The following is a 112,710-nucleotide window of genomic DNA, read 5'->3' as shown; positions in this document are numbered from 1 at the left end:
GAAAAAGCCAAAAAGGCCCAGTAAGCTGTCGGCTTCTGTGCCCGGCCCGCGCTTATGCGGGCCGGGTTTTTCTCGTTGATGGGAGGTGCTCGCCTTGCGATCCCTGTTCTGGCGTATTCTGGCCAGCTTCTGGCTGGCCATCGCTCTGGTAGCCGGGCTGTCGATTCTGATGGGGCACGTGCTCAATCAAGACGCCTGGATTCTCAGTCGTCACCCCGGCCTGAGCAACCTGGCCCAAGAGTGGACCACACGCTACGAGCAGCAAGGCGTGGCGCCGGCGCAGCGCTTTCTGGAACAGCGCAAGCAGCGTTACAAGATCGACGTGCAGGTGCTCAACGACAGCGGCGAGGCGGTCGTGCCCGGCACCTTTCCGCGTCGCGCCGCCGACTTCGAGGCACGCCAGCAGAATGACGACAGGCGCCTGCCCTGGCGCCGTCTGACCCAGGAATTCATCAGCCCGACCACGGGCGAAACCTACTTGCTGATCTACCGCATTGCGCACCCGGAACTCGACGCCTGGCACCGCGACAGCCTGCTCTGGCCGCTCAGCGCCTTGGGCATCGCGCTGGTGGTACTGACCTTGTTCAGCCTGCTGGTGACCCTCTCCATCACCCGTCCACTGAGCCGCTTGCGCGGTGCGGTGCATGACTTGGGCCAGACCAGCTATCAGCAGAACAGCCTGGCGCGCCTGGCCGGCCGACGCGATGAGTTCGGCGTGCTGGCCAACGACTTCAACAAGATGGGCGCCCGCTTGCAGAGCATGATCGGCAGCCAGCGCCAGCTGCTGCGCGATGTCTCCCACGAACTGCGCTCGCCCTTGGCGCGGCTGCGCGTGGCCTTGGCGCTGGCCGAACGGGCCAACGCCGAACAACGCCAGGCGCTGTGGCCACGGCTGACGCGCGAGTGCGATCGCCTGGAAGACCTGATCAGTGAAATCCTCGAACTGGCCCGGGTCGACGCCGAGCAGGCACACGCCGAACCGGTCGACCTCAACGCCCTGCTGGGCAGTGTGCGCAAGGACGCGCAGCTCAACGACGCCGAACAGGACATTCGCCTGGAAACCGAACCCGGCCTGGCACTGCAAGGCTGGCCCACGCTGATCGAGCGTGCGCTGGACAACCTGCTGCGCAATGCCTTGCGCTTCAACCCGCCCGGCCAGCCCATCGAGCTGCAGGCCTTGCGCGAGCAGGAGCGGATCATCGTCACTGTGCGCGACCACGGCCCGGGCGTGGCTGCCGAGCACCTGGCGCAACTGGGCGAACCCTTCTTCCGCGCGCCGGGGCAGCAAGCCTCGGGGCATGGATTGGGGCTGGCCATCGCACGCAAGGCGGTCGAGCGCCATGGTGGGGTGCTGGTGCTGGGCAACCATCAACAGGGCGGATTTGAAGCGCGGCTGGAGCTGCCAAGCACGTTGGTAGACGGCTGACGGGCGCGGCTGGAGCAGCCGACCACGACTGACGGGCGAGCCTGGAGCTGCCGACCACAGCGCTGGCCGGCTGACGGGCGAGCCTGGAGCTGCCGACCACGACGCTGGCCGGCTGACGCGCGCGGGACGTCAGGTCCTGCGCGCCCGCAGCAATCAGCCCCAGGCCTGCACGAAGTCCTGGGTCTGCAGCACCGGCGCATCGCGGGGCTCTTTGGCAGGCGTGCCGACGTACATGTAGCCGATCACCTCCTCATTGGTAGCCAAGCCCAGGCCTTGCTGAACATGGGCGTCATAGGCCAGATCACCGGTACGCCACACCGCCCCGATCCCTTGCGCGTGGGCGGCCAGCAGCAAGCCATGGGCTGCGCACCCCGCAGCCAGGCGCTGCTCATACGCCGGCACCTTGGGATGCTCGTGCAAGGTGGCAATGACCACGATCAGCAGCGGCGCGCGCAGCGGCATGGCGCGGGCCTTGTCGAGTTTTTCCGGGCCCTGCTCACCCTTGGCCTGAACCGCCTGAGCGAACAGCTCACCCAAGGCTTCGCGCGCCTGGCCTTCGATGGTGAGGAACCGCCACGGCCGCAACTGGCCATGATCGGGCGCGCGCAGGGCTGCCTGGAACAGCGCTTCGCGCTGAGCCGCATTGGGCGCAGGGTCAGTCAGGCGCGCTACGGACACGCGGTTGAGCAAAGCGTCGAGAGCCTCCATCGGCCACCTCTGGGTCAAGGAATGTGCAGGCATTCTGCACCAGCGCCTGCCGAAAATTCATCCACGCGAAGCGTGGGGGATTCGCCCTTGCTGATCAGCCCCAGCAGACAACGTGGTCATGGGCCGGCTGCTCGCACCAGCGCACGCGTCTATCAAAAGGCTTTCATCCGCCTCGCGCGGACCTGGAGCGGCTACTGCCGCGATGGGCTGCGCAGCAGCCCCAAGGGCGGCAGTCGCATCTTGCCTGGCGCTACGCGTCGCCTAAGTCAGGACGGCTGCGCCGCCGTCATCGCGGCTAACCGGCCGCGCCCACTCGGCCCCTAGCCCCGCCAAACCGCTCCAGCGTTTACTTAAACCGAGCCGTAGGTAGAATGGCGCCCTTCGATTCGACCCCCGAGCTCATCACATGGCGTTGCCGACCTTAAGAATCCTGGGTTTCATCATCGGCATCTTTCTCATCACCCTGGCGGTGAGCATGGTCGTGCCCATGGCCACCCTGGTGCTGTTCGAGCGCACTCACGACCTGCCCTCGTTCCTCTGGTCGAGCCTGATCACCTTCATTGCCGGCGTGACGCTGATCCTGCCCGGCCGCCCCGAGCACGTGCATCTGCGCCCGCGCGACATGTATTTGCTGACGGTCAGCAGTTGGGTGGTGGTGTGCATCTTCGCCGCGCTGCCATTTCTGCTCACGCAGCACATCAGTTACACCAACGCCTTTTTTGAAAGCATGTCGGGCATAACCGCGACCGGCGCCACGGTACTCAGCGGGCTGGATAACCTCTCGCCCGGCATTCTGATGTGGCGCTCGATGCTGCACTGGCTGGGCGGGATCGGCTTCATCGCCATGGCGGTGGCGATCCTGCCGCTGCTGCGCATCGGCGGCATGCGCCTGTTCCAGACCGAGTCTTCGGACCGTTCCGAGAAGGTGATGCCACGCTCGCACATGGTCGCCAAGTCAATCGTGCTGGTCTATGTGGGCATCACCGTGCTCGGCAGCCTGGCGTTCTGGTGGGCCGGCATGAGCCTGTTCGATGGCATCAACCACGCCATGTCGGCGATTTCCACAGGTGGCTTCTCCACCTCCGACCAGTCCCTGGCCAAATGGGACATCCCGGCCGTGCACTGGGTCGCGGTGGTGGTGATGATCTGCGGCAGCCTGCCGTTCACCCTGTATGTGGCGACCTTGCGCGGTAACCGCGGTGCGCTGATTCGCGACCAGCAGGTTCAAGGGCTTCTGGGTTTGCTGGTGGTCACCTGGATCGTGCTCGGCACCTGGTACTGGGCCACCACCAACCTGCACTGGCTCGACGCCCTGCGCCACGTGGCGCTGAACGTGACCTCGATCGTCACCACCACGGGCTTTGCCCTGGGCGACTACAGCCTGTGGGGCAATTTTTCACTGATGCTGTTCTTCTACCTGGGTTTTATCGGCGGTTGCTCAGGCTCGACCGCTGGCGGCATCAAGATCTTCCGCTTTCAGGTGGCGTACATCCTGCTCAAGGCCAACCTCAACCAGCTGATCCACCCCCGTGCGGTGATCAAGCAGAAGTACAACGGCCATCGCCTGGACGAAGAGATCGTTCGCTCGATCCTTACGTTCTCGTTCTTCTTCGGCTTCACCATCGGTTTCATCGCCCTGCTGCTGTCGCTGCTGGGCGTCGACTGGATGACCGCACTGACGGGCGCTGCAGGTACGGTGTCGGGGGTCGGCCCTGGCCTGGGCGATGTGATCGGGCCGGCCGGCAACTACGCCAGCCTGCCGGACGCCGCCAAGTGGATCCTGGCCGGCGGCATGCTGCTCGGGCGGCTGGAGATCATTACCGTGCTGGTGTTGTGCATGCCGGCGTTCTGGCGTCATTGACCCGGGCGCGGTATTCGCTCGGGGTCAGCTGGAACCAGCGACGAAAGGCCCGATAGAAGTTGCTGGGGTCGGCAAACCCCAGCAGGTAGGCGGTTTCCAGCAAGGTAGTGTTCGGCTGCGCCAGGTACTGCTCGGCCAGCTCACGACGGGTGTCATCCAGCAGCGCCTGGAAGCTGGTGCCCTCTTCCTGCAAACGCCGCTGCAAGGTGCGCTGTGACAGGTGCAAGGCCTGCGCCAGGGTTTCGCGCTTGGGCTCACCCTGGGGCAGGATGCGGCACAGCACCTGGCGTACCCGATGGGTGACGCGGCTGCCGGAAAAACGGGTCAGGTATTCGCCAGCGAAACGGTCGTGGAGTACCGCCATGGCCTCGTTTGCAGTGGGCAGCGGCAGCTCCATGTCGAGCCGGTCGAACACCAGCGCGTCGTGCTCGGCGCCAAACACCAACGGTGCATGAAACGCTGCCTTGTAAGGTTCGACATCCTGAGGCTGCGGCCCCAGCACCCGGACCTGGCGCGGCACGATCGGTCGACCACTGAGCCAGCGGCACAACGACAACGCGCAGGCCAGCGAAGCTTCGGCGCTGTGCCGGGTGGGGACAAGATGATCGCCGTGGACGGTCAGCATCAGCGTGTAGCCCTGCGGGCCGAGGGTGAAGCTGAGGTCGGAGCTCTCGGCGATTATGCGCTGGTAGCGCACGAGCCGGTCGAAACCTTCGGCCAGGGTGCGGCTCGACATCAAGGCGTAGCCGACCACATGAAACGAGGCGGGACGTACCACCCTTGCCATGTTCAGGCCGATGGCCTGATTGCCCGACAGTTGCTGCGCCAGTTGCCACAAGCGGGTCATGTCGTCCTGAGGGAAACGTGCGTCAGGGTCGTCCAGCGCGGCGAAGTCCAGGCCCAGCCTGCTGAACATGGCCGGGCAGTCGAGCCCTTCGAGTTCCAGCGCTTTGACGATGCCGGATGCCCAACTGGCAGATGTGGTTCTCTCACTCATACGTGTTCTGACCACGGTGACGATGATTTCAAAGGATACTCAATTGGCGCTTATTGTCACTGGCCCCAATGAGCAATGACTCTAGACTCGATTCATCCGCCATGCCGCCCATCGCTGTTTGCAAGGAGTGCGATAGTGAACCGTCCCGCGCAATTTCGCAGCTTTGCCGAGTTCTATCCCTATTACCTGGGCGAACACAATGATCCAACGTGCAGGCGCCTGCACTTTGTCGGCACGGCACTGGTGATCGCCTTGCTGGCCTACAGCATTGGCAGCGGCAACTGGCTGCTGTTGCTCGCTGTACCGTTGGCCGGGTATGGATTTGCCTGGGCCGGGCACTTCTTTTTCGAAAAGAACCGCCCGGCCACGTTTACTTATCCGTTCTATAGCCTGATCGGGGATTTCGCGATGTTCCGTGACATCTTGCGCGGCAAAGTGAGCCTTTGACTGGCCAAGCGGATACTCGACCGCTAGGCTGCGGCGCAGATCGACTGCGTCCCTAGAGCCCCTCGCGACATGCCTGATTACCACTGCCACGCACTTCCGGCGGCCCAGCGCCGACTCCTGCAGCTGTTCTACCGCCAGTATCACTCGCGCATGAAGCCTTCCGGGGAAGCAGCGCTGTGGGTGGCGCGCAGGGATGCGATCATCGGCGGGATGTGCTTGACGCCCATCGACCAGGGCCACTGGCTGACCAGTCTGTTTGTGGCCCCGGCCGAGCGCGGCCAAGGGGTGGCCGCTGCGCTGATCGAGGCGGCGCTGGCGAGCGTCCACGGCCCGGTCTGGCTGTTCTGTGAGCCAGCCTTGGCAGAATTCTACGAACAGCTGGGGTTCAGCATGGCAGCGGCGCTGCCGCAGGCGTTGGGCAGTCGCCTGCAACGCTACCAGCGCAGCAAGGCGCTGGTGGCGCTGCAGCGCGACCCGCGATAGGTCACGCGCGGCAGGCCCGTTTCAGGACGTGCGTGGTTGAGGCTCGACAGGGGTATCGGCCTTGGCTTGGGCATTGGCCGCGGCTTTTTCGTCGACGGCATGGGTGTGGCCCAGAATACTGATGGTCTCGCCGTCCTTGCCCTCGTCGAACTCCTTCTCGCCAGGGTCCTTGCCTTCTGCAGACATGTGTTCGATCACCGCATTCATCTCCGCGCCCAGCAGCAAGACAGCCGAAGAAATGTAAAAGTACAACAACAGCACGATGATCGCCCCGATGCTGCCGTACATGGCGTTGTAGTCCGCAAATGTCTTGACGTAATAGGCAAAGCCCAGCGAGGCGATGATCCACACCACCACGGCCAGCACCGAGCCTGGCGTGATGAAGCGAAACTTCTGTTTAACGTCGGGCATCACGTAGTACGTCACCGCCACCGCCACCATCATCAGCACGATGATGGCCGGCCAGCGCAGGATGGTCCACAGGGTGACGACAATCTCTTGCATACCGATCTGCGCCGCGATCCACTCCATGACCTGCGGCCCGAGCACCATCAATGCGGCGACCGAGAGCAGCATGCCGGCAATGCCGATGGTGTAGAAGATCGACAGCGGAATGCGTTTCCAGACCGGCCGGCCTTCCGGTACATCGTAGGCGGCGTTCATGGCGCTCATCATCAAGCGCACACCCGCAGAGGCGGTCCACAGCGCGATGACGATACCGACCGATACCAGGCCGCCCTTGGACTGCTGAAGCTGGTCGATCACCGGGTTGACCGACTCCAGCGCCTGCGGCGGCAAGACGTATTCAGCTTGCAGACGCAACCAGGAAAAGAAATCCGGCAGGTGCAGGAAACCAATCAGGGCAATCAGGAACAGCAGGAAGGGAAACAGGGAAAACAGCATCTGATACGCCAGTGCCGAGGCGTAGGTCGACATTTCATCGTCGATGAACTCACTGACGGTTCGCACAAGTACACGGTGCAGGGGCAGGCCTTGCAGGACAGGGAAAATCATAGCGTCTCCTTTCGCCGCTTGATCATCGAGGCAGACCCACTGATGGCCTGATAAGAAACAACCACTCCAGTGGACAGCGTCCAGGCTGTAAGTGCTCATGTAAATGTGGTGCAGTCAGGCAGCGGACAGGGAAAAAGCTCCAGCCTGCGTGATGCCAGTCACTTAAACGATTGGGGCCGCCTTGCCGCCCATCGTGGCCAACGCCACTCCGACAAGATACGCAATCTGCAGGAGCGGCTTTGGCCGCGATGGGCTGCACGGCAGCCCCAATGGATTCCAACTCTTCTCAGCTGACTAGACAGAAGCCGCCAGGCAACCCCTCCTAGCCAAGCTGGAAGATTACGGTTTTTTGACCGCGTCTTTCACATCACCGACTTTCTTCTGCACTTCGCCCTTCACTTCCTGGGCAGCGCCTTCGGCTCTGAGCTTGTCATTGTCGGTGGCCTTGCCTACTGCTTGCTTGCCTTTGCCGACCACTTCGTTAGCCGCGCCTTTGATTTTGTCACCAGTACCGCTCATGGCAGATCTCCAGAGATAAAGACACGTCAACCGTGCCGACAATCTGTGGACCGGGCACTTTCGGCAAAGGTTTCAAGTTTTTTTCATCCCATCCTTCAGCCACTGCACCGGCTGACGCCTTGCCGCTATCGCCTGCGCCCCGCACAATGCCGGCTCTCTGAAGTGTCAACGCGCAGGAACCTGCATGAAACTCGATAAACCCGCCGCCATCGAGCGGCGCAACGCCGCGCTCAATCGCCCGGTGCTGACCCGTGACAACACCTTGTTCGCCATTCTCGACGGCAAACGCAACCTGTGGTGGTTCGAAGTACCCGTAGGGCTGCTGCGCAAGGGCCAACCAGACTGGGTCAACCTGCTGCTGCATACCCCTGCCAGTGACGAGCTGCAACACCTGAAAGTGCCGATCAACTTCCTCCGCGCTCACCAGGAGCAGGTGGAAATCCGCCACCCCGGCAAGCGCCGCTCGACCATCAGCCTGGCGCTCAGCGCCGACCGTGACTCGCTGCTGCGCGACACTCGCCCGGGCGGGGAACAGCTGGACTTCAGCACCTTCGCGCAGGCCTGATCAGGCCTTCTCGATGCGATCGTCATGGATGACGATCAAGCCCTGCTTGAACAAGGCGCCAATCGCCTTCTTGAAGTTGCCCTTGCTGACACTGAACATCTGCGTGATCACCTGCGGATCGCTCTTGTCGCACACCGCCAGTGTGCCGCCCGCCGCTGCGAGACGGTCCATGATCTGTGCTTGCAGGCCATCGCCCAGCGACTCGCCCACCGGCTGCAGGCTCAGGGCAATCTTGCCGTCGCGGCGCACTTCCTTGATGAAGCCCTTCTCTTGCATGCCCGAGCGCAGGAACTTGAATACCTCGTTCTTGTGAATCAGGCCCCAGTGGCGATGGTTGATGATGGCCTTGAAGCCCATCGGCGTTTCACCGGCGACCAGCAGTTCGACCGGCTGGCCGGCCTGGTAGTTGGCGGGGGTGATGTCGAGGTAGCGGTCCAGGCGCGCGGTGGCGGTGATGCGCCGGGTGCGCTTGTCCAGATAGGCATGCACCACGCAGTAGTCGCCGATCTTCAGCGGCCGTGATTCTTCCGAGTACGGCATCAGCAGGTCCTTGGACAGGCCCCAGTCGAGGAAGATGCCGGCACCGTTGATGTCCTTGACCTTGAGACTGGCGAATTCGCCCACCTGCACCTTGGGCTTTTCGGTGGTGGCGATCAGCAAATCTTCGCTGTCGAGGTAAAGGAACACGTTGAGCCAGTCTTCCACCTCGGTCGGCGTATCCTTGGGGATGTAGCGCCGCGGCAAAAGAATTTCGCCATCGGGCCCGCCGTCCAGGTACAGGCCGAAGTCGGTGTGTTTAACGATTTGCAAACTGTTGAAGCGCCCAAGCAAAGCCATTTTCCAGAAATCCTCGTGACCAGGGTCGCAGTCTACCACCGCTACCCCGTCCACCGCCCCAGCCCATACCCGCCGGAACCGACGGCCGGGCGCTGCGTCTACACCCAGACCCGCCACAGCAAGGACTCGCTCATGCCCATCTGCCTGGCCAAGCTTCTGCGCACGACCCTGTTCGCCCTCGCCTGCGTGCTGACGCTCAACGCCTGCACGCGCATCGACCTGGCTTACCGCAACCTCGACGTGCTGGTGCCCTGGTCGCTGGGCGACTACCTGAACATGAACCGCGAGCAGAAGAGCTGGCTCGACCAACGCCTGAAACAGCAGTTGGCCTGGCACTGCCAGACGCAACTGCCCGGCTACCTGGACTGGCTGGCCGGTTTGCGTCAGTTGGTGATCGATGATCAAGTGACCGACCAAGCACTGCAGCAGCGCACCGCGCAGGCGCGCGAAGCCATTGCTCGGGTGGCCGATGCCGTGACGCCCTCGGCCGCCGAACTGCTGCGCGGCATGAGCGACAGTCAGGTGACCGAGATGCGCCAGGCGTTCGCCGACGACATTCGCACGCGCCGGGCCGAGTACGTCGAAACCCCGCTGGCCCGGCAGACCCAGGAACGGGCCAAGCGCATGGAAAAACGTCTCAAGCCCTGGCTGGGCACCCTCAGCCCCACGCAGCGCACTCGCGTAGGGCAGTGGTCGGCCGCGCTGGGCGATCAGAACCGCCTGTGGATCGCCAATCGCGAACACTGGCAGCAACAACTGGTGGCCGTCGTCGAACACCGTCACGCTGCCGACTTCGAGCCGCGTCTGGCGCAGTTGCTGCAACACAAGGAAAGCCTGTGGACGCCGCAGTACCGCGCGGCCTTCGAGAACACCGAGCAACAGGCGCGCAGCCTGATCGTCGACCTGCTGGCAAGCAGTACGCCACAGCAGCGCCAGACCCTTGCCCAGCAACTGGACAAGGTGCGTCAGGAGTTCAGCGCATTGAAGTGCCTGAAGCCGTAACCCCGATCAGCCGGCCGCCAGCGCCGGCCTGACCTTGCTGCGCTGTTGCGCCTCAAGCTGCATGCAGCACTCCAGGAACTGGAACATGCAGTCGTAGCTCTTGCACACCGCTTTGCGCAGTTCGACGCGCAGCGCCGGCGCCGGGTTCTCACCCACCAGCGTGCAGATGATTTCCAGCGCCTCCCATGGGTGGGCATCGTCGTACTGGGCGTGCATTTTCAGCCACTTCATGGCGCGTTTGCGGGTGTCTTCCGGGAAACCCTCGGCGTACAGGCCGTCCTGGCAGACCACGGCTGACCATTCGCCGGTGGCGCCTTCGATGGCGTAGTTGGTGGCCGCCATGGCGATGGCTAGCGACTCGGTGGTGCATACCCGCCAACACCAGTCGTTGAGGGCATTGAGCTGCGAGGGCACGTTCTGTTCTTGCAGGTCGTGCAGATGAACGCCGTGGGCATGGCACCAGTTGACCCAGTAATCGGCATGGTTGAGCTCGACACGAATGTTGCGCATCAGCCAGCGCCGTGCCATGTCTTCACCGGGGTGCCTGCCGTAACGGGTCTTGCCCAGGTTGTGCGCCATGTACAGGGAAAACTGCTCGACCACCGGCCAGCCGCCGATCAGGAACTGGCGAATGGTCGCGCTGCGCAGGCCGCCATCGCGCAGGGCTTGGTAGAAGGCATGCTCCACCACCCGCCGCTTGCTTTCGCTGCACGCCTCGATCAGTTGCTGGGCCCAGGCGGGATAACTGGCCGGGTCCATGAGAGGTCCGACCCGAACGAATCCATCGATCACTTTAAACTCCTTGTTTGCGTGTGAGTGCAACGAAGCAGCTCAGCGCAAGGTGCCCGGGGTCCGCTGGACCGATGAACGGGTCACCGTGCGCTGGCGCTGCAGGCTGTCGCAGGTGAGCACCTGCGGACGTTCGATCAAATAGCCCTGGGCGTAGTCCACGCCGATCTCCTGAAGGGCCTGCTCGATCTGCGCGGTCTCGACGAACTCGGCGATGGTGCGCTTGCCCATGACATGACCAATATGGTTGATCACCTCCACCATAGCCCGGTTGATAGGATCATCAAGCATGTCCCTGACGAAACTGCCGTCGATCTTCAAGTAGTCCACCGGCAGGTGCTTGAGATAGGCGAACGACGACATGCCGGCGCAGAAATCATCCAGGGAAAACTGGCAGCCCAGCCCTTTGAGGTCATTGATGAAGCGGATCGCACTGCCCAGGTTGGCAATGGCGATGGTCTCGGTGATCTCGAAGCAGATCATTGTCGGCGGGATGCGGTATTCGCTGAACAGCCGCTGCAGGTAATCCAGAAACTTGTCGTCGCCGATGCTGGCGCCCGACAGGTTGATCGCGCACAGGGCCAGCGGCCCGCGATGGCCGCTGTCCATGCACTGGCGAATCAGCGTGAAGACATTGAGAACGACCCAGCGGTCGAGCGCGGTGATCAGCCCGTAGCGCTCGGCGGCAGGAATGAAGCTGTCGGGCAGGATCATCCGGCCGCTTTCGTCGCGCAGGCGCAGGAGGATCTCCAGGTGCACCGGTCCCTGGGCGGCGCCAAGCGGTGCGATTTCCTGGGCGTACAAGCAGAAGCGGTTTTCGTCGAGCGCCACGTGCAGGCGCTGAATCCAGGCCATTTCGCCGAAACGCATGGACAGCTCGGTGTCATCGGCATGGTAGACCTGCACCCGGTTGCGGCCCTTTTCCTTGGCCATGTAGCACGCCATGTCGGCCGCGCGCAGCGAGGCTTCCAGGGTGCCCGGCAACGCCGTGATGTTGACCAGGCCGATGCTGACGGTGGTCTGGAACGGCCGGCCCTTCCACACGAACTGCAGGCTCTGCACCGCTTGGCGCAGTTGTTCGGCGATGCGCTCGGCGTGCTCGGGTGGGCACATTTCCAGGAGGATGCCGAATTCGTCGCCACCCAGGCGGGCCAGGGTGTCGCCTTCGCGCAGGCCGCTTTGCAGCACCGCGCAGATGTGCCGCAACAGCTCGTCGCCGGCGGCATGGCCGCTGGTGTCGTTGACCAGCTTGAACTGGTCCAGGTCCAGAAACATCAACGCATGCCGGCCCGGTTGTCGCGCCTGGGCGTTGAGAATCTGCTCCAGGCGGTACTCGAACTCACGCCGGTTGGCCAGGCCCGTCAGCGCATCGTGGGTCGCCTGCCAGGACAGATTGGCGATGTACTGGCGCTCTTGGGTCATGTCGTGCAGCACCAGGACGATGCCGCTGATGTGACCGTCGGTGATGATCGATGAACCCACCAGATTCACCGACACGGTGCTGCCGTCCAGGCGCTGCACCTGCCGTGCATGCTCGGCGCCGGCCTTGAGGCTGCCGCTGAGGATCTGCTCGGCCAGGCTGCGGCTTTCCTGCTCGGTGGTGTCATCGAGCAGGCTGAACAAGGCTGCCAAGGGCAACCCCTGGGCCTGCTCGGCCTGCCAATGGGTCAGTTGCTCGGCAGCCGGATTCATGTAGGCGATCCCGCCCTCGACATCGGTGGTGATCACCGCATCCCCGATGGAGGCCAAGGTAACCTGCGCCCGCTCCTTTTCCTCTTGCAAGGCAGCGGCGAAGGCCTGGCGCTGGGCCAGCAGCTTGTTCGAGCGTCGCCACGCCAGAATGATCAGACAGATGGCCGTCACCAGGTTGGTGATCAGCAGAAGTCGCAAGATCTTGCGTGAGCCCTCGCCCAGGGCATCGCTGAAGGCCTTGGCCACCGGCGTCACGCTCTCATTGAGCGCCACGATGCGGGCCCGCCACTGCATCACCTGCTGCGGACCTAGAGGCCCCGCGGCGATCTGCGTGCGCAGGTCCTCGGCCAGGAGGTCGAGCTGGCTCAGGTAGCGGTCGCCGGTGTCCCAGTAATCCACCGCATGCTGCATGTAGCTCAGGCCGCTGAAATAACGGTAGAACCAGATGATGCGGTTGACATCGTCGGGGTGGTTGCCGCCGCGCAGGATGCCGTCCCGCGCCGCTTCAAGGTCCGGCGGCGTGCGGTCGAGCGCTGCACGCATGTCACGGTCGCCCTGGGGAATCACCGTGGCCTGGCGATAGCGCTGGAGGCTGTAGGGGTCTTGGGTTTCGGCGTAGAGGCTGAGGTAATAGATGGCGTCTTTCTGCGCCTTGGACCACAGGCTTTCGCCCGCCACGTAGGCGCGCACCGCTGACAGTGCATACAGGCTGGCGATACCCAGCAGCACCTGAAACACCACCACCGCGACGAATGGCCAGATGATGCCCAGCAGCTTTGGCGCTCCCTGCGTGCGAGTTACTTCCATATAGCTCCTGCTACGGCAGCAAATGAGGCAGCGATCCGCCTGACATCGCACAGCGTAGGCCATTTGCCATCGGTGCGATGGGGATTTCGACCAGCGCCTGCCGCGCGCTTCGAGGACTGCTGCGCAGCCTCAGCTCTGCTGTAAATGCCCGTACAACTTGGCGTAGAGCCCGCCATCGGCAATCAGTTGCTGATGCGCGCCGTCTTCGGCCACCCGCCCGCCGTCAAACACCAACACGCGATCGGCCTGCTTAACGGCCGACAGCCGGTGGGCGATGATCAACGTGGTGCGACCACTGAGAAAGCGCGCCATGGCCTGGTGCAGGTTGTACTCGGTGGCGGCATCCAGCGCCGAGGTGGCTTCATCGAGGATCACCACCTTGGGCTCGGCGAGAATCATCCGCGCGATAGCCAGGCGCTGGCGTTGCCCGCCCGACAGGCGCACTCCGGAGCGGCCCACGACGCTGTCCAGACCCGCCGGTAAGCCAGCGATGGTGGCCTCCAGCTGGGCGATGCGCAGCGCCTGCCAGCAGGCCTCGTCCGTGCATTCGCGGCCCATGGTCAGGTTGGCGCGCACGGTGTCGTTGAACAGCGAGGGGTGCTGCAGCACCACCGCCACCTGCTCACGGACAGTCTCCAGGCCGATCTCCTGCACGCTGGCGCCGCCATAGCGAATGGTGCCGCCCTGGGCGCTGTACAGGCCCAGCAGCAGTTGCACGAGGGTGCTCTTGCCGCCGCCGCTGGCGCCGACGATGGCCACTTTCTCGCCGGCCGCGATGCTCAGGTCGAGGTGATCGAGCACCGGTTCGTCGCCGTAGGCAAAGCTCAGGTCACGCACCTCGATCGGTACCGTGGAGCGACCGGCAAAGGGATCGCAGGCCGGTGGGTAGGCAGGCTCGTCGCCACGGGCGAGCAATTCGTTGATGCGGCTCAGCGCGCCTCCGGCGGCGTAGTAGGCGTATTGCAGGTTGAGCAGCTGCTCCACCGGGCCAATCATGAACCACAGGTAGCTGAACACCGCGAGCATCTGCCCGATCGACAAGTCCGAGAACAGCACGGTGAGCATGGCCATGGCGCGGAACAGATCGATGCCGAACTGGAACAACAAGCCGCTGGCGCGGTTGCTGGCATCGCTCTTCCACTGCGAGGCCACGGCAAAATCACGCACTTCCCTGGCGCGCAGGCCCAGACGGCCGAGGAAATAGCCCTGGCGGTTGCTGGCGCGGATCTCTTGAATGGCGTCGAGGGTTTCGGCCAGCGCTTGGGTGAAACGGCTGGTGCTGTCGTTTTCCAGCTTCTTCAGGTGCTTGACGCGCTTGCCGAGCTTGACGGTGAAGAAGATCACCAGCGGGTTGAACAGCAGAATCAACAGGGCCAGTTGCCACTGCATCCACAGCAGGATCGCGGCCACCCCGGTGAGGGTGACCATGGCCACCAGAAAGCGGCTGAGGGTTTCGCCCACGAATTTGTCGAGGGTATCCAGGTCGGTGACCAGGTGGGTGGTAACCGTGCCGCTACCGAGGTTTTCGTATTCCTTGAGCGAGATGCGCTTGAGCCGTTCGATCAGGCGGATGCGCAAGCGGTAGACGATGTCCTTGGCCAGGCCCGCAAACAGCTTGGCTTGCACCACGTTGCAGGCCAGAGCGGCCAGGCGCAGGCACAGGGTGAGCGCCAGCATCAGGCCGATGTAGCCGGCCGCGACCTGCCAGGCGTCGGGCAGCAGGCGGTTCATCCAGCGCAACGCGGCGTCGCCGTTGTTGAGCAACACCTCATCCACCAGCAGTGGCAGCAGCAACGGGATCGGCACACTGCAGCAGGCGGCCAGCACTGCCACCAGATTGGCGGTCCACAGGCGCTTGCGACGCAGCAGTGCCAGGCGGCGGATTTCGCTCCAGCTCAGGCGGTCGGCAGGCGCAGGGGTGCGCCCCGGCACCGGCTCGGACGAGCCCGGCAGGTCAAGCACCGGTGGCCTGCTGCAGCCAGCGCGCCAGCAGCGGCGAGAGGGAGTCCAGGGGTTGGTAGCCGTTGGTCAGCAGTGCCAACTGGCCATTGCGCTCGGCCAGCAAGGTGGGGAAGCCGGCGATGCCCAGCCCTTGCGCCCACGTGAAATCGGCGGCGGTGGCCGCGCGGGTGTCTTCGTGGATCAACGCCTGGGCAAAGCCCGCGCGGTCCAGCCCGGCCTGCTCGGCGAGCTCGACCAGTACGGTCGGAAGGGTGATGTCCATGCCGCCCTCGTAGAAGCCCGATTGCAGCGCGGCGAGCAACGGCCAGACGCGTTCGGCGTCCAGCTGCCGGGCCGTGACCAGCGCGCGACAGGCAGGCTCGGTGTCGTAGACGAAGCCATCGGGCATCGCGCCTTCGAACGCAAAGCCCTGGCCGGTGGCCTCGCTGACCGCCTGCCAGTGCTCGAGGATGTAACCCCGGGTGGCCGCGTCGAGCGGGCTGCTACCGGTGCGCAAGCCGCCGACCACCAGGTGGGTCGCAACACCGGCCGCTGCCGCCTGGGCGATCAACGCCTCGGCCACCGGGGCAAAGCCCCAGCACCACGAGCACATCGGGTCCATCACGTACAGCAGGCGTGCCGTCATGGCTCAGGCCTCGGCTTTGTAGTTGAAACCGATCGGGTGCGGCAGGTTGCGCGCCTTGGCCAGTTCGATCTGCTTCTGCCGGTCGATGGCGCTGCGGCGGGTTTTCTCGCTCAGGCTGTCCCAGCAGTGCGGGCAGCTGACACCCGGCGAGTAGTGCTCGGACGCGCGCTCGGCGGCATTGATCGGGTGGCGGCAGGCATGGCACTGGTCGTATTCACCTTCGCTGAGGTCATGGCGCACGGTGACGCGGTTGTCGAACACGAAGCAGTCGCCATCCCACAGGGTTTCTTCCTGCGGCACCTCCTCGAAGTACTTGAGAATGCCGCCCTTGAGATGATAGACGGCCTCGAAGCCCTCACCGAGCATATAGCTGGAGGCTTTTTCGCAGCGGATGCCACCGGTGCAGAACATCGCCACCTTCTTGTGCTTGCTGGGATCGAAGTTGGCTTTGATGTACTCGGGGAATTCGCGGAACGACTCGGTCTTCGGGTCGATGGCGCCCTTGAAGGTGCCGATGGCCACTTCGTAGTCGTTCCGGGTGTCGATCAGCAGGACTTCAGGGTCGCTGATCAGGGCATTCCAGTCCTTGGGCTCGACATAGGTGCCGACCGAATGGTTCGGGTCGACGCCGGGCACGCCCAAGGTGACGATCTCTTTTTTCAGCTTGACCTTGGTGCGGTAGAACGGTTGTTCGTCGCAGTAGCTTTCCTTGTGGTCGACATCCACCAAGCGCGGGTCATTGCGCAGCCAGGCGAGCAGGCCGTCGATGCCCTGGCGGCTGCCCGACACCGTGCCGTTGAGGCCTTCGAGGGCCAGCAACAGCGTGCCTTTGACACCGTGCTGGTTCATGCAGGCGAGCAGTGGCTCGCGCAGCTCGACGTAGTCTTCCAGGGTGACGAATTTGTACAGCGCCGCTACCACGATAGCTTGGGACATGCGTGTGCTTCTCCAGGTGGTTGCCCTCGTAAGGGGCGGACCGGGTCGATCGAGAGATATGTGAAAACGCCATCGCCGGGAAGACCCGGCGATGGCGTTGGTGCAAAGCAGCGAAGTTTACCAGATGCGCAAAACGGCGTCAGTGCCCGCCGCCGGCACACACCGGCGAGGCCGGCGCTGCGCCGACCTTGGCCCACTCCTCGGCGGTGTAGGTGTGGATCGCCAGGGCGTGGATCTGGCCCATCAGGTCGGCCATGGTGGCGTAGACCTTCTGGTGACGCTTGACGCTGTTGAGCCCGGCGAACTGCGCGCTGACGATCACCGCCTTGTAGTGCGTTTCCTGGCCACGGCTGTGCATGTGGCTTTCGTCAAGCACCTCGAGGTGGTGCGGGGCCAGCGCGGCCAGCTGCTGTTCAATGCGCTGCTGCATGTTCATCGCGGCGTGCCTGCTTATTTCTTGGCCGGGGCTGCGGACTTGCCGAAGCTTGGGTCCAGTTCCTTGGTCATGTCATCGAGCAGCTTGTTCACCACCGGCACCGAAGGCTCCAGGCTCTGCTGGGTCAGCTGAGCGGACTGCTGGGTGACCTTGGGCATTTCACGCAGCACTTTGCGGCCCAGGGGCGATTCGTAGAACTTGACCAGGTCCTTGAGCTCGGCCTCGGTGAAGGTCGCTGTGTACAGGCTCACCATCTTGGGCTTGAGCTTGTTCCAGCCGATGGCGTTGTCCAGCGCAGCGTTGGCCTTGGCCTGGTAGCTGTCGAGCACCGACTTCTTCGAGGCCGGCGCCTTGGTTTGCTCGAAACGCTGGGCAAACATCTGCTGGACCTGCATGTACACCGGGGTGCCCAGCTTGTCGGCATTGGCCAGGGTCAGGAACTTCTCGGCAGCCGCGTTATGGCTGGGCGTGGCGGCGAGTACCTGGCCACTGACACAAACCAGGGCGACGGCGGCACAGAGGGCGCGGAGACGGGTCATCGCATTTCCTTCAATTGGACGGGGGTATGTTGAGGCAGAGCATTCTGCGCTGTGATGGCACGCGGCTCAAGTGGCACGAAGAGCGATGGAACGGCTCGTTCGATGAGGGGCCTAAACTGCGGTGTCGCACTATATAGGAGTGAACGCAGCATGAGCCGTATCGAGACAGACAGCCTTGGACAGGTCGAAGTTCCTGAGCAGGCCTACTGGGGCGCACAGACCCAGCGCTCGCTGATCAACTTCGCCATCGGCCAGCAGCGCATGCCGCGCGAGGTGGTGCACGCCCTGGCGCTGATCAAGAAAGCCGCCGCCCGGGTCAATGATCGCAATGGCGACCTGCCTGCCGACATTGCCCGACTGATCGAGCAGGCCGCCGATGAGGTGTTGGCCGGCAAGCACGACGATCAGTTTCCGCTGGTGGTCTGGCAGACCGGCAGCGGCACGCAGAGCAACATGAACGTCAACGAGGTGATTGCCGGACGGGCCAACGAGCTGGCCGGCAATGACCGCGGCGGTAAAGCGCCGGTGCACCCCAACGATCACGTCAACCGCTCGCAAAGTTCCAACGATTGCTTCCCCACTGCCATGCACATCGCTGCCGCCCAGGCGGTGTACGGCAAGCTGCTGCCAGCGGTGGCGGAACTCTCGGCCGGGTTGGCCGAGCAGTCGGCGCGCCATCATGACCTGGTCAAGACTGGCCGCACGCACATGATGGACGCCACACCGATCACCTTTGGCCAAGAGCTGTCGGCCTTCGTCGCACAACTGGACTACGCGCAAACGGCGATTCGCGCGAGCATGCCGGCGGTGTGCGAACTGGCCCAGGGCGGCACAGCGGTGGGCACTGGGCTCAATGCCCCGCACGGTTTCGCCGAGGCCATTGCCGCTGAGCTCGCGGCCTTGTCGGGGCTGCCTTTCATCACCGCCCCGAACAAGTTCGCCGCCCTGGCCGGCCATGAGCCGCTGACCAGCCTGGCCGGCGGCTTGAAAACCCTGGCCGTGGCACTGATGAAAATCGCCAACGACTTGCGTTTGCTCGGCTCCGGCCCGCGCGCAGGGTTTGCCGAAGTGCGCTTGCCGGCCAACGAGCCAGGCAGCTCGATCATGCCCGGCAAGGTCAACCCGACCCAGTGCGAGGCGCTGTCGATGCTGGCCTGTCAGGTGCTCGGCAACGACACCGCCATCGGCTTTGCCGCCAGTCAGGGGCATTTGCAGCTCAACGTGTTCAAGCCGGTGATCATCCACAACCTGCTGCAGTCAATCGAGCTGCTCGCCGATGGTGCGCGCAACTTCCAGCAGCATTGCGTGGCCGGCCTGGAGCCGGATGCCGAGCAGATGGCGGCGCACCTGGAGCGTGGCTTGATGCTGGTGACGGCGTTGAACCCGCACATCGGCTATGACAAGTCGGCCGAGATCGCCAAGAAGGCCTACGCCGAAGGGCTGACCTTGCGCCAGTCGGCGTTGGCGTTGGGCTACCTGACCGATGCGCAGTTCGATGAATGGGTGAGGCCTGAAAGCATGCTCGCGCCAGGGGCCAAGGGTTGAGGCCAGCGCGCTACGCGGAGTGAGCGCCGCGGCGCCCTGCACTTGAAGCCACCGGCCCTTGAGACCGGTGGCTTTTCACCCTGCGCCGTCACACCCGGCTGAAACGAGCCCGACGCGCGCGCCAGCCCGTCACCAGCGACGGCCCCAACGCCACTAGGGCCGACCCGCCCACCACCGTCACGGCCCCGACGTAACCCAGGGCATTGAGCGCTTCGCTTTGCACGTAATCCGGCCACAGCTGTGCGGCGGCGGCGACCGCGATCAGCGTCACCAGGGGCGTGAGGGCCAAGGTTGCGCTGACTCGTGAAGCCTCCCAATGCGCCAGTGCTTCGGCGAACGCGCCATAGGCCACCAAGGTGTTCAGGCAGCAGGCCAGCAGCAGCCATTTCTGCAGCGCATCGAGCTGCAAGGCTTCCAGCGGATGCACCCAGGGCGTCAGCAGCGCGGCGCAGCCCAGGTAGATCACCATCATCACCTGCTGCGAATTCCAGACCGTCAGCAGCTGCTTCTGGCTCAGGGCATAGAACACCCAGATGCTGGTGGCCAGCAGGATCGTCAGCACCCCCGTGGTGTAGACGCCCAGCGAGGTCAGCAGCTCGTCGAGCCGCTGATTGAAGAACAGCCCGAAGCCGGCCATCAGCACCACCAAGCCCACGCCCTGGCCGATGCTGAAACGCTCTTTGAAGATGAACACACTGGCCACCAGCAACATGACCGGGCCGATCTGCACCACCAGCTGTGCGGTGCCCGGACTGAGCATCTTCAGGCCGACAAGGTAGAGCACGTAATTGCCGAGCAAGCCGAAGATCGCCAGCCCCACCAGCCCGTAGCGCCTGCGCCCCAAGCCGTGAAAGCGTGGCAGCCGCCGCTGCGCCGTGAGCCACACCAGCAATAGCCCGCCCGATACCAGCAACCGGTACCAGGTGACGGTGACCGGGTCCATCACCTGCAATACCTGCTTGAGCTTGATTGGCAAAATGCCCCACAGCACCACCGTCAGCAGCGCCAGAAGCAGCCCGTGGACCCAGCGCCCGGATGTGATGTGCATGTGACGCCTCGAGGGTCGGATGTGAACGCGCAAAGGTAAAGTCTAAGCGGTGACGGGCCATCGCACGGTGCGACAATTCGGAAAAATGCTCCAGGCATCATTCCTTCACGGCATGGCACGCTCAGCGCTGTAGCGAGAGGATCACATGAACGGGCCGGCTGCGCCGGCCCAGCACTCATTCGTTCGACCGTGACTTGCCATGCCTGGCAAACGCCGCTTCCAGCGCTTCATTGATCGTGCGCAGCACCTTCACCCGCGCCCAGCGCTTGTCGTTGGCTTCGACCAGGGTCCACGGGGCGATTTCAGTGCTGGTGCGGTCGACCATGTCGCCCACCGCATCGCGGTACACGTCCCACTTGTCACGGTTGCGCCAGTCGTCCTCGGTGATCTTGTAGCGCTTGAAGGGAATCTGCTCGCGCGCCTCGAAGCGCTCCAGCTGGGTCTGCTGATCGATGGCCAGCCAGAACTTCACCACCACCACGCCGGCATGGCTCAGCTCTTCCTCGAAATCATTGATTTCGCCATAGGCGCGCATCCAGTCAGCCGGGGTGCAGAACCCCTCGACCCGCTCCACCAGCACCCGGCCGTACCAGGAGCGGTCAAAGATGGTGAACTTGCCGCGCGCCGGAATGTGCCGCCAGAAGCGCCACAAATACGGCTGCGCGCGCTCCTCTTCGGTGGGCGCGGCGATCGGTACGATGCGGTACTGGCGCGGGTCGAGGGCGGCGGCCACGCGGCGGATCGCGCCGCCCTTGCCGGCGGCGTCATTGCCTTCGAACACCGCTGCCAGGGCATGGCGCTTCATGTGCTTGTGCCGCAGCAGGCCGGCCAGGCGCGCCTGCTCGGTCACCAGTTGTTCTTGATAGTCGTGCTTGTCCAGCCGGCGGGTGAGGTCCAGTGCGCCGAGCAGGCTCATCCGGTCAATGCTGCGCCCCAGCGGCGCGACGTTGGCCTGGCGCTGGGCCTTGGGGTCGCGCGCCAATGCGGCCTGCAGGATATCGAGCAAGATGCGCCCCACCGCCAGGCTGCGGTAATTGGGGTCGACGCCTTCGATCACGTGCCATGGCGCGTAATCGCGGCTGGTGCGGCGCAGCACGCGCTCGCCAAAGCGCACGAAGCGGTCGTAGGTCTTGGACTGCTGCCAGTCCAGCGGGCTGATGCGCCAGCTGTGCAGCGGGTCGTCGCGCAGGGATTCGAGGCGGCTCTTCATCTGTTTCTTGGACAGGTGGAACCAGAACTTGATCACCACCGTGCCTTCGTCACAGAGCATCTGCTCCAGGCGCTCGACACCATTGATGGCCTGGTCGAGTACGGCGTTCTTGAACTGGCCATGCACGCGGCCTTGCAGCATCTGGCTGTACCAGTTGCCGAAAAATATCCCCATGCGGCCCTTGGGCGGCAGTGCCCGCCAGTAGCGCCAGGCCGGCGGGTGGGCGAGCTCTTCGTCGGTTTGCTGATCGAAGGTGCGCACCTCGATCAGGCGCGGGTCCATCCATTCGTTGAGCAACTTGACGGTCTCGCCTTTGCCGGCGCCTTCGATGCCGTTGATCAACACGATCACCGCGGTCTCTTGTCGCTGCTTGAGCTCGTACTGCGCATCGAGCAACGCCTCGCGCAAGGCCGGGACCTCGGCGTCGTAGGTGTCGTCGTCGATGCAATGGCCGATTTCGGCGGATTCGAACATGGAAGGCTCCTTCGGTGGACGTTGAAGAGTAGCGCATCAGGCTTTGGGGTTTGCGATGCAGATCATGACGATGCAGGCGCGCGTTCACACGGGCTGCCAGCCGAGCCGTTGCACCGGACCTTGAACGCCATCCCGGCCAGGCGGGGTGACTGGGCCTGGCTGGCGCTGCGGCGCATGGCATTGCGCTGACGCGTAGGTAAACACGCTGCGCGCTGCACACGCCTGCGGGCAGATGGCTTACCATTCGCGCTCTGCCAGCCGTTGAGTCCGCCATGTCCACGTCTCTGCCCCCTTACGCCCTGATCGACTGGGACGATCAGGGCCGCCCGCATTCGCGCCACTATGACGATGTGTATTTTTCCCGTAATGAAGGGACCCTGGAAACCCGCTATGTGTTCATCGAAGGTAACCGCCTCGAAGCACGTTTCGCAGCGCTCGAGGCGAACGCCTGCCTGGTGATCGGTGAAACCGGCTTCGGCACCGGGATGAATTTCTTCTGCGCCTGGCAGGCCTTTGCCGCCCATGCCCAGGCCGATGCGCGCCTGCATTTCATCAGCGTCGAAAAGTACCCGCTCAGCCTTGAAGACCTGACCCGCGCCGCTCGGCTGTGGCCGGAGCTGGCCGCCTACTGGCAGCCGCTGCTGGACCAGTACGTGGCCGTGCACCCTGGCTTTCAGCAGTTCAGCCTGGACGGCGGGCGGGTCACCCTGACCCTGCTGATCGGTGACGCGCTGGAGCAACTGCCGCTGCTCGATGCGCGTATCGATGCCTGGTTCCTCGACGGCTTCGCCCCGGCCAAGAATCCGGACATGTGGACGCCCGAGCTGTTTGCCCAACTGGCGCGGCTGTCGGGCCCGGGCACCACGATCGGCACCTTCACCACCACCGGCTGGGTGCGCCGCTCGCTGGTGGAGGCAGGCTTTGCCATGAAAAAGGTGCCGGGCCTGGGCAAGAAGTGGGAGGTGATGCACGGGCAGTTCACCGGCGCCGCGCAGCCAGCCGCAGCGCCGTGGTATGCCCGCCCGCCGCAACCGCCTGGCCCGCGTGAAGCGTTGGTGATCGGCGCGGGGCTGGCGGGCAGTGCCACGGCCACCAGCCTGGCCCGGCGCGGTTGGCAGGTGACCGTGCTGGAGCGCCACGCCGAGGCTGCCCAGGAGGCTTCGGGCAACCCGCAGGGGGTGCTGTACCTGAAGCTGTCGGCCCACGGTACGGCGTTGTCGCAGATGATCCTGGCTGGTTTCGGCTACACCCGCCGTTGGCTGGAGCAGCTGCAGCGAGGTCGGGACTGGGACGCCTGCGGGGTGCTGCAACTGGCGTTCAACGACCAGGAAGCCACGCGCCAGGGCAAGCTCGCGGCTGCCTTCGATGCCAGCCTGGTACGGCAGCTGGATCGCCAGCAGGCCGAGCAGGTCGCAGGCGTCCGTCTGGCCAGTGGCGGGTTGTTCTACCCCCAGGGCGGCTGGGTGCATCCCCCGGCGCTGTGCCAGGCGCAACTGGAACATGCCGGCATTCGTCTGCTGCCTTACAACGAGGTGCTGAGCCTGGACTACCGCAACGGCCTGTGGCAGGCCCGGGCCGGCGAGCGCCTGCTGGCCAGCGCCCCGGTCGTGGTGCTGGCCAATGCCGCCGACGTGCAGCGCCTGCTGCCGAGCGCACGCTTGCCACTCAAGCGTATTCGCGGGCAGATCACCCGCCTGCCCGCCACCCAGGCCAGCCGCGCCCTGGGCACGGTGGTCTGCGCCGACGGTTACATCGCCCCGCCGAGGGGTGACGAACACACCCTGGGCGCCAGCTTCGATTTCCACAGCGACGACCTCGCCCCCACCGCTGCCGAGCACCAGAGCAATCTTGGCCTGCTCCACGACATTTCCGCCGACCTTGCCCAGCGCCTGCACGCCGACGCCCTGGACCCTACCACCCTCGAGGGCCGCGCCGCGTTCCGCTGTACCAGCCCCGACTACCTGCCCATCGTCGGCCCCATCGCCGACCGCGAAACCTTCGACCAGGCTTACGCTGCCCTGCGCAAGGACGCCCGTCAGGTCCCCGATACCCCCTGCCCCTGGCTCCCTGGCCTGTACATCAACAGCGGTCACGGCTCGCGCGGCCTGATCACCGCCCCGCTGAGTGGCGAGCTGGTCGCCGCCTGGGTGTGCGGCGCACCGCTGCCACTGCCGCGTGCAGTGGCAGAGGCGTGCCATCCGAATCGGTTTGCGTTGCGGGAGTTGATTCGAGGGGTGCGGTAGCGGCTTGAGACCTGATAGGCATACGCAACTCGCTTAGGATCACCACTTGTATATCCCATTGACATATCCTGGGTCGGGGCTAACCTTGCCTATACATTTGATGTATCCCGAGAGGTTTTCATGGAACAAGGTGCAGTTTTTCAAAACAACCGCAGTCAGGCGATCAGGCTACCCAAGGCTGTAGCACTCCCAGATGATGTCAAACGCGTCGATATAGTTGCGGTAGGCAGAAGCAGGATCATTACCCCAGCGGGCGAGTCCTGGGACAGCTGGTTCGATGGCGAAGACATCGCAGCGGATTTCATGACTGACCGGGAGCAGCCCGCCGATCAGGAGCGCGAATCCTTCTGATGCTCAAGTTCATGCTCGATACCAACATATGCATCTTCACCATCAAAAATCGGCCACAGGAGGTGCGGGAGGTATTTAATCGACATCATGGCCAGATGTGTATCAGCACTGTCACGTTGATGGAGTTAATGTACGGCGCGGAGAAATCCACGCATCCAGAACGTTCGATGGCGCGGATTGAAGCGTTCGCTGCGCGCTTGGAAGTCTTGAAATATGATGAGGATGCTGCTGCCCACACAGGACAGCTTCGCGCTGAGCTGGCTGTATCGGGTAGACCGATTGGTCCATACGACCAGATGATCGCAGGCCATGCGCGCTCCCAAGGTCTGATCATCGTTACGAACAACCGTAAGGAGTTTGATCGTGTGCCGGGTTTGAGGGTCGAGGACTGGGTGGCCGCTCATCCTCTGAGATGATGAAGCAGTGAAACTCCAAACGCGATGCGCATGATCAGCACGCAGACTGAACAGCTGATTGATCTCAATCCTCTCGAGGATACGAGTGAATCGCTGCATCCAATTAGCTTTGCCGATTGACCGAGTACCACAACGCGCTGGCCTTAAGGACAGATAAAGGCCAATTGCCTTATAACAGATCGTTCTAAAACTCACACAAATCCACCGGGTCACTACCTAGGTGCCCGCTAACGGAGCACACCCCTCCCCAACGGAAAAACCGGTAAGGACTTATGTGCGGATTAGCTGGTGAACTACGCTTTACCCCCCTTGGCCAAGCGCCTCGCCCTGCCGACCTCGCGGCCGTAGAGCGCATCACCCACCATCTGGCGCCACGCGGCCCGGATGCCTGGGGCTTTCATAGCCAGGGGCCGATTGCCCTGGGCCATCGCCGACTGAAAATCATGGACCTGTCAGACGGCTCGGCGCAGCCGATGCAGGACAGCACCTTGGGCCTGTCGCTGGCCTTCAACGGCGCCATCTACAACTTCCCCGAGCTGCGCGACGAGCTCAAGGCCCTGGGCTACAGCTTCTGGTCCGAGGGTGACACCGAAGTGCTGCTCAAGGGCTACCACGCCTGGGGCGAGGCGCTGCTGCCCAAGCTCAACGGCATGTTCGCCCTGGCCATCTGGGAGCGCGACAGCCAACGTCTGTTCCTCGCCCGTGACCGCCTGGGCGTCAAGCCGTTGTACCTGTCGCGCAACGGTGAGCGCCTGCGCTTCGCCTCGACCCTGCCAGCGCTGCTCAAGGGCGGCGACATCGACCCGATGATCGACCCGGTCGGCCTCAACCACTACCTCAACTTCCACGCCGTGGTACCCGCGCCGCGCACCTTGCTGGCCAATGTGCAGAAGCTGGAGCCCGGCACCTGGATGCGTGTCGACCGCCATGGCGACGTCGAGCGCAAGACCTGGTGGACCCTGCAATACGGCCCCAACGCCGACGAGCAGCACCTCACCCTCGAAGACTGGACCACCCGCGTGCTCGACGCGACCCGTGACGCCGTGGCCATCCGCCAGCGTGCGGCGGTGGATGTGGGCGTGCTGCTGTCGGGCGGTGTCGATTCCAGCCTGCTGGTCGGCCTGCTGCGCGAGACCGGTGTGCAAGACCTTTCGACCTTCTCCATCGGCTTCGAAGATGCCGGCGGCGAGCGTGGCGACGAGTTCCAGTATTCGGACCTGATCGCTCGCCATTACGGCACGCGCCATCATCAGTTGCGCATTGCCGAACACGAGATCATCGATCAGTTGCCCTCGGCCTTCCGCGCCATGAGCGAGCCGATGGTCAGCCATGACTGCATCGCCTTCTACCTGCTCTCACGCGAAGTGGCCAAGCACTGCAAGGGCGTACAGAGCGGCCAGGGTGCCGACGAGCTGTTTGCCGGTTACCACTGGTACCCGCAGGTCGATGGCACCGCCGATCCGTATGCGGCCTATCGCGACGCGTTCTTTGACCGCAGCTTCGCCGAATACCAGGACACCGTGCAGCCCGCCTGGCGCCTCGGACATGACGCTGCCGGCGAGTTCGTCCGTGAGCACTTCGCCCAAGCCGGCGCCAGTGCGGCGGTGGACAAAGCGCTGCGCCTGGACAGCACGGTGATGCTGGTCGATGACCCGGTCAAACGCGTCGACAACATGACCATGGCCTGGGGCCTGGAGGCGCGCACGCCGTTCCTCGACTACCGCCTGGCCGAGCTTTCGGCGCGCATTCCGGCGCGTTTCAAGCTGCCCGACGGCGGCAAGCAGGTGCTCAAGGAAGCGGCGCGCCGCGTGATTCCCCATGAAGTGATCGACCGCAAGAAAGGCTACTTCCCAGTGCCCGGCCTCAAGCACCTCGAAGGCGCCACGCTGGGCTGGGTACGCGATTTGCTGACGGACCCGAGCCAGGACCGCGGCCTGTTCAACCCGGCCGAAATCGACCGCCTGCTGAGCAATCCGCACGGCCAGCTCACCCCGCTGCGCGGCTCGAAGCTGTGGCAGCTGGCAGCGCTCAACCTGTGGTTGAGCGAACAAGGAATCTGATCGATGAAAGCCCATGAAATCGCTTATGGCCAGCGGCTGCTGCGCGGCCAGGCGCCCTCCTACGAGCGTCTGCAAGCGCGCCTGGCCGGTGATGGCAGCGAGCCGCACGACCAGCCGCGGGCCCTGCATTGCGGTTGGGGGCGCCTGCTGATCGGCCACACCTATCCCGATCCTGCGTGCCTGGCCCAGGCCCTGCAGGAAGAACGCCCTGGCGAGCGTGACATCGCACTGTATGTCGCCGCCCCGCAGCAGGTGCTCGCTCAAGCCCCGCACCAGCTGTTTCTCGACCCCTCCGACACCCTGCGCCTGTGGTTCACCGACTACCGCCCCGCGCAGCGGGTGTTCCGCGGCTTTCGTATCCGCCGGGCGCAGAACGACAGCGACTGGCAGGCCATCAACACGCTTTACCAGGCGCGCGGCATGCTGCCGATCGACCCGCAGCGGCTCACCCCGCGCCACCTCGGCGGGCCCGTGTACTGGTTGGCCGAAGACGAAGACAGCGGCGCAGTGATCGGCAGCGTGATGGGCCTGAACCACCACAAGGCCTATGCCGACCCAGAGCACGGCAGCAGCCTGTGGTGCCTGGCGGTCGACCCGCAGTGCAGCCGCCCAGGCGTGGGCGAAGTACTGGTGCGCCACCTCATCGAGCACTTCCAGAGCCGCGGGCTGGCCTTCCTTGACCTGTCGGTGCTGCACGACAACCGCCAAGCCAAGCGCCTGTATGAAAAGCTCGGCTTTCGCAACCTGCCGACCTTCGCCGTCAAGCGCAAGAACGGCATCAACCAGCCGCTGTTCCTCGGCCCCGGCCCGCAAGCGGCGTTGAATCCCTACGCGCGGATCATCGTCGATGAAGCCCATCGGCGTGGCATTGAGGTGCAGGTCGATGACGCGGCTACCGGGCTGTTCACGCTGAGCATGGGGGGGCGCCGCGTGCGTTGCCGGGAATCGCTCAGCGACCTGACCAGCGCGGTCAGCATGACCCTCTGCCAGGACAAACGCCTCACCCAGCAGGCGCTGCACAACGCAGGCCTCAACGTGCCGGTTCAGCAACTGGCAGCCAGCGCCGATGACAATGAGGCCTTCCTCGAAGACCACGGCGCCGTGGTGGTCAAACCAGTCGACGGCGAGCAAGGCCAGGGCGTGGCGGTCAACCTCACGACGCTCGAAGACATCACCCAGGCCGTCGAGCATGCCCGTCAGTTCGACAGCCGCGTGCTGCTGGAAAGCTTCCATCCCGGCCACGATCTGCGCATCGTGGTCATCGCCTATGAAGTGGTGGCCGCCGCGATCCGCCATCCGGCGCAGGTGATTGGCGATGGTTTGAGTGACGTGAAAACCCTGATCGAGGCCCAAAGCAAACGCCGCCAGGCTGCCACCGGCGGTGAGAGCCGCATTCCGCTGGATGAAGAAACCGAGCGCAGCGTGCGCGCGGCCGGCTACGCGTACCACAGCGTGCTGCCAGCGGGCGAACGCCTGGCCGTGCGCCGCGCCGCCAACCTGCACACCGGCGGCACGCTCGAAGACGTCACCGCGCGCCTGCACCCGACCCTGGCCGATGCCGCCGTGCGCGCCGCCCGCGCACTGGACATTGCGGTGGTCGGGCTGGATTTCATGGTGGCCGATGCCAGCCAACCGGACTACGTGATCATTGAAGCCAACGAACGTGTAGGCCTGGCCAACCACGAGCCGCAGCCGACCGCCGAGCGCTTCGTCGACCTGCTGTTCCCGCACAGCCTGGCACCCCGCTGAGGCCATGGCCGACAGCACGCAGGTGACGCAGCAGGGCCGTTCTGAACGCGCTGCTGATGCGTGAACCTGCGGGCTGCACGCCCTGACGATCAAGCCCTATTCGATACCCCAAGGAGCCCTGACGATGTCTGAACGACAACTCGAGCCCGATCTCGACTACATGAAGCGCGTGCTGCTGGAAATGCTCGCCATCCCCAGCCCCACCGGCTTCACCGACACCATCGTGCGCTACGTGGCCGAACGCCTCGAAGAACTGGGCATTCCCTTCGAGCTGACCCGCCGCGGCACCATCCGCGCGACCTTGCAGGGCCGGCAGAATTCGCCCGACCGCGCGGTCTCGGCGCACCTGGACACCATTGGCGCGAGCGTGCGCCAGGTGATGGACAACGGCCGCCTGGCCCTGGCGCCAGTAGGATGCTGGTCGAGCCGCTTTGCCGAGGGCAGCCGCGTCAGCGTATTCACTGACGCCGGCGTGATGCGCGGCAGCGTGCTGCCGCTGATGGCCAGCGGGCACGCCTTCAACACCGCCATCGACCAGATGCCGGTGAGCTGGGACCACGTCGAAGTGCGCCTGGATGCCTATAGCACCACCCGCGCCGATGCCGAGGCACTGGGCGTGAACATCGGTGATTTCGTGGCCTTCGATCCCCTGCCCGAGTTCACCGACAGTGGTCATATCAGCGCCCGCCACCTGGACGACAAAGCCGGTGTGGCGGCCCTGCTGGCCGCGCTCAAGGCGGTGGTGGAAAGCGGCCAGCAGCCGCTGATCGACTGCCACCCGCTGTTCACCATCACCGAGGAAACCGGTTCGGGCGCGGCAGGCGCGTTGCCCTGGGACGTCAGCGAGTTCGTTGGCATCGACATCGCGCCGGTGGCGCCCGGCCAGGCCTCCAGCGAGCATGCGGTGAGTGTGGCCATGCAGGATTCGTCAGGGCCGTATGACTATCACTTGTCCCGGCACCTGCTGAACCTGGCCACCGAGCAAGAGCTGCCGGTGCGCCGCGACCTGTTCCGCTACTACTTCAGCGATGCGCACTCGGCCGTCACCGCCGGGCACGACATCCGCACCGCGCTGGTAGCCTTTGGCTGTGACGCCACCCACGGCTATGAGCGCACGCACATCGACAGCCTGGCCGCGTTGAGCCGCCTGCTGGTTGCCTACCTGATGAGCCCACCGGTGTTCGCCAGTGATTCGCAGCCGGCCAACGGTTCACTCGAACGCTTCAGCCATCAGCTGGAACACGATGCACAGATGGAGAGCGACACCCGCGTGCCGGCAGTCGACAGCCTGGTCGGGCAAAAGCCGTAAGGACGGCGCGCTTACCGTGGTCGAGGTAAGCGCAGCCAGCCCGGTGGCAAGTTGCCGTAGGGCCTGCGCGCTGACGCACTGCACGCTCAGCACGCGGCCCTCTGGCCGTGGCGGATAACCGACCGGACACGCCGCAATTCCTACGTGGACTGGAACACTTTCACGTAGCATGAGACGACTTTTCACTCATACGCCTGGGCACCCATGCTGATCCCCTACGAGCAACTCCAAGCTGACACCCTGACCGGGCTGATCGAAGACTTCGTCACTCGCGACGGCACCGACAACGGCGACGACACCCCGCTGGAAACCCGTGTGCTGCGCGTGCGCCAAGCGCTCGCCAAAGGTCAGGCGTTCATCCTGTTCGATGTCGAAAGCCAGCAATGCCAGCTGCTCGCGCGCCATGACGTGCCGCCGGAGCTGCTCGGCTAAGCTCGCCTGCAACCCTCAGCGGCTTGGCCTCGGTTTGCCCTTGAGCGCCTGAATCCGTTTATAGACCTCGCAGCGATGCACCTCGACCCGCCGCGGTGCGCTGACGCCCAGCCGCACCACCCCGCGCTTGATGTCCACCAGTTTGATGATGATGTCGTCGCCGATGACCAGGGACTCGCCGACCTCTCTGACAAATACCAGCATGTCGCCCTCCAGCAGTCGTTATGAAGCGGGCAGACTGACGGGGTACCTGGCCAGGCTCAACAGCATACGGCGAATCGAGACATTTCCTACAGGCTCCGGTAACGGAACCTACAGACTCAACCGTTATCGAGGCACGCGCTTGGCGCGCATCTTCACGGCCATGTCGCTCATCTCCTCGTACAAACGCTCGGGGTTCTGGCATTTCAGCTGCCAGGCCGCACGACCGGCTTCATGGGGCAGGATCAGGAAGGTACCGGCCTCGACGCCGGCGTAGATCGCTTCGGCCACCTCGGCAGCGCTGATGGGCGAGCTGTCCAGCAGCTTGCCCACCTGGGCCTTCATGGCCGGGTCCGGGCCGCGAAACGAATCGAGCAGGTTGGTCTGGAAGAACGACGGGCACACCACATGCACCGCGACGTGCAACGGGCGCAGCTCCACCAGCAGGCTCTCCGACAGCGCCAGTACCCCGGCTTTGGCCACGTTGTAGTTGCTCATGCCCGGCCCTTGCATCAAAGCGGCCATCGAGGCGATGTTGATCAACCGCCCCTGGCTGCGTTCGAGCAGCGGCAGAAACGCTTTGCAGCCCTTGACCACGCCCATCAGGTTGATCGAGAGCTGCCAGTCCCAATCCTCCAGTGACAGCTCGCCGAAGAACCCGCCCGAGGCCACACCGGCATTGTTGACCACCACATCGATACCGCCCAACTGCGCCTCACAGCGCTGCGCCAGGGCGGTGAGCTGGCTGTAGTCGCGCACATCGCACTGTTGGGTGAAGCCATCGCCGCCGGCTTCGCGCACTTGCCGCAAGGTCTCGCGGGCGGTGTCCTCGTGAAGGTCGGCCAAGGCCAGTTGCCAGCCCTCGCGGGCCCAGCGCAGGGCCAGCTCACGCCCCAGGCCCGAACCTGCGCCGGTGATCATCATTCGCTTGAGCATGCTGTGCGCCTCGGTATCGAAGTGGAGTGCCGCAGTCTAGCCAACTGCGCCGTATGGGCCGCTAACGATCACGGTGCTGAATAAAGGGGCATGAAATGCAAACGGGTGAAAAATTGATAAAACTTTTTTCACACCCCGCCAGTCGGATTTTACAAGCGGCCACTTTCGAAGGATTACCGGACGCTCGACGCATTCCGACCCATTCGCTCACGCAAGGATTCTCCCCATGACCACCATTCTCGTCATCGTCCTGATTCTGCTGCTGGTAGGCGGCCTGCCGGTGTTCCCTCACTCGCGGTCGTGGGGCTATGGCCCGTCCGGCATCATCGGCGTCATCCTCGTGGTGCTGTTGATTCTGTTGGTCCTCGGTCGAATCTGACCGCAGCGCCCTGGGCTTGCTCAGGGCGCCTGTTCAACGCTGCCTGGCACGACCTGCTCGGCCAGGCAGCGTTGCAACCCCTCCATGACCTGGCGCAACATCGCCAACTCTCGCTCCAGCCCTCCCCCCGCTTCACCCGCACGACACCTCCCCTCGACCTGCTCGCAGACCTGAGCCAGCGCCGTCGCCCCGGCGATGCGTGCCCCGCCCTTGATCCGATGCACCAGTTCGCCGACTGCCTGAACATCAGGCCCGACGTGGTCCAGGCGCTGCAAGTCATCCTGGACACTGCGCCGCAACGCCTCCAGCAGTGCCTGCAAAGCGTTGGCATCGCCATTGGCCAGGCGCACCAGGTGCGCGGTGTTGAGCAATCCATGGCGGGTCGCGGCAGGGTCGGCCGGCGCTGGCGCGGCGCCCTGCGTCAGCGCTTGGACAGGCGCCAAGGCCTGCGCCAGGCTGCCCAGCGCCAACGGCTTGAACAGGCACGCGTCCATCCCCGCAGCCCGGCAACGCAAGCGCTCCTGGCGCTGCGCGTTGGCCGTCAGGCCGATCAGCCGGCAGGCCGGCACCTGTCGCCTGCGCTCGTGCTCGCGGATCGCTCGGGCCAGGGCATAGCCGCTGAGCCGAGGCATGTTGCAGTCACTGATGACCACATCGAACGGCGCTTGCAACCACACCCGCAGGGCCTGCGCGCCATCCTCGGTGACCTGTACCTGATGGCCGAGGTACGCCAGTTGCTGCTCCAACAGCAAGCGGTTGGCCGGGTAGTCATCGACCACCAGCACCCGTAAGGGTGCCTGGCCGCAGCTCGGTCGCTGCACCTCGTCCGGGCAGCTGGGTGCGGGGGATTGGGCCAGGGGCAGGTCGAGGCGGATACGCACCTGGGTGCCCTGCCCTGGCGTGCTGTGCAAGCGCAGGTCGCCGCCCATCATTTCGCACAGTGTGCGGCTGATACCCAGCCCCAGGCCACTGCTGTCACGGGGTGACTGCTGCTGGTTGCTGGCCTGACGGAACGGCTGGCCCAGGTGCGCCAATTCGGTCGGGGCAATGCCGATACCGCTGTCACTGACGCAGACTTCAACCTGCACCCGTGAGGCGTCCACCACCGCCTGCAACCTGACCTCGACGCCGCCCTGGGCGGTGAACTTGATGGCATTGCTCAGCACGTTGGCCAGCACTTGCTTGAAGCGCACCGGGTCGAGCATCACCCGCGCCTCCACCGCGCCGTGCGCCTGCAACCGCAGCGCCAGGCCTTTGTCGCGAGCGTGTTGCTCGAACAGTTGCAGCACCCGCGACAGTTGCTCGCGCAGGCACACCGGCTGCGGCGTCAGGTGCAGGTGGCCGGCCTCGATGCGCGAGATGTCGAGAATGTCGCCGATCAGCTCAAGCAGGCCACGTGCCGCCTCTGCGGCCACATCGACCGCCAGGGTATCGAGTTCGCCTTGCTCGGCCTTGAGCTGCGCCAGTTCCAACATGCCGAGGATGGCGTGCAGGGGCGTGCGGATCTCGTGGCTCATGGTGGTGAGAAAACAGGTCTTGGCCTGATTGGCGCTGTCGGCCGCCTGCTTGGCCTGGCGCAGCGTGACCTGCAAGCGGGCCAGGTAACGGATCCACAGCAGCGCCAGTGAGAGCAGGGTCAGCACCAGGCTGAAGGCGAGCAGGATGCGCCGCCGATAGCGCAGCCACAGGCCGTCGGCGACGATCAGCGGATCGCGCCAACGGCGCACCAGCAGCTCGTTTTCGTTGGGGCTCAGGCTCAACAGCGCCTTGTTGATGATGCCTTGCAGCGCCACCGCGTCCTGGCGGCTTGCCAAGGCGAAATGCGCCGGGGCCATGGCCAGGCTTGCGCTGATGCGCAAGCGCCCCGGATACCAGCGCGCGATCAGCGAGCGTGCGTCTTCCAAGGTCAGCACGGCGCCAGCCACCTGGCCGTTGGCCAGTGCGTTCAGGGCGTCCAGTGGACTGTCGAACGCCTCGCTCAGGACCTGGGGATAGTGGTGCTGCAACACCTCGAGCACGGCGCTGCCCCACACCAGCGCGACGCGCTGCCCGGCCAGCTGTTCGAAACCACTCAACGCCGCGGGCTCCTGGCGGGTGACCAAGACCCGGGAGGTGCTCAGGTACGGTCGGCTGAACGCCAGCATCTGTTCCAGTGCCGGGCTGTGCGGCACCCCGGCGATCAACCCGGCATCACCCCGTTCCAGCTGCGCCAGCATCTGGCGCAGGCCACGCCCGGGCTGAACATTGAACTCAAGGCCGGTGCGCTGGCTGACCACATCCAGCACATCCAGGCTCAAGCCGCGCAGCTGGCCTTTGGCATCGCGAAAACTCAAGGGCACCAGTTGCTCATCAACCAACACGTCGACCCGCCTGTGGTCTTGCAGCCAGCGCTGCTCGTCGGGGGTCAGGGGCAAGTGCTGCGCGAGGTCTGGCAGCTCCAGCAAAGGCCGCCAGCGTTCGCGGATACGCACATGGTGGTGGGCATCGATGGCACCCAGCGCCGCGTTGACGCGCTCACCCCAAGCGGACCCCTGGCGCACGGCGAAGCCGATGTCCTGAGCGGGTAGCGAGGCCGGGCCGACCACTTCGACCTGGCCCAATGGGCTACGCCCGAGCAGGTAGCGGCCGCTGAGCGCATCACCCAGGTACAGGTCGGCATGGCCCAGCGCGACGGCGGCCAGCGCACTGAAGGGCGACGGGTGCAGGCGGATCTGCGCCGTCGGGTAGTAGGCGCTGATCTGTGACAGCGGCCGGTAGCCCTCGACCATCACCAAACTGAACGGCTGCGCGGCGCTCAGGCGCGCCTGGCTGGGCGCGCTGTGGGCCATCAGCAGGGGCTGGTCACGGGCATAGCCATGGGACAGGCGCAGCCCCGCCTGGCGCGCCTGATACGTGGTGATCGAAGCCAGCAGGTCGACCTCTGCGCTGCGCAGCGCCTGCGCCGCCGCCTCGAACGAGGTGAACACCTGGATGCGGATGCTCAACCCCAACTGCTCGGCCACCAGTTCGGCGTAGTCGGCGCTGATGCCTTCGTAGACCTGATCAGGCCCCAGCATATCGAACGGCGGGTTGTGCTGGGCCAACACGCCCAGGCGCAACTGCGCGGCAGCAGGGGGTTGCTGGAGATCGCTGGACGCTAGTGCCTCAGCGCTGCTCGCCACAGGGTGCAGACGGTCCGACCCGAAGGGCGTTGCGGCCGGCGCGTTCGAGGTCAGGCACAGCAGTGCCAGCAGCAGCCAGACCCGCGCGCGCGTCACAGGCGAAGGTCAGACAAGCCGGTTACGGCGTGCGAAGTCGGCCAGATCGATCAGCGAGGTGACCCGCAGCTTTTCCATCAAACGGCTTTTATAGGTGCTGATGGTCTTGTTGCTCAGCAGCATGGTTTCGCCGATGTCCTTGTTGCTCAGCCCACGCGTCAGATGCTGTAGCACCATGAGCTCGCGGTCGCTCAGCGAGGCCACGCACTGGGCTTCGCTGGTGCGCATGTCCTGGTGGTTGACCGAACTGAGCACCACGTCGGGGAAGTAGCTGTAGCCCGACAGCACCGCACGCACCGCCTTGTTCAGCTCACCCAGGTCGTCGGTCTTCGACACGTAACCGGCAGCGCCCGCCTGCAAGCAGCGCAACGAGTAGGCTTCAGGCACCAGCGAGGTCAACACCACGGTCTTGACGGGGTGTTTCAGGGCTTTCAGGCGGGCGATCACCTCCAGGCCATCGAGGCCGGGCATGGCGATGTCGAGAATGATCAGGTGCGGTGTGTGCTCACGGGCCAGGCGCAGGGCATCGATGCCGTTGTCGGCCTGGCCGACGATCTCAAGCTGCTCCTGGCGCAACAGCATGCACACCGTGGCACGGATGAACGGGTGGTCGTCGACCACGACAGCTTTGTACATGATCCATCCTCATTGAAAAGTCTGCGCTAGAGCTCGGCATCGAAGATCACCGTGACCTTGCCGTCATAGCGCTCACCAGCGCGGTCGAGCATGGGTTTGAGGTCGGCCTGGGCGACGTCGAAATGCACCTGCCCGGGGCCATTGGCAGTGAACACTTGACCCTCCAGTTGCAATGCCTTGGCACGCCCGGTAGGGATGGGCTGACGGGTGATCGACTGCCAACCTTGGTAGTAGCGGATGCTGCGCGGCAGGGTCACAGCCACTTGCAAAGGCACCTCTTCCCCGCGTTTGTTGCGTAGGCCGCAGCGCTCGCCCACGGCGAACTCGCACAGCTTGTAAAGCCGGAACGGGCCGGACGACCAGATCCGCAGGGGAATGTCGCTGGCGATCTTCGGCGGAATGCGTCCGCCGTCGAGCCAGGCGGTCCATCCCCCTGGCGGTTCCAGAACGGCGAGGTCCGAGTTCGGGCCGAACTCGACGCGGAAGGTGTGCTCGACGTCCAGCTCGATATTGAACGTCACTTCGGTATCGCTCAGATTTTCCACGTTGTCACCGAAGTCGAAATCGCCCCCGGCACCCATCGAATAGGTAATGCTGCCGCGATAGCGCCCCGGACGCAGGCGATACACCCCCGGCAGGTCCAAGATGTATGACAGCCCCATCTCCGAGACGGTGACCACCTCGCGAAGGCCTATGGAGCTGTAGAGCGGGCGCGTGGTGCAGAAACCGGGCTTGATATCGAAATTCCACTGCATGACGAACTCATGCGAAGACGCCCATGCCCCATTCTGAACCTGACAGTTGCCTGCCATCCGGTACGACGTCGCAGCTGGATTGCGGCTGGGATTCGGGCTCGCTACGTGCTGTGACAACACCTTGAAATTCAACGACACCTCATGCCCTTCACCGCTTTGCTCGTGATAGACCCAGCCCTTGCGGGCCAGAGGCACGCCGGCATAGAAGTTTTCCCGCACAACCGTCGAAACCTTGACGTCCTTGCTGTAGCCCATCGGCACTGTGACCGATGGCCTGCGCCGGCACATGGAAGGGAAAAACACACACATCGACGCGGGCGGCGTGGTGTGCTCGAACCGCTGCGCGCTGTCACCTTGGTAGCGCGCGCTGAGCGTGACCTCCACCGCCTGGGTTGGCGCTGCCGCCGCCAGGCACAGCAACGCCAGCCCCAGCAGCCACCCACAACCCAGGGTCGAAGCGCTCATCCCTGCACCCGCATGGGCTGGCGCTGCGCACCTTCCTGCAGCTCGAACTGGAACACCTCGCCTGGCTTGCCCTGCATCTGCCGGCTGCGCCCCGGCAGCACATGGTGCTTGGTCGCAGGCCCGCACTGCTCGTCAGCCGCCTTGCAAACCCGGAAGTGGTCAAGTACCACGGTGCTATTGCCTTCGTTGGTGACGGTAAGCGTGCCGGCCTGGGTGTGGGTGCGCGTGGCGTAATAGGGCTCGGCCGGGCGGACGAACAGAATCGAGCCGTAACCGGCCAGCACGGTGACGCCTGCCTTGAGGCTGTCGCGGTAGGCATCGGCCTGGCGCTGATCCATGGCAAAACCATCGTCGACCTCGGGCAGCACCGGGATGAAACGCACCCTGAAGTAACGCTCCTGGGTGCGTGTGCCGCGATACAGAAAGCGCACGGCCTGCAGGCCCCGCGCCGGTACGATCAGGCGTGCCGGGCTCACCACCAGCCCGCGTTGATCGAGCGGCAGGGCCTGGTGGCTCAGTTCACGGGCCTTGCCGTGCTCGTCATAGACCAGCTCTGCGGTGGTGATCTTGACGAAGGCGGTGGTGTCGCCGCCGTTACGCACCCGCTTGAGCAAAGTGCTCTTGCCGCCATCGATGTAGTCGTACAAACCGCCAATATTGAGTTCTGGCGCAGCCTGTGCGGCAAACGGCAGGAGCAGTAGCAGCAACAGGCGATGGAAGGTTGTCGTCATGCTGACCTCGATAAAAAACGTGAAGAGCCGCGCAGTTTCGCTCTGTTCAATTCGTACAAGGGGCGTGCACCGCCGCTTGCTCTGTTTCCCTATGCAATTCAGGAAATTTCCTACAGTCATAGGGGGCTTGATGCTTGTTAACCGCATTGTGCGACTACCGCCGCCGGGCGCTGCGGTGCAGCGCCCCAGGGGCTGTTGGCGTTCGGCGGCGCTTGACCCGCACGCCCGGTACCAGGCGTCGGGTGCACGTCGCAGGCAGACCCGTTCGCCACGAACGCCGGCCTCTGGCGACGCCGTGCTGGCTCCGCACCCATGTGGTGAATGTCCATCAGGAACCTCCCGCATCACGCCGCACCTTCGCATCGGCCAAGCTCTGCGGCTGGCACCGCTGATCCCCGGCCATCAGCACATCGTTTTCCCGGGTGAACTGGTCAGGCTGCAGGCTGAGCAGGCACAACGCATTACCGGCCAGGCGCACTTCCAGCACGGGCGTGGATTCGCTCATTTCCACGGCAAAGTAGCCGCCTGGCTCGCTGACGCTGCGGCTGGCATGGTTGATCAGTTGCGCACCGCTCAGGCCCGCACCGTGCTCATCGAGCAGACGCCCGAGCACGGTGACCGTGCGCATCACCCGCACCTGGCGGTAGTCGATGCCGCCACGGTTGAGGTGGTAATCGAAGCCATTGGGCTGGATCACCGCCGAGGGTGCCTGACTGTCCTTGAAGTCGACCTGCACCTGGCCGGGCCGGTAGGCCGCCACCGGCACCACATTGCGCCCGGGACGCAGGATGGCGCTCATGCCCTGGAAGTCATCGGCGCGCAGCTCCAGACCGTCGATGTCCGATTCCACATCCACGATCAGGCCTGCGTCGTGGGCGAGGAACTGCCCGCTGGCGGCAACCTTGCCAGCGCCCAGCGCCACCACGCTCTGCAGGTTCAGGCCCGCGCTCAGCTCACCGTTGTAGGACGAGGTCTGCGCGTAGGCATCGCCGTTCAGATGGTTGCTTTCGAACTGGGCAGTGCCCCCCAGCCCTGTGCCGTAGCGGTCGACGCTCGCGGTCGCGCCCAGGGTGCGCAACGCGCCGTAGTCGACGTCCTGCTGGTAGGCCAGCGACACGTTGTGGTCGCGCTCACCGTCACGCGAGGTGCGGCTGCCCAAGGTCGCGGCAAGACGCCGACCGGGGCTGCCCAGGCTCATGCTCAGGCTGAAGTTGACCCCACGGTTGCGCGCCTGCGCGGTGCTGAGGCTGCCAGGGCGGTCGAACACCGAGAAGCGCCAGCTGGCGTTGGAGCCCGCCAGGGTGGTGAATTGCGTCCAGCCCAGATCGAGCCCCAGGCCCTCGTTCGCGCCCGAACTGTGGGACACGCGCAGCGTCGCGGTGCTGCGCGAGGATAGGCGCTGGCTCAGCGACAGTGACGACTGGCTGACCTCTGCCTGGCGCTCGAACGCCCCCCTGGCAGCATGGCTGGGAGAGGTCCATGCGCGGTTGTGGCTGAGCACCACCGAACCGGTCTGATGATTGAAAATGCCCTGCAGGTCGTAGCCGTTGCCAATGCCCTGGGTCTGGTTGAGGTTGGCGTACAGCTTGAAGCGATCGCGTACGTCCCAGTCCAGCGAGGTGGCGTACTGCATCGTGGCGTCTACGTGCTGCGCCGAGAGCCCCAGCACGGCGCGTGGGTGCAGCAGGTAGTTGACGATGGCACCGCCACTGACACTGTCGTGCTCACTATCGTCCCAGTTGCTCAGGGCGCTGGTCTGCTGGCCCATGAACAGGTTGTAGCGCCAGCGGCTCTGGGTGTTGCTCCAGTTCGAGGGTTTATAGATGAAGGCTTCGCTGCGCGAGGTCTCCTGGCCGTCTTCGATCAGGCGTACCTCGACCTGGTAGATACCGCCGGGCAGCACGCGGGTGTCGAGGGTCTGCAAACCCGGCTGCACGGGTTGGCTGTTGATCAGCACGCCGTTGCGGTAGACCTCGGCGATGCCCTGGCGATTGGGGGTGACATAGACCGGGGTGGAACTGGGCTGGCCGCTGTCGATCAGCAGGCTGTCACTGCTGCCGAACATCAGCCCCAGGGTGGTATCGGGGCTGTTGCCCAGCAAGCGCGGCTGGCGAGTCAGGCCCTGGGCGCTCGGCGTGAAATAGCCCAGGCGATAGAAATACTCGTCCACCAGCCGCTCGGCGTACAACTGATCGAGGCGGTAGCGGGTGCCGTCACGGGCATCGCTGCCGCGGTCGAGCTGCGCATCGGCCAAGGTGGTCCAGGCGCCCAGGCTGCCCTGGCCCTGTACCGCATAGCGGCCACTGGTCTGCCCGCCATTGCCCACCAGGTTGAGCTGGTTGCGCAGCAGCAGGCCATAGCTGCCGTGTTCGGGCAGCGCGTGGTAAAGCGCGACCTGGCCGCTGCTCTCGGCCTCGCTCGTGAGCAACGAGAGCTGCGAGTTGACCAGGCTGTAGTGGATCGCGCGCAAGCTGTCCGGGCAGTTCGCCTCGCACTCGCCCAAGGGCAAGCCCTCGGCCAGGCGCAGTTGCCAACGCCGCCGTAGCGCAGCAGGTTCGCGGCTTTCCTGGGTGTCGGTGAATTCGAGCAGCTGTACGCGCTCGTCGCGGCTGAGCACCACCATGGCGTCGCCCAGGTAGCGGCCGTCGAGTTCGACGCGCACAGCCAGCGGCACGTCGAAAAAATGCGCTTGGAATTCTTGGGGCAGCCCTTTGGCCTGGGCCAGGGTGCCCAGTGCCGCTGGCGCCGTGGCGGCTGATGCAAGGCCTGTGGGCAGCCCGGCGATGAGCAGCAGCCAGAGCCCGCAGGGCAAGATAAAGAAACGGAATCGACTCATGGCCCTGCCTGTAAGCAATGCCCTGCCCGGCCCGATGGCGCAGGCCATGGGCAAGGGAGGGCAAGGGGGATGGAAAAGGCGTAAGGGGCGATCGGGTTATGGCGCGGTTTCGAACATCATGCTCACCAGGCCCTGGTAGTTGCCGGGGGTGAAGGAGCCATTGGCCGGGTTCTTGGCGGTGATGACGAAGTCCATCACCGCACCCGGCAACGCCTGAGCGGCGGTGAGGATTTCATTGGGGGTGATGTCCAGGTCAGTGGCGCCAACCTTCACGTTCAGATCGATGGTGTCCAGGCCGCTGGTGAGGACCGGCGCATTGAGCAGGTAGCCGCTGATCGAGCCGACGGTGCTCTTGGCCTGCACCTGATGGCGGATCTCACCGAACGTGGCCCGGGTCGGATTCCACGGCAGCTCCTGCGGATCGTTCATCCAGTCGCTACCGACCGGCTCGACATAGAACGCGGCCGTGGGCACCACGGCCGTGACCTGGACTTGCTTCTCGATCGGATCGGGAGCAGCAAAGGCGGCGCTGGCGAAGGACAGTGCCAGAGGAAGGGCAAGCAACGTACGTTTCACGAATCTGATCTCCTTGAATGGGGGGCACCTGCCAAGTGACGCCTTAGCAAGCAAGGAGAGTATTCAGGGTGGCGGCAGCTGCTTGAGTAAGACCGTTCCGAGCGAGCTTCGGAAATTTCCCAGCGCCAGCTTATGGCCATCATTCACACACAAAAACGCCCCGGCGAGCGGGGCGTTCTGCGTTCAAGGCGTGACGATCAGTGAGACACCGCCCCACTGGCGCCCAGGCCGGTCTGCGATCGCACGAACTGCGGGAAGAACAGCGCGCGTTCTTTTTCTGCGGCTTCGGACTTGTCGGTGATCGAGAAGAACCAGATACCGACGAAGGCAATCAGCATCGAGAACAGTGCCGGGTACTCGTACGGGTAGATGGCTTTTTCATGCCCAAGGATCTGCACCCAGATGGTCGGGCCCAGCACCATCAGGCCCACTGCGCTGATCAGGCCCAACCAGCCGCCGATCATGGCGCCGCGGGTGGTCAGCTTCTTCCAGTACATCGAAAGCAGCAGCACTGGGAAGTTGCAGCTGGCGGCAATGGAGAACGCCAGACCGACCATGAAGGCAATGTTCTGCTTCTCGAACAGGATGCCCAGGCCAATGGCCAGGACGCCCAGGGCCACGGTGGTGATCTTCGAGACGCGGATTTCATCCTTGTCATTGACCTTGCCCTTGCGCCACACGCTGGCGTACAGGTCGTGGGACACCGCCGAAGCGCCAGCCAGGGTCAGGCCGGCAACCACGGCGAGGATGGTGGCGAACGCCACGGCCGAGATGAAGCCCAGGAAGATACTGCCGCCCACGGCATCGGCCAGGTGCACCGCCGCCATGTTGTTGCCGCCGAGCAAGGCACCTGCAGCGTCCTTGAAGTCCGGGTTGGTGCTGACCAGCAGGATCGCGCCGAAGCCGATGATGAAGGTCAGGATGTAGAAGTAACCGATGAAGCCGGTGGCATACAGCACGCTCTTACGGGCTTCCTTGGCGTCAGACACGGTGAAGAAGCGCATCAGAATGTGCGGCAGGCCAGCGGTGCCGAACATCAGCGCCAGGCCCAGGGAGAATGCCGAGATCGGGTCTTTCACCAGCCCGCCCGGGCTCATGATCGCTTCGCCCTTGGCGTGCACCTTGATCGCTTCGGAGAACAGCGTGTTGAAGTCGAAGCCGACGTGCTTCATCACCATCACGGCCATGAACGTGGCGCCGGAGAGCAGCAGCACCGCTTTGATGATCTGCACCCAGGTGGTTGCCAGCATGCCGCCGAACAACACGTACATGCACATCAGAATGCCGACCAGAATCACCGCCACGTAGTAGTCCAGGCCGAACAGCAGCTGGATCAGCTTGCCGGCACCGACCATCTGCGCGATCAGGTAGAACGCCACCACAACCAGCGAGCCGGAGGCAGACAGGGTGCGGATCTGTTTCTGCCCGAGGCGGTAGGAGGCCACGTCGGCGAAGGTGTACTTGCCCAGGTTGCGCAGGCGCTCGGCGATCAGGAACAGGATGATCGGCCAGCCGACCAGAAAGCCGATGGAGTAGATCAGGCCGTCGTAGCCGGAGGTGAACACCAATGCGGAAATACCCAGGAAGGACGCCGCCGACATGTAGTCACCGGCAATCGCCAGGCCATTCTGGAAGCCGGTGATGCGCCCGCCTGCGGCGTAGTAGTCAGCCGCCGACTTGTTGCGCTTGGAGGCCCAGTAGGTGATGCCTAGGGTAAACAGCACGAAGGCCAGGAACATGGCGATGGCCGCCACGTTCAGGGGTTGCTTGTGCACGTCGCCGGTGAGCGCATCGGCGGCGAAGGCGGCAGGCGCCAGGGCGCTGAGGGCCAGGGCCGTTACGGAGGTGGCAATGCGCATCATGGCTGCACCTCTTTGAGGATGGCGTTGTTCAGGTCATCGAACTCGCCGTTGGCACGGCGCACGTAGAGGGCGGTCAGGATGAAAGCCGAAACGATCAAACCGACGCCCAGGGGAATGCCCCAGGTGATCGATGACTCAGGGCTGATCTTGGCGCCCAGCAAATGCGGGCCGTAAGCGATGAGCAGGATGAAACCGCTGTAGAGGCCGAGCATGATCGCTGAAAGAATCCAGGCGAAACGCTCACGTTTACGCACCAGTTCCTTGAACCGCGGACTGTTCTGTATCGAGAGATAAATGCTGTCGTTCATTGTTTTTGTCCTAGCAGCACAGATTAGGGAATACCCGTGTCAACTTTAGGCGTAGCGGTAAAGCCAACCAGACGACCTTAGTCTTAGATGCAACGGTGTGTTGCGGGTTTGGTAACAAAGCGCAGCACCGCAAGGGCCGCCGATCGGCCGTGGGATCGCCCCTCGGCGCTGCGACCCCACGCCACTGCGACCTTCGTCGGCACTGACGCAAACGCCCCTGGCATGCCAGACTTCACGCCTCTGAGCCGAGTGTTTTCCTGCCCTGCGGAGTTGTCATGTCGTTGTCCAGCGGGCTGATCGCCGTCGTCGCCCTGGCCTATATGGCCATCATGTTCGCCATCGCCTTCTACGGTGATCGGCGCAGTACGCCCCTGCCCCCGCGCCTGCGCGCCTGGGTGTACAGCCTGTCGCTGGCGGTGTACTGCACCAGCTGGACGTTCTTCGGTGCCGTGGGCCAGGCCGCCGAACAGCTGTGGGCGTTCCTGCCGATCTACCTCGGGCCGATCCTGCTGCTGATCGGCGCACCGTGGGTGGTGCAGAAGATGGTGCTGATCAGCAAGCAGGAAAACATCACCTCCATCGCCGACTTCATCGCCGCCCGTTATGGCAAATCGCAAACCCTGGCGGTCGTGGTGGCGCTGATCTGCCTGGTCGGCGTGCTGCCCTACATCGCCTTGCAGCTCAAAGGCATCGTGCTCGGCGTCAACCTGCTGATCGGCGCCAGCGCCGACGCCACCGGCACGCGGGTGCAGGACACCGCCCTGGTGGTGTCGCTGGTGCTGGCGCTGTTCGCCATCGTTTTCGGCACGCGCAGCCTGGACGTCACCGAGCACCACCGCGGCATGGTACTGGCCATTGCCTTCGAATCCCTGGTCAAGCTGCTGGCGTTTCTCGCAGTCGGTGTGTTCGTGGTGTTCAATCTGTATGACGGCTTTGATGACCTGTTCGCCCAGGCCCGGCAGTCGGTGCACCTGGAGCACTACTGGGAAGAAACCATCAATTGGCCATCGATGATCGTGCAGACCTGCGTGGCGATGATGGCGATCATCTGCCTGCCGCGGCAGTTCCACGTCACGGTGGTGGAAAACATCGACCCACACGATGTGCGCATGGCGCGCTGGGTGTTCCCGCTGTACCTGGCCCTGGCCGCATTGTTCGTGGTGCCGATTGCCCTGGCCGGGCAGATGCTGCTGCCAGGCACGGTGATGTCGGACTCGTTCGTCATCAGCCTGCCGCTGGCCGAGGCGCACCCGAGCCTGGCGCTGCTGGCGTTCATCGGCGGCGCCTCAGCGGCCACGGGCATGGTGATCGTCGAAGCGGTGGCGCTGTCGACCATGGTCTCCAACGACATGCTCCTGCCCTGGCTGCTGCGGCGTAACAACGCCGAGCGGCCGTTCGAGGTGTTCCGCCACTGGATGCTCTCGGTGCGCCGGGTGACCATCGTGGTGATCCTGCTGCTGGCCTATGTCAGCTACCGGCTGCTGGGCTCCACAGCGAGCCTGGCAACCATCGGGCAGATCGCCTTTGCCGCCGTCACCCAGCTGGCCCCGGCCATGATCGGCGCGCTGTACTGGAAGCAAGCCAACCGCCGCGGTGTGTTCGCCGGGCTGGCCGCCGGCACCTTTCTCTGGTTCTACACCCTGGTGCTACCCATCACCGCGCACAGCCTGGGCTGGTCGCTGGCGCTGTTCCCAGGGCTCGAATGGCTGCACGGCAACCCCTTGAACCTGCCGATCAGCCCGCTGACCCAGGGCGTGGTGCTGTCGCTGGCCGGTAACTTCACCCTGTTCGCCTGGGTCTCGATGCTGTCGCGTACGCGGGTCTCCGAGCATTGGCAGGCCGGGCGCTTCATCGGCCAGCAGAGCAGTGCGCGGCCGGGCAACCGCTCGCTGCTGGCGGTGCAGATCGACGACCTGCTGAATCTGGCAGCGCGCTTCGTCGGCGAAGAGCGCGCACGGCAGAGCTTCATGCGTTTCGCCCAGCTGCAGGACAAGCGCTTCAACCCCAGCCAGAACGCCGACGGCGACTGGATCGAGCACACCGAGCGGCTGCTGGCAGGTGTGCTCGGCACCTCCTCCACGCGCGCGGTGGTCAAGGCCGCCATCGAAGGCCGCGACATGCAGCTCGAAGACGTCGTGCGCATCGCCGACGAAGCCTCCGAGGTGCTGCAGTTCAACCGCGCGCTCCTGCAAGGGGCCATCGAGAACATCAACCAAGGCATCAGTGTGGTCGACCAGAACCTTCATCTAGTGGCCTGGAACCGCCGCTACCTGGAGCTGTTCAACTACCCCGAGGGCCTGATCGGCGTGGGCCGGCCCATCGCCGACATCATCCGCTACAACGCCGAACGCGGCCTGTGCGGCCCGGGCGAGGCGCAGGTGCATGTGACGCGGCGCCTGCACTGGATGCGCCAGGGCCGGGCGCACACCTCCGAGCGGCTGTTCCCCAATGGCCGGGTGATCGAGCTGATCGGCAACCCGATGCCGGGCGGCGGGTTCGTCATGAGCTTTACCGACATCACCCCCTTCCGTAACGCCGAGCAGGCGCTCAAGGACGCCAACGAAAGCCTCGAACAGCGCGTCGCCGAACGTACCCATGAGCTGTCGCAGCTGAACCAGGCGTTGTCTGAAGCCAAAAGCCAGGCCGAAGCCGCCAACCAGTCGAAAACGCGCTTTCTCGCCGCCGTCAGCCATGACCTGATGCAGCCGCTCAACGCCGCGCGGCTGTTCTCTGCGGCGTTGTCGCAGCAGGACGACGGCCTGACCGACGACGCCCGGCAACTGGTGCAGCACCTGGACAGCTCGCTGCGCTCGGCCGAAGAGCTGATCAGCGACCTGCTGGACATCTCGCGCCTGGAAAATCGCAAGATCACCCCGGACATCAAGCCCTTCGCCCTGGGCGAGCTGTTCGACACCCTGGGTGCCGAGTTCACCGTGCTGGCGGCCGAAAAACAGTTGGCATTTCGCCTGCGCGGCAGCCGCCTGCGGGTCAGCAGCGACATGAAGCTGCTGCGCCGCGTGCTGCAGAATTTCCTCACCAACGCCCTGCGTTACGGCAAGGGCCCGATTCTGTTGGGCGCGCGGCGTGATGGCGAGCGGCTGTGGCTGGAAGTCTGGGACCGCGGCCCAGGCATCGCCGACGACAAACTGCAAGTGATCTTCGAGGAGTTCAAACGCCTGGACAGCCATCAGACCCGCGCCGAAAAGGGCCTCGGGCTGGGCCTGGCGATCGCCGATGGCCTGTGCCGCGTGCTCGGCCATGAGCTGCAGGTTCGCTCGTGGCCGGGCAAGGGCAGCGTGTTCCGCGTCGCGGTGCCGATCTCCCGGGCGCCGGCGGTGATCGCTGCTGCCCTGGCCGAACAGAATGGCCAGCCGCTGGCCGGGCTGCAGGTGCTGTGCGTGGACAACGAAGCGAGCATTCTGGTGGGGATGACCAGCCTGCTCAGCCGCTGGGGCTGCCAGGTGTGGACGGCTGGGAGTCGCACCGAGTGCCAGGCATTGCTCGAGGCCGGCGTGCGTCCGCACCTGGCACTGGTGGACTACCACCTGGACGAAGGCGATACCGGCACCGAGCTGATGGCCTGGCTACGCACGCGCCTGGGCGAGCCGGTGCCGGGCGTGGTGATCAGCGCCGATGGGCGCAGCGAAACCATCGCTCAGGTGCATGCCGCAGGCCTGGATTATTTGCCCAAACCGCTCAAGCCGGCTGCGTTGCGAGCACTGCTCAATCGTCACCTGAGCTTGGTGCACTGACGGTGTGCGGGTGGATGCGTTGCCGGAGCATCGTTTCGTTGACACCCGATGCATCCAGTTCAGCCTCACGCCGACTGGGTTGGGGGCATGCCTCAGTCGCCCTCTGAGCTGGGTGCGCTGACGGTCTGGTGGGTGGGGGCTTTGTCGGCATCGCTGCGCCGGATGCCCAAGGCCTCGGCGTCCTGCCAAGGCCGGCTGCGTTGCAAGGCTCGTTCAATCGCCATCTGAGCTGGGTGCGCTGACCGCCTCTTGCGTCATGGCTTTTTCCAGCAATTGGGCCGGCAGGCTTTTGCTGGCTCGCGCGCCGAGCAACTTGAGCTGTTCGCTGCGGCTGACCAGGTTGCCGCGCCCTTCACAAAGCTTGTTGCGCGCTGCCGCATAGGCCTTGTCGACTTGCTGCAGACGGTTGCCCAGCTCGTCCAGATCCTGGATGAACAGCACGAACTTGTCATACAGCCACCCTGCCCGCTCGGCGATCTCCCGGGCGTTCTGAGTCTGCCGCTCTTGCTTCCACAGGCTGTCGATGACCCGCAGGGTGGCGAGCAAGGTGGTGGGGCTGACGATCACGATCTGCTTGTCGAAGGCTTCCTGGAACAGGTTCGGCTCGGCCTGCAGCGCCGCCGAAAAAGCCGCTTCGATGGGCACGAAGAGCAGCACGAAGTCCAGGCTGTGCAAGCCCTCCAGGCGGTTGTAGTCCTTGCCTGACAAGCCTTTGACGTGGCTGCGCAGCGATTGCACATGCTGCTTGAGGGCTGCTTGCGCACGGCCAGTGTCAGCTTCGCTGACGTACTGCTGGTACGCGGTCAGGCTGACCTTGGCATCGATGACCACTTGTTTGTCGCCCGGCAGCAGGATCAGCACATCGGGCTGGAAACGCTCGCCATCAGCGCTTTTCAGGCTGACTTGGGTCTGGTATTCGCGGCCCTTCTCGAGGCCTGCGTGCTCCAGGACCCGCTCCAGGATCAGCTCGCCCCAGTTGCCTTGGGTTTTCTGGCCCTTGAGGGCCTGAGTGAGGTTGGTGGCCTCGTCTGACAAACGCTGGTTGAGCTGTTGCAGGCGCTCAAGCTCCTTGCCCAGCGAGAAGCGCTCGCGTGCTTCCTGCTGGTAGCTTTCCTCAACGCGCTTTTCAAAGGCATGAATGCGCTCCTTGAGCGGATCGAGCAATTGGCCCAGGTGCTGCTGGCTGGTCTGGGCGAAGCGCTGTTCGCGTTCATCGAAAATCTTCGTGGCCATTTCCGCGAACTGCGCGCGCAAGGTGTCGCGGGCTTGCTGCAGGTCTTCGAGACGCTGCTGGTGATTTTCCTGCTGCTCACTGAGCTCGGTTTCCAGGCGTGCCGCTTGCGCTTCGAGCCGGCGCAGTTCGGCTTCCCGGCTGCTGCGTTCGAGCTGCCAGGCATGGGCGGCGTCGCGGGCGTTGTCGCGTTCGATCTGCAGCAGTTCCAGCTCGCGCTGCTGGGCTGCCAGGTTGGCCTGCTTGAGGCCGTTGGCTTCACTGAGGTCGCTGACCTCATCGCGGCTGGCTTCGAGCTGGGTCTGCAACCCGGCTTGAGCCAACTGGGCGCTGGTCAGGCGCTCGGCCGTCAGAGCGTTGTCCGCCTGCACCGCCGCCAGCCGCCGCTGCGTCTGCAAGGCCCAGCCCAGACAGGGAATGGCAGCGACGATAAAGCCCAGCAGGATGCTGGTGAGGTCCACAGCCATGACGACTCCAAAGGCTTGCCAGGGAAAAGCGCCCAGCTTATCAGCTCGGCCCCGGCAGAACCTGCCTGCGCAGGTTTACGGCGTCTGGCTGAGCTGTGCGTAGGCGTCCTGGGCCTGAAGATCGCCCGCCCGGGCGGCCTGGCGCAGCAGCTCATGGCCTATGCGGCGGTCGCGGGCGCCACCGCAGTCATGGCAAAGCAAACGGCCCAGGCGGCTCTGCGCCACCACCACGCCCTGACGGGCGGGCTGCTTGAGCAGGCGGCCGGCGAAGTGCTTGACCGTCGGTTTGTCGCCCAAGCGGGGGCTGTCGAGCAGCCATAGCGCGACCTTCAGCGACAGACGTTCAGGCGCACGGGCGATGGGGAAAGTGGCGTTGGGGGCGGTTTTATCGCGAGGCATCATGGGCGAGGAGCAACAGCATTTTGGAAAAGCGCGCCACTCTACTCTTTTTTGCGACCGAAGGCTCGGGGCCATTTGGCCGCGCAAAGAAAACGTTGATGATCATTTCTTGACGTTTTTTTGTGGCTTGCCGTGAGGGCGTGATCAAGGCGGACTTCGCCCTGTGACGCGTCACCAACCTGCAAGGTGCCCGTGCTAGAGCAAGCGCCCGCGACAATCCACAGAAGCTGTGGATAACTCGGTGGACAACCCCCCTACTAGGCCCGCAAACCCTTATGGAATGGGGCTTGTAGTCAAACTGACGATTTTTTCACCAGCAGAAAATAGTGTTTTTTTTCATTGACTTAAAGAGGCAGTCAAGGCATTGGCGAATGGCCATGGTCTGGGGCAGTGTTTAAATCCACTAGCACAGCAAATGTGCACAAGTGTTGCTGCACGGCAGTTTTTGCGCAGGGCGGGGGCTTTGAAGGCCGTTTCGGGGTTTCCAAGGGTCTTTTCAGGCATCGCGTTTAGCGCCATAATGGCCGGCTTTCCGTGACTGCAAATAATCCTTGCCCAAGGTGTTTTTGTGAGGTAAGGTGGCCCTCGTTAGTACCCAAGCAGAACGTCAATTCCAACCGCCGCGTCCTTGCGATCTTTGTTGTCAACCCTGACACCCTCGCTGAAACCAGGACCGGACGCACTCGATGATTTCCCTCACAGCCAATCGCTGATGCAGCGCGAATCAACTGAATAATTGATCGGGATCTTCACCAGAGGCATGAACCTTAGCCCTGGCTTGTTGCCCACCTTCCGAAGTACCTACCAGTCAGCCCAGCGCACCTCTAGCTAGCGCCTTTCTGGCTGCTTTTGTTCCAGCCAGGTTTTTCGCCGTTTAATAATGGCGTCACTGGAACGTTTATATAGTGCACGGATCGAATCCCGTGTCTTGAGCAGGAACCTCAAAAAAATGACAACTCATCATATCCAATCCGCCTTCGGAACCCTTTCCCAGGCATTCGCTCCACTGACTTGCCTGATCCTCGCCCCGCGCAAGGACAGCTTCAGTTTTACGCTGGTCGACGAAAACGGCATCGCTTGTCACACCGAGCGTCTGTACGTCGAGCAATACAGCACCGCAGCCCCGCTGCAGGCTGTGATCGAACGCGCCCGTCAATCGCTGACCGCATGACCGGCGAATACCTGGCCATTCAGCCACTGAATGCCAGCCATCGTTAACTGCCTGATGCTCCACGGGTTAATCGCCAGCGAGCATATAGCCCGGATCGTCAGGCAGTAATCGATTTAAAAACAGCCCTTTACCGCATGATTATCACACTACACTTCAACTCGAGCGGTGCTCACCGCTTCCGACGGGCCTGATTCTTCTCCTGCTGCCAAGCCCCCAGCGTCCGTCGGCACTTATTCAGTGCGAGGGCAATATGGGTATTGCTGCCAAGGAGTTGAGCCAGTACGTCATCCGACCGACTCTGGTCTACCTCAATCGACATTGTGCCAGCGCCGAAGCGCTGCTGTTGGGCGTGGCCGCCAGCCAGTCTGCCCTTGGCTCAGCCCTGCACGACCGCCGCGGGCATGGTTTGTACCGCATCGATGAGAGCCGCCACACCTTGTTGTGGGATCACTTCCTGGCGCGTGACCCCGACATGGCCAGCCTGGTTCGCGGGCTCGCCAGCCAGCACGCCTTTCTCGGCGGCCCGCATCTTGAACTGACGGTCAACCTGCGCTACGCCACGGCCATCGCCTGGATGATGATCGAACAGCACACCCCCACCTTGCCGGCTGCCGACGACGTCATCGGCCAGGCACGCATTTGGCGACAAATATTCAGTCCCCATGGTCGTCTTCGGGATTTCCTGAATGCGTGGGAAAACTGCATAAATCCGACGATTTCACATGCTGTTTAAGAAGCGTCCTACAAACCTCACAGAAACAGGAAGGTTCTGGTCGGATTGTCCTACAAAATCACTCGATCGTCCGCGATAACATCGCTAGCGCGGCGTGATTTTTGTTGGTAGCGTTTCGCCCCGGAGATCCCAAGGAGTTTTCTAATAATGAAAAGAGTAATGCTCAAAACCTCCCTCGGCATGGCCGTTGCGTTCGCATCGACCCAGCTGTTCGCCGCCGGATTCGCGCTTAACGAACAAAGCGTCAGCGGCATGGGGACGGGTTTCGCGGGTCGTTCATCCGCTGCCGATGATGCAAGCACCGTGTACGGCAACCCTGCCGGCATGTCGCGCCTCAAACGCCAGCAAGTCACCGTCGGCGGCGCGGCTGTTATCGCCAAGACCGACATATCGGGGCCCGGCAGCAACCTGGGCGGGGAAACCGATGGCGACATGGTGCCGCTGGTAGGTGTACCCATGGGCTACTACGTGCGCCCCATCGATGACCACTGGAGCGTCGGCTTCGGTGTCTACGTACCCTTCGGCCTGGTCACCGATTACGGTAGCGACGACGCTGCCCGGTACTGGGGCAAGAAAAGCCATGTCGAAGTCATCACCTTCCAGCCCACCGTCAGCTATGCCTTCAACGACAAGGTCTCGATCGGCTTCGGCCCAACCTTCAACCGCATTGAAGGCGAACTGGGCTCGAACCTCATCAACCCGCGCTCGCCGGGCCGCAATGACGGCGAAGTCAAGATCAAGGGTGATGACACGGCAGTCGGCTACAACGTCGGCCTGCTGGTCCAGGCCACCGATCGCACGCGCATCGGTCTGACCTACCACTCCATGGTGGACTACAAGCTCGAAGGCAAGACCCGCGTCAACTCCACGGCCATCGGGCCGCTCAGTGGCAGCAAGTTCGATGCCTCGCTGAAGATCAAAACGCCGGAATCGGTCGATCTGTCGATCACCCACGAGCTGGATGACCAATGGACACTCTATGCCGGCTCTACCTGGACACGCTGGAGCCGCCTCGAAGACATCACCGTGCAGAACGATGTCCCACGGCCGTTGCTCGGCTCGGCCTTCAATACCATCAAGGAAGACCAGAACTGGCACGACACGTGGGCGCACGCCGTGGGCGCATCGTACAAGGTCAACAAGGAATGGACGCTGCGCACCGGCTTCTCGGTCGACCAGTCACCGACCAACAACCACGATCGTTCTCCACGCATCCCCACGGGTGATCGCAAGATCTTCAGCATGGGCGCCGGCTGGAGCCCGACCGAGGACATGACCATCGACGTGGCTTACTCCTACCTGTGGGAAGAAGACACCAAGGTCAACCAGGTCAGCGCAACCAAAGGGCGTTACCAGGCCAAGTACGAGAACAGCGCACACGGACTGGGCGCCTCGCTTACCTACCGCTTCTGAGCCATCGCTACCTGATGAAAAGCCGCCTCCGGGCGGCTTTTTCACATCTGAACGGGCCAGCGCGACCCGATATGTTGGTGAAGGTAATCCATGAACAGCCTGACCTTGAGCGTCAGCGCAAAACGATCAGGCACGCACAGATACACAGTCATCGGCTCGGTCTGGGCGTAGGCCTGCCCCGGCTGGTGTGCCTCGAACAACGGCACCAGGCGCCCAGCGTCCAGATGTGGCCGGGCGATGAAGTCGGCCAGTCGCGCAATGCCGCCATCGTGCACAGCCATGTGCGCCAGCGCATCGATGTCATCGCTGATCAGCACGCGGTCGAACTGCGCCTCGAAACGCACCCCATCACGCACGAACCCCCAACGCAGGAAGCGGCCATCGACTGGATAGCGAAACGCCAGGCAGCGATGGTCGCGCAAAGCCTCGGGCGTCGCGGGGTGCCCCGCCGCCGCCAGATAACCGGGCGATGCGCAGCAGGTGAACGGAATCCGCGCCAGAGGCCGTGCCAGTAAATGCACGTCCAGTTGCGCATCGATGCGCACGCTAAGGTCGACCGCCTCGCGGTCGTGGTTCACCTTGCGATCAGTCGTTATCAACTCTATCGAAAGCTGCGGATAACGCTCGCTGAATGCCGGGATCAGCGGTGCTATCACATGCCGGCCAAACGCCGAGGTGGAGGCAATGCACAGTCGCCCTTGCGGCTCGCTGTCAGCCGTAGTGATGGCGTGCCCGGCCAGGTGCAGCTCTCGCTCGACGTGCCGTACCCGCTCATAGTACAGGGCGCCTGCGGGTGTGAGTGTCATGCTGCGGGTGGTGCGCGCTAGCAGACGCGTTTGCAGATGCCGTTCAAGGCGCGCCAGGGTCTGGCTAACGGCTGCCGGGCTGACGCCAAGGCTGCGCGCCCCGCCGGCGATGCTGCCCGCCTCGACCACTTTGATGAAGCTGCGAATCGCATTGAGCAGATCCATGCCGGCCTTCCCGGTAATTCGTAAGTTTTCCTTTATAAAGAACTCACCAGCACGGGTCTACTGCCGCCCACGGCTTCAGGCTAACCTGCGCTCACTTGAATTCTGGAGGCCAGACATGAACGATCGAGCGCAACGCCCCACCAAGCTGCATGCCAACGCCACGCCTTACGTATTCGCGTTCTACATGTCATCGATCATGGCGCTGCTGATGTGTTTCGTCATCACCGCTGCCAACGCTGGGGTCAACGAGGCTTATCTGGGCAATGTGCTGAAGGCGTACCAACTGGCCATGCCGGTCGCCTTTCTGTGCGTACTGGTGGTGCGGCCCGTGGTGGTGCGTCTGGTGGCGCTGACCGTGCATCCACACTGAGGCCAGGGCCGCAGGCGTTCAGGGCTTGGAGGCGATGGCCTGGTCGATGGCCGCCCTGAACTGCGGATCATCGGGTTTGGTCAGGCTGGAAAACTGGCCGACCACCTTGCCTTGGCGGTCCACCACGTATTTGTAGAAGTTCCACTTCGGCGCGGCGCTCTGCCGAGCCAGTTCGGCAAACAGCGGCGTGGCATCGGTGCCACGCACCGGCTGCTCTTTGCTCATGGTGAAGGTGACGCCGTAGTTGGCGTAGCAGACCTTGGCGGTCTGGGCGCTGTCGGCGTCTTCCTGCTTGAAGTCGTTGGACGGCACACCGAGCATTTCCAGACCCTTGCCGTGGTATTGCTGATACACCGCCTCGAGCCCTTCGAACTGCGGTGCGAACCCGCAGTAACTGGCCGTATTGATGATCACCAGCGGCTTGCCGGCATAGCGCTCGCAGAGGTCGATCTGGCCCTTGCCACGCAGCTCCGGCAGGCTGCCCTGGAGCAGCGCCGGGCAGTCCGCGCCCCAGGCAGAGGTGGCTGCCGTCCAGGCCAGTACCGGTATCGCCAACCATCGTGCCTGCTTCATGTGCCAATCCTCTTCGGTGATGAACGTTGCAGGGTAGCGGCTAACACTGCCCCATGCCCAACTGCATCAGTGCAAGGCCGCCGCGCTGCCAGCCCCACCATGCCAGCAGCAACACCAACAGCGCGCCCGCCAAACACCCAAGGCCTATGAACGCAGGTTTCATGCCGGCACCTGCAAGCGCGCCACTGGCTGCTCGCGCACAGGCCAGTTCAGCGCTGCGGCGAGCACACTGAGCAGGATCGACAGCTGCCAGACCAGGTCGTAGCTGCCGGTGCGGTCATACACCATCCCGCCCAGCCAGCCGCCGAGAAATGCGCCCAATTGATGGAAAAGAAACACGATGCCGCCCAGCATCGACAGGTTGCGCACGCCGAACAGCGTTGCCACCGTGCCATTGGTGAGCGGTACGGTAGACAGCCACAGCAGCCCCATGGCGATGCCAAACAGGTACGCGCTGATTTCAGTCACCGGCGCCCAGAGAAACAGCCCGATGACCACCGCGCGCAACAGGTACAGCGCCGTCAGCAGCCGCGGTTTGGCCATCCGCCCGCCCAGCCAGCCGGCGCTGTAGGTGCCGACGATATTGAACAACCCGACCAGCGCCAGCACCGTGGTGCCGATGGTAGCCGGCAGGTGCTGATCGACCAGGTAGGCCGGCAGGTGCACGCCAATGAACACCACTTGGAAGCCGCAGACGAAAAAGCCCAGCGCCAACAGCCAGAACCCGGAATGCGAACAGGCTTCGCGCAGCGCCTGGGCCAGCGTCTGCTCGTCCCCCGTACTCGGCAAAGGCCGATCCCGCAGCATGCCCACCAGCGGCACGATCAACGCCACCAACAGGCCCAAGACCAGCAGTGCAGCCGACCAGCCCAGCCACTGGATCATGCCCAAGGTGCCCGGCAGCATCACGAACTGGCCGAACGAGCCCGCCGCGCTGGCAATGCCCATGGCCATGCTGCGCTGCTCGGGCGCCACCGCGCGGCCGACCACCCCCAGGATCACCGAAAACGAAGTGCCCGACAGGCCGATGCCGATCAGCAGCCCGGCGCTCAGCGACAGCGACCAAGGCGAGTCGGCCATGCCCATCAGCACCAGGCCGACGCTGTACAGCACCCCGCCGATCACCACCACCCGTGCGGCGCCAAAACGGTCGGCCAGGGCGCCGGCGAACGGCTGGGCCAAACCCCAGATCAGGTTCTGCAAGGCGATGGCCAGCGCGAACACGCCGCGCCCCCAGCCAAAATCCGCGCTCATGGGCGCCAGAAACAGCCCGAAGCCGTGCCGCACGCCGAGCGACAAGGCGAGGATCAGTGCAGCACCGAGCAGCACCCAGCCGCTGTTGCGCCAGAGGGATGTCATTGTTGTTTTCTCCAGACCGTGCAAGACGCCGCACTGTCTCACAGGCTAGAAACACTCGACAGTGCAAGCCAGAGAAATGTGCCTAAATATTACTTACGCAGTCGCCGCGCAATGGGCTCGAACGCTTCGGTCGACAAACGCGGCAAAGGATCAGGCTCGTCTTTGTCGATGGCCTGCCAGTAGCGCCACGGCACCTTGTCCGTACCCAGCTCATAGTCCATGCCGTCCCAGCTGTCTTCACGAAAGCTGTAGAAGGCCCAGTGCAACTGCTTGCGGTCCAGCACGCTGAGAACGTCTTCCAGGTACTGAGCACACCCCGGCAGACGCCGCATACAGCCGAACTCCCCGACCACCAGGCGGTTGCGCGGCACCCCCGTCGCGGCGATCCAGTCGAACGGCTGCTTGAGGTACTGCGCCACGCGAGCCCCATCCCAACGTTGCTGTGCACCCGCGAACGGCACCTTGCCCGGATAGGCATAAGGTGTTGCCCGCAGCAGATTGGGCGCGCTGGTCGCCGCATACGGCTCGTACATATGGACGCTGTACAGCACTCGGGGGTCCGGCAGTGGCTGCGGCCAGTAGCTCAGCGCGTCAGCCGCAGCGTACCAGCCGGCGTCGAGCATCACGGGGGTGGTAGGGTCGACTTCACGAATCGCCGCCACCACCTGCCGGTAGAACGCCGGCAGGTCGCGGGTGCCGCCCTGCTCCCTGGCGTACCACGTGCGCATCGTTTCGAGGTCAGCATGTTCGGCAAGGCCGCCCTGCTTTTCCGGGGCCGGCTCGTTGATCAGGTTATAGGCCGCCACGGCCGGATGGTCGCGCAACGCCAGGGCCAGGTCGCGCCAGAAGTCGGCGCTCTGCTGCCAGTAGCGACGGTCTTGCCAGAGACGGTCATCGAACACACCGCCGTTGTTCTGCGACCAGCGCATGCCGGGCAGTGACAGCGGCGCGATGACCACTTTCAGTCCGGCCTGATGAGCGCGGTCCAGCACCTCGATCAACTGTGCCAGATCGGCGTTGACCAAGCCCGGGTACTGGTCGGCATCGCCCAGGAGGAAATCCCGCTGTGCGGGCGCCCATTTGTCGTACGACAAACGCACCCAACTGGCCCCGTAATCCGCCAAGGCCTGGAAATAGACACCGTCTGGCGGCAAGCGATTGAAGCTGTTGCCGCCGTGGCGTGGGCTGTCCCAGAAGTCGATGAGGTCAGCGGCCAATGCCGGGCAGGCCGCCAGAGAGAAGACGCAGGCGAGTAACCATCGGAACATGACAAGCGCTCGTACGTGGAGGGGCTTGCAGCTTACTCAGCTGCAATGGCCGATGTTTCCACGGGACGCCTACGGGCTACGTCAGACTGTTCCGCAATGACTGTCAGTTTTTGTTGAGCATCAGTGCAACAACGCGAGGCTCAACAGCACCACCAGTTCCAGCAACTCCAGCAGCGCGCCTGCAGTGTCGCCCGTGGTGCCGCCCAGACGCCGGCACATCGCCCGGCGCAGCAAGCAGTACGTGCCCAACGCCAGCAGCAGCACCCAAAGCGCCGTCCAACCGCCCAGCAGCACGGCGAGCGCGGTGCAACCGAGCATTATCCATCGTGCTTGGTCACGCGGCAGGTGCTCGGCCAGTGCGGCGCCCAAGCCGCCCTTGCGCACATAGGGCGTGTCGCGCAGCAGCCCAAGCAACGCCATCCGACCGACCACGGGCGCCAGCACCAGCCAGGCCCCTGCCCCCTGCTCGATCAGCGCCCACAGCGCGCAGAACTTCAGCAGCAGCACCAGCATCAGAGCCACCACGGCGATGGGGCCGCTGCGCGGGTCTTTCATGATTTCCAGGGTGCGCTCACGGTCGCCGAAACCGCCCAGCCAGGCGTCGGCGCTGTCGGCCAGGCCGTCAAGGTGCAAGGCGCCGCTCAACCCCACCCAAAGGGTGAGCAGCAGCGCGGCCTGCAACGCCGGCATCACCCCCTGCAGCAGCGCACTGGCGCCCCACAGCAGCAGCCCGAACAGCAGCCCCACGGCCGGGTACCACAGCACCGAGCGGCCCATCTGCGCGGGCGTCGGCATGCCCGGCAGGCGCACCGGCAGGCTGCTGAGAAATTGCAAAGCGATCCAGGCAGGCAGCATGTCACTGTGCTCCAGCGGTGTGGTGATGGACATCGTTCAGTCACAGCACCTTAATAGGCTCCAGCGCGGTGTCGATCCCAGGCGGACAGGTCAAGCCACCGCTCGTCCATGCACGGCAATGGCAGGCTGCCCATACGCAGCCAGGACCCACCACAGCACCTCAATGCACACCCACGGCGTGTTGATCGAGCGCGCCCAGGTCCAGGCGTAGCAGCGCGCCGTTGGCCACCTCCACCTGCAACAGCTGTTGGCGCGGCAGCCCGCGGGCCTGGGCCAGCAGCAGGCGCATCACGCCGCCGTGGGTCACCAGCAACACACGTTGGCCGGCGTGCTGCTGGCGAGCCGTACGCAGCGTCTGCTGCACACGCTCGGCAAAGGCTGCGACCGGCTCCCCGCCCGGTGGGGTGTAGGCATAAGGGTCGGACCAGAACTGCCCCAGCGCCTCAGGCGCGGTTTGCATGATCTGCGCCGCGCTGCGGCCTTCCCACTCACCGAAATGCAACTCGCGCCATCCGGCCGACACCTCAACCGGCAGCCCCAGGCGCTCGCCCAACGCGTCGGCAAAGCGTGCGCAACGTTGCAACGGCGAGCAGAGCAACACGTCCCAAGGCCCGCCCTGGGCCACCGCAGCATTCATCTGCGCCCAGCCAAGGTCGGTCAAGGCATCGTCCAGGCTACCGCGCAGGCCGCCGCCCAGCTCGGTTTCACCGTGGCGTAGGAGGTCGAGGATCATACCGGGCGATCCGCCACGGCGGCTTCGGCAAAGGTCGCCATCTGCCCATGCAGCGCGCAGGCCAGACGCAACAGCGGCACCGCCAGCGCGGCGCCACTGCCCTCGCCCAGGCGCAGCCCCAGTTGCAGCAGCGGTTCGGCCTGCAACGCCGCGAGCACGCGCGCATGGCCTGGCTCGGCGCCGCTGTGGGCGTACAGCAGCCACGGCTGGCAACCCGGATTCAGGCGCGTGGCCAGCAAGGCCGCGACGCTGCAGATGAATCCGTCGACCAGCACCGCGATGCCGACTTGGGCACAGGCCAGATAGGCGCCGGCCAGTGCCGCGATCTCGAAGCCGCCCACGCAGGTCAAGGCCTGCAATGGCGCGTCCGGGGCCCGCTCAGGCAACCTCCCCGCGCGGCGTGGGTGGTCTGCCGCCAGCCCCTGCTGCGCCGAGGCGCGCAACGGGTCGTCCGGCGCCAGCCCATGCAGCGCCAAGGCCTGCTCGATCACCGCCGCCTTGTGCTTGACCCCGGCCGCGTCCAGCCCGGTGCCCGGGCCCGTCAGCCTGCTCGGCGCACAGCCCAGCAACACGCTGGCCAGCGCCGCTGCAGCCGTGGTGTTACCGATGCCCATTTCGCCGCCGATGAACACGTGGGCGCCGTCCGCCTGGGCACGCCATACGGTGTCGCGCCCTGCGTGCAAGGCGGCGGCCACCTGCGCCTCGGTCATCGCCGGGCCACGCAGGAAGTTGTCAGTGCCGGCGCCCAGACGCAGATGGCGCACACCGGGCAGGTTCAGCTCTGGATCGACGGTGCCCAGGTCGACCACCTCCAACGTCGCCTTCAACTGCCGCGCCAATACGCTGATCGCCGCGCCACCGCCCACGAAATTGCCCAGCATCTGCCCGGTCACCGCTTGCGGATAAGCCGAGACACCTTCCGCCACCACGCCGTGATCCCCGGCAAAAATGCCAATCGCCACGCGTTCCAGGCTCGGTCGCTCACAGCCCTGCAAGCCAGCCAGGCGCACCGCGAGCGCCTCCAGTTGGCCGAGCGAGCCGGTGGGCTTGGTCAGTTGCCGCTGCCGCGCCTCGGCCAGGGCAACGGCCGCAGCGTCTACGGCACGGCAAGGCTCACGCCACCAGAGTGGGGTCATACAACAGGTCCTTTCAGCGTCAGGGGCAGGCCGGGCAGACGCACAGCGACCGCCGCCTGCGAGTCAGTGGGTTCGATCAGTGGCTGCAGGCGCGCCGAGGCGGTGGCGAGCACCGCAGCGTCTACGCAACGACAGGCTTCACGCCACGCGGGTCGAGTCATACGGGAGGTCCTTTCAACATCAGGGGAAGGCCGGCCACGCTGAGCACCACCTGCTGGCAGCGCGCGGCCACCGCCTGGTGCAGCGTGCCGGCCAGGTCGACGTAACGGCGGGTCAGTTCGCCCAACGGGACGACCCCCAGGCCGGTCTCGTTACTGACCAGAATCACCCGGCCCGGCAGGCCTTCGAGACAGTCCAGCAACGCCTCGCACGCGGCGTCCACACGGGCAGTGTCTTCGAGCATCAGCAGGTTGGTCAGCCACAGGGTCAGGCAGTCCACCAGCAGGCAACGGTCTTCGCGCGCCGTGGCGCGCAGCACCTGCGCCAAGGCCAAGGGCTCTTCGACCAGCGCCCACTCGGCGGGCCGTCGCGCACGGTGCAGACGCACCCGCTCATGCATCTCGCCATCGAGCGGCGCGCTGGTGGCGATGTAGGTCACTGCCAGGCCGCTGTCGGCCGCGAGGCGCTCAGCGAGGCGGCTCTTGCCCGAACGGGCGCCGCCCAGAATGAAGCTGTGCATGGTTCAGGCGACTCCACACAGGTGACGTAACACATCAGTGTCCAGATGCGCCTCGACCAGATCGGCCAGACGCTCGATGTCGCGCTCGCGCAGGGCGTGGTAATCCACCTCCTGCACCGCCTCCAGCCCCGCCCAGCGCAGCAGCGCGGCGCACGACTCGCGGCCTTCGAAAAGGCCGTGCAGGTAGGTGGCAAAAATCTGTCCATCCGCGCTCAGCGCACCGTCAGCGCGCCCGTCTGCCAGTTGCACCGCCGCGCGGGCCAGCCCAGGCCCGCTGCTGACCCCCGCGTGAATCTCATACCCCGTCACCGGCACCTGCGCCAGGCCCAACACGCCCTGCACGTTGCGCAGCTGCTTTTCGTGCTCCAGCACCGTGCTGTAGTCGAGCAAGCCCAGCCCAGCGCTGCTGCCCGCCGGCCCTTCGAGGCCGTGCGGGTCGTGCAGCGCCTGGCCGAGCATCTGCAACCCGCCGCAGATGCCGATGAGCTTGCCGCCATAGCGCAGGTGTCGGGCGATGGCCGCGTCCCAGCCCGCGGCACGCAGTTGCGCCAGGTCGCCGCGCACGCTTTTCGAGCCGGGCAGGATGATCAGGTCAGCGGCTGGAATCGCCTGGCCGGGGCCGATGAACTGCAGGTCGACCTGCGGGTGCAGGCGCAGCGGGTCGAAATCGGTGTGGTTGCTGATGCGCGGCAGCACCGGAACGATCACTTTCAACACCTGCGCGGCTTTGGCGGTCTGCCGGCGGTCGATGCCGTCTTCGGCTTCCAGGTGCAGGTCGTTGACGAAGGGCAACACGCCCAGTACCGGCTTGCCGGTACGCGCTTCAAGCCAATCCAGGCCCGGTTGCAACAAGGCGATGTCGCCACGAAAGCGATTGATGACGAAGCCCTTTACCCGCGCCTGCTCGCTCGGCGAGAGCAGCTCCAGGGTGCCGACCAGATGGGCGAAGACGCCGCCGCGGTTGATGTCGGCGACCAGGATCACTGGGCAGTCGACCGCTTCGGCAAAGCCCATGTTGGCGATGTCACCGGCGCGCAGGTTGATCTCGGCCGGCGAGCCGGCGCCTTCGACCATCACCACCGGGTACTGCGCCTGCAAGCGCTGATGCGAGGCCAGCACCGCCTGCAGGGCAATGGCCTTGTACTCGTGATACGCCACGGCGTTCATGCTGGCCACGGCGCGGCCATGGATGATCACCTGGGCGCCGGTGTCGCTGTTGGGCTTGAGCAGCACCGGGTTCATGTCGGTATGCGGGGTCAGGCGGCAAGCCTGCGCTTGTACCGCCTGGGCGCGACCGATCTCGCCACCCTCGGCGGTGACGGCGCTGTTGAGCGCCATGTTCTGCGGCTTGAACGGGACCACCGGCGTGCCGTGGCGTAACAGCCAGCGGCACAGCGCGGTGACCAGCGTGCTTTTGCCGGCATCGGAGGTGGTGCCCTGCACCATCAGGGTGGTCATTGGCGGTCCTTGTGATAAGCGGCCAGCGCCTGATCCAGGCGCAGTTCGTCTGCAGCGGTCGGCGGCAGGCCCAAGCGCAGGGCGGCAGGCTCGGTGAACAGGCGCACGAGGATGCCGCGCCGGGCCAGGAAGTCGTGCAACTGCGGCGCCTGGGCTGTTCGAAGGTACTGGAACAGGTCGCAGCCACCGGTGGGCGCCAAGGCGGCCCGGGTCAACAGCTCGGCCAGGCGCCGGCTGGCGGCGGCGCAGCGGATGCGCTGCAGGTCGTGAGTGGCGGCGGCGGTAAGGCACGCTTGCCCCAGTACGCGTGTGGGGCCGGCGAGGGTCCAGGGCCCCAGGTGCTCGGCCAGCCGCTGCAACAGGCTGATGTCGGCGAGCACAAAGCCCAGCCGCACCCCGGCCAAACCGAAGAACTTGCCGAACGAGCGCAGCACGATCAGCCCCGGGCGCTCACTGAACGCCGCCAGGCTTTCACCGGGGTCGTTGTCGATGAATGCCTCGTCCACCACCAGCCAGCCGCCGCGTGCGGCCAGGCGGGCATGCCAGTCGAGCAAGCGCGCACGGGTAATCAGGCGCCCGGTGGGGTTGTTCGGGTTGACCAGGACCAGCGCGTCGAGCTGATCGAGGGCGCTGTCGACCTCGTGGTCCGCCAGTTCGATCAGGTCGTGCCCTGCCCGCCTCCACGCGTGCGGGTGCTCGGCGTAACACGGGCTGAGCACGCCGACGCGGCTGCGTGTGCGCATCAACGGCAAGGCTTGGATGGCGGCCTGCGAGCCGGCCACGGGCAGCACCTGCGCGGCGCCGTAGTAAAGACGGGCTGCTTGCTCCAGGCCATCTTCGGTCTCCGGCAAGCGTGCCCAGGCCTCATGGGGGATCGGTGGAATCGGGTAGGCCCAGGGGGCAATGCCGCTGGACAGGTCGAGCCAGTGTTCGCGGGCGATAGCATAGTGCTGGCTGGCCCGCAGCAGCCGTCCGCCATGCTCAAGCATTCAGGTACGCCCCTACGCAGATCATCAGCAGCCACAGCCAGACGCCGCGCTGCACCAGGTCCCAGCCGCGCTCGATGGCGCTGGCATCGGCCGCCGGGCCTTCGCCCAGCTGCGGGCGCTCGTGCAGCTCGCCGTGATAGACCGCAGGCCCACCCAGCGCGACGCTCAGTGCGCCAGCGCCAGAGGCCATCACTGGCCCGGCATTGGGGCTGTCCCATCGCGGTGCCTGGCGGCGCCAGCAGGTGAGCGCCAGGCGGGTCTTGCCCAACAGCGCGTAGGTCAGCGCCACCAGCCGCGCCGGCAGGTAATTGAGCACATCGTCGATGCGTGCAGCCGCCCAGCCGAAGCGCTCGAAGCGCGCATTGCGATACCCCCACATGGCGTCGAGGGTATTGCTCAAGCGGTACAACACCACACCCGGGGCACCGGCCACGACGAACCAGAACAGCGTGGCGAAGACCGCGTCGCTGCCGTTTTCCAGCACCGACTCGGTGGCTGCGCGAGCCACGGCGGGCTCATCCAGCTCGGCGGTTTCGCGACTGACCAGATAGCCGACCCGCCGCCGCGCCTCGCCCAGATCGCCTTGGCGCAGCGCATGGGCCACCGGTAGCACGTGCTCGCCCAGGCTGCGCAAGCCCAGCGCGCAGTACAGCGCCAGCACATCGACCAGCCAGCCGATCACCGGCAGCCAGGAGAGGATCAGCGCCAGCAGGGTGAGCGGCAGCACGGCCAGGCACCAGGCGCTCACGCCATGGCTACGCCAGCCTCGGCCACCGGGGTTGAGCCGACGCTCCAGCGCGTTGGCGAAATTGCCGAACCCCACCAGCGGATGACGCCGCGTGGGTTCGCCGAGCAAGGCGTCCAGCGCCACCCCGGCCACGGTCAGCATGGCGACGCTCATGGACGTTCCCCCCACTGGTTCTCGAAGAGCATGTCGGCCAGCGGGCGCTCTTGGGCCCAGTGTTCCTGCACCAGCATGGGGGCGGGGTAGAATTGCGTCACCGGACCCAGGCACAACACGGCGACGGCTTTGGCGCTTGCGGGCAGGCCCAGCAGATCACCCAGTGCCTGGGGCTCGAACAATGACACCCAGCCCATGCCCAACCCCTCCGCGCGAGCGGCCAGCCAAAGGTTCTGGATGGCGCAGGCCAAGGAGGCCAAGTCCATTTCCGGCAGGGTGCGGCGGCCGAAGATGTGCGCCTCGCGCTGGTCCATCAAGGCGGCGACCAGCACTTCGGCACACTCATGTATGCCTTCCACCTTGAGCTGCATGAAGGCATCGGAGCGCTCGCCCAGGGCCTGGGCGGTGCGCAGCCGTTCGGCCTCCACCAGCGCCTGGATGCGGCTGCGCAAGGCGCGCTGGGTGATACGAATGAAACGCCAAGGCTGCATCAAGCCGACGCTGGGCGCCTGGTGTGCGGCGCTGAGCAGGCGGTGCAGCAACTCGGGGGCGATCTCGCCGCCGGCAAAGTGGCGCATGTCACGGCGCTCGCCGATGGCGCGGTAGACCGCAGCCCGCTCGGCGGCGCTGAAAGCGTGTTCGTTCATGGGCGTAATAGCGCGATGGCCGCCTCGGGGTCGGAGGGCAAAGAAACCTGGAGAAGGGCCGCCTTCAGCCGGCCCTGGCGCTGGAGCGCCCCGATGCTGGCGCAGGCGCCGGCGCGCTCGAGGCCACTGAAACCTTGCTCGCTCATGGTCGCAACAGCGCGGCGGCCGCCTCGGGGTCGGAAGGAAAATAGAAGTGCACGTAAGACGCGGTCATCCGCCCTCGGCGATAGACCGCTTCGTTGCCGCGCCCGCCATTGGGGCTCAGGCCGCGGGCAATGGGCGTCTGCTCGGTGGTGGTCAGGGAATGATGATACGTGTGCCCGCGCAGGGTGCCTTCGGGCAGCGTCACCGCTTGCAGGGCCAGGGCGGCCAGGCGCTTCTGCATGGTCGCCTCGCCCGGCAGCAGGCCCAGCAGTTCGGCGCGCTCGCCGGCGACGTCGGTCAGTGCATCGAGCAGATAGAGCATCCCGCCGCATTCTGCCAGCAGCGGTTTGCCTGCCGCATGGTGGGCGCGGATGGCGGCCAGCATTGGCACGTTGGCCGCCAGGGCGTGATGGTGCAGTTCGGGGTAGCCGCCCGGCAGGTACAGGCTGTCGACCGGCGGCAGCGCCTGGTCATGCAGCGGTGAGAAGAAGTGCAGCGTGGCGCCCTGGGCGCGCAACAGGTCGAGGTTGGCGCCGTAGGCGAAGGCGAAGGCTTCGTCACGGGCAATACCAATGCTCACGCCAGTCAGTGCGGGGGCGATGGCGACCGGCTGCGGCGCCTGGAACGTCACCGCGGGCGGCAGCGCAGCGTCGCAGCTGTCGCCCAGCGCTTGGGCGGCGGCGTCCAGGCGCAGGTCGAGGTCATTCAGCTCGCTGGCCTGCACCAGACCCAGGTGGCGGCTGGGCAGCTCGATGCCGCGCTCGCGCGACAGGCCGCCGTACCAGCGCAGCCCTTGCGTCAGGCTGCCTTCGAGCAGCTGTGCATGACGCAGGCTGCCCACCCGGTTGGCCAGCACGCCGGCGAACGGCAGGTCGGGTTGGTAGTGCGCCAGGCCCAGGGCCAGGGCGCCGAAGGTCTGGGCCATGGCCGTGCCGTCGATCACCGCCAGCACCGGTACGCCGAAATGCCGGGCCAGGTCGGCGCTGGAAGGCGTGCCGTCGAACAGGCCCATCACGCCCTCGATGAGGATCAGGTCGGCCTCGGCGGCCGCTTGCCAGAGCAGGCGGCGGCTTTCGGCTTCGCCGATCATCCACATGTCGAGCTGATACACCGGCGCGCCACTGGCGCGTTCGAGAATCATCGGGTCGAGAAAGTCGGGGCCGCATTTGAATACCCGCACCGTGCGGCCGAGGTTGCGGTGCAGCCGCGCCAAGGCGGCAGTGACGGTGGTCTTGCCTTGCCCAGAAGCCGGCGCCGCGATCAGTACCGCCGGGCAGTGACGCGGTTCGCTCACAGCTCAACGCCCTTTTGTGCGCGAATTCCGGCCTGGAAGGCATGTTTGAGCACACCCATCTCGGTCACGGTGTCGGCCAGCTCGTTCAACTCGGGCTTGGCGCCGCGACCGGTGACGATCACGTGCTGCATGGGCGGGCGGGCCTGGATGTCGCTGAGCACCTGGTCCAGATCCAGATAGCCGTGCTTGAGGGCGATGTTCAGTTCATCGAGCACCACGAACTGCACGGTCGGGTCTTGCAGCAACTGCCTGGAGACAGCCCACGCGGCTTCGGCGGCGGCGATGTCGCGTTGACGATCCTGGGTTTCCCAGGTGAAGCCCTCGCCCATCACGTGGTAGCTGACCTGCTCGGGGAAGCGTCGGAAAAACAGCTCTTCGCCGGTGCTGTTGCGGCCCTTGATGAACTGCACTACGCCGCAGCGCATGCCGTGGCCCATGGCCCGGGCGAGCATGCCAAAGGCCGAACTGCTTTTGCCTTTGCCATTGCCGGTCAGTACCAGCAACAGGCCGCACTCGTTAGGGGAGTTGGCGATGCGATCATCCATCACCGCTTTCTTGCGCTGCATGCGCGCCAGGTGGCGCTCGTCGCGCTCGGGGGATTCGCTCATGGGGGTCTCCGCGGGCCGTGGCGCTTCAAGCGAGCGCCGACAGGTCGATAAGGCAGGCAGGCACAGGGGCGCGCAGCAGCCATGGCCGAGGCCACGGAGCACCGCGCATCACCCTCCGTGATGCCGTTAGGCAGTGACAGGCCGGTCTCCGGGCTCGTGAGCGGGGCCTTGGCCCAGCGGCCTTGTGCGCGTTGTGCTTGCGCGAGGCCTGACTCACCTACCGTTGCGGGGGCAGCGCCGGATTCGTGCGTGCAACGCACCCACCGGCTTCCCAGTTTCACCCCGTTGGCAGCATGTCCATGGGGCACCTGAAACAAACGGCGAAGGTTAGAGGGTTGCACTCGGAGCGTCAATGAAGTGGGTGGTGAGCGCAGTGATTCTAGGCGGCGCCAGGCGCCAGAGGAGGTTGACAGAGCAGCCCGTGCTGCCTGTGCCAGGTCGGCTGTTCGCGAGCGAGCTCGCGCCTATAGATTGCTGCGGCTCAAGCCTGAACTGCGGCTCGAGTCCAATTTGTAGGCGCGAGCTCGCTTGCGATGGACCTCAACATTGACGCGAACACCTGACACAGCGCGGTGCCTGGGCGTTTTTCGCGAGCGAGCTCGCGCCTACAGGTTGCTGCGGCTCGAGTCCAGCCTGGACTACTGCTCGAGCCTACGGAGTAGGAGCGCCGACTGCCGCGATGGCCCGCGCAGCCGGCCTGATCCCGGCGCCGGGCACTGGCAGGGCACCCATCGCAACTGAACTACACCCTCCCCGGCGGCCTCTGATTTTGAAGCGGTGTCCCATTTGCGGAGGGTTCGTGCATGTTCCAGATGCGTATCGGTTTGCTTCTTGCCTTGACTACCAGCCTGGTCGCCTGCGGCGAATCTGCCCGGCTGCAGGTGTCTGACGGTATGGGCCCGGCACCCAAACTACCAGCACCGAACAAGACCTTGATCCCCACCGTCAACATTGCCCCCGCCATCGGCTGGCCCAACGGCGGTAAGCCGGTGGCGGCCAAGGGTACGCAGGTCCAGGCCTTCGCCACAGACCTCGACCACCCGCGCTGGCTGTACGTGCTGCCCAACGGCGACGTGCTGGTGGCCGAAACCAATGCGCCGCCCAAGCCCGATGACAGCGCCGGCCTGCTCGGCTGGATCACCGAGAAGGTGATGCAACGCGCGGGCGCCGGCGTTCCGAGCGCCAACCGCATCACGCTGTTGCGCGACGCTGACCATGATGGTGTGGCAGAAATCCGCACGCCGTTCATCGAGGGGCTGAACTCGCCGTTCGGCATGACCCTGGTGGGCAACAACTTCTACGTGGCCGACACCGATCGACTGTTGCGCTTCCACTACGCAGAAGGCGCCATGCAGATTCGTGATCCAGGAACGAAAGTTGTCGACCTGCCCGGCGGCTCGCTCAATCACCACTGGACCAAGAACGTCATTGCCAGCCCGGACGGCACCAAGCTGTACGTCACCGTCGGCTCCAACAGCAACGTCGGCGAAAACGGTCTGGACAAGGAAGCAGGCCGCGCCGCGATCTGGGAGGTCGACCCTGCCAGCGGCAAGCAGCGTCTGTTCGCCTCAGGCCTGCGCAACCCCAACGGCCTGGCCTGGGAGCCGCACAGCGGTGCGCTGTGGACGGCCGTCAACGAGCGCGACGAGATCGGCAGCGACCTGGTACCCGACTACATCACCTCGGTCAAGGATGGCGGTTTCTATGGTTGGCCCTACAGCTACTACGGCCAGCACCTCGACACACGCGTCAACCCACAAGACCCTGCCAAAGTCGCCAGCGCGTTAGCGCCGGACTACGCCGTGGGCCCGCACACCGCCTCGCTGGGCCTGACCTTCATCCAGCCGGGTGCCCTGCCCGCGCCGTTCAGCCAAGGGGCACTGATCGGCCAGCACGGCTCGTGGAACCGCAAACCGCTCAGCGGTTACAAGGTGCTGTTCGTCCCCTTCGATGACGCAGGCAAACCGACGGGCCAGCCGATGGACCTGCTCGGCGGGTTCGTCAATGAGGAGGGCAAGGCGATGGGCCGACCCGTGGGCGTGGTGAATGATCCGCGCGGCGGTGTGCTGGTGGCTGATGATGTGGGGAATGTGATCTGGCGGGTCACTGCCAGCGCTAAATAAAGGTGTGAAACGCAGCACGGGTGGGTCGGTTCGCTCAACCGATCCACCCGTGCTGACTGCTGGCAGCCAATGCCGTTACGGATTCTGCGCCAGATGCCCCGCGGGAATGATGCGCTTGGCCTGCAGATACGCCTTCGACCAGTAGCTGTTGGACAGATAGTCCAGGCGCACCGTACCGCCGGTGCGCGGCGCATGCACGAAGCGCCCTTCCCCGACATAGATCCCCGCATGGCTCACCTGCGAACCGCCGTTGGTCGCGAAGAACACGATGTCGCCTGACTGCAGCGCATTGATGTTCACGCTCGGCGCGCGCATCACGATCATTTCCCGCGTTGAGCGCGGCAGGCTGATGCCGGCGGCGTCGTTGTACACGTACTTGATCAGGCCACTGCAATCGAAGCCCGAATCCGGCGTGTTACCACCCCAGCGATACGGCGTGCCGACCAGACCAATGGCCCGGAACAGCACGTCAGACGCGACCGGCGAGAAACTCGGCTGCGCATTGAAGGTAATTTTGGGCTTGATCACCGGGGCTGGAGCGGGGGCCGGCGCCTGAGTGGAACAGGCAGCCAGCACTGCAGCGGACATCAGCAAAGCAAGGCGCACCATTGTCTTCATGGTCGGAACGTCCTGTCGGGAACGGGTCGGCCACAGCCGAAAAGAGTTGAGAAGTTAGATTAGACGTATTCTGTAAATGCGCACGGCGGTTAGCTTTTCAGCTAACCGCCGTGTGTACCGACCACAACGCTACGCGATTAGTTGCGTGCGATATGGGTCGGTGCCATGGCCAAGGCGCGTTTGGCTTGCATGAAGGTCTTGCTCCAGTAGCGATCGCCCAGGCTGTCGATGCGCACACCACCGCTGCGGCGGCTGCTGGAGTGGATGAACTGGTTGTCACCCAGGTAGATGCCGGCGTGGCTGACACGGCCGCGACCGTTGGTGCTGAAGAACAGCAAGTCGCCAGGCTTGAGCTTGTTGCGCGCCACTTTGGGCGCATCGACGTTGATCATTTCGCGGGTAGAGCGCGGCAGCGACATGCCGGCTTCTTCACGGAACAAGTAGCCAATGAAGCCACTGCAGTCAAAGCCCGATTGCTCGGAGGTGCCACCAAAGCGGTAGCGGGTGCCGATCAGTTCTTTGCCGCGCTCAAGGATGCTGTCTGCCAAGACCGGCATCTGATAAGGCTGGCCGCTGCTGGAGAACGTAGGTTGTTCGTCTTCGAAGTCAGCAAGATCCTGCTCGGTGAAGACGGAAGAGGCCGATGGCTTGGCCTTGAATTGAGCCTGGGTGGCGACGTGCGGGGTGACCTGTGGCTGTGAAGTAGGCGCTTGTTGAGAGGCGCAGCCAAAAAGAAGGGTCACGAGTGCAAGAGGCACGAGGGGTGCGAAGCGATTTAGCATGGGCACGACCGTGGCTTGGGTGGTTTTGGAAGGGGGAAACTATGCCGTCTATCGGAGTGATATGCAAATTTTATCGAAATAAATGTGACTTTTTGTTTTGACCGAGATCAAAGGCAACGAATCGATACTTTGCGCACCAATTACCAGCCCAGCGTTTCTTTGAGAAACGGGATTGTGAGCTTGCGCTGCGCCTGCAACGACGCCTGGTCAAGCCGCTCCAGCAGGTCGAACAACGCGCTCATGCTGCGCGTACCGCGGGTGAGGATGAAATGCCCGACCTCATCGGTCATCTGCAGGCCACGACGCGAGGCGCGCAGTTGCAGGGCGCGCAGTTTGTCTTCGTCGGACAGGCCGCGCATCTGGAAGATCAGCGCCAGGGTCAGGCGCGATTTGAGGTCCGGCAGGCGGATCGGCAGCTCACGGGGGGAGCTGGAGGCAGCCAGCAGCAGGCGGCGGCCGCTGTCGCGCAAGCGGTTGAACAGATGGAACATGGCCTCTTCCCAATCGGCCTTGCCGGCGATGACGTGCAGGTCGTCGATGCACACCAGCTCGAACTGCTCCAGGTGGTCGAGCAACTCGATACCGCGATCGAGCAATTGCGCCAGGGGAAGGTAGACCGCCGGCTCACCCAACTGCTGAAAGCGATGGGTAGCGGCCTGCAACAGGTGCGAGCGCCCGACGCCTTGCTTGCCCCACAGATAGATAAGGCTTTCGGTCCAGCCGGCATCGGCCTCGCAAAGCCGCTCGACATAGCCCAGCGCGGCAGCATTGGCGCCTGGGTAGTAGTTGATGAAGGTGGCGTCGTCGCGCAGACGCACACCTAAGGGCAACTGGATCGGTTTCATGCTGGCGGGCGGTCACGAGGACCCAGGGGGCCTTAGGTGAAAAGACGGCAAAGTCTATACCTGCTGTGCAGGGCGCACAATCACGGTGTCGGGGAGCGGTAGGAAAATCAAGGGCTTGGGTGATGCGACCAGGTTTCAGGCGGTCGTAGGCCGCAGGTGTGCGGTTTATGCAGGCCTGGGCCATGCTGTTTATAGAGAAGCGATGGGCCGCAGCGCGCCCCAATGACTGCCACTGCATGCTGTCGGTCATTCGGCAGCGTCTGCACCCGGGCGACTGCGGTGCCCATCGCGACTGCGCGGAGCGCCGGACCGGCCGCCCAGATTGGACTCGAACCGCAGCAGCCTGTAGGCGCGAGCTTGCTGGCGAAAAAGGTCCAGGTATCGCGCTGTGTCAGGCGTTCGCGTCATAGTTGACGTCCATCGCGAGCAAGCTCGCTCCAGTGGGCTCAAGCCGCAGTCCAGATTGGATTGCCGGCAGCAGCGAAAAATGCCCAGGCACCGCGCTCTGGCAGGAGTCCGCGTCAACGTTGGCGTCCATCGCGAGCGAGCTCGCTACACAGTGGGCTCGAGCCGCAGCAACCTGTAGAGCGGCTACTGCCGCGATGGCCGGCGCAGCCGGTGCAAACCTGCCACCGCTTCGCGCCAGGCCTGAACCGGACCGTGCGGTGCCGTTCCGAGTGCTGTGCCGATCAGCCCGTCTACCAGCGGAACTGCAGCCCCTCGAATGCCGGCTCCGGCGCCGCTGTCGGCTCATTATCAGCCCCGCTCGCCGTGATCGCAGGGGCCGTCGCTACTGGCGCTGCTCCCGCCGGCACGGGCTCAGCGGCGCTCTGGATTTCCTGAAGCGTGCCCAGTGCCAGCTGCGCCCGCAGTTGCTCGCGGTTGCCGCTCACCGCGTAGGTCAGGGTATCGCCCGTGACCTGTTGCAGCCTCGGCGCATAGGCCTCCAGTACACGACCCAGCTCAGCGTAGCGCGCCAGGTTCATGTCCTGTACGCGCACCTGCACGCTGCCGCTGCTGCCCGGGCGCACCACATAGCGCGGGGCCAGACGCGTGCCGATCGCCAGCATCACGGCATCGGCCAACGCCGCGGGGTCGGCGCCTTCGGCCGTGCCCTGGTCACGCTGATCACCCAGCCACAACTGCCACCTGGCCTGCCATTGGCCCTCAGCCTGCTGCGCGTGAACCGCCAACAGGGCATTGGCGCCATAGCGCTCCGAGGCTTCGCGCAATGCAGCAGGGTTGTTGCCCTCCAACTGCTTGGCGTCGGCCAGCAATTGCTCTTGCAGATCGGCCAGCGGCAAGCGCAGCGGCAGACCGCGATGCTGCGCCGCGCGGCGCAAGGCCTTGGCGTTGGGTTGGCCATCGCCGACCCAGTGGCTGCCATCGACAGTCTCGAACAGCCACCAGCCAAGGATGGACGGCCGGTTGCTGCCCCACAGCGCCAGCCCGGCCTTGCGCAAGGCGCGCTCGGTGCTGCCGGGATCGAATTCCACCAAGAGGGTTTCCGGCGTGCCGCCCTCGAAGCCGAACTGGCTGATGATCGGCTGCGGGTCTTGGCGCAGGCTGGCCAGGGCCGGGCTCTGCGCGGCCTTGGCATCGCCGGTCAAGCGCTGGACGAGGGTGTCGAAGGCATGGCCGGTGGCCTCGGCGCGGGCCTGTTCGCCCTGGCCCGGCACCGGCTCGCGCACCTGGTACAGGCCGGCCACGGTATCAGCCTGGGCGAGGCTGGCGAGCAGGGCCAGGCTGGCCCCCATCAGGCAGGTGATCAAGCGCATGCGGCGTTCCTGTTTCGGTCGATGGAAGGTGCGGCGGCGAAGCCTGGCGGATCGAATCAGTGCTGGCAACCCTGGGGAAATCCTGCCGTGCCCTCCAGCGCCTTTTCCCACGGTATACAAAGCATTGCACCTACGCATGGCGCTGGCAGATTTTTAGCTATTTACCACCCTGCCCGTCGGCCTGAGGATGGCCGCTGCGAGGCAACCCTGATAAAATCGCGCGCCTTCGCAGACCGCTGACGTCTCCGGCAGCTGGCCACTCATCGCCGGCCTTGCCTGTCAGGGTCGTTTTCCTGAATCCCTCCCCGTTAAAGGCCTGGATCAATGAGCAAGCAACCCTCCCTGAGCTACAAGGACGCCGGTGTAGACATCGACGCCGGCGAAGCACTGGTCGAACGCATCAAGGGCGTGGCCAAGCGCACCGCACGCCCTGAAGTCATGGGTGGCCTGGGCGGCTTTGGCGCCCTTTGCGAGATCCCGGCCGGCTACAAGCAGCCTGTGCTGGTCTCCGGCACCGACGGCGTCGGCACCAAGCTGCGCCTGGCGCTGAACCTGAACAAGCACGACAGCATCGGCCAGGACCTGGTCGCCATGTGCGTGAACGACCTGGTCGTGTGCGGCGCCGAGCCGCTGTTCTTCCTCGACTACTACGCCACCGGCAAGCTCAACGTCGACGTGGCCGCCACCGTGGTCACCGGCATCGGCGCCGGCTGCGAACTGGCGGGCTGCTCGCTGGTGGGCGGTGAAACCGCTGAAATGCCCGGCATGTACGAAGGCGAAGACTACGACCTGGCCGGCTTCTGCGTGGGCGTGGTGGAAAAGGCCGAGATCATCGACGGTTCCAAGGTCGCCACCGGTGACGCGCTGATCGCCCTGCCGTCGTCCGGCCCGCACTCCAACGGCTACTCGCTGATCCGCAAGATCCTCGAAGTCTCCGGCACCGACATCGACGCTACCGAGCTCGACGGCACCCCGCTGGCCGACCTGCTGATGGCGCCGACGCGCATCTACGTCAAGCCGCTGCTGCAACTGATCAAGCAGACCGGCGCCGTCAAGGCCATGGCCCACATCACCGGTGGCGGTCTGCTGGACAACATCCCGCGCGTATTGCCAAAGAACGCCCAGGCCGTGGTCGACGTGGCCAGCTGGCAGCGCCCGATCGTGTTCGATTTCCTTCAGGAAAAAGGCAACGTCGACGAGCACGAAATGCACCGCGTACTGAACTGCGGCGTCGGCATGGTCATCTGCGTGGCCCAGGATCAGGTCGAGGTCGCCCTCGCCTCGCTGCGTGATGCCGGCGAACAGCCGTGGGTCATCGGCCGCATCGAGCAGGCCGCTGAAGGCGCTGCGCAAGTGCTGTTGCAGAACGTCAAGGCACACTGATGCCCAACGCTTTGTGCAATGTGCTGGTGTTGCTGTCCGGTTCGGGCAGCAACCTGCAAGCCCTGATCGACAGCAGCCACACCGAAGGCAGCCAGGTGCGGGTCTGCGGCGTGATCGCCAACCGCGCCGATGCCTATGGCCTGCAACGCGCCGAGGCGGCCGGCATCGCCACCGCCCTGCTCGACCATACAGGTTTCGACGGGCGCGAAGCCTTCGATACCGCGCTGATGGCGCTGATCGATGGCTTCCGGCCCGACCTGGTGATTCTCGCCGGTTTCATGCGCATCCTCAGTGGCGACTTCGTGCGCCACTACCAGGGTCGCCTGCTCAATATCCATCCTTCCTTGCTGCCGCTGTACAAAGGCCTGCACACCCATCAGCGGGCTCTGGATGCGGGCGACACCGAGCACGGCTGCAGCGTGCACTTCGTCACCGAGGAACTCGATGGCGGGCCTTTGGTCGTACAGGCAGTGATTCCCGTTGAACCTGGCGACACCGCGCAGAGCCTGGCCCAGCGCGTACACCACCAGGAACACCAGATCTATCCGCTGGCCGTGCGCTGGTTCGCCGAGGGGCGCTTGCGTCTTGGCGACCAGGGTGCCTTACTCGATGGCTTACCGCTGCCGGCCAGCGGTCATTTGATCCGACTTTAGGAGAACGTATGCGTCGTGCCCTGCTCTTGGCTCTCGCCGTGCTTGCCCTGCCGCTGCAGGCAGCTGAACTGAAGCCTTTCTCGGCCAGCTACACCGCCGACTGGAAGCAATTGCCCATGAGTGGCACCGCCGAGCGTAGCCTGGTGAAGAACGCCAATGGCACCTGGGACCTCAACTTCAAGGCGTCGATGATGATCGCCAGCCTGACCGAGCAAAGCACCGTGCGCATGGAAGGCGATACCCTGCAGCCGCAGACCTATCACTTCGAGCGCGGCGGCCTGGGCAAGGCCAAGAAGGTCGACCTGAACTTCGACTGGGCTTCGAAGAAGGTCACCGGTAGCGACCGCGGCGATGCAGTCAGCCTGCCGCTCAACCGTGGCGTGCTCGACAAGTCGTCGTACCAACTGGCCCTGCAGCATGACCTCGCCGCAGGCAAGAAAAGCATGAGCTACCAGGTCGTCGACGGTGACGAGATCGACACCTATGACTTCCGCGTGCTGGGCACCGAAAAAGTCGCCACCAAGACCGGCAACGTCGATGCCATCAAGGTCGAGCGCGTACGTGACCCAAGCCAGAGCAAACGCATCACCGAGCTGTGGTTCGCCAAGAGCTGGGACTACCTGCTGGTGCAACTGCGCCAGGTGGAAACCGATGGCAAGGAGTACGTGATCGTGCTGCAGGACGGCACGGTGGACGGCAAGTCGGTCAAAGGCAGCTAAGGCGCCCAGCGTCAAAGCGCAGCCAATCAGCCCCGCTTCGTGCGGGGCTTTTTTGTCTGAACAACAGGCTTTTTACGCTATCCGCCACCGTGATTACGCGCAAATGTCTCAACCCCCATCGCTGCAATCTGTCCGTCGATCAACGCCTCGAATGGCTTGAGCAACGCATCGAATCGATCATTCCCCTCCAGCGCGTTCAACCCCTGGGCCACCGCCTCGATGGTCGATAATGCGTCGCTGGCCGGCGCCTTGCGCACGCGATAGCGTGACACGCCGCCGCCTCGCAGCGTGACCTTCGGCAGGGCGTCCAGTAACGGGTTGAGGTACAGCAACTTACGCGCCTTGCGCCAGGTGGCGTCAGGCACTACCAGCAATAACGGCGTGTCGCTGTCGTCCGCCGCCAGGGTGTGGAGGGGCAAGGCGCCGTCGCCTGGGAACAACAGCACCGGCCGATACCCGGGCGCCGCCAGCCACTGCGGCAATTGCGTAAACACTTCGCCCACCGACAACTGCGCGTTGACCAACCCGAGTGCCGCCAACCGCGCCGTGTTCAAGGCGTGCGAGCTCTCACTCGGATGCTGCAACAGCAACACACGGTGGCGGCTCTCGAGCCGTGGAATCAGCGCACAAAGGCAGTGGGTGAGCGGGCGCAGGCAGCGCTCGCAGCGGGGTCGGGACATGGGCTTCTCCTGAAGCGCGGCAGTGTGCCACAACTCACAGGAAAGCCTGCCCTACGTGTGGGCAGAAAAAAGCCGACGCCTGCAGATCAGGGTCGGCTTTACGATCAACGACGCCGTGGCCGGCGGTCGCGGTCTTTGTCAGCGGGAATCGGTACCGGTTGCAGCGGCGGTGGAATCAGGCCCAGTGCAACAGCGAGGTCGTGGAGCCAGTTATGCATACGGTCGTTCATGGTTGCCCCCTTGACGGGAAAGCCTTGCGGCAAATCGATACTGCGATGCTTCGTACAGATCATAGTCCGTAGTCTTGCACGACGCATGCTACTAATCCTACAGATGGAGTTAAGTTTGCCTTGGTTCAAGGCCTGCCGGCCAGTTCCGACGGTCGGCCAACTGTTTCCCCTTGTTGCCATCATCGGACCGCAGCTGCGCATTCACCGCAGCCAGCGCCGCAACTGACGTCGCACCCAGGGCTCCGCACTGACCAGCACCACCCCGCCCAGCACCATCACCGCGCCCAGTACGAAGTTGAGACTCAGCGGCTCGCCCAGCAACACCACGCCAAAGCTCACACCGAACAGCGGCGTGATGAACGAAAACACCGCGAGGTTCGATGCCAGGTATTTGCGCAACAGCCAGAACCACGTCAGGTAGCTGACGAACGATACGACCACCCCTTGGAACAGCACACTGCCGAGGGCCAGCGGCGTCCAAGTGACATCCGTGACCTGGCCACTGAACAGGGCGACCAGCAGCAGCCCCAGGGCACCCACCAGCAATTGATAAAGCAAAGTCAGGGATGCCGGCGCCTCCGATAACCGCGAGCCGCGCACCACCACCGTCGTCGCGCCCCAGGCCAGCCCCGCCAGCACCCCGAACGCATCACCCAGCAGCACCCGGCCGTCCATCCCCTCCAGCGAATGGCCACCGGTGAACGCGAAGGCAATGCCGGCGAATGCCAGCGCAATGCCCAGCCACTGCAACAGGCGCAAACGCTCGGCGGGCAGCATGAAATGCAAGCCAAGGGCTGTGAAGATGGGCGCTGTGTAGAGGAATACCGACATGTGCGCCGCCGAAGTGAGTTTCAGCCCCTCGGCGATGAACATGAACTCCAGGCCGAACAGCGCACCGCCCAACAACCCTGCCCGCCAAGTATCCGCGAACTGCGTCCACTCACGCCGCCAGCACACCAGCACGCCGACCAGCAGCCCGGCGATGCCATTGCGAAAGGCCGCCTGCATCACGGGTGCGATGTCGGGCGCCGCCCACTTGATCATGACCTGCTGACTGCCCCAGACCAGGCACAGCAGCAGCATCAACTGAAAAGCGAAGCGATCGGGTTGTTTGCGTTCTGCGTTCATCAGTGGCCTCGAACGTGGAGCGTGGGCATGGCAATGGCTCATCAAAACATGGAAACGGGGATTATCCGGCGCAGACCGTTCACCCGCCAGGGTTCACACGAAAAGTCTGGAGCACAAGCCGACACCACCAGGATCATTTGGTGGGCAGTCGAACTGGGCTCGGAATTGCACAGGGTGTGCACCGTGAGGCTTCGGTAACCCTGATTGAAGAAGTGAACTGTGCGATCCTTCCACGCTGCTAGTTGCGAAGGCCATCAGTCATTAACGGCAAAGGCTACTTGACCAACGTTCGAATGACAGGGACATCCACGTGAACATCGAAGACCAGGTGCTGATGGATATCAAGCGATTCAGTCCCCAACCCAGAGTGATCGAAGACTGGGCGCCGGTAGCCGACATACTGTCCAATGCTCTTCCTTGGAAGGGGTCGAAGATCGCATGGGGGCAGCTGGACTGGCACAGCACAACGCCCTTAGATCTACGCCAGGCCGACTGCGAGCCGCAATTGAATGCCTTCCTGAAAGAATGCGACGTGTTGAACGCGCTATCCGAATGCGAGGAGATTTTCTATATCAACGACGCGGCGCTGGACATTGCACTGTCGATCAGGCCTGAGGTTTTTCCGGAGTTTTTGGCCTATGTGGTCAACGATGTTCCGCAGCATCATTACTTCTTCGACTCGTCCGGGACATGGTGCTTCGCGGTCACTGCCGAGGGCTACTTGGATTTCGGTGGAATGGGGGACATGCGCTGATAGCCGAGCCAGGTCGATCCAGCCTCCAGCCGCTGCACTACAACCGGACATTCAAGCACCCACCGACGTGCCCCCGCACACCGCTCTCTCAGGCTAAAAGGACACACAGCAATGGATTTGCAAGCCCTGCTCCATCAGGTGCATGACGATCAGACTTTCTTGCACTTTGCGCGTGCACTCATGGCAGACAAAACAGCATGCCCTGCTGGCGGCGCGGATTGGCAGAACCACAGAGTTGAGGCGTTCCTGGAAAGTGCCATTGCCTGGGCCGAAGACAGTGACTTCGGCATCAGCCAAGGGTTGCAGGCGTCCAATCCGTGGCAGCAGTTCGCTGTTTTCCTGTACTGCGGCAAGATCTATGAGTAATCGCGACTGCTGGGCAGCCTCCAGTCGAACACTGTTCATCTACGCTGGCGCAAACCCAATCGAACACCCATGCGATGTAGGCCGTGGTCGTCCATACACCTAGACAACCACGGCTCGATTTCATAGGTGAAGCCTTTGAGCTCACACTTATTGGCACGCCCCTCCGGCGATTTGCGCCTTGGCCGAGACATCTTCGAAGGTAGTCGGATCCAACGCATCGGGCTGCTCTTGCAGCACCTGACGCGGATGCTCGAACCCCGGAATGCTGCTGTCGATCAAACTCAGCAACCGTGAACCGAGCGGCGTGAGCACGAAGTTTTCGCCATTACCCCCTTCACTTTCCGGTCGGTGATCGATGAAACCGCGCTCGAGCAACAGTTTCTCGTACTCGCAAGCACGGCGCTTGAGCTGATCGACATCCTCGACAGGCTCGCCAGCGGCGGCCTTGGCAGCGGCATGCTGTTCGGCGTAAGGGCGTGGTGTGAAGTTTTCGCCCGCACCGTTTTGCACTTCATGGAGCAGGCGTTCGATCAAGTCCCAGTCATAGCTAGACATCGGCGTAACCTCGCGAAGCAACGGATGAATGACATGATTGGGACCGGCATGACGAAGTGGTGTTCAGAACGATACCGAACTGACTACTCAGTCAGTTTCGCGGAACTTCGCCGATCGGGACGGCTCCACCGCTGACATCGGCAATGGAGGATGCACCATGAAACCGCTTTTGAACCTGGCCTGCGCCGCTGCTCTGCTGTGCGCCCTGCCCGCCTGGGCCTGCAGCCTGGAAGAAGCCACCGCCAAACGTGAGGAACTGGCAGCCCTGGTCACCCAGCTCACCGAGCAGGACCCGCAAAAAGCCAAGGAGATCAACGAAGAGTTGCAAGCGATGAAGCTGGACAGCGCCAGCGCGGACTTGCCCGACAAGTGCCAGCTGATCGAGCGCAGGATGCAGGAACTGAAAACGGCCGAGAAAAGAGCCGGTTGATTCGACTCCGTCAGGACACCGCGGCCTGACACCGCGATGCCCACTGCCTTGCGTGCTTACTCGGCAGCCGGTGCGCGCTTTTTCAGCGGCGCCATACCATCGGCACTGGCCAACGGTGCGTTCTTCTTCGGCTTGGCCGACGGCTTGTGCTTAGCCGCGACCTTCTTGTCACCGGTTTTCTTGTCGGTCTTTTTCTTCTTGACACCGGCAGCCTTGCCCGACGCCTTGACCTTCTTCGGCCCGCTGTAGGTGCCCTTCACTTCCTTGATCACCCGGCGCTCGAACTGCTGCTTGAGGTAGCGCTCGATGCTCGACATCAGGTTCCAGTCGTTGTGCGTGATCAACGACACCGCCAGGCCTTCGCCACCGGCGCGACCGGTACGGCCGATGCGGTGCACATACTCGTCACCGCTGCGCGGCATGTCGAAGTTGATCACCAGGTCCAGGCCCTCGACGTCCAGGCCACGGGCGGCGACGTCAGTGGCCACGAGCACCTTCGAGCCGCCTTCCTTGAAGCGGTCGATGGCCTGCTTGCGGTCTTTCTGGTCCTTGTCGCCGTGCAGCACGAAGGCTTTCACGTCTTTGGCCACCAAGTGACCGTAGATGCGGTCGGCCATGATCCGGGTGTTGCTGAAGATAATGGCTTTCTTGTACGTCTCGTTGGCCAGCAGCCACTGAATGATCTGTTCCTTGTGCTGGTCATGGTCGGCCATGATGATCTGCTGGCGCGTGCCTTCGGCCAGTTGCGAGACGCTGTTGAGCATCAGGTGCTCAGGGTTCTTCAGCACCTTGCCCATCATGTCGCGCAGCGCCGCGCCGCCGGTGGTGGCGGAGAACAGCAGGGTCTGCTCGCGGTTGGCGCACTCCAGGCACAGGCGCTCCATGTCTTCGGCAAAGCCCATGTCGAGCATGCGGTCGGCCTCATCGAGCACCAGCACCTGCACATGAGACAGGTCCAGGTTGCCGGCATTGAGCTGCTCGAGCAGACGCCCTGGCGTGCCGATCAGCACGTCCGGCACCTTGCGCAGCATGGCGGCCTGTTCCTTGAAGTCTTCACCGCCGGTGATCAGGCCTGCCTTGATGTAGGTGAACTGGGCGAAGCGCTGCACTTCCTTGAGCGTTTGCTGGGCCAGCTCACGGGTCGGCAGCAGGATCAGCGCACGAATTTCAACGCGCGCGCCTTTGAGGTCAATCAGGCGATTGAGGATCGGCAACACGAAGGCTGCGGTCTTGCCACTGCCGGTCTGCGCCGTGACCCGCAGGTCTCGCCCTTCGAGGGCCAAGGGAATGGCCGCCGCCTGCACCGGGGTCGGCTCGACAAAGTTAAGCTCGGCCACGGCTTTGAGCAGGCGTTCGTGCAGGGTGAGTTGGGAAAACACGGAGATGACCTCGGACAAGTAGCGGGAATTCAGTTGCATAGGGTAACGTTTTCCACGGTAGGAGCCGAATTTCTTTTGGCATCATCCCTCCCCCGCGTGCACCCGAGCTGCACATCAATCCCGCTACACAGGCTTTGCTGATTGCTTATGAATTTCCAACAACTGTGGACCGACGCCCTGGATGTCTGGGGCACCCTCGACCAACACCCCCTCCTGCACGCCGGCCTCGGCCTTGCCGTGCTGCTGCTGATCGCCTTCGTGCTCGGCCGCGCGGCCCGTTTTCTGGTGCTGCACGGCGGCCGCCTGCTGGCCAAGCAGCATGCCCTGCGCTGGATCGACGACCTGCGCCACAACAAGGTGCTGCATCGCCTGGCCCAGACCGTGCCGTCGCTGGTGATCCAGTTCGGCCTGAAGCTGGTGCCACAACTGAGCGCCACGGCCGAGCACTTCCTCGACAATGTGGCCCTGGCCACCACGCTGCTGTTCGTGACACTAGCGTTTTCCTCCCTGCTCGACGCCCTGCTCGACATCTACGCGCGTACCGAGCACGCCCGCACCCGCTCGATCAAGGGCTACGTGCAACTGGCCAAGATGGTGGTCTGGGTGCTTGCCAGCATCGTCATCATCGCCACCTTGATCGATCGATCGCCGCTGTTGCTGCTGTCGGGCCTGGGCGCCATGTCGGCGGTGCTGCTGTTGGTCTACAAGGACACGCTGCTGTCGTTCGTCGCCAGCGTACAGCTGACCAGCAACGACATGCTGCACGTCGGCGACTGGATCGAAATGCCCCAGGTCGGCGCCGATGGCGATGTGGTGGACATCAGCCTGAACACCGTGAAGGTGCAGAACTTCGACAAGACCATCGTGTCGATTCCGACCTGGCGCCTGATGAGCGAATCGTTCCGCAACTACCGCGGCATGCAGCAATCGGGCGGGCGTCGTATCAAGCGCGGCCTGAGCATCGATGTGTCCAGCGTGCGCTTCCTCACCAACGAAGAAGAACAACGCCTGACCAACGTGCGTCTGCTGGGCGACTACCTGACCACCAAGCGCAAGGAAGTGCATGACTGGAACGAGGCCCAAGGCCTGGTCGAAGAACTCACCGCCAATCGCCGCAAGCTCACCAACATCGGCACCTTCCGCGCCTACGCCCTGGCGTACCTGCAGAACCACCCCGACATTCACCAGAACATGACCTGCATGGTGCGGCAGATGGAAGCCACCGCCGAGGGCGTGCCGCTGGAGCTGTACTGCTTTACCCGCACCACGGCGTGGGCGGATTACGAGCGGATTCAGGGGGATATTTTCGATTATCTGCTGGCGGTGCTGCCGGAGTTTGGGCTGAGTTTGTATCAGCAGCCAACGGGGCGGGATATGCGGGTGGGGATTGCTGGGCGCGAGGAGCGGGTTGAGCGGTTGGAGTTTGAGGGGGCGGGCCGGAAAGTGGAGCTTGAAAAGCAGGGGAGCTGACACCGCCGATTTTGGCAGGCTGAGCGTTGGAGGTGGTGCACAGGTTGCGCCACCTCACGCAAAGCGCGATATCTACCAGCGTTGCACAACTCACGCGATCGGGTTTGGTCACCCGCGCGTACAAGCCGCATTAACGGTTCAGTGACGCATCCATGAGCGGGGAAGCGCTCAAGGCGACAATTGGAGGCTGCCACTGCTAAACGCGGTGTTGAGCTGTTATCCAGATAAACCTGGCAACATCACTCAAGCTCTATTTCACCCACTTGAGACAGGCAAATCCAGTCTCGACCCGCAACTGCTGGACAGGCTCAACGCTCTCCTGATCGCCAACTTTCTTGACGATGTTCACGCCGCAGAAACGCTGGTCGGGGTTGATAACGGAGAGCACGCCTTTCCTTGGTTCGCTCCACGTCCCATTGACCACGGTATAGGTAGCATCCTTCTCAGGCGTGAAAGAGAACGGAACCTGGCATTGCAGGCCTCCAACTTCGCTTCGATAGGTCATGATCAGCTCCCTGCCCACAGCGACCGGGGATTCTACGTAACCGTCCCTGCCAACAACCGTGGTGTAACCCGCGTAGCAGCCCTTGTCGTTGAACGTCATGATATCCAGCCTGGCGTCGCGATCGTATTTCATGCGCACAGTCGCCGAGGGCTCACCCGGCTGAGGCAGGGTGTACTGCTTGCCGTAGAGAATCGAGTTGCAACCACCCAGCAGCAATGCTCCCAACACCACTACACACCCGCCGAACTTATGAGTTTTGTACATCAATCGCTCCCTGATCTTTTGACGTGCCCTCACCGTGTTGGACTCGTGAGACGGCGGAACGGCCTTCTGATACTGCAGGGCATGACGAAGTTCCGCCCTCGGATCAGGGATTGATCAGCTACCGCCAGGACTGCTTCTCACTATCGGCGACTCGCCCGTTGCGAGCTCAATGGGCTACGGTCGATCGGCGTCCGAGGATCTATCTGGATCGTACCGGATCAGGATCGATTGATGATTTGAAATATTTTGCTGAACTTGTCGCCAATGCGCCGCGTGACGGGCGTTGATAAGGCTTGGCACATCGCCTAATGTGCATGGATCGCAGCCGCTCTACGGACGCTTACAAGAAGCGCTGAGCCCAGCGTTGATAGGCCCTAGGGGGGTTGATGTACAATGCCCCCTTGAATCAGGAGGATTTATGACTGCTTTCCTCAAAAATTTATTAGGTAAGAAAGACCTTGTGTCCAAGGTCTTGAAACGTCGCAGCTCCAATAAAACTGTGAGCGCCTTTGCGCGCAGCCTGAGCACTGAAAGCGCCGACACCATCAACGCTCGCTTCGCGAAGGTCAAGCGTGTGGCTTCTCGATAGGATGCGCAAGAAAGGTTCCAAGAAGCCGCCCTCCAAGCCTTCTATGCCCTTGCCCTCCGCCAACGACGACGAGTCGGTGGTGGAGCACAATGTTATGTACGAAAAGCTGGTTGATAACCCCGATGACATGGTGGGTCAACTCGCTTACTGCATGTACAAGCAGAGCAAGCAGCAGTATCTGCAGCAATTTGCCACGCGAAACCAGCGGCAGCCCACAGACGCGGAAGTCCGCAACCATGTCCATTGCGCGGAATTGCCTGCCGTTGCTATGTACAAGGACACCGCCAACAAGCTGTTTAACGATTATCTGGCTGACGCTATCCAGGACAAGCTGGATGAGATGCAAGAGCAACACAAAGCTGAGCTGTGGCTTTTTATCAAGCGTCACAAGCCTGAGTCGACGTTCGAGCAGTTCCTACATGGCAGCAAAGCGCTTTTCTTCGGAGGCGTCGGCGGAGTTGTAGGCAACGCTCTCACGACACTTATCGTCATCCTTATCCTATTCGGAGCCGCGTCCAGCGTAACCCGCGACGACTTCGCGCAAAGTACTAAGGAACGGATCATTTCCGGTTTGGCCGAAACCTTCGGCGTCGGCATCTTGATCGAACCCGCCCCGAAAGGTGACTTACCGCTTGAATCAGCGTCGGTGCCCTCTACTCGCTAAGCCCCAAGGTAAGCGCTCTCACCGCCTTGGCCCCTTTCTGAGGGCGTTATCAAGTGGGTGCTATTCACACCTGAGGCGCCAGCTATCCGATTCGATCGTGGTCATGCAAGTAAGCGTTTTATTCAAAAACGCTCAAGCGCTCCCATGCAACGCAATCGATTGCTTGTTTGCGCATGCCGATGCATGACATGGCAACGGTGTATGCAGACCCTCTGGTCTTGACCGCGCGCAGAGATAGTCTGCCAAACCACAAAATTCCCCAGCACAGCCTACGCGACCCGACGCGAAGATTAGGTCAAAACTGCCTCACCACCGCCGCCACAACAACACCGCCCGCAATCGCCAGCAATGGCTTTTTCGATAACAGCATCAACACCGCCGTAGTCCCCAAGGCCAACCGCGCACCGCTATCCCCCGTCAACGCCAGAGGCGCAAGCACCGCGACCAGCACCGAACCGGACATCGCGTTGATGAAGTTGCGAACCCTCGGCCCGAGTGGCACGAACGACATCACGAACACGCCACCCCAACGTGTGGCCAGCGTCACAACAGCCATGAGCGAAATAATGACCAAAAGGCCCATCCCCGAGGTGTCAACGCTCATCACTTTTATCCCTCCACACTGCGCCTAAAATACCGCCCGCCAAGGCCCCGACCACCACATGGCTGTTCTCGGGCAAATACACATAGGCGGCCAATGAGGCCATCGCCGCCACACACCAGATGACCACGATGCGCATGTTCTTTTGTCCACCCGCGACCATCGCGAGCAGGAAACAGCCCATCACCATGTCCAGCCCCAGCGCGACCGGGTCATGGATGGCGCTGCCGAAATAAATGCCCAGCCAGCTGCCAATGCACCAGGCCACCCACAGTGCGACACCGCCCCCGAACAAGAGACCAAAACCTGGTTTTCCCCGGCTGAACGCTTGCATTGCCATCGCCCAATTGGCATCGGACACCACCAGCATCACGCCATAGCGCTTTGCTAGGGGCAGCTCGCGCAGCCAGGGGTACAGCGTTGCGCCCATCAGCAGATGACGCGCATTGATGGCCAGCACCGTCATCACCAAGGGAATGACCGGCACCTGCTCGCCCCACAGATCCAGAACGGCGAACTGAGCCGCGCCGGCGAAGACCAGGCTGCTCATCGCCATGATGGAAGAAACGTCCAGCCCCTGCTGCACCGCCGCCAGACCAAACGCTACCCCGAACACCACCACAAACGCAGAGATGGGCAGCAGTTGCTTGAACCCGTCCCATACCGTGCTGGCACTGACGTCCGATAAACGTGCCTCAGCAATTGTCACGAATCCCCCCCTTTTTTTATTCCCGTAATCGCTGGAACCCCGCCCAGTACGGTGCTGAACGGCCAAGCGTCATTGAAACAGCAATTTGCCTAAACCCGACGACTTCGCAAAGCGCATAATTCACGCCCACTCCATTCGATTAACAAATACCACCATGTCCCATGACTTGCAGATCGACTGGCTCAAATGCTTCGTGGCAGTGGTGGATGCCGGCTCGTTGTCTGGCGCCGCGCCGCAGGTGTACAGGTCCCAGTCAGCGGTGAGCATGCAGATCAAGAAACTTGAGCGAGCGGTGGGTCGGCAATTGTTGATCCGGGACGCACGGCAGCAGCAGCTGACGCCTGATGGACAGACGTTGTTAGGCTACGCCAGAAGAATTCTCGACCTGCACGCCGATGCCCAGGCGGCATTCCAGGGCCATGAGCTGACCGGTCAGATCAAGCTCGGGGTGCCCGACGACTACGCAGAAAAATACCTCACCCCGGCGCTGAAGCGTTTCGCGCCCCGCCATGGCGCCGTCGAGATCGTCCTGCACTGCGAGCAGTCGACGTCGTTGATTCCTCGGGTGCAGAGCGGCGAGCTGGACTTGGCAATCGTGTCCAGAGACAACCCCAAGCGCGGCACGCTGCTGTTCCATGAGCCCATGGTCTGGGTGGGCTCGCGTGACTTCGACGTATGGCGTAAAGATCCGTTGCCTATCGCAACGTATGAAAGCGCAAGCCTGGCCAGGAGCAGCGCACTCAACTCGCTCGCCTTGCAAGGCCGGCGCTACAAGATCGTCTACAACAGCTCGAGCCTGGCGGGGCAGATTGCCGCGGTGGAAAGCGGATTGGCCGTGGCCGTGCTGACCCGCTGCAGCACCCCGGAGCATCTGCAAGTCCTGGGTGCGGCGCACGGGTTGGGGCCGTTGGCCCCCATGGAAGTGGCGGTTTACCGCAGCCAGGCCTCGCGCGGTTCCAGGCCGGTGGACAGCCTTTATGAGTTGCTGATCAAAACCCTCAGGGCATGAGGCGGAAAATGACCTCAGGGCGTTTGACCCGACAACGGCCGCCCGGGCAAGGCCCTGCCCCCCGTTGCCAGCACTGACTGGCCACCGCCACGGCCAACGCGCTGACGGTATGCCTCAATCCAACGCCAAGCGCACCCCCAGCCCGACCAGCACCACCCCCATGAAAACATCGATCGGCCGCCGCATCCTGGCGTAAATCGCCCTCACCCGCGCGGTGGAGAACATCAACGCCAACAGGGAAAACCACAGCAATGCCACCGTCGCCACCACCATCACCGCCGCCGCAAGCACCCAGCCCGGCGCATGAGCGGGCAATACGGTAATGAAGAAACTGCCGAAAAAAGCCGCCGCTTTCGGGTTGGTCGCTGACACCAGCAGGCCAACCCGCGGCGCCGACAGTGTGGTGTTCGCTGTTTTGCGGATCTCCAGGTCCTGGTAAGGGCGGCGCGCGCCTAGCAGAATCTTGATGCCCAGGTACAGCAGGTAGCACACCCCGGCGATGCGGATCGCCTCGTAGAGCCAGGCAATCGTGTTCAGCAGCACGCCCAGGCCCACCACCGCCAGCACCGCCCACAGGGCAATGCCGATGCTGGTGCCCAGGGCGACCCCCAGACCGCGCTGGCGACTCACCAAGGCATTGGAAGTGACGGCGATGAAGTCGGGGCCAGGGCTGACACAGGCAAGAAGTATCACGGCGCCGATAGTGACCAGTTGAGGGAGGTAGTCCACAGAGGCTCCAGAATGTCCGAGAGGGATAAGCGCTGATGTCATTGATGCGAGGGGGTGGGCTATGACGCCAGATCGTAGTGAACCGAAAGCTGGCCCTTTTTCTCTTTGAGCTTCAGCACCTTGATTCCCTTGATCATCCCTGCCGAGGCCACGTGTGTGCCGCCGCAGCCCTGTACGGGCAGTGAGCCAAAGGACACTGACCGGACGCCCTCGTGGTTGATCAAGGTGCGTGGCACGTCGGCTTCGATCAACGCATTCACCGCGCCTTCGAGACCTTCTGGACTCAACGGCTCGCAACCGTCCTGGCGCTCGAACACCACGCGGCATTCTCCCGGCCAGTGATGCCCCTTGAGCGGGCGCCAGCCACTCGCCTGGCCGATCGCGGCGATCAGATGGCCCGCTGAGTGAAGACGAGCGTGCAGCGTGCGCACCTCAGGATCCACTGCGATGCAGACACGCCCGACCGGGACTGCCTGCCCGAGCACGTGCACCACGTCGCCGGCCATCTGAGTGACGGCCTCGACAGTGATGTCGGCAATGACGCCTTTGTCCGCCAACTGCCCTCCACCCTGCGGGTGGAACAGCGTCTCGGCCAGTATCACCTCGTACTTGCCCTCGGCCGTGGGCGTGCAGCTCAGCACGCGGGTCTGCATGCCCAGCGCATCGCTGGTGTAGTAAGCCTGTTGAATGGTCACAACCGATCCTTTCATCCGTACCGCCGCGTCACAGGGTGTTGAGCATCACAGTGGATCTGCAAACCGACGACGCGCAGTTGCTGTGCATCACTGCGATATCGCGGGTTCAAGATTCGAGGTTAAGCGGCATCAAGCCGGACGCACTTGTAAAAAATTGACGAGCGACGCGCTGTGCGCATGCAGGCAACGCGCAGCAAGCGATGTAAGGCGTAGTGTGCAGGCGCTCAGTAGCGCGAGGGCGCCACACCAAACGCCTGCTTGAACGCCCGATTGAAATGGCTCTGGTCGTAGAAGCCCACCTCCTGCGCAACCTGGGTCAGCGTCCACCGCGTGTGGCTCAGCAGGACGCAAGCCCGCTCCAGGCGCAGACGCACCAGCCAGGCATGGGGCGTCATCCCCGCCGTTCGCTTGAACAGTTTCAGAAAGTGGAAACGCTCCAGATCGCACAGTGCAGCCAGTTCCAACAGGGTTATTTTTTCAGCAAGGTGCGCGTTGCAGTAGTCCCTCACGCGATGCCACTGCTGGGCTGAAAGCGCGCCGGTGACCACCTGCGGCGTGGCCATGCGGGCCTGCGCGAACAGCCGCCCCAACAGCGTGAGCCACTGCGAGTCCGCGTACAGAGGGTCGGTACAACGCTCCTGGCGAAGCGCGTCATGCAGCCGGGAAAGCTGACGGAACAGACCGGTATCCTGCAACACCGCGCCCCCCAACGCGTAGAACTGATCGCGCCCGGTGAGTTCTTCTGTGACGCCGCGCAGCAGGTCAGCGGAAATGCGAAAGGTCTTGAGCGTGTAGGCGTCATCGCTGGCACTGATGCCGTCATGGATTTCGGACGGCGGCATCAGTTGGATCGTGCCCGGCGTCAGCAACACCGTTTCGCCGTTGAGCGCCTGACGCTGCACGCCCTCGGTGATCAGACCCACGTGGTAGTCAAGGTGGTAATGGCGACCGAAACGGTGGCTGGCCAAGCGCGCTTCGCTCAAGACCAACCCGGGTACTTCGCTGTTGCGTGTGTAGTCGACGTGGTCTGCCACGGGTTGCTCCTGAAGCGCTTTACTATCACTCAACTGTCTGCGACTCGTCAGTTTTACAGACATTGTTATGCACGGTCACACACACCCCATCTGCTTGTGCTGCTTGCGCAACTGCGCCGGCGACAGCGCAAAGCGCTTCTTGAAGCTTTTACAAAGATGCGTGCTGTCGGCAAAGCCGCACTCATAAGCGATCTGAGCGACGGAGCGGTCGGTGTTCTGCACCAGCCAGTGGGTGTGATCCAGCCGAAGTTCACGCCAGAACATCGAGGGCGAGACCTTCAGGTTTTGCATGAAGGCTTTGGTGAGTTGCTTTTCGGTCACACCAATGAGCCGAGCCAGGGATTGGATGCTCAAGGGCTCATAGATGCGTTCACGCATCAGGGTGACTGCCTGAACGATGCGCCGGTCCGTGCAGTTGAGTGCCATTTCTTCCAGCGGACTCAAATGGCTTTTCGACAAATCGAGTTGCTCAGCGTTGGCCATCAAATACTGGATCGCCTTTCTGGCGCGGGATACTCCGCAGTGCCGCAAGACAATCTCCCGCGCAACTTCCACTGCCGCGAGCCCGCCCGGACAGGTCAATACACCGCCGTCGCTGACCAGGGGCAAGCCGCCGATCGGGCGCACGTTGGGGTAGCGCTGTTGCAGCACTTGCTCCAATGAGAAGTGCACCGCGCAGCGTTTACCATCCAGTAATCCTGCTTGCGCGAGCACGAATGAACCCGTGCACATGCCGATCAGTTTCACCTCGTTGGTATGCGCCAGTTGCAGATACTCGATGAGTTCGCTCGGAATACCCTTAGTCGAATGAATCGGCCCACCCACCACGGCGATGTAATCGAACAGCACCGGGTCGCAGAACAGCGCCTGCGGTTCGACGCGGTATCCGCAACTCGACGGGATGGGTTCCCACGTGTGGGACAACAGCGTCCATTGGCAGTAGATCTGCCGCCCGAAATCCGCTTCGTCCGCCGCATGGCGCAGGCAATCGGTGAATACCGCCAACGGCGTGAGGGTGAAATCCGGGGTGACCAGAATGCCAACCTTCAAGGCAGGTTCCACGTCCGGTGCGGCCTTCTGGGGGCCCATTAGCGCTGACAGTGACGCTGCGTGCGGGAGCGACATAACGGCCTCGAAGGGAGAAAAGTACCGATTTTCTTCCTTTTTTTACTATTAGCGGGTGATCTGTCAAGACTAACCTGAGCCTGTCCTCAGCAGACGAACAACGATCCCGCTGCAACCTTCGATGACGTTCTGGCCACACCCTCCATCAATGATGGGGCTGGCTGAAGCGCTCGCTTGTTACAAGCCCTGCATCACCGAACTGACTTTCCAGAGTTGAACTGGCTCTGCACTCACGCGTGTTGCGCGGGATACGGCTGCGTGCAAACCACCCTGGGAAACAGGGCTGTTGGAGACATCTGCCTTTTACAAAATCGATAAGATCATGAGGTGGCGACGTGGATGCTAAACAACTTTATGTGAGCAACGTTACGGTCGGCTCATCCTTCGAGCGATTCCAGAAGAAAGTCACGACCTGTGCAGCAGGCGGCAAGTTATGTGACGGCTGGATTCTGGCGGTCATCGGTATCGCCCTGCCCATGAGTACGACGGGGCTGGGTATGTCCTCCACCCAGGAAGCGCTCATCGGCTCGGCCTCCCTGATCGGCCTGTTCATTGGCGGCCTGCTGTTCGGCTGGGTGACCGACAAGATCGGACGCAAGAAAATGTTCCTCGCCACGCTGGCGACGTTCCTGGTCTGCTCGGTACTTCAATTCGTCGTCATCGACCCGTGGCAGTTGTTCTTTCTGCGCGTGTTGCTTGGCCTGGCAGTCGGCGCGGACTATGCCGTTGCAGGCGCGTTCGTGGCCGAGTTCAACAGCAAGGAACGCCGAGGCCCAGGCCTCGCAGGGCTGTTGATCTGGTGGTACGTGTGCTTCACCGTGGCGGCCACGCTGTCGATTTTGGTGATCAACACCCTGCCCGACTCCCCCGACCTGTGGCGCTACATCCTGGCAAGCAGCTTCGTACCGGCGGCCATCATGTTGTTTCTGCGAGTGGGCCTGCCTGAATCGCCACGCTGGCTGTTGAGCAAAGGCCGTGAACAAGAAGCGCGCGAAGTGGCTGAACAGTTCCTCGACCCGATCACCCGTACCGACCTGTTCAAAGAGCAGATCAGATCCCTGAGTTACGGTGCGCTGTTCTCGTCGAAGTACATCAAGAAGACATTGCTTACCAGCCTGTTCTGGATGGCGCAGATCACGCCGTTCTTCGCGATCTATATCTTCATGCCGAAGATTCTGCATGCGATCAACTTCGATTCGACGTCCAAGCTCGGTGAAATCCTGCTGTACGTGTTTCTACTGGTCGGCTGCCTGGTGGGTGTCTCGCTGATCAATCGCCTAGGCCGGCGCAAGTTGCTGATTGCCACCTTCGTTGGCCAGTTCATCCCGCTGTTGATTCTGGGCATCTGGTCAGACAGCCACTCGGTGGTATTGATCGTGTTGTGCTTCGGCATCTTCGCCTTCTTCCACGCCGCCGGCAGCACGCTGCAGATGCTCTACCCGAGCGAAATCTTCCCCACCGAAATTCGCGCGACCGGCGTCGGGTTCGCCGCCGGCATGAGCCGCCTCGGCGCGGCGGTGGGCACCTTCCTGCTGCCGATTGGCCTTGTGCAATGGGGCACAGGGGCGGTGATCCTCACCGGCGCGGCCGTGAGCGCCGCAGGCCTGTTGGTGGCCATCGCCTGGGCGCCAGAGACCCGGGGCCTGGAGCTGTCACAGACGGCCCAGTAATTCCACAGCCGCACTACCACCTGACACTCATAACAAAACTTCGTGGAGCCCAATGATGCCTATCGTCAAAAACAACGACCGCACCTTCAAACTCGGCATGCACTCCTACTCGCTGCACTTGAGCGGCTGCGGCGAAAGTTGGGGGTTCGATGCACACCATGCGTTCGAAAAGACCATCGACATCTTCAAGATGATGGAACTGGCGGCCGAATGGGGGCTGGACGTGTTGCATATCACGTTGGTCGATCTGGATAACGATGTCAGTGAAGCGAACCTGAGCAACGTCAAAGCCGCCGCCCTGCGTCATAACCTGGAACTGGAACTGAACGTATCCTTCAACGCGCCAAGCGACCCGCGCGTGAATGCTTCGGTCACCCAGGCGCTGGAGATTGCCCATGGCCTGGGCGCCAAGCTGGTCAAGTTCAGCCTGGATATCAAACGCGCCTCGCCTCTCTATGGCTCCAGCCTGCGGTCGGATGTGCTGATTCAGCTTGCCGAACGGGTGCGCGAGTTCAAAGAGAACATTGCGTTGATCGAACAGCATGGTGTGAAGATTGCGCTGGAGAACCACTGCGACCTGTTTGCCGATGAAGTGATCTGGATTGTGGAACAACTGCACCATCCGCAAATCGGCGCCTGTCTCGACACCATGAACTCGCTCGTATTGGGTGAAGGGGTTGAAGAATGCGTGCGCAAGCTGGCGCCGTATGCGTACTGCGTGCACTTCTGTGATTTGAAGATTGTGGTCGATCCCAATGGCACGCATTCGATTGGGACAGCGGTGGGTCAAGGGGACAATGATTGCGTGAAGATCATGCAGGAACTTCGGGCCAATGCGCCGGAGGCGCTGGATACGATCATCTTTGAGGTGGAGTTGCCACTGGCGGGGTATTCGATTGAAGAAGGCCGCGAGCGGGAGTTGGTAGCGGCCAGGGAGAGTATCGAGTATCTGCACAACACGCTGAATGTTGGCTTAAAACGCGGAGTGGCTATTGGGAATGTTGCGTCAGTAGCCTGACTCGGCGAACTACTGACGCGGCTGCCGCACTCCCAAAAAGCCGAAGCCCAGCTAGCGCCTGCAACTGGGCAACGGCGCACGACCGCCCCCCTGACGGCTTGATGACCACCCCCCAGCCCATGAAATCCGCGAAATGTAGGAGCGGCTATTGCCGCGATGGGCTGCAAAGCAGCCCCAATCACTGCAATCGCAATCGCAATCGCAATCCCCGCCTCAGCCGTGGTCGTTTTGATGGATTCTCCAAACGAGAACCCGTCTACGGCACCCCAATCCTGTAAGACCTTTCCGAATCTGAAACCAAACACTTCAGGATCACAGCCCCGGCGAATTATCCTACGCCGCAAGCCGAACTATCGCCGTTGTCGGGGAAATGCTTCAGGACTAATGTCCACCGCGTCGCTTCGGCGGCCGGGTGTGAGAACCCGAATACATTTTGAGTTCGGCCTGTTTCATGGTGGCCATGCGTGGGCAGACTTCGGTCTGGCCGGGTTTTACTCAACTTGTCTCGGTTTCTCACCCCGCGCATGGCTGCCACCCAACCTGTGAGAAGGAAGGATGGCAGCTGGTACTCACAAGTTCGAGATCCCGTGATGAAAAAGCCCGTCCCCGATCCACCCCACACTCAGCACGCCCGCAACTACTTCCTGATCAACCCAGACCTCAGCGCCATCGACGCTTTGAGTCAAACCCTTGAGTTGATGTCAGGGATCGAAACTACCCTTGATGAATACATCTGCGCGAACGCCGGTGAGCAAGGGGTGCCGATGTTGGTGAATACGGTGCATCAAGTGCAGATGGTGCGGGCGTTGACTACATTTGCGATACAACGCATGGAGCGGACATAACCAGGCGTAGTAAGCACAAGCCTAACTCTTGGCCAATTGATCTGTTCCAGACCGAGGTTTTCACCGACTGAATGGCCAAGATAGGTCTTGAGCGCGTATTTCCCCTGACGTCTCGCCCTCGAACAGAGGTTATCACCCGTGGATGAAACTACTTGCGACCCATAGCGGCCTTTAACTGAAACCGGCTATGGATCAAAAAAAGGTAGTACCGCTGTTGCCCCATGGCGGCCCTTCCGAAAGGCTAGCAATCTGTCAGAAACCGTCTGTCGCGATAAGAAAGGTTCGACGACTCAACTCACTCAAGTACGCAGCGTTCGCTTTGGCTGGAGAGTGGAACTGTTCAGCCGAACGGGGAGCTAGCCCCTGAGCATTCGCATTATTTCTACCACCGCTGGCTTTGTGTATTTCTCACCGGTGTCAGTGTCCGGTAGATCGTCACCGCGAAGCCACTCACCTTGATCGAATGCCTGCCAAAGCGAAAACGCAGGCTGGGGCATCTCCTCAGTGATACTCGCGTCGACGACGGCATGGATGATCCCGTTCATGACGTCGTCACAAAACTCGTAGCTCAGCGTGCCATCCAGATAGCCTACCGAAACCGCAATGGCTAGCTCGTTCAGGACATCGCTGGGCGCAATGCTGAAGGTTTCGCAAAGGGGGGCAAGGTCGCTCAGCGTCAAACCCTCGGTTTCCGCCGTCGTCGTCAGTTGAATGATTTCGTTCTTTGGCAAAACGCTGGTCATGTTTTTTTCCGGTCAATCCGATGGTGGGAGCTGTGTATTTGGTAGAGCACAATCATGACAGGGTGGACGTTCAGTTTTGGTAAATGGAACGTCCGGTGTGGGCTGATCGTGGATGACCGCTATCGACACAAAGCAGCCCTTCACGAGGTGCAGAAATCGGTCAGAAGCGGTCATTGCACCACAATGGTATTGTCCACTTCTTTTCTAAGGCCCTGAGAAACTATGAATAAAGCTGAGTCCTCAATCTGGGCCGTTGCTCCTGCACTAGGGATCCCTGAGTCACCAGCTCTCCTAGTTGAGTCGGGCAACCTTTGGCTCTCTTACTTCGAGCCTGGGAACGAAAGCCTCGCGGTTGTGCGATTTACCGGGCTCATTGATCATCGACTTGTTCCTTTAGGAGACGAGGGATTAGGACGCCATCCCTATGTTCTCTCGGGCCTTCAGCCTTACTCGTTCAACGAACTTATTGGCTCAGAAGAAACCATTAGCCGCCCCTATTCAGATGCTAGGCATTGGGTCGTTACATTCAAAGACGAGACTCTTGATGTGATTGCGCGCACTGGTGAGGTCATGGCTTCAGGGTTAACCCTGACATCGCCACTTGAGGCCTTGCTCTCGTTTCATCTCCCACGAGTTACAAACGTTATCTAAACGATTAACATCCGCTTTGGGTCGAAAGCAGACTTGTGAGACTGGCCGATTGTGGCCGCTTGCGCAGGGCCGCTTTTGGCGAACGACCAGAAGGTTGGAAAGTCGTCTGCCTCGCTCTGGCTTTTCGGTCCGCCCAAGTCCTAGTCGTCCAGCACCCGCCGATGGCGATGCGCGAGAAGCGCTGCATCAGCGATAGCGCTACCAGCACCAGCACGCCCGCGAAGTTCGTGCCTACATCAGGCCGGCGACGCGGACCCATCCGCTCACATGCAGGGCCAACTTCGGCGCCAGCTCGATGAGCCAAGTGGCGATGCTGGTGTACGGGATACGGTGGCGCATCGCGTACTTCGCCGGATGTGTCGACTGATCGTTGTGTCAGCACGGCAATCCTGCTGATCTGCTGATCAGGCGGCAGGCCCAGATCACCCTCTATGGCTGCAGCACCCCAGCGCCTCTCTCAATAATCGTTGAGTACTCCCCGCAAGGCCCTCGTGACTCAAGCCAGCAACCGGTCGATCAACGCCTGCTCGTAATCGTTGAGCGGCTGATCCTCGTAGAGCTTGTCGGAGGCCGCGACCAGCGCCTGGCCCTCGACCTCACGCCCACTGTCGCCATAGACATGCCCAAGGTTCTCCAGCGACTGCAGGTTGCCGTGCAGAGAGAAGGAGATCAGGTACCAGCGCTCGGCCGCCTCGAGCTCGCCCAGGCGGTGATATGCCACCGCCAGGTTGTGCTGGGCGTAGACATGGTCGGATTCCAGGGCCTGCAACAACGCCTGCTTGGCCTGCTGATAGTCTTCGAGCTGCAAGTACAGAAGGCCAAGATTGTTGTAGCCGTCGACATGGCCCAACTCGGCCGCGCGTCGGTAGGCCTGCTCAGCCTGCGGATAGCGCTCGGCCTGCAGATGGACGTCGCCGAGCAGGTTCAGCGCCTCCGGATGATCGTGGCGCACGGCGTTGTCGAGGTGCTCGACGGCGGCATCGTGATCGCCATCCTGGTAGGCCATGTTGCCCAGGTAGAAGTGGCTGCGGGGGCAATCGTACTCGGCGCCTTTCTGAAAGTAGTGGCGGGCGGTGTCGTGATCACCTTCCTGGAAGGCCATGCTGCCGAGGTTGTAGTGGCTGCCCGGATAATCGTGCTCGGCAGCCCTCTGGAAGTGTCGGCGGGCGACGTCGTGATCACCGTCCTGGTAGGCCATGATGCCGAGGTTGTAGTGGCTGCCGGGATAATCACGGTCGGCGGCCATCTGGAAGTGGCGATGGGCATCGGCGCGATCGTCACGTGCCAGGCTCACCGCGCCAACGCCATTCATCCAGCGCGGGTCGGCGGGGCAGGCCTTGGCCAGGGTCTGGAAGCACTCCAGCGCGGTGTCCAGATCCTGCTCGCGAAACGCCGCCCAGGCCTGGTCATGGAGCGCAGTTGCCTGCTCGTCACTGAGCGTTTGTTTTTTCATGAACCACATGGTGTTTCCTTCCTTGCGCGGGCTGGCCATTCTAAGGGCGTGCAGAGAAGCCAACAAGGCAACGGCTCTGCTGGGCAGGTTTGAGCCGTACTCGGCACGCCCAGGTTGCAGCGGCACGACGCACTGGCGCGAGCCCTGAGCACCAGCGGTGTGGCGCCGAAGTGGGCACAGCAGCATCGCGCATGAATGAGAAGAGCGCCAGTGACGCCCTACCTGTTAATCCCCCGTGCAGATCCTCAACCAGCTTCGGTGGCGCAAATCGCTTCCCTCCTTGAACCGAGAAGCGGCGATCACACCACGCGCAGGCCGACCATGACCGCCTGCTTAGCCCTTCAACTGCCAGCCCTGCGTAACAGCGCAGCATCGAGCAGCTCAATCCGGTAACTCTCGCGATTGGTGATGAAGCGTACGCACATGGCGCCGATGGACACGCCCAGCAACAGTGCCAGCAGCATCATGACGATCTGGCTGGACACCGGGCTGTTGAAATCCGTGGTCAGGACAGACGACCAATCACCTTTCATGAAGATATTGCCCACCGTGAAGTTGAGGACCAGCAGCGAAAACGCCGCCATCTTCTTGCCGTCTGCGTCGATGAAGTAGCCCAGGCGTCGTTCCAGCCTTTTGATCTTGACTTCCAAATGCAGTTTGGCCGCTTGCAAAGCGGCCGCGTCGAAGCGTTCCAGTTGGGCAAGTTGTGTTTGCTCATGGTCGATCTCCCCGTCCCTGAGCAGGCGAGACCGCTCTTTCCACCTCCAGACCGTGCAGACCATAAGCACCGGAGGGCATAACAAGCTGAGCACCGCCAGCAGTTGCGAGAGTGCAGCGCTCGCCAGGGCCACAGTGATCCATGCGCCTGAAAGGTGAGCGATAAATTTGTGCCAGGCGGCCAGCATCGCCAGGACTGTGAAGGGTATAGCTGCCGCGATCAGCCCATGTCTGGAGGTTCGCTCCATGGCCCTTTCCAGCTTGGTCAAACTCGCTGGAGGGCGATAAGGCTTGAGGGTTTCGAGTGTGTTCAGGATGTCTTTCAAATGCTGCATGGTGGTCGACCTTATGTGCTCGGTGGTCGGGAAGTATCATTTTTTTGTGTGCAGGCCGGTAACGGCGTGCCGCCAGGCAGCAACTACCGTCGGATACTGCTTATCCCAAACGCCGCGTTCAAAGGCGTCCAGCGACTGTTCAGCCGCTTCGGCATGTACCGCCTGATAGATCGGTTTTGACGGCATTGGTCAGCTCTCGACGCTTGTCCCAGGCCGTATAGTCCAGGCTGTTAAGGATCAGGTAGACGATGAAGGTCTGCAGTGTGGTTTCCGGAAATACAGCGCTTTAGTACATATGACCTGCGAACCGCCAAAAGCGACTATTGGCTGCTGCCCCTGCCAAACGCGGTGTTTATCCCACAATCCTAATGAATCTCTCCAGAAAGCGGGCTTGATTGCTGTTACAAAGTGCTTACCATCAATAACACTCGTGCTAGAGCCTGCGCTGGAAAATTAGTAAAAACAATCATACCGAAAATATGTAAGACGCCTCCTACAAAACGGTGTGAGTTGTAGGCATTAGAAAAAACCACTTACAAAAGCAGTTTGAATATACCGCAACGCAGCGCTAACTTTTGAAGCGCGCCTCGACCGAGTCGCACTCACCAAAAGGAAATGAAAAATGACCTCTGCAATTGAAACCTTCAAAACCGACTCCAAAACTGTAAACACTCAGGGCGTCTGTATGTGGTAGTCCCTGTGACGGAGGCGGCAGTCCGCCTCCGTCCACCTTCGACGGAGAATAACAATATGAATGACACCGGATTCCATACACTCTGGGACATTAACGGCGCCCCGGAAACCCTACTGCAAGACGCACCTTCTCTCCATACGTTCTTCAGGTCGATCCTGGTAGAGTGCGGATTCACAGTAATCGACGACTTGGTTCACAAATTTGATGCTGGAGGTGGCGGAGTAACAGGGCTTTTCCTTTTATCTGAGTCTCATCTTTCCTATCACACCTATCCCGAGACCTATTACATCAGCATCGATATCTATACATGTGGACGAGCGAACAACGTCATCGATAACGAGATATACGAATATTTCGACAACGCTACAGCTATCCATCGCAGAAGGCTGGCGCGCGGAACTCTTTCCACCTCAAAATCCGGTGCACATCATGAAGCTAATTGAAAATGGCATCATGAAATTTGACTATCAATTTCCGCTTTACAATTTCTTCTTTCCCAGCCAAACCTCAGACTCATCAAGTGTTAACGCTGTCGAGCTAGCAAGCTTGCTTAACGAAGCAAGTGGTCATGCATGTTCAAGGGCGCTGTACTTCCACATACCGTTTTGCGAAAAGATTTGCTCATTTTGTCCATTCACAAAAGGGCTGTACCAACATCCTGACCAAATTGATAACTATGTTGAAGCGCTACTCAAAGAGATCAAAAATAAGTCACAAATCATGGATCTCAAAGCGGTGCCCATCAGCGCAATATTTTTCGGTGGGGGTACACCGTCATTGCTATCAGCAACACATATCAAGGTCCTGGGTGCAACTATTCGGAGCCACTTCGATATCAGCAACCTGAAAGAGTTCTCATTTGAATTCAGCACCACAAGCGTAACTTCAGACCGTGTTTCCGCGCTAGTCGATATCGGCGTCACGCACGCCCGCTTTGGTCTGCAGACCATTGATCCAGAATGGAGAAGATTATTCAACCTAGCTCCTGATCTCCAGCAAATTGAAACCGCAAACTCGATACTTTGCAGTAACTTCAAAAATGTTCTATGCGACATCCTTTATGGCATGAATGGAAGCACGGAAGAGCAAACTATTTTAGATATCGACTATGCCGTCCGATTGGGCGTTACAAATATTGATATCTACCCAATTAACAACGCGGCCACTTCTGTCAAGTTACACAAAGCCTTGAAATCTCGCACGTCTTCTGTCATGAACGCGACGCGCAAGCTGAACATGAAATTATTGATCGATGAACACCTTCGATCTTATGGATACGTTCCCTACAATGGTCATGGCTATCGACATGCACCAGAGCAAGCCCAGCTGTTGTACGCAGACGACTACCGTTTTATCTATCATGAGCACGTCTACGGGTACTCAGATCACGATGTACTGGGCTTTGGTGTAGGCGCCATCTCCGCTCTTTACGGCTGTACACTAACGAACACGTCATCGCGTGAGCGCTACATCGAGGACTCACAGGAGGGAAAGTTCTCGTGCCAAGTCAGTAAACACCCAGCGCTTCTTCAGGAAGTTCGCCCCCTGATTATGGGACTGCCCTATCACGGCGACCTTCTTAAGTCGCGCCTGGACGCAACCTATTTTCCCGACAGACTGTTGGCCCGCCTCGGAGAGCTGCGTGCAGCTGGCTTAGTGGACGAAACGGCCACGCACTACAGGCTGACTCGAATGGGCTGGCTATGGTATAGCAACATCATGTTTTACCTTTCGGAATAGCGTACTAACCGTCTGCCCGTTGCGCCTCAATCTCCGCCAGTAAGCTCTGGACCAACCCAGATGCGAAACGCTGCCGACTGACAAGCTCATCCTCATCGTCGCCACCCCAGAAGCGGGCGTATGCGACAGCGCCGACTTTCTCATAGCCTTTTCCATGCTGGTCATCCCCAAAGCGTCTAGCCAGAGCCGCCAACCCATCCTGCACGGCTTCGGGGTGCTGTTCTGAACGGATACGCTCAACGAATAGCGCCGCTACGTCTTTCACCGAACCGGAGTACCTAATCACGTGGATGAGGTCGGCAGCATCTTTGCGCTCCTGACGCTGATCCAGGGCCAGTGCTTTCAAAATTACGAATGCAGGGACGTCCGCAAACCGCACGATATCGACTGATATTCCATCACCATCCAGCAGTAGCGCCGAAATCTCCATCTCCTGATACCAATCGTGGACGATTCGGGCATGCTTGATCGTGAGTGCCGATACCTTCTCCCCGTCGACACTAACTGACTTGCCGGGTTCTCCATCACCGGCATCTCGTAGCAGTTCGACAACAACCTCGATGTGGTCATCGACTTTCCGACGCCAGCGCCAAGATGCGGCCTTTCCTTCCTCGACCCAGCGGGTGAAGCCCCTGGCATTCAGTTGCTGCGCGAGGCTAGCGTACTCGTTACCAGCAGCTAACACTTCAAGGTTCAATACAATGTCTACGTCAGAAGTGCCTGCATGCAATGGTATGTCCGGCGGGGTCGCCGGCGTGAGATACCGCGGAACTAGGCCACCCACAAGTCTCAGGGTTTCTTTCAAGTTTCCGAATGCACTTAGCAGTGTGAGTAAGGTTCTCTCACACGCCGACGTAACGTCTTGATCGTATCCAGCCGCCGTACGAGGTTTCAGTTCCTTTGCCATACAAGCTCCAAGCGATCTCTGAGATGTTCCGCCAGTTCTTTGTTGCGGCCTCGACCATCCAGTAAATCTAGGTAGAGGATGTATTCGCTTGCAATGAATGCTCGCAAATCTGGATCCCTGTCACGGTAAAGCAAGCTCGCGGGCTCGCGCTCGATCAGCGTAATATTCGCTCCTTTGCTAACCGGTTCTAGGCCCAGCACGTCAGCCATCTTATCTGCGTACCCCTTAGGCACGATAATTTCTGCGCCATCAGTACTTGTAAGCAACGGCGCAATGGCATTAGCCGCAGCAGCTCCCGTAAAGGCCCAAGAAAAATCGATGCCCTGACGATTTATGCGCTCTGCCAGGTGGGCCAGTATCCTCTTGGGATTCTCGACAAAGGTATACCATTTTGTCTGCATCTCTTTACGCTGCTGCCACTGCTCCGCCCACTCATCCAAGAGCTTGTCTGGACGTATAAGCATTCTCCGTTTACTTGGTCCTCCCCCCGCAGACTCAACCAATTCGCGCAAGGTCAGTTCTTGCAAAACAACTGAACAGGTATATGAGGAGGTCTCAGCCAGCTCAGACAGCTCGGCGCCAGTGAGCCATTGGTTAGCATGCATGAGAAGAGCATGGACGACGCTGCCACGTGCTTCAGTGAAGAGATCTACGCTATGTGAGTACTTTTTTAAGCGTTTAGATGGCCTTTCAATATTAATTAGCCACGTCTCGTGCCTTAGATGAAGACTGCCACCCAAATCGAAGGTAGCTATGCTCTGCGCCTTTAGTTCTTCTTTGGCTCCTGGGCTAAGCGAACCGGCAGCAAGCATTCCTAGAGCTTCGGGTGAACCATCTTGGCTGCATAGGGCATTGAGGGACCAAACTGTTTCTCTAATGTCTCTCGGGTAGACATCCCTTTTCACCTCGACGTAGATCCGAAGTGATTTTTGGGGAGTCTTGATCTCGATCAGGCCGTCTGGCTCGGAGTTACCTTTGGAGGTGAACCTCATCCTAGATATCCGGTGCACGCTGGCTCCAGGCCCGAAAACTTCTTCCAGGCTCCTGACCAGCGCTTCCAGGACAAGCTCCGAGAATTCGAATCCGCCCGACTGCTGGCGATAGTGGTGATCCATAACTTTAGCCTCATGTGCTATTTTAGCTGCACAGCAAAAAATCCCTAATCAGCTAAACCTTAGGCAAAAATATATCATTAGCTGATGAACTAAAACACCTTTTAAGGCTAAGGCATTGGTCCTTGAGCTCTATCTCTGTAGCACGCCTGAGGCATGGCATACGCCAGCGGGGAGCTACTAGGTTCTGTCTGAAATTGCGAGACCCTCACCCTGACCACGCCCGCCACCGCCCTCCAACCCCCCCACCGACGCCCAAATCGCCCAACACCTCATCGATCAATCCATCGCAGCCTACCCCGGCCCCTGCGCCTGCCCCTACAACCGCGCCCGCAACGGCAGCAGTTGCGGCCGCCGCAGCGCCTACAGCCGCGCAGGCGGCTATGAAACCCTGTGCTACCGCAAAGACATCACCCCGGAAGCTATCAAGGCCTACCGCGACCAACACAACCCCACCCCTGCCAACCGCAAACGCAACCAGTAACCGGTGTCCCATTCCCTAACGACGCTATAAGCGCAGCCATTTTTCAGGCATTACCACCCACTTCCCCCGACCGTAGCCCTCGGCTATCTGCCGAGGTCGCCATGTTCACCCCTGCCCCCAGCTCACCTAGCACAGTCAAACCCCGCAAGCCGGTGGCCGCCTCCACTACGAGCACATCGAAAGCCCTGACGGCCAACGCCTCTCCATCGGCCCGATCGAAACCCGCGCCGCTACGCGCGAGAGCCTGCAAAACTGCGCGGGCTTTTTTGCGGGCCGTGGCATCCTCTTCAACCAGGGTCAGTTACAGATGACCGATTGCAGCGGCGCACGGGTTTTTCCGTGCATGCACGGCAGTTTTGGCAGCCACAGCAGCCTGGCCCTCTGCAACCCTCAACCGAACCGGAGACGGCACGCCATGCCCGAAGCACCACTGTCACTCGTTTTCATCCCGGCCCCGGTCGCTTTGCTCAAAGCCGCAGAAGATGCCAAAGGCACACCCCTGGACATGCAGGAGGTGCTGGATATTCGAGACAAGGGCGTCTGCATCGCACTGCCGGCTGATGAAGCCGCCGCCATGGCGATGAGTCGCGGCTATGCGGACATCAATCCGCAACATTGCTGGGATCAATGGCAGCAAGTGGGTGCGGTGCTTTAGGGGGTGATCGCCAACTCGGCTGGCCTGACAAAACCTTGAACTATTCATCACCGCCCACGCCCTAACCTTGTGCGCATTACCGCACGCTCAGGCCACCCGCTGAGCCGTTCATCCAGACACAAGGATTCAGTCAGTTATGAAAAGCGAACAAGTTGAAGGCACTGTACAAAAAGTAGCCGGTAAAGCACAAAACGCCGTTGGCAAGCTGTTTGGTGATTCCAAGCTGCAGGCCGAAGGCGCAGGCCGTCAAGCGGCTGGCCAGCTGACCGAGACTTACGGCGATGCGATGAACTGCGTGTCCAACTTCGTCAAAGAGAAGCCCGTGGCCGCCGTGGCCATTGGTGCAGTCGCTCTGCTGGTGCTCGGTCGCCTGTTGCGCCGCTGAATCGGAGGGAAACGCGCCTGAGCGCTTTTCCTGACAGCGTCCCTAGTTTGCTTGGCAAGCATGGCTGCCAAGCAGGCTAGGGACGCGCTTTGCCCTCGTAAGACCCTCGCCCCCCGGCCTGACCCTTGAAGGGTTGCAGGACCGTCCGCGCTGCTCCGTGAAACCGAGTCGCGTCAGCTGCCGTGCGTCTTACGCCCGCCGCCGCATCACTTCCTTCGACCCCTCGACGCTGATACCGCAGGTCCGACACCTCATGGACAAGGCCCAAGCCGGGTCAGCGCCGGTGCTCAACCGGGGGTACTTGAAGCCGCTCACCCGAACTGGCCTGCGGCACCTCATCGAGCATGCTCGCGACCCGGCTGGCGAGCTGCTCCAGGGTGTACGGTTTGGTCAGCAGCTGCATGTACGGCCCCAGAAAATCAGCTCGGGCCATTGCGCCCTGCGCATAACCGGTCAGGAACAGCACCGGCAAACGCGGCTTGAACTGCTGGATGATTTCAGCCAACTGGCGGCCGTTCATGCCCGGCAGCCCCACATCGGTGAGCAACAAGTCGACCGTTTCCAGCTCGTTGAACAGCTTCAGCGCCTGCTCGCCGTCTTGCGCAGCGTGCACGCGGTAACCGAGCGCTTCGAGAATCTCCTGATTGATCAGCCGTACCGAGTCATCGTCTTCGACCAGCAGAATGACCTGCCCCTGCCCGGTGCTTGCTTCTGACAAGGCAATCGGCAGCGCCGCTTCCACCTCGCCGTGCGAGGGCAGGCAGATGGAAACGGTGGTGCCGACACCGACCGTGCTGTCGATCGCAAGCCGCCCGTGGCTTTGATTGGCGAAGCCGTAGACCATGGACAGCCCCAACCCGGTGCCTTGGCCAATGGGTTTGGTGGTGAAAAAGGGTTCCGTGACTTTGTCCAGGTATTCCCGAGAGATCCCAGACCCGGTATCGCTCACTTGAATGCAGGCGTGCTGGGCGCCGCCATCGGCGGATTCCCGCTCGATACGTGTGCTGATGGTGATGACGCCGCCGTGCGCCATGGCATCGCGCGCATTGATCACCAGGTTGAGAACGGCGTTCTCCAGCTGATTGGCGTCGGCAAATACCCAGGGGTCTTCGGGGCTCAAATCAAGCTTGAGGGTGATGTTCTCGCTCACCGACCGCTGCAGCAGATCGGCCAGCGCATGAATGAGCTGGTTGACCGAGGTCGGTTTGGCATCCAGCGACTGCCGCCTGGAGAAGGCCAACAACCGATGCGTCAGCGACGCCGCCCGTTGCGCCGACGCCAGCGCGGCATCCATGAACCGGTCGACGCCGTTCAACTGCCCTTTGAGCAGGCGCAGTTTCATCAGGTCGAGTGCGCTGATCACCCCGGTCAGCATGTTGTTGAAGTCGTGGGCGATACCGCCGGTCAACTGGCCTACGGCTTCCATTTTCAATGACTGGCGCAGCTGCTCTTCGGCACGGGCACGTTCTTCACTTTCGGCCTTGAGCTGCTCGACGGCGGCGTTCAGTTCGCGGGTGCGGGCCTCGACCTGGATCTCCAGTTCTTCATTGAACCGGCGCAAGGTCAGCGCGGCTTGTTTCTCTTCGTTGATGTCGACAATGACCGACGCCGCACCAATGATCGCGTGCTTTTCGTCGTACAAGGGCACTGCGCTGACGCGCATCCACGACGCCGGACCTTCGTCCTGGCGATAGTAGAAATCCACGCCCGTGGCAGGGTCGCCCCGCAGCGCTCGCGCACCCGGGTACATGTTGGGTTCCAGGCGTCTGCCTTGGGCATCGAGCCCGACCCACCGCAAGGCTTCATCGGGGTGCCGGGAAGGCATCGTGCCGTCCGGAACATACCGTCGATACAAGGGATTGCTGACCAGCGCGGCGCCATGGGTGTCCATGAAGCACACCCCAACAGGAATGTTCTCGAGCAGGATATTCAATCGGCCACGTTCTTCGGCCAACTGCGTGAGGTTTTCCTGCATCTCGAATTGACGCATGCGCGAGCGCCAGGCGGCGGCGGTGGCACTCAACAGCGACGCCGAGCTCAACGGGCGCTCCAGCACGATCACATGGCCCGCCGATTTGGGCAGCCTGCGCCGCGCCATCTCGGTATCGCGTCCGGAACGGCCGTTATTCGAGGCCAGCAGGATGATCGGGATCTCCGACCAGCCAGGTTGCAGGTCAAGCGCCTTGCCAAGGCTCAGCAGGTCACCTGTCAGGCTTTCTTCCGTGAGGATCACCAGGCCGGTGTTCTCATCGAGCGCCGCTGCCAGGGCGTGCAGGTCCCGATGGATCTGCAGCGGGTAGGTATCGCCGAACAATTTGCGCAGGCTGATGCCGTCGCCCTTGAAGGGCGCGACCACCAATAGCGTCTTACCTTTGGAGAAACGCTTAATCCCCACGGCTTCGCTCTTCCATCAACGGGAGGTCGGCACCGAAATACTCCGGCGTCCCCGTCAAGACACCGCGGAAGTTAACCAACGGGTCGCCCACGCGCACACCTTGGGAGTCGATGCGAAGTTCGCGGATGGCATCTTCGTGGGCGCCGCTGCGATGTTTGAGAATCGAAATGGCTTTGCGCAGTCGCCCCTGGGCTTCAAAGAACCGAATCAGGATGACCGAGTCCGCCACATAGGAAATGTTCAGGTTGGTCGACATCGAGCCGACCAGGCCGTGTTGCGGATTGATCAGGAAGGTCACCACGCCCAGCTGGCTCAGGTAAGACAGCAACTCGTGTATCTGCAGGATCAATTGCTGCTCTTGCGGCATCGCGGCCATGTAGCCGTTGAGGCTGTCGACTACCAGCAAGGAACATCTGCGCTCCTCCACTTCGGTACGCACCCGCCAGGCAAACTCGCCAGGGGAAATCTCGGCCGGGTCGATCTGCTGAATGACCAGTTGGCCGTTCGCCACGTAGCGACTCAGTTCCATGCCCATGCTGTCTGCCCGTGAAATCAATGTCGCTATGCGCTCATCGAACTCATAGATGGTGCAGTTCTCGCCTCGAACACAGGCCGCCGCCAGGTAGGCCAGGGCCACGGTGGTCTTGCCTGAACCCGCAGGCCCGGTCACCAGCGTGCTGGTCCCTCGGAGCGGGCCGCCGACCAGCAGGTCGTCCAATGCGCGGATGCCGCTGCCGACAGGTTCGGAATCAAAGGGCACATGGTGCGTGGCAGCAATCAACCGTGGATACACTTCCAACCCGCCTTTGCGAATCGTGAAGTCATGAAACCCTGCAACGAAATCGACACCGCGCAGTTTCTGCACTTGCAGGCGTCTGCGCGCCGCGCCGAAGTCCAGGGTCAGCCGCTCAAGGGTAATCACGCCATGGCACAGGCTGTGCAGGTGGTTGTCCCGCTCGCCATTGGAACCGGTGAGGTCGTCGACCAGGAAAACAGTGATGTCGCGACCGGCAAAATACTGCTTGAGCGCCAACACCTGGCGACGATAACGCAGCGGGTCCTGCGCCAGCAGGCGCATTTCGGACAGGCTGTCGAAGACCAGGCGGCGCGGCTTGAGCTGATCGACACGGTCCTGAATGAGCTTGATCGTGTCCCCCAGTTCCGCTTCCCAGGGATGCAGGATGGACTGCTCGTACTCATCGCCCAGCACTTGTTCGGTAGAGGAGAACTCGAACAGATCAATGCACTGCAATGACCAGCCGTGGGACTGGGCCACACTTTCAAGTTCTTCGCTGGTTTCGGACAGGGTGATGTAGAGCACCGGCTCCCCGGCCTGCACGCCCTCCAGGAGAAACTGCAGGCCCAAGGTGGTCTTACCCGCGCCCGGGGTGCCCTCCAACAGATACAGCCGGTTGCTCGGCAGCCCACCCCGCAGGATCGAGTCAAATCCAACATTACCAGTGGAAACCAACGGGCGGGACGGGGCCATGTGTTACCTCAGGAGCAGCAGTCTTGGAACAGTGATAAGTCACCGCAGTATGAGGCGGTCCTGGAAACTCTGCTATGCATTGATGGGGTATTTATCGAGGTGCCAAGCGGTGTGCGCGCAGCCGCAGGTGGCCAGCTCTCAAAGCCTGAACTTCACCTGGATGGAACTGGTCGGTGAATTGCGATCAACGCTGACTGCATCACTGCCAAAGCCTGAATAACCTTTCACAAGCCGCATGCCCAGCCCAGTGCCGCTCGGCTTGGGGTAATGCTCCGGAAACCCGTCTCCTTCATCGGTGACCGTCAACAGCGCGTGGTCGCAGGCATCTTCGAGGCTAACCGTAATTGCCCCCTTGCCATATTTCAGCGCGTTGGTGATCAGCTCGGAAATCACCAGGCCCAGCGGTGCCATGCGATCCACCGGCAATGCCAACGCAGCCATGGTCAGCTTGATCGGTCGCTCGAGGAACGCACTGCCGATATCTTCCAACAGACAGTGCAGATAGTCGTGAACGCTGAGCGCATCGTTCTTGGCGGTCTGATAGAGCCGCTCATGCACTTTGGCAATGGTCACGACTCGTCCAGCGGCGGCCTGGAGTTGACCCTTGACGGCTTCGTCCGGGGACAGATTGGCTTGTAACAGCAGCAACGTATTGACCAGGTGCAGGCTGTTTCTGATGCGGTGGTGGATTTCTTCGAGCTGAAGGTCGCTGGCGTTGATCTTCTGGTTCTGCACTTCGATGAGTTCGGCCAGCGCTGTCTCATGGTCGTGACGTTCGGTGATGTCCCGGGATACCGCAATGATCTTGTCAGTGGCCCCCTGTTCATCGGTAATCGGCGCCATGGTGACATCCCACCACCTCGGCTCGCCCTGCAGCGTCGGGCAGAACGACTCGAAACGCACCGACTCGCCCGCAGCTACCCGCGCCACCGCATCGGTCACCACCGTCTTGGAGGCACTGGGCCACAGATCGGCCCACAGTTTGCCATACACCTGTTGCGGGTTGCCGATCTGCATCTCACACAGGCCCGCCTGGTTGAAGAATTCCAGAACACCCTCGGCAGACAGGATTTTCACGCAATCAGGGCTGGCATTGAGCACGCTTTCGGAATAACTCCCCGCGCCAGAGGCATGCTGCTCTTTGTGCAGCGTCAGGCGCTCCAGGCTCATGGCAATGACGTTGGCAACGCCGCCCATGAAAACGATATCGCTTTCGATGAAATCATCACCCTCCCCACTGTCGGCTTCGAGCACGCCAAACATGCAGGACGCCCCTTGAATGGGCACATTGATCGCGCGCTCGATACCGTACTGCTTGAGCAGCGAAGGAGTACGGAAGCGCTGTTCCAACCCTAAATGGTTGGAAATGACCGGGCGACTGGTCAGAAAGGCGTAACCTGCAGGGCTGCTTTCGTCTGCGCCGACGGTCGCAGTGCCGATATCCGACGCGTCCCAGCCCACGCCATGGGTCAGGAGGAAGTGGTGATCTTGCGACGCCGGTTGCAGCACTTTGGCAAACCGCGTCTTCAACCCCTGAGCCACCACGTTACAGGCCAGGGTCAGCAAGCTGTCCGTGTCCAGCAGCTTGAGCGACGCGACACCGAACTCCACCACCAGCTCGTGTTGCTTGCGCAACCGGGCATGGGAGATCTGCAAGGCGGTACGGATTGTTTCTTCGGGAGCGGTGTCGGTCATAACTGTGCCAGGGCGGGAGTGAAAACGAAGGAGTGGTCTGTTATCAAGGGTGAGTTCCCTGCCAAAGTCACTTCGGCTCGCAGCCCTGAGCGGAATTTACACGGGCGCTGATGATGGCGATAGGGCATTGCTGATGAACGTGTCGACTTTACGCAGGGTCATTGCAAGCAGACGCTGAATATCCAGGAGAACACATGCACAGTATCGGCATCGTCGGCGTGGGCGATCTTACCGAAAAGGTCGTCATCGGTCTGCGCACCAGTGGCTATGAAGGGGCAATTCTGCTCTCGCCGCGTAACGCTGAAAAAGCCCGTGTACTGGCTCAACAGCACCGCTGCGAGGTCATGGAAACCAACCAGGCCGTGGTCGATGGCGCCGACGTCGTGTTTATCGGCGTGCGGCCTGAGCAGGTCGCAGCGTTGGCGGGCGATGTCACGCTGCGGCCTGAGCAACCGGTGTTGTCATTGTTGGCTGGGGTCAAAACCCACGACCTGAGCACGCTGTTTCCCCAAGCTCGCTGCTTGCGCCTCATGCTCTCCTATGCCGCGCAGTACAACCATTCAACGGTCGTGATCCACCCACCAGCACCCACACTCCACCCGCTTCTGGAGCGGTTGGGTACCTTGGTACCTGTGGAGGATGAAGCCGCGTTTGAAGTCGCCACCGTCGCCGCCTGCATGAATGGCTGGGTCTATTTCCTGGCCCACGGCCTTCAACAATGGTTGGTCGAGCAGGGCCTGGACCCTGCGCAGGCGCGCACACTGGCGTTGAGCAACGTGCAGGATTGCATCGTCAGCGCCCAGCACAGGCCGGACGCGAGCCTGAAGTCGATGGGTGAAGCCATCGCCACGCCGGGCACCTATACCGCGGCCGGGCTGGAAGTCCTCGAGAGCAAGGGCGCTGTTTCAGCCTGGAAGGAGGCTTGCGAGCACGTGCTGAACAGGCTGTTGCAACAGCAGCGACAATGACGATCGGCAGCCCGTTTGTCGGTATCAAGGCGGTGAAGCGCTACGCCGCGCCGAATCGAAACGTGCGGGCTAGAGCAGGGTTTTCTCGAAGTAGACGCGTTGAAAGCCGTCTTCGGTGCGTCGCCCCACCTCGACATAACCCAGCCTGGTGTAGATCGCCAGGTTGTCGGTCATCCTTTGATGGGTGTACAGCTGTACATCGGTGAGCCTTTGCTGCCGGGCTGCTTGTTCACAGTGGTCGATCAACGCCTTGCCCACGCCCTGCCCTGCGCACGCTGGCATGACCGCAACGTTCTCCAGCAGCATGTGCCGGTCTACCGCATAGAACACGATGAAGCCCAGGAAGACGTGGTCGCGCAGTGCGACCGACACCTGCGCCGCGGCGATCTGCGCAGCGTAGTCAGCGAACATCGGCGCAGGCTTGCGACCGATCAGCGGCACGTAGCGTGCATAGGCTTGTTCGGCGCAGGTGCGGATCTCGGGTTCATCGGTGGGGCGGGCCGGGCGAATCATGGCGGATGCTCTCAGGTGGCGCAACGACGTGCGAGCGATGGCTACGGGCGCTGCTGCTCGACCAGCGCCTTGAGTGCGATGTGCGCCTTTTCGACGTTGGCCTGCAACTCATTCAGACACTGATCCTGCTCGGGCATCGCACGTTCGGTGCAGCGCACGGCCTGCTGGCCAATCCCTTCGCGCCAAGCGCCGAGTTTGTAGGCGAACACAACCGCGATCACCATGACCACCCCATACCACCCATGAACTCTTTTCACGCCGACTCCTCTGTTTACCAAGCATTGATGCATTCGCCCAGTGCAGCCCCACAGCCCAGGTCTTACCAGACGCTGCCGCGTGGCAGCGCACGGCGTGCAGGATCGAGCCAATGCGGCTCTACGCGCAAACGCCAACGGCTTCAACCGGACACGCGAGCCGCCCGGTGCCTGTTCCCCGGTCGGCCATTCGCGCATAGCCTTGGGCCTACATTCCTCTCCATGGAGCATTTTCAATGAAAGCCATCGTTTTCGACACCCCCGCCCTGCCCATCAACGACCCCCGCTCGCTGTTCGAGCACACCTTGCCCAAGCCCACCCCGGGCGCGCGCGACCTGCTGGTTGAAATCAAGGCCATCGCCGTCAACCCGGTCGATACCAAGGTCCGCGCCAGCCGACGCAGTGACCAGCCTGAAGTGCTGGGCTGGGACGCCGTCGGTGTGGTGCGTGAAGTGGGTGCCGAGGTCACGCTGTTCCAGCCGGGTGATGAGGTGTTCTACGCCGGCGCCATCGACCGGCCTGGGGCCTACAGCGAATTCCACCTGGTCGACGAGCGCATCGTCGGGCACAAGCCACGCACCCTGGACAACGCCAGCGCCGCCGCCCTGCCGCTGACCTCCATCACCGCCTGGGAGCTGCTCTTCGACCGCCTGGGCGTGCCCGAACAGGGTGGCCAGGGGCAGCGCCTGCTGGTGATCGGTGCCGGCGGTGGCGTGGGGTCGATCCTGCTGCAACTGGCGCGTCAGCTGACCCAGCTCACGGTGATCGGCACCGCGTCGCGGCCTGAGACCCAGGCGTGGGTCAAGGACCTGGGCGCCCATGCAGTCATCGATCACACCCAGCCGCTGGCGCCGCAACTGGCGGGGCTGCAGCTGGATCAGGTGGATTACGTGATCAGCCTGACGCACACCGGCAGCTACCTCTCGCAGATCGTGGAGATCCTGCGGCCCCAAGGCAAGCTGGCCCTGATCGACGACCCGGACCAGCTCGACATCATGCCCTTCAAGCGCAAGTCGATCTCGGTACACTGGGAGCTGATGTTCACCCGCTCGCTGTACCAGACCGACGACATGATCAAGCAGCATGAGCTGCTGGAGCGGGTCTCGGCCCTGATCGACGACGGCGTGATCAAGACCACGCTCGGCGAGCACTTCGGCACGATCAACGCCAGCAACCTCAAGCGTGCCCATGCGCTGCTCGAAAGCGGCAAGGCCAAGGGCAAGATCGTGTTGCAAGGGTTCTGATCGTTACTGCTCAGGGGCTGGTGTGTGCGTGCGCCCTGCAAGGCGCGCACCACCGATCACAGGCACCTGCCTGATATCACCCGCGGGCTGCCACGCAGCCCATCGCTCAATTGAACGGCAATCCGTGGAGGCGCACGACATCCATCCTGCCTGAGGGTGCCGGCCACGCTCACGCCGCATACGAATCACGCGCTTGCGCATAGACATGCAGATGCTAATCATTCTCGACAAGGCGATAGACTGCCCGCCGTCGCCCCCCTCCACAGGGCGCTGTGCAGGTACAGGGGAATGGTAATGGCAAGGGCATGGTTGGGCGGCGTGGTCGGCGCCTGGGTGGTCACGACGGGCATG

General features: G+C 62.8%; 109 protein-coding genes, 2 pseudogenes and 1 riboswitch (2 of these 112 running past the window's edge). Of the genes and pseudogenes, 42 read left to right on the top strand and 69 right to left on the bottom strand.

Going from position 1 to position 112,710, the window contains the following annotated elements:
• Both SJI00_RS04855 and SJI00_RS04850 read left to right on the top strand, forming a co-directional pair.
• On the top strand, positions 1-24 hold the final stretch of the coding sequence (locus SJI00_RS04855) for a Spy/CpxP family protein refolding chaperone (protein WP_322460618.1). 390 nt of this gene lie to the left of the window's left edge; the window shows 24 of its 414 coding nt (coding positions 391-414); its start codon lies beyond the left edge, outside the window; the stop codon is at positions 22-24.
• Positions 25-94: 70 nt separating this feature from the next.
• Positions 95-1,426 (top strand): sensor histidine kinase, encoded by a 1,332-nt coding sequence (locus SJI00_RS04850; protein ID WP_322460617.1) that lies wholly within the window; start codon positions 95-97, stop codon positions 1,424-1,426.
• A 153-nt stretch (positions 1,427-1,579) separates the two neighbouring features.
• On the opposite strand, the gene SJI00_RS04845 is transcribed toward SJI00_RS04850, so the two are convergent.
• Positions 1,580-2,134 carry a nitroreductase family protein gene (locus SJI00_RS04845; protein ID WP_322460616.1) on the bottom strand — a complete coding sequence of 185 codons (555 nt, stop codon included), beginning with the start codon at positions 2,132-2,134 and terminating at the stop codon, positions 1,580-1,582.
• A gap of 406 nt (positions 2,135-2,540) precedes the next feature.
• Between SJI00_RS04845 and SJI00_RS04840 the strand changes: the two genes are divergently transcribed.
• On the top strand, positions 2,541-3,995 hold the full coding sequence (locus SJI00_RS04840) for a TrkH family potassium uptake protein (protein ID WP_322460615.1): 1,455 nt from the start codon (positions 2,541-2,543) through the stop codon (positions 3,993-3,995).
• Here SJI00_RS04840 and SJI00_RS04835 read toward each other — a convergent pair.
• On the bottom strand, positions 3,952-4,992 hold the full coding sequence (locus SJI00_RS04835; protein WP_322460614.1) for an AraC family transcriptional regulator: 1,041 nt from the start codon (positions 4,990-4,992) through the stop codon (positions 3,952-3,954). The two genes, SJI00_RS04840 and SJI00_RS04835, sit on opposite strands and share 44 nt — an antisense overlap.
• 135 nt (positions 4,993-5,127) lie before the next feature.
• Between SJI00_RS04835 and SJI00_RS04830 the strand changes: the two genes are divergently transcribed.
• Together SJI00_RS04830 and SJI00_RS04825 are read left to right on the top strand one after the other, a co-directional pair.
• Positions 5,128-5,439 (top strand): Mpo1-like protein, encoded by a 312-nt coding sequence (locus tag SJI00_RS04830; protein ID WP_322460613.1) that lies wholly within the window; start codon positions 5,128-5,130, stop codon positions 5,437-5,439.
• 69 nt (positions 5,440-5,508) lie between these two features.
• Positions 5,509-5,922: a GNAT family N-acetyltransferase gene (locus SJI00_RS04825; RefSeq protein ID WP_322460612.1), complete on the top strand. Its 414-nt coding sequence runs from the start codon at positions 5,509-5,511 to the stop codon at positions 5,920-5,922.
• 21 nt (positions 5,923-5,943) lie between these two features.
• On the opposite strand, the gene SJI00_RS04820 is transcribed toward SJI00_RS04825, so the two are convergent.
• Together SJI00_RS04820 and SJI00_RS04815 are read right to left on the bottom strand one after the other, a co-directional pair.
• Positions 5,944-6,936, bottom strand: coding sequence for a YihY/virulence factor BrkB family protein (locus SJI00_RS04820; RefSeq protein WP_322460611.1), 993 nt, complete (start codon positions 6,934-6,936; stop codon positions 5,944-5,946).
• A gap of 339 nt (positions 6,937-7,275) precedes the next feature.
• A complete protein-coding gene (locus SJI00_RS04815; protein WP_322460610.1) occupies positions 7,276-7,455 on the bottom strand; it encodes a CsbD family protein in 180 nt (59 codons plus the stop codon).
• Positions 7,456-7,639: 184 nt separating this feature from the next.
• Between SJI00_RS04815 and SJI00_RS04810 the strand changes: the two genes are divergently transcribed.
• Complete coding sequence (locus SJI00_RS04810) at positions 7,640-8,020, top strand: hypothetical protein (protein ID WP_322460609.1); 381 nt, start codon at positions 7,640-7,642, stop codon at positions 8,018-8,020.
• On the opposite strand, the gene SJI00_RS04805 is transcribed toward SJI00_RS04810, so the two are convergent.
• On the bottom strand, positions 8,021-8,857 hold the full coding sequence (locus tag SJI00_RS04805) for a CvfB family protein (RefSeq protein WP_322460608.1): 837 nt from the start codon (positions 8,855-8,857) through the stop codon (positions 8,021-8,023).
• 132 nt (positions 8,858-8,989) lie between these two features.
• On the opposite strand from SJI00_RS04805, the gene SJI00_RS04800 reads away from it, so the two are divergent.
• A complete protein-coding gene (locus SJI00_RS04800) occupies positions 8,990-9,859 on the top strand; it encodes a DUF6279 family lipoprotein (protein WP_322460607.1) in 870 nt (289 codons plus the stop codon).
• A gap of 6 nt (positions 9,860-9,865) precedes the next feature.
• Here SJI00_RS04800 and SJI00_RS04795 read toward each other — a convergent pair whose 3' ends face one another.
• The 7 genes from SJI00_RS04795 to SJI00_RS04765 all read right to left on the bottom strand — a co-directional run bounded on the left by SJI00_RS04795 (position 9,866) and on the right by SJI00_RS04765 (position 17,645).
• The gene (locus SJI00_RS04795) at positions 9,866-10,651 is read right to left on the bottom strand and encodes an iron-containing redox enzyme family protein (RefSeq protein ID WP_322460606.1); all 786 of its coding nucleotides are present in this window, start codon (positions 10,649-10,651) and stop codon (positions 9,866-9,868) included.
• A 39-nt stretch (positions 10,652-10,690) separates the two neighbouring features.
• Positions 10,691-13,147 carry an EAL domain-containing protein gene (locus SJI00_RS04790; protein ID WP_322460605.1) on the bottom strand — a complete coding sequence of 819 codons (2,457 nt, stop codon included), beginning with the start codon at positions 13,145-13,147 and terminating at the stop codon, positions 10,691-10,693.
• A gap of 129 nt (positions 13,148-13,276) precedes the next feature.
• Positions 13,277-15,109 (bottom strand): ABC transporter ATP-binding protein, encoded by a 1,833-nt coding sequence (locus tag SJI00_RS04785; protein WP_322460604.1) that lies wholly within the window; start codon positions 15,107-15,109, stop codon positions 13,277-13,279.
• The gene (locus SJI00_RS04780; RefSeq protein ID WP_322460603.1) at positions 15,102-15,734 is read right to left on the bottom strand and encodes a DsbA family protein; all 633 of its coding nucleotides are present in this window, start codon (positions 15,732-15,734) and stop codon (positions 15,102-15,104) included. Before SJI00_RS04780 ends, SJI00_RS04785 begins: the two co-directional genes overlap by 8 nt.
• A gap of 3 nt (positions 15,735-15,737) precedes the next feature.
• Entirely contained in the window at positions 15,738-16,670 is a 933-nt protein-coding gene (trhO, locus tag SJI00_RS04775) for an oxygen-dependent tRNA uridine(34) hydroxylase TrhO (protein ID WP_322460602.1), read from the bottom strand.
• A 139-nt stretch (positions 16,671-16,809) separates the two neighbouring features.
• On the bottom strand, positions 16,810-17,106 hold the full coding sequence (locus tag SJI00_RS04770; protein ID WP_322460601.1) for a BolA family protein: 297 nt from the start codon (positions 17,104-17,106) through the stop codon (positions 16,810-16,812).
• 14 nt (positions 17,107-17,120) lie between these two features.
• Positions 17,121-17,645, bottom strand: a complete 525-nt coding sequence (locus SJI00_RS04765; protein ID WP_312936363.1) for a DUF2059 domain-containing protein — start codon at positions 17,643-17,645, stop codon at positions 17,121-17,123.
• Positions 17,646-17,795: 150 nt separating this feature from the next.
• Here SJI00_RS04765 and SJI00_RS04760 point away from each other — a divergent pair, with 150 nt between their 5' ends.
• Entirely contained in the window at positions 17,796-19,190 is a 1,395-nt protein-coding gene (locus SJI00_RS04760) for a class II fumarate hydratase (RefSeq protein WP_322460600.1), read from the top strand.
• A gap of 88 nt (positions 19,191-19,278) precedes the next feature.
• Here SJI00_RS04760 and SJI00_RS04755 read toward each other — a convergent pair whose 3' ends face one another.
• Together SJI00_RS04755 and pap are read right to left on the bottom strand one after the other, a co-directional pair.
• Positions 19,279-20,238: a DMT family transporter gene (locus SJI00_RS04755; RefSeq protein ID WP_322460599.1), complete on the bottom strand. Its 960-nt coding sequence runs from the start codon at positions 20,236-20,238 to the stop codon at positions 19,279-19,281.
• Positions 20,239-20,413: 175 nt separating this feature from the next.
• The gene (gene pap / locus SJI00_RS04750) at positions 20,414-21,922 is read right to left on the bottom strand and encodes a polyphosphate:AMP phosphotransferase (RefSeq protein ID WP_322460598.1); all 1,509 of its coding nucleotides are present in this window, start codon (positions 21,920-21,922) and stop codon (positions 20,414-20,416) included.
• Positions 21,923-22,194: 272 nt separating this feature from the next.
• On the opposite strand from pap, the gene mnmC reads away from it, so the two are divergent.
• From mnmC to SJI00_RS04715, 7 genes are all read left to right on the top strand, one after another.
• Positions 22,195-24,165 carry a bifunctional tRNA (5-methylaminomethyl-2-thiouridine)(34)-methyltransferase MnmC2/FAD-dependent 5-carboxymethylaminomethyl-2-thiouridine(34) oxidoreductase MnmC1 gene (mnmC, locus tag SJI00_RS04745; protein WP_322460597.1) on the top strand — a complete coding sequence of 657 codons (1,971 nt, stop codon included), beginning with the start codon at positions 22,195-22,197 and terminating at the stop codon, positions 24,163-24,165.
• 120 nt (positions 24,166-24,285) lie between these two features.
• Positions 24,286-24,516: a type II toxin-antitoxin system VapB family antitoxin gene (gene vapB, locus SJI00_RS04740; RefSeq protein WP_322460596.1), complete on the top strand. Its 231-nt coding sequence runs from the start codon at positions 24,286-24,288 to the stop codon at positions 24,514-24,516.
• Positions 24,516-24,932: a type II toxin-antitoxin system tRNA(fMet)-specific endonuclease VapC gene (gene vapC / locus SJI00_RS04735; RefSeq protein ID WP_322460595.1), complete on the top strand. Its 417-nt coding sequence runs from the start codon at positions 24,516-24,518 to the stop codon at positions 24,930-24,932. Before vapB ends, vapC begins: the two co-directional genes overlap by 1 nt.
• A 272-nt stretch (positions 24,933-25,204) precedes the next feature.
• On the top strand, positions 25,205-26,992 hold the full coding sequence (locus tag SJI00_RS04730) for an N-acetylglutaminylglutamine amidotransferase (protein WP_322460594.1): 1,788 nt from the start codon (positions 25,205-25,207) through the stop codon (positions 26,990-26,992).
• A 3-nt stretch (positions 26,993-26,995) separates the two neighbouring features.
• Positions 26,996-28,741 carry an N-acetylglutaminylglutamine synthetase gene (gene ngg / locus SJI00_RS04725; RefSeq protein ID WP_322460593.1) on the top strand — a complete coding sequence of 582 codons (1,746 nt, stop codon included), beginning with the start codon at positions 26,996-26,998 and terminating at the stop codon, positions 28,739-28,741.
• A gap of 124 nt (positions 28,742-28,865) precedes the next feature.
• The gene (locus tag SJI00_RS04720) at positions 28,866-30,050 is read left to right on the top strand and encodes an osmoprotectant NAGGN system M42 family peptidase (RefSeq protein WP_312934628.1); all 1,185 of its coding nucleotides are present in this window, start codon (positions 28,866-28,868) and stop codon (positions 30,048-30,050) included.
• A 204-nt stretch (positions 30,051-30,254) separates the two neighbouring features.
• Positions 30,255-30,482: a YheU family protein gene (locus SJI00_RS04715; protein ID WP_322460592.1), complete on the top strand. Its 228-nt coding sequence runs from the start codon at positions 30,255-30,257 to the stop codon at positions 30,480-30,482.
• Between the two features lie 15 nt (positions 30,483-30,497).
• Here SJI00_RS04715 and csrA read toward each other — a convergent pair whose 3' ends face one another.
• Both csrA and SJI00_RS04705 read right to left on the bottom strand, forming a co-directional pair.
• Positions 30,498-30,686 (bottom strand): carbon storage regulator CsrA, encoded by a 189-nt coding sequence (csrA, locus tag SJI00_RS04710; protein ID WP_322460591.1) that lies wholly within the window; start codon positions 30,684-30,686, stop codon positions 30,498-30,500.
• Between the two features lie 123 nt (positions 30,687-30,809).
• Positions 30,810-31,619, bottom strand: coding sequence for an SDR family oxidoreductase (locus SJI00_RS04705; protein WP_322460590.1), 810 nt, complete (start codon positions 31,617-31,619; stop codon positions 30,810-30,812).
• A gap of 226 nt (positions 31,620-31,845) precedes the next feature.
• Here SJI00_RS04705 and SJI00_RS04700 point away from each other — a divergent pair, with 226 nt between their 5' ends.
• Positions 31,846-31,998 carry a DUF3309 family protein gene (locus SJI00_RS04700; RefSeq protein ID WP_312934635.1) on the top strand — a complete coding sequence of 51 codons (153 nt, stop codon included), beginning with the start codon at positions 31,846-31,848 and terminating at the stop codon, positions 31,996-31,998.
• 20 nt (positions 31,999-32,018) lie between these two features.
• On the opposite strand, the gene SJI00_RS04695 is transcribed toward SJI00_RS04700, so the two are convergent.
• The 8 genes from SJI00_RS04695 to SJI00_RS04660 form a co-directional block, all read right to left on the bottom strand.
• Positions 32,019-35,255 carry a transporter substrate-binding domain-containing protein gene (locus SJI00_RS04695; protein ID WP_322460589.1) on the bottom strand — a complete coding sequence of 1,079 codons (3,237 nt, stop codon included), beginning with the start codon at positions 35,253-35,255 and terminating at the stop codon, positions 32,019-32,021.
• A 9-nt stretch (positions 35,256-35,264) separates the two neighbouring features.
• Positions 35,265-35,891 carry a response regulator transcription factor gene (locus SJI00_RS04690; RefSeq protein WP_322460588.1) on the bottom strand — a complete coding sequence of 209 codons (627 nt, stop codon included), beginning with the start codon at positions 35,889-35,891 and terminating at the stop codon, positions 35,265-35,267.
• A gap of 26 nt (positions 35,892-35,917) precedes the next feature.
• Entirely contained in the window at positions 35,918-37,111 is a 1,194-nt protein-coding gene (locus tag SJI00_RS04685; protein WP_322460587.1) for a hypothetical protein, read from the bottom strand.
• Positions 37,108-37,842, bottom strand: a complete 735-nt coding sequence (locus SJI00_RS04680) for a molecular chaperone (protein ID WP_322460586.1) — start codon at positions 37,840-37,842, stop codon at positions 37,108-37,110. The genes SJI00_RS04685 and SJI00_RS04680 overlap by 4 nt, the downstream gene beginning before the upstream one ends.
• Positions 37,843-38,170: 328 nt before the next feature.
• Entirely contained in the window at positions 38,171-40,678 is a 2,508-nt protein-coding gene (locus tag SJI00_RS04675; RefSeq protein ID WP_322460585.1) for a TcfC E-set like domain-containing protein, read from the bottom strand.
• A gap of 96 nt (positions 40,679-40,774) precedes the next feature.
• Positions 40,775-41,254: a CS1 type fimbrial major subunit gene (locus SJI00_RS04670; RefSeq protein ID WP_322460584.1), complete on the bottom strand. Its 480-nt coding sequence runs from the start codon at positions 41,252-41,254 to the stop codon at positions 40,775-40,777.
• Positions 41,255-41,451: 197 nt separating this feature from the next.
• Positions 41,452-43,113: a cation acetate symporter gene (locus tag SJI00_RS04665; protein WP_416221004.1), complete on the bottom strand. Its 1,662-nt coding sequence runs from the start codon at positions 43,111-43,113 to the stop codon at positions 41,452-41,454.
• Positions 43,113-43,424, bottom strand: a complete 312-nt coding sequence (locus SJI00_RS04660) for a DUF485 domain-containing protein (protein WP_322460582.1) — start codon at positions 43,422-43,424, stop codon at positions 43,113-43,115. Before SJI00_RS04660 ends, SJI00_RS04665 begins: the two co-directional genes overlap by 1 nt.
• A gap of 275 nt (positions 43,425-43,699) precedes the next feature.
• Here SJI00_RS04660 and SJI00_RS04655 point away from each other — a divergent pair, with 275 nt between their 5' ends.
• Positions 43,700-47,176, top strand: coding sequence for a hybrid sensor histidine kinase/response regulator (locus SJI00_RS04655; RefSeq protein WP_322460581.1), 3,477 nt, complete (start codon positions 43,700-43,702; stop codon positions 47,174-47,176).
• Between the two features lie 92 nt (positions 47,177-47,268).
• On the opposite strand, the gene SJI00_RS04650 is transcribed toward SJI00_RS04655, so the two are convergent.
• The 3 genes and pseudogenes from SJI00_RS04650 to SJI00_RS04640 all read right to left on the bottom strand — a co-directional run.
• Positions 47,269-47,400 (bottom strand): hypothetical protein, encoded by a 132-nt coding sequence (locus tag SJI00_RS04650; RefSeq protein WP_322460580.1) that lies wholly within the window; start codon positions 47,398-47,400, stop codon positions 47,269-47,271.
• On the bottom strand, positions 47,390-48,760 hold the full coding sequence (locus SJI00_RS04645) for a DNA recombination protein RmuC (protein WP_322460980.1): 1,371 nt from the start codon (positions 48,758-48,760) through the stop codon (positions 47,390-47,392). Before SJI00_RS04645 ends, SJI00_RS04650 begins: the two co-directional genes overlap by 11 nt.
• A gap of 198 nt (positions 48,761-48,958) precedes the next feature.
• Positions 48,959-49,276 (bottom strand): annotated as a pseudogene (locus SJI00_RS04640) (sel1 repeat family protein); the annotation flags it as partial.
• Positions 49,277-50,222: 946 nt separating this feature from the next.
• Here SJI00_RS04640 and SJI00_RS04635 point away from each other — a divergent pair.
• The 3 genes from SJI00_RS04635 to SJI00_RS04625 all read left to right on the top strand — a co-directional run bounded on the left by SJI00_RS04635 (position 50,223) and on the right by SJI00_RS04625 (position 52,590).
• A complete protein-coding gene (locus SJI00_RS04635; RefSeq protein WP_322460979.1) occupies positions 50,223-50,444 on the top strand; it encodes a hypothetical protein in 222 nt (73 codons plus the stop codon).
• A 250-nt stretch (positions 50,445-50,694) separates the two neighbouring features.
• Positions 50,695-51,177, top strand: coding sequence for a hypothetical protein (locus SJI00_RS04630; protein WP_322460579.1), 483 nt, complete (start codon positions 50,695-50,697; stop codon positions 51,175-51,177).
• 147 nt (positions 51,178-51,324) lie between these two features.
• A complete protein-coding gene (locus tag SJI00_RS04625) occupies positions 51,325-52,590 on the top strand; it encodes an OmpP1/FadL family transporter (protein WP_322460578.1) in 1,266 nt (421 codons plus the stop codon).
• 41 nt (positions 52,591-52,631) lie between these two features.
• On the opposite strand, the gene SJI00_RS04620 is transcribed toward SJI00_RS04625, so the two are convergent.
• Positions 52,632-53,561 carry a LysR family transcriptional regulator gene (locus SJI00_RS04620; protein ID WP_322460577.1) on the bottom strand — a complete coding sequence of 310 codons (930 nt, stop codon included), beginning with the start codon at positions 53,559-53,561 and terminating at the stop codon, positions 52,632-52,634.
• 115 nt (positions 53,562-53,676) lie between these two features.
• On the opposite strand from SJI00_RS04620, the gene SJI00_RS04615 reads away from it, so the two are divergent.
• Complete coding sequence (locus SJI00_RS04615) at positions 53,677-53,931, top strand: DUF2798 domain-containing protein (protein ID WP_322460576.1); 255 nt, start codon at positions 53,677-53,679, stop codon at positions 53,929-53,931.
• Between the two features lie 18 nt (positions 53,932-53,949).
• Here the strand turns inward: SJI00_RS04615 and SJI00_RS04610 are convergent, their stop codons facing one another.
• The 14 genes from SJI00_RS04610 to cobO form a co-directional block, all read right to left on the bottom strand.
• Positions 53,950-54,504 (bottom strand): glutathione peroxidase, encoded by a 555-nt coding sequence (locus tag SJI00_RS04610; protein WP_322460575.1) that lies wholly within the window; start codon positions 54,502-54,504, stop codon positions 53,950-53,952.
• A gap of 159 nt (positions 54,505-54,663) precedes the next feature.
• Positions 54,664-55,863, bottom strand: coding sequence for an MFS transporter (locus SJI00_RS04605; protein WP_322460574.1), 1,200 nt, complete (start codon positions 55,861-55,863; stop codon positions 54,664-54,666).
• Positions 55,864-55,952: 89 nt separating this feature from the next.
• Positions 55,953-57,065 (bottom strand): glycoside hydrolase family 5 protein, encoded by a 1,113-nt coding sequence (locus tag SJI00_RS04600; protein ID WP_416221003.1) that lies wholly within the window; start codon positions 57,063-57,065, stop codon positions 55,953-55,955.
• Positions 57,066-57,251: 186 nt separating this feature from the next.
• The gene (locus SJI00_RS04595; protein ID WP_322460978.1) at positions 57,252-57,986 is read right to left on the bottom strand and encodes an adenosylcobinamide-GDP ribazoletransferase; all 735 of its coding nucleotides are present in this window, start codon (positions 57,984-57,986) and stop codon (positions 57,252-57,254) included.
• A gap of 160 nt (positions 57,987-58,146) precedes the next feature.
• Positions 58,147-58,719, bottom strand: coding sequence for a histidine phosphatase family protein (locus SJI00_RS04590; RefSeq protein ID WP_322460572.1), 573 nt, complete (start codon positions 58,717-58,719; stop codon positions 58,147-58,149).
• A complete protein-coding gene (locus SJI00_RS04585) occupies positions 58,716-59,855 on the bottom strand; it encodes a nicotinate-nucleotide--dimethylbenzimidazole phosphoribosyltransferase (RefSeq protein WP_322460571.1) in 1,140 nt (379 codons plus the stop codon). The genes SJI00_RS04590 and SJI00_RS04585 overlap by 4 nt, the downstream gene beginning before the upstream one ends.
• A complete protein-coding gene (locus tag SJI00_RS04580) occupies positions 59,852-60,016 on the bottom strand; it encodes a hypothetical protein (protein WP_322460570.1) in 165 nt (54 codons plus the stop codon). Before SJI00_RS04580 ends, SJI00_RS04585 begins: the two co-directional genes overlap by 4 nt.
• Complete coding sequence (gene cobU / locus SJI00_RS04575) at positions 60,013-60,534, bottom strand: bifunctional adenosylcobinamide kinase/adenosylcobinamide-phosphate guanylyltransferase (protein ID WP_322460569.1); 522 nt, start codon at positions 60,532-60,534, stop codon at positions 60,013-60,015. The genes SJI00_RS04580 and cobU overlap by 4 nt, the downstream gene beginning before the upstream one ends.
• Before the next feature lie 3 nt (positions 60,535-60,537).
• The gene (locus tag SJI00_RS04570) at positions 60,538-61,992 is read right to left on the bottom strand and encodes a cobyric acid synthase (protein WP_322460568.1); all 1,455 of its coding nucleotides are present in this window, start codon (positions 61,990-61,992) and stop codon (positions 60,538-60,540) included.
• Positions 61,989-62,981 (bottom strand): threonine-phosphate decarboxylase CobD, encoded by a 993-nt coding sequence (gene cobD, locus SJI00_RS04565; protein ID WP_322460567.1) that lies wholly within the window; start codon positions 62,979-62,981, stop codon positions 61,989-61,991. The genes SJI00_RS04570 and cobD overlap by 4 nt, the downstream gene beginning before the upstream one ends.
• Complete coding sequence (gene cbiB, locus SJI00_RS04560) at positions 62,974-63,882, bottom strand: adenosylcobinamide-phosphate synthase CbiB (protein WP_322460566.1); 909 nt, start codon at positions 63,880-63,882, stop codon at positions 62,974-62,976. Before cbiB ends, cobD begins: the two co-directional genes overlap by 8 nt.
• Positions 63,879-64,529 (bottom strand): 5,6-dimethylbenzimidazole synthase, encoded by a 651-nt coding sequence (gene bluB, locus SJI00_RS04555; protein ID WP_322460565.1) that lies wholly within the window; start codon positions 64,527-64,529, stop codon positions 63,879-63,881. The genes cbiB and bluB overlap by 4 nt, the downstream gene beginning before the upstream one ends.
• Before the next feature lie 142 nt (positions 64,530-64,671).
• Entirely contained in the window at positions 64,672-65,967 is a 1,296-nt protein-coding gene (locus SJI00_RS04550) for a cobyrinic acid a,c-diamide synthase CobB (protein WP_322460564.1), read from the bottom strand.
• On the bottom strand, positions 65,964-66,575 hold the full coding sequence (cobO, locus tag SJI00_RS04545; RefSeq protein WP_322460563.1) for a cob(I)yrinic acid a,c-diamide adenosyltransferase: 612 nt from the start codon (positions 66,573-66,575) through the stop codon (positions 65,964-65,966). Before cobO ends, SJI00_RS04550 begins: the two co-directional genes overlap by 4 nt.
• A 122-nt stretch (positions 66,576-66,697) precedes the next feature.
• Positions 66,698-66,902: riboswitch (cobalamin riboswitch) on the bottom strand.
• Between the two features lie 485 nt (positions 66,903-67,387).
• On the opposite strand from cobO, the gene SJI00_RS04540 reads away from it, so the two are divergent.
• Complete coding sequence (locus SJI00_RS04540) at positions 67,388-68,698, top strand: PQQ-dependent sugar dehydrogenase (RefSeq protein ID WP_416221002.1); 1,311 nt, start codon at positions 67,388-67,390, stop codon at positions 68,696-68,698.
• 75 nt (positions 68,699-68,773) lie between these two features.
• Here the strand turns inward: SJI00_RS04540 and SJI00_RS04535 are convergent, their stop codons facing one another.
• The 4 genes from SJI00_RS04535 to SJI00_RS04520 form a co-directional block, all read right to left on the bottom strand.
• Complete coding sequence (locus SJI00_RS04535) at positions 68,774-69,316, bottom strand: C40 family peptidase (RefSeq protein ID WP_322460561.1); 543 nt, start codon at positions 69,314-69,316, stop codon at positions 68,774-68,776.
• Positions 69,317-69,453: 137 nt separating this feature from the next.
• On the bottom strand, positions 69,454-70,098 hold the full coding sequence (locus tag SJI00_RS04530) for a C40 family peptidase (RefSeq protein WP_322460560.1): 645 nt from the start codon (positions 70,096-70,098) through the stop codon (positions 69,454-69,456).
• Positions 70,099-70,238: 140 nt separating this feature from the next.
• A complete protein-coding gene (hda, locus tag SJI00_RS04525; protein ID WP_296269031.1) occupies positions 70,239-70,943 on the bottom strand; it encodes a DnaA regulatory inactivator Hda in 705 nt (234 codons plus the stop codon).
• Between the two features lie 698 nt (positions 70,944-71,641).
• Positions 71,642-72,721, bottom strand: coding sequence for a DUF2066 domain-containing protein (locus SJI00_RS04520; protein WP_322460559.1), 1,080 nt, complete (start codon positions 72,719-72,721; stop codon positions 71,642-71,644).
• Positions 72,722-73,045: 324 nt separating this feature from the next.
• Here SJI00_RS04520 and purM point away from each other — a divergent pair, with 324 nt between their 5' ends.
• Genes purM through SJI00_RS04505 form a run of 3 tightly spaced genes read left to right on the top strand, consistent with a single transcriptional unit; the run spans position 73,046 to position 75,476 of the window.
• Complete coding sequence (purM, locus tag SJI00_RS04515) at positions 73,046-74,104, top strand: phosphoribosylformylglycinamidine cyclo-ligase (protein ID WP_322460558.1); 1,059 nt, start codon at positions 73,046-73,048, stop codon at positions 74,102-74,104.
• Positions 74,104-74,757, top strand: a complete 654-nt coding sequence (gene purN / locus SJI00_RS04510) for a phosphoribosylglycinamide formyltransferase (protein ID WP_322460557.1) — start codon at positions 74,104-74,106, stop codon at positions 74,755-74,757. Before purM ends, purN begins: the two co-directional genes overlap by 1 nt.
• A gap of 8 nt (positions 74,758-74,765) precedes the next feature.
• Positions 74,766-75,476 carry a DUF3108 domain-containing protein gene (locus tag SJI00_RS04505; protein ID WP_322460556.1) on the top strand — a complete coding sequence of 237 codons (711 nt, stop codon included), beginning with the start codon at positions 74,766-74,768 and terminating at the stop codon, positions 75,474-75,476.
• A gap of 77 nt (positions 75,477-75,553) precedes the next feature.
• Here SJI00_RS04505 and SJI00_RS04500 read toward each other — a convergent pair whose 3' ends face one another.
• The 3 genes from SJI00_RS04500 to SJI00_RS04490 form a co-directional block, all read right to left on the bottom strand.
• On the bottom strand, positions 75,554-76,156 hold the full coding sequence (locus SJI00_RS04500) for a tRNA-uridine aminocarboxypropyltransferase (protein WP_322460555.1): 603 nt from the start codon (positions 76,154-76,156) through the stop codon (positions 75,554-75,556).
• A 104-nt stretch (positions 76,157-76,260) separates the two neighbouring features.
• On the bottom strand, positions 76,261-76,386 hold the full coding sequence (locus SJI00_RS04495; RefSeq protein WP_322460554.1) for a PA1414 family protein: 126 nt from the start codon (positions 76,384-76,386) through the stop codon (positions 76,261-76,263).
• A 201-nt stretch (positions 76,387-76,587) separates the two neighbouring features.
• A complete protein-coding gene (locus tag SJI00_RS04490) occupies positions 76,588-77,514 on the bottom strand; it encodes a DMT family transporter (protein ID WP_322460553.1) in 927 nt (308 codons plus the stop codon).
• A 310-nt stretch (positions 77,515-77,824) separates the two neighbouring features.
• Between SJI00_RS04490 and SJI00_RS04485 the strand changes: the two genes are divergently transcribed.
• Both SJI00_RS04485 and SJI00_RS04480 read left to right on the top strand, forming a co-directional pair.
• Positions 77,825-78,268: a hypothetical protein gene (locus tag SJI00_RS04485; protein WP_322460552.1), complete on the top strand. Its 444-nt coding sequence runs from the start codon at positions 77,825-77,827 to the stop codon at positions 78,266-78,268.
• A 111-nt stretch (positions 78,269-78,379) separates the two neighbouring features.
• Complete coding sequence (locus SJI00_RS04480; protein ID WP_322460551.1) at positions 78,380-78,634, top strand: DUF7660 family protein; 255 nt, start codon at positions 78,380-78,382, stop codon at positions 78,632-78,634.
• A 147-nt stretch (positions 78,635-78,781) separates the two neighbouring features.
• Here SJI00_RS04480 and SJI00_RS04475 read toward each other — a convergent pair whose 3' ends face one another.
• Entirely contained in the window at positions 78,782-79,189 is a 408-nt protein-coding gene (locus SJI00_RS04475) for a transcriptional regulator (protein WP_322460550.1), read from the bottom strand.
• A 157-nt stretch (positions 79,190-79,346) separates the two neighbouring features.
• Between SJI00_RS04475 and SJI00_RS04470 the strand changes: the two genes are divergently transcribed.
• Positions 79,347-79,619: a hypothetical protein gene (locus SJI00_RS04470; protein WP_322460549.1), complete on the top strand. Its 273-nt coding sequence runs from the start codon at positions 79,347-79,349 to the stop codon at positions 79,617-79,619.
• 56 nt (positions 79,620-79,675) lie between these two features.
• Here the strand turns inward: SJI00_RS04470 and SJI00_RS04465 are convergent, their stop codons facing one another.
• Complete coding sequence (locus tag SJI00_RS04465; protein WP_322460548.1) at positions 79,676-81,037, bottom strand: DEAD/DEAH box helicase; 1,362 nt, start codon at positions 81,035-81,037, stop codon at positions 79,676-79,678.
• 108 nt (positions 81,038-81,145) lie between these two features.
• On the opposite strand from SJI00_RS04465, the gene SJI00_RS04460 reads away from it, so the two are divergent.
• Positions 81,146-82,468 carry a mechanosensitive ion channel family protein gene (locus SJI00_RS04460; RefSeq protein ID WP_322460547.1) on the top strand — a complete coding sequence of 441 codons (1,323 nt, stop codon included), beginning with the start codon at positions 81,146-81,148 and terminating at the stop codon, positions 82,466-82,468.
• Between the two features lie 250 nt (positions 82,469-82,718).
• On the opposite strand, the gene SJI00_RS04455 is transcribed toward SJI00_RS04460, so the two are convergent.
• Entirely contained in the window at positions 82,719-83,237 is a 519-nt protein-coding gene (locus SJI00_RS04455; protein WP_322460546.1) for a hypothetical protein, read from the bottom strand.
• Positions 83,238-83,655: 418 nt separating this feature from the next.
• Between SJI00_RS04455 and SJI00_RS04450 the strand changes: the two genes are divergently transcribed.
• Entirely contained in the window at positions 83,656-83,826 is a 171-nt protein-coding gene (locus SJI00_RS04450; protein WP_322460545.1) for a hypothetical protein, read from the top strand.
• 1 nt (position 83,827) lies between these two features.
• Complete coding sequence (locus SJI00_RS04445; RefSeq protein WP_322460544.1) at positions 83,828-84,490, top strand: hypothetical protein; 663 nt, start codon at positions 83,828-83,830, stop codon at positions 84,488-84,490.
• A gap of 295 nt (positions 84,491-84,785) precedes the next feature.
• On the opposite strand, the gene SJI00_RS04440 is transcribed toward SJI00_RS04445, so the two are convergent.
• Both SJI00_RS04440 and SJI00_RS04435 read right to left on the bottom strand, forming a co-directional pair.
• Positions 84,786-85,094: an AzlD family protein gene (locus SJI00_RS04440; protein WP_322460543.1), complete on the bottom strand. Its 309-nt coding sequence runs from the start codon at positions 85,092-85,094 to the stop codon at positions 84,786-84,788.
• Entirely contained in the window at positions 85,084-85,800 is a 717-nt protein-coding gene (locus SJI00_RS04435) for an AzlC family ABC transporter permease (protein WP_322460542.1), read from the bottom strand. Before SJI00_RS04435 ends, SJI00_RS04440 begins: the two co-directional genes overlap by 11 nt.
• Before the next feature lie 154 nt (positions 85,801-85,954).
• Here SJI00_RS04435 and SJI00_RS04430 point away from each other — a divergent pair, with 154 nt between their 5' ends.
• Positions 85,955-86,809, top strand: a complete 855-nt coding sequence (locus SJI00_RS04430; protein ID WP_322460541.1) for a LysR family transcriptional regulator — start codon at positions 85,955-85,957, stop codon at positions 86,807-86,809.
• 114 nt (positions 86,810-86,923) lie between these two features.
• Here SJI00_RS04430 and SJI00_RS04425 read toward each other — a convergent pair whose 3' ends face one another.
• The 4 genes from SJI00_RS04425 to SJI00_RS04410 form a co-directional block, all read right to left on the bottom strand.
• Positions 86,924-87,538, bottom strand: coding sequence for a LysE family translocator (locus tag SJI00_RS04425; RefSeq protein ID WP_322460540.1), 615 nt, complete (start codon positions 87,536-87,538; stop codon positions 86,924-86,926).
• Positions 87,539-87,597: 59 nt separating this feature from the next.
• Positions 87,598-88,233 (bottom strand): alanyl-tRNA editing protein, encoded by a 636-nt coding sequence (locus SJI00_RS04420; RefSeq protein ID WP_322460539.1) that lies wholly within the window; start codon positions 88,231-88,233, stop codon positions 87,598-87,600.
• A 224-nt stretch (positions 88,234-88,457) separates the two neighbouring features.
• Positions 88,458-89,267 (bottom strand): AraC family transcriptional regulator, encoded by an 810-nt coding sequence (locus SJI00_RS04415; RefSeq protein ID WP_322460538.1) that lies wholly within the window; start codon positions 89,265-89,267, stop codon positions 88,458-88,460.
• A gap of 75 nt (positions 89,268-89,342) precedes the next feature.
• Entirely contained in the window at positions 89,343-90,329 is a 987-nt protein-coding gene (locus SJI00_RS04410; protein ID WP_322460537.1) for a GlxA family transcriptional regulator, read from the bottom strand.
• A gap of 398 nt (positions 90,330-90,727) precedes the next feature.
• Between SJI00_RS04410 and SJI00_RS04405 the strand changes: the two genes are divergently transcribed.
• The 3 genes from SJI00_RS04405 (at position 90,728) to SJI00_RS04395 (ending at position 93,925) form a co-directional block, all read left to right on the top strand.
• Complete coding sequence (locus SJI00_RS04405) at positions 90,728-92,062, top strand: MFS transporter (protein ID WP_322460536.1); 1,335 nt, start codon at positions 90,728-90,730, stop codon at positions 92,060-92,062.
• Between the two features lie 55 nt (positions 92,063-92,117).
• Entirely contained in the window at positions 92,118-93,080 is a 963-nt protein-coding gene (locus SJI00_RS04400; protein WP_322460535.1) for a sugar phosphate isomerase/epimerase family protein, read from the top strand.
• A 590-nt stretch (positions 93,081-93,670) separates the two neighbouring features.
• Positions 93,671-93,925, top strand: a complete 255-nt coding sequence (locus SJI00_RS04395) for a hypothetical protein (protein ID WP_322460534.1) — start codon at positions 93,671-93,673, stop codon at positions 93,923-93,925.
• Between the two features lie 356 nt (positions 93,926-94,281).
• Here the strand turns inward: SJI00_RS04395 and SJI00_RS04390 are convergent, their stop codons facing one another.
• The 4 genes and pseudogenes from SJI00_RS04390 to SJI00_RS04375 all read right to left on the bottom strand — a co-directional run.
• Entirely contained in the window at positions 94,282-94,668 is a 387-nt protein-coding gene (locus tag SJI00_RS04390; protein WP_322460533.1) for a hypothetical protein, read from the bottom strand.
• Positions 94,669-95,815: 1,147 nt separating this feature from the next.
• Entirely contained in the window at positions 95,816-96,781 is a 966-nt protein-coding gene (locus tag SJI00_RS04385; RefSeq protein WP_322460532.1) for a tetratricopeptide repeat protein, read from the bottom strand.
• A 332-nt stretch (positions 96,782-97,113) separates the two neighbouring features.
• The gene (locus SJI00_RS04380) at positions 97,114-97,824 is read right to left on the bottom strand and encodes a hypothetical protein (RefSeq protein WP_322460531.1); all 711 of its coding nucleotides are present in this window, start codon (positions 97,822-97,824) and stop codon (positions 97,114-97,116) included.
• A 63-nt stretch (positions 97,825-97,887) separates the two neighbouring features.
• Positions 97,888-98,107, bottom strand: a pseudogene (locus SJI00_RS04375) (transposase); the annotation flags it as partial.
• Positions 98,108-98,574: 467 nt separating this feature from the next.
• On the opposite strand from SJI00_RS04375, the gene speD reads away from it, so the two are divergent.
• The gene (gene speD, locus SJI00_RS04370; protein WP_322460530.1) at positions 98,575-98,961 is read left to right on the top strand and encodes an adenosylmethionine decarboxylase; all 387 of its coding nucleotides are present in this window, start codon (positions 98,575-98,577) and stop codon (positions 98,959-98,961) included.
• The gene (locus tag SJI00_RS04365) at positions 98,948-100,258 is read left to right on the top strand and encodes a coproporphyrinogen-III oxidase family protein (protein WP_322460529.1); all 1,311 of its coding nucleotides are present in this window, start codon (positions 98,948-98,950) and stop codon (positions 100,256-100,258) included. The genes speD and SJI00_RS04365 overlap by 14 nt, the downstream gene beginning before the upstream one ends.
• Before the next feature lie 4 nt (positions 100,259-100,262).
• Here the strand turns inward: SJI00_RS04365 and SJI00_RS04360 are convergent, their stop codons facing one another.
• Positions 100,263-100,955 (bottom strand): hypothetical protein, encoded by a 693-nt coding sequence (locus SJI00_RS04360; RefSeq protein ID WP_322460528.1) that lies wholly within the window; start codon positions 100,953-100,955, stop codon positions 100,263-100,265.
• A gap of 194 nt (positions 100,956-101,149) precedes the next feature.
• A complete protein-coding gene (locus SJI00_RS04355; RefSeq protein WP_322460527.1) occupies positions 101,150-102,280 on the bottom strand; it encodes a type IV toxin-antitoxin system AbiEi family antitoxin in 1,131 nt (376 codons plus the stop codon).
• 896 nt (positions 102,281-103,176) lie between these two features.
• Here SJI00_RS04355 and SJI00_RS04350 point away from each other — a divergent pair.
• Entirely contained in the window at positions 103,177-103,416 is a 240-nt protein-coding gene (locus SJI00_RS04350) for a hypothetical protein (protein ID WP_322460526.1), read from the top strand.
• Positions 103,417-103,552: 136 nt separating this feature from the next.
• Positions 103,553-103,801, top strand: coding sequence for a CsbD family protein (locus SJI00_RS04345; protein WP_322460525.1), 249 nt, complete (start codon positions 103,553-103,555; stop codon positions 103,799-103,801).
• 274 nt (positions 103,802-104,075) lie between these two features.
• Here the strand turns inward: SJI00_RS04345 and SJI00_RS04340 are convergent, their stop codons facing one another.
• The 3 genes from SJI00_RS04340 to SJI00_RS04330 form a co-directional block, all read right to left on the bottom strand.
• Entirely contained in the window at positions 104,076-106,196 is a 2,121-nt protein-coding gene (locus tag SJI00_RS04340) for a response regulator (RefSeq protein WP_322460524.1), read from the bottom strand.
• The gene (locus tag SJI00_RS04335; protein WP_322460523.1) at positions 106,186-107,685 is read right to left on the bottom strand and encodes an ATPase domain-containing protein; all 1,500 of its coding nucleotides are present in this window, start codon (positions 107,683-107,685) and stop codon (positions 106,186-106,188) included. The genes SJI00_RS04340 and SJI00_RS04335 overlap by 11 nt, the downstream gene beginning before the upstream one ends.
• 138 nt (positions 107,686-107,823) lie before the next feature.
• Positions 107,824-109,380, bottom strand: a complete 1,557-nt coding sequence (locus tag SJI00_RS04330; protein WP_322460522.1) for a sensor histidine kinase — start codon at positions 109,378-109,380, stop codon at positions 107,824-107,826.
• A gap of 194 nt (positions 109,381-109,574) precedes the next feature.
• On the opposite strand from SJI00_RS04330, the gene SJI00_RS04325 reads away from it, so the two are divergent.
• Positions 109,575-110,348 carry an NAD(P)-binding domain-containing protein gene (locus SJI00_RS04325; protein WP_322460521.1) on the top strand — a complete coding sequence of 258 codons (774 nt, stop codon included), beginning with the start codon at positions 109,575-109,577 and terminating at the stop codon, positions 110,346-110,348.
• Between the two features lie 69 nt (positions 110,349-110,417).
• Here SJI00_RS04325 and SJI00_RS04320 read toward each other — a convergent pair whose 3' ends face one another.
• Positions 110,418-110,861, bottom strand: a complete 444-nt coding sequence (locus tag SJI00_RS04320; protein WP_322460520.1) for a GNAT family N-acetyltransferase — start codon at positions 110,859-110,861, stop codon at positions 110,418-110,420.
• A 41-nt stretch (positions 110,862-110,902) separates the two neighbouring features.
• Positions 110,903-111,118: a hypothetical protein gene (locus tag SJI00_RS04315; RefSeq protein WP_322460519.1), complete on the bottom strand. Its 216-nt coding sequence runs from the start codon at positions 111,116-111,118 to the stop codon at positions 110,903-110,905.
• 233 nt (positions 111,119-111,351) lie between these two features.
• Between SJI00_RS04315 and SJI00_RS04310 the strand changes: the two genes are divergently transcribed.
• Both SJI00_RS04310 and SJI00_RS04305 read left to right on the top strand, forming a co-directional pair.
• The gene (locus SJI00_RS04310) at positions 111,352-112,359 is read left to right on the top strand and encodes a zinc-binding alcohol dehydrogenase family protein (protein WP_322460518.1); all 1,008 of its coding nucleotides are present in this window, start codon (positions 111,352-111,354) and stop codon (positions 112,357-112,359) included.
• 294 nt (positions 112,360-112,653) lie between these two features.
• Positions 112,654-112,710, top strand: partial view of a TonB-dependent receptor gene (locus SJI00_RS04305; protein ID WP_322460517.1) — the start only. The gene runs 1,938 nt beyond the window's last position; 57 of the gene's 1,995 nt are visible here — the first part of the coding sequence; the start codon lies at positions 112,654-112,656; the stop codon falls past the right edge of the window.

Source organism: Pseudomonas gebzensis (assembly GCF_034427815.1).
GTDB lineage: Bacteria > Pseudomonadota > Gammaproteobacteria > Pseudomonadales > Pseudomonadaceae > Aquipseudomonas.
The sequence above is the reverse complement of the archived record's forward strand: the minus strand, read 5'-3'. Positions and strand labels throughout refer to the sequence as shown.

Excerpts from the sequence above, each read along its gene's own strand:
- purM (WP_322460558.1), top strand. The coding sequence starts at position 73,046 with ATGAGCAAGCAACCCTCCCTGAGCTACAAGGACGCCGGTGTAGACATC.
- vapB (WP_322460596.1), top strand. The coding sequence starts at position 24,286 with ATGGAACAAGGTGCAGTTTTTCAAAACAACCGCAGTCAGGCGATCAGG.
- SJI00_RS04365 (WP_322460529.1), top strand. The coding sequence starts at position 98,948 with ATGAAGCTAATTGAAAATGGCATCATGAAATTTGACTATCAATTTCCG.
- SJI00_RS04490 (WP_322460553.1), bottom strand. The coding sequence starts at position 77,514 with ATGAACGCAGAACGCAAACAACCCGATCGCTTCGCTTTTCAGTTGATG.
- SJI00_RS04845 (WP_322460616.1), bottom strand. The coding sequence starts at position 2,134 with ATGGAGGCTCTCGACGCTTTGCTCAACCGCGTGTCCGTAGCGCGCCTG.
- SJI00_RS04535 (WP_322460561.1), bottom strand. The coding sequence starts at position 69,316 with ATGAAGACAATGGTGCGCCTTGCTTTGCTGATGTCCGCTGCAGTGCTG.
- SJI00_RS04460 (WP_322460547.1), top strand. The coding sequence starts at position 81,146 with ATGAATTTCCAACAACTGTGGACCGACGCCCTGGATGTCTGGGGCACC.
- SJI00_RS04440 (WP_322460543.1), bottom strand. The coding sequence starts at position 85,094 with ATGAGCGTTGACACCTCGGGGATGGGCCTTTTGGTCATTATTTCGCTC.
- speD (WP_322460530.1), top strand. The coding sequence starts at position 98,575 with ATGAATGACACCGGATTCCATACACTCTGGGACATTAACGGCGCCCCG.
- SJI00_RS04630 (WP_322460579.1), top strand. The coding sequence starts at position 50,695 with ATGGGTATTGCTGCCAAGGAGTTGAGCCAGTACGTCATCCGACCGACT.
- SJI00_RS04665 (WP_416221004.1), bottom strand. The coding sequence starts at position 43,113 with ATGCGCATTGCCACCTCCGTAACGGCCCTGGCCCTCAGCGCCCTGGCG.
- purN (WP_322460557.1), top strand. The coding sequence starts at position 74,104 with ATGCCCAACGCTTTGTGCAATGTGCTGGTGTTGCTGTCCGGTTCGGGC.
- SJI00_RS04800 (WP_322460607.1), top strand. The coding sequence starts at position 8,990 with ATGCCCATCTGCCTGGCCAAGCTTCTGCGCACGACCCTGTTCGCCCTC.
- SJI00_RS04810 (WP_322460609.1), top strand. The coding sequence starts at position 7,640 with ATGAAACTCGATAAACCCGCCGCCATCGAGCGGCGCAACGCCGCGCTC.
- SJI00_RS04355 (WP_322460527.1), bottom strand. The coding sequence starts at position 102,280 with ATGGATCACCACTATCGCCAGCAGTCGGGCGGATTCGAATTCTCGGAG.
- SJI00_RS04690 (WP_322460588.1), bottom strand. The coding sequence starts at position 35,891 with ATGTACAAAGCTGTCGTGGTCGACGACCACCCGTTCATCCGTGCCACG.
- SJI00_RS04780 (WP_322460603.1), bottom strand. The coding sequence starts at position 15,734 with ATGACGGCACGCCTGCTGTACGTGATGGACCCGATGTGCTCGTGGTGC.
- SJI00_RS04610 (WP_322460575.1), bottom strand. The coding sequence starts at position 54,504 with ATGAAGCAGGCACGATGGTTGGCGATACCGGTACTGGCCTGGACGGCA.
- SJI00_RS04470 (WP_322460549.1), top strand. The coding sequence starts at position 79,347 with ATGAAACCGCTTTTGAACCTGGCCTGCGCCGCTGCTCTGCTGTGCGCC.
- SJI00_RS04650 (WP_322460580.1), bottom strand. The coding sequence starts at position 47,400 with ATGGCGATTGAACGAGCCTTGCAACGCAGCCGGCCTTGGCAGGACGCC.
- pap (WP_322460598.1), bottom strand. The coding sequence starts at position 21,922 with ATGTTCGAATCCGCCGAAATCGGCCATTGCATCGACGACGACACCTAC.
- SJI00_RS04805 (WP_322460608.1), bottom strand. The coding sequence starts at position 8,857 with ATGGCTTTGCTTGGGCGCTTCAACAGTTTGCAAATCGTTAAACACACC.
- bluB (WP_322460565.1), bottom strand. The coding sequence starts at position 64,529 with ATGAACGAACACGCTTTCAGCGCCGCCGAGCGGGCTGCGGTCTACCGC.
- SJI00_RS04765 (WP_312936363.1), bottom strand. The coding sequence starts at position 17,645 with ATGACCCGTCTCCGCGCCCTCTGTGCCGCCGTCGCCCTGGTTTGTGTC.
- SJI00_RS04620 (WP_322460577.1), bottom strand. The coding sequence starts at position 53,561 with ATGGATCTGCTCAATGCGATTCGCAGCTTCATCAAAGTGGTCGAGGCG.
- SJI00_RS04330 (WP_322460522.1), bottom strand. The coding sequence starts at position 109,380 with ATGACCGACACCGCTCCCGAAGAAACAATCCGTACCGCCTTGCAGATC.
- SJI00_RS04530 (WP_322460560.1), bottom strand. The coding sequence starts at position 70,098 with ATGCTAAATCGCTTCGCACCCCTCGTGCCTCTTGCACTCGTGACCCTT.
- SJI00_RS04500 (WP_322460555.1), bottom strand. The coding sequence starts at position 76,156 with ATGTCCCGACCCCGCTGCGAGCGCTGCCTGCGCCCGCTCACCCACTGC.
- SJI00_RS04445 (WP_322460544.1), top strand. The coding sequence starts at position 83,828 with ATGCGCAAGAAAGGTTCCAAGAAGCCGCCCTCCAAGCCTTCTATGCCC.
- ngg (WP_322460593.1), top strand. The coding sequence starts at position 26,996 with ATGAAAGCCCATGAAATCGCTTATGGCCAGCGGCTGCTGCGCGGCCAG.
- SJI00_RS04395 (WP_322460534.1), top strand. The coding sequence starts at position 93,671 with ATGAAAAAGCCCGTCCCCGATCCACCCCACACTCAGCACGCCCGCAAC.
- cobD (WP_322460567.1), bottom strand. The coding sequence starts at position 62,981 with ATGCTTGAGCATGGCGGACGGCTGCTGCGGGCCAGCCAGCACTATGCT.
- SJI00_RS04310 (WP_322460518.1), top strand. The coding sequence starts at position 111,352 with ATGAAAGCCATCGTTTTCGACACCCCCGCCCTGCCCATCAACGACCCC.
- SJI00_RS04335 (WP_322460523.1), bottom strand. The coding sequence starts at position 107,685 with ATGGCCCCGTCCCGCCCGTTGGTTTCCACTGGTAATGTTGGATTTGAC.
- SJI00_RS04625 (WP_322460578.1), top strand. The coding sequence starts at position 51,325 with ATGAAAAGAGTAATGCTCAAAACCTCCCTCGGCATGGCCGTTGCGTTC.
- SJI00_RS04480 (WP_322460551.1), top strand. The coding sequence starts at position 78,380 with ATGGATTTGCAAGCCCTGCTCCATCAGGTGCATGACGATCAGACTTTC.
- SJI00_RS04790 (WP_322460605.1), bottom strand. The coding sequence starts at position 13,147 with ATGGAAGTAACTCGCACGCAGGGAGCGCCAAAGCTGCTGGGCATCATC.
- SJI00_RS04385 (WP_322460532.1), bottom strand. The coding sequence starts at position 96,781 with ATGTGGTTCATGAAAAAACAAACGCTCAGTGACGAGCAGGCAACTGCG.
- SJI00_RS04400 (WP_322460535.1), top strand. The coding sequence starts at position 92,118 with ATGCCTATCGTCAAAAACAACGACCGCACCTTCAAACTCGGCATGCAC.
- SJI00_RS04455 (WP_322460546.1), bottom strand. The coding sequence starts at position 83,237 with ATGTACAAAACTCATAAGTTCGGCGGGTGTGTAGTGGTGTTGGGAGCA.
- trhO (WP_322460602.1), bottom strand. The coding sequence starts at position 16,670 with ATGTCCCAAGCTATCGTGGTAGCGGCGCTGTACAAATTCGTCACCCTG.
- SJI00_RS04660 (WP_322460582.1), bottom strand. The coding sequence starts at position 43,424 with ATGAACGACAGCATTTATCTCTCGATACAGAACAGTCCGCGGTTCAAG.
- SJI00_RS04570 (WP_322460568.1), bottom strand. The coding sequence starts at position 61,992 with ATGACCACCCTGATGGTGCAGGGCACCACCTCCGATGCCGGCAAAAGC.
- cobU (WP_322460569.1), bottom strand. The coding sequence starts at position 60,534 with ATGCACAGCTTCATTCTGGGCGGCGCCCGTTCGGGCAAGAGCCGCCTC.
- SJI00_RS04345 (WP_322460525.1), top strand. The coding sequence starts at position 103,553 with ATGAAAAGCGAACAAGTTGAAGGCACTGTACAAAAAGTAGCCGGTAAA.
- SJI00_RS04700 (WP_312934635.1), top strand. The coding sequence starts at position 31,846 with ATGACCACCATTCTCGTCATCGTCCTGATTCTGCTGCTGGTAGGCGGC.
- SJI00_RS04760 (WP_322460600.1), top strand. The coding sequence starts at position 17,796 with ATGAGCCGTATCGAGACAGACAGCCTTGGACAGGTCGAAGTTCCTGAG.
- SJI00_RS04755 (WP_322460599.1), bottom strand. The coding sequence starts at position 20,238 with ATGCACATCACATCCGGGCGCTGGGTCCACGGGCTGCTTCTGGCGCTG.
- SJI00_RS04720 (WP_312934628.1), top strand. The coding sequence starts at position 28,866 with ATGTCTGAACGACAACTCGAGCCCGATCTCGACTACATGAAGCGCGTG.
- SJI00_RS04675 (WP_322460585.1), bottom strand. The coding sequence starts at position 40,678 with ATGAGTCGATTCCGTTTCTTTATCTTGCCCTGCGGGCTCTGGCTGCTG.
- SJI00_RS04655 (WP_322460581.1), top strand. The coding sequence starts at position 43,700 with ATGTCGTTGTCCAGCGGGCTGATCGCCGTCGTCGCCCTGGCCTATATG.
- SJI00_RS04450 (WP_322460545.1), top strand. The coding sequence starts at position 83,656 with ATGACTGCTTTCCTCAAAAATTTATTAGGTAAGAAAGACCTTGTGTCC.
- SJI00_RS04595 (WP_322460978.1), bottom strand. The coding sequence starts at position 57,986 with ATGCTGCCTGCCTGGATCGCTTTGCAATTTCTCAGCAGCCTGCCGGTG.
- SJI00_RS04465 (WP_322460548.1), bottom strand. The coding sequence starts at position 81,037 with ATGCAACTGAATTCCCGCTACTTGTCCGAGGTCATCTCCGTGTTTTCC.
- cbiB (WP_322460566.1), bottom strand. The coding sequence starts at position 63,882 with ATGAGCGTCGCCATGCTGACCGTGGCCGGGGTGGCGCTGGACGCCTTG.
- SJI00_RS04635 (WP_322460979.1), top strand. The coding sequence starts at position 50,223 with ATGACAACTCATCATATCCAATCCGCCTTCGGAACCCTTTCCCAGGCA.
- vapC (WP_322460595.1), top strand. The coding sequence starts at position 24,516 with ATGCTCAAGTTCATGCTCGATACCAACATATGCATCTTCACCATCAAA.
- SJI00_RS04585 (WP_322460571.1), bottom strand. The coding sequence starts at position 59,855 with ATGACCCCACTCTGGTGGCGTGAGCCTTGCCGTGCCGTAGACGCTGCG.
- SJI00_RS04825 (WP_322460612.1), top strand. The coding sequence starts at position 5,509 with ATGCCTGATTACCACTGCCACGCACTTCCGGCGGCCCAGCGCCGACTC.
- SJI00_RS04475 (WP_322460550.1), bottom strand. The coding sequence starts at position 79,189 with ATGTCTAGCTATGACTGGGACTTGATCGAACGCCTGCTCCATGAAGTG.
- SJI00_RS04815 (WP_322460610.1), bottom strand. The coding sequence starts at position 7,455 with ATGAGCGGTACTGGTGACAAAATCAAAGGCGCGGCTAACGAAGTGGTC.
- SJI00_RS04715 (WP_322460592.1), top strand. The coding sequence starts at position 30,255 with ATGCTGATCCCCTACGAGCAACTCCAAGCTGACACCCTGACCGGGCTG.
- SJI00_RS04605 (WP_322460574.1), bottom strand. The coding sequence starts at position 55,863 with ATGACATCCCTCTGGCGCAACAGCGGCTGGGTGCTGCTCGGTGCTGCA.
- SJI00_RS04685 (WP_322460587.1), bottom strand. The coding sequence starts at position 37,111 with ATGAGCGCTTCGACCCTGGGTTGTGGGTGGCTGCTGGGGCTGGCGTTG.
- mnmC (WP_322460597.1), top strand. The coding sequence starts at position 22,195 with ATGTCCACGTCTCTGCCCCCTTACGCCCTGATCGACTGGGACGATCAG.
- SJI00_RS04590 (WP_322460572.1), bottom strand. The coding sequence starts at position 58,719 with ATGATCCTCGACCTCCTACGCCACGGTGAAACCGAGCTGGGCGGCGGC.
- SJI00_RS04320 (WP_322460520.1), bottom strand. The coding sequence starts at position 110,861 with ATGATTCGCCCGGCCCGCCCCACCGATGAACCCGAGATCCGCACCTGC.
- SJI00_RS04350 (WP_322460526.1), top strand. The coding sequence starts at position 103,177 with ATGCCCGAAGCACCACTGTCACTCGTTTTCATCCCGGCCCCGGTCGCT.
- SJI00_RS04770 (WP_322460601.1), bottom strand. The coding sequence starts at position 17,106 with ATGAACATGCAGCAGCGCATTGAACAGCAGCTGGCCGCGCTGGCCCCG.
- SJI00_RS04520 (WP_322460559.1), bottom strand. The coding sequence starts at position 72,721 with ATGCGCTTGATCACCTGCCTGATGGGGGCCAGCCTGGCCCTGCTCGCC.
- SJI00_RS04430 (WP_322460541.1), top strand. The coding sequence starts at position 85,955 with ATGTCCCATGACTTGCAGATCGACTGGCTCAAATGCTTCGTGGCAGTG.
- SJI00_RS04840 (WP_322460615.1), top strand. The coding sequence starts at position 2,541 with ATGGCGTTGCCGACCTTAAGAATCCTGGGTTTCATCATCGGCATCTTT.
- SJI00_RS04325 (WP_322460521.1), top strand. The coding sequence starts at position 109,575 with ATGCACAGTATCGGCATCGTCGGCGTGGGCGATCTTACCGAAAAGGTC.
- SJI00_RS04820 (WP_322460611.1), bottom strand. The coding sequence starts at position 6,936 with ATGATTTTCCCTGTCCTGCAAGGCCTGCCCCTGCACCGTGTACTTGTG.
- SJI00_RS04540 (WP_416221002.1), top strand. The coding sequence starts at position 67,388 with ATGCGTATCGGTTTGCTTCTTGCCTTGACTACCAGCCTGGTCGCCTGC.
- SJI00_RS04615 (WP_322460576.1), top strand. The coding sequence starts at position 53,677 with ATGAACGATCGAGCGCAACGCCCCACCAAGCTGCATGCCAACGCCACG.
- SJI00_RS04835 (WP_322460614.1), bottom strand. The coding sequence starts at position 4,992 with ATGAGTGAGAGAACCACATCTGCCAGTTGGGCATCCGGCATCGTCAAA.
- SJI00_RS04705 (WP_322460590.1), bottom strand. The coding sequence starts at position 31,619 with ATGCTCAAGCGAATGATGATCACCGGCGCAGGTTCGGGCCTGGGGCGT.
- cobO (WP_322460563.1), bottom strand. The coding sequence starts at position 66,575 with ATGAGCGAATCCCCCGAGCGCGACGAGCGCCACCTGGCGCGCATGCAG.
- SJI00_RS04580 (WP_322460570.1), bottom strand. The coding sequence starts at position 60,016 with ATGACTCGACCCGCGTGGCGTGAAGCCTGTCGTTGCGTAGACGCTGCG.
- SJI00_RS04380 (WP_322460531.1), bottom strand. The coding sequence starts at position 97,824 with ATGCAGCATTTGAAAGACATCCTGAACACACTCGAAACCCTCAAGCCT.
- csrA (WP_322460591.1), bottom strand. The coding sequence starts at position 30,686 with ATGCTGGTATTTGTCAGAGAGGTCGGCGAGTCCCTGGTCATCGGCGAC.
- SJI00_RS04390 (WP_322460533.1), bottom strand. The coding sequence starts at position 94,668 with ATGACCAGCGTTTTGCCAAAGAACGAAATCATTCAACTGACGACGACG.
- SJI00_RS04495 (WP_322460554.1), bottom strand. The coding sequence starts at position 76,386 with ATGAACGACCGTATGCATAACTGGCTCCACGACCTCGCTGTTGCACTG.
- SJI00_RS04680 (WP_322460586.1), bottom strand. The coding sequence starts at position 37,842 with ATGACGACAACCTTCCATCGCCTGTTGCTGCTACTGCTCCTGCCGTTT.
- hda (WP_296269031.1), bottom strand. The coding sequence starts at position 70,943 with ATGAAACCGATCCAGTTGCCCTTAGGTGTGCGTCTGCGCGACGACGCC.
- SJI00_RS04505 (WP_322460556.1), top strand. The coding sequence starts at position 74,766 with ATGCGTCGTGCCCTGCTCTTGGCTCTCGCCGTGCTTGCCCTGCCGCTG.
- SJI00_RS04730 (WP_322460594.1), top strand. The coding sequence starts at position 25,205 with ATGTGCGGATTAGCTGGTGAACTACGCTTTACCCCCCTTGGCCAAGCG.